The organism is Streptomyces sp. SYP-A7185, from assembly GCF_046103685.1.
Taxonomy (GTDB): Bacteria; Actinomycetota; Actinomycetes; order Streptomycetales; family Streptomycetaceae; genus Streptomyces.
The window spans coordinates 9,109,023-9,221,848 of the sequence record NZ_CP122310.1 but is presented as its reverse complement, the minus strand read 5'-3'; the positions used below and the strand labels follow the sequence as shown (position 1 = coordinate 9,221,848).

105 protein-coding genes and 2 pseudogenes (2 of these 107 cut by a window edge) are annotated in these 112,826 nt (G+C 71.0%); 46 read left to right on the top strand and 61 right to left on the bottom strand.

The genetic code is table 11. The annotated features are described in order from the left end of the window. Together QBL25_RS40660 and QBL25_RS40655 are read right to left on the bottom strand one after the other, a co-directional pair. Positions 1-156, bottom strand: the 5' portion of a protein-coding gene (locus tag QBL25_RS40660) for a bile acid:sodium symporter family protein (protein WP_409061994.1). It extends 831 nt beyond the left edge of the window; only the first 156 of its 987 coding nucleotides appear in the window; its start codon is at positions 154-156; its stop codon lies off the left edge, out of view. A gap of 208 nt (positions 157-364) precedes the next feature. Then, positions 365-820, bottom strand: coding sequence for a MarR family winged helix-turn-helix transcriptional regulator (locus tag QBL25_RS40655; protein WP_409061993.1), 456 nt, complete (start codon positions 818-820; stop codon positions 365-367). A 68-nt stretch (positions 821-888) separates the two neighbouring features. Between QBL25_RS40655 and QBL25_RS40650 the strand changes: the two genes are divergently transcribed. Continuing rightward, positions 889-1,737, top strand: coding sequence for an alpha/beta fold hydrolase (locus tag QBL25_RS40650; RefSeq protein ID WP_409061992.1), 849 nt, complete (start codon positions 889-891; stop codon positions 1,735-1,737). Here QBL25_RS40650 and QBL25_RS40645 read toward each other — a convergent pair whose 3' ends face one another. Both QBL25_RS40645 and QBL25_RS40640 read right to left on the bottom strand, forming a co-directional pair. Next, on the bottom strand, positions 1,738-2,148 hold the full coding sequence (locus tag QBL25_RS40645) for an ATP-binding protein (protein WP_409061991.1): 411 nt from the start codon (positions 2,146-2,148) through the stop codon (positions 1,738-1,740). It abuts the gene before it with no gap. Positions 2,149-2,432: 284 nt separating this feature from the next. Next, on the bottom strand, positions 2,433-2,801 hold the full coding sequence (locus QBL25_RS40640) for a VOC family protein (RefSeq protein WP_409061990.1): 369 nt from the start codon (positions 2,799-2,801) through the stop codon (positions 2,433-2,435). Positions 2,802-3,164: 363 nt separating this feature from the next. Between QBL25_RS40640 and QBL25_RS40635 the strand changes: the two genes are divergently transcribed. Further along, positions 3,165-4,709, top strand: a complete 1,545-nt coding sequence (locus QBL25_RS40635) for an FAD-dependent monooxygenase (protein ID WP_409061989.1) — start codon at positions 3,165-3,167, stop codon at positions 4,707-4,709. Between the two features lie 269 nt (positions 4,710-4,978). Here QBL25_RS40635 and QBL25_RS40630 read toward each other — a convergent pair whose 3' ends face one another. Continuing rightward, entirely contained in the window at positions 4,979-5,197 is a 219-nt protein-coding gene (locus QBL25_RS40630; RefSeq protein WP_409061988.1) for an alpha/beta fold hydrolase, read from the bottom strand. After that, positions 5,194-5,856 carry an alpha/beta fold hydrolase gene (locus tag QBL25_RS40625; RefSeq protein ID WP_409061987.1) on the bottom strand — a complete coding sequence of 221 codons (663 nt, stop codon included), beginning with the start codon at positions 5,854-5,856 and terminating at the stop codon, positions 5,194-5,196. Before QBL25_RS40625 ends, QBL25_RS40630 begins: the two co-directional genes overlap by 4 nt. A gap of 220 nt (positions 5,857-6,076) precedes the next feature. Here QBL25_RS40625 and QBL25_RS40620 point away from each other — a divergent pair, with 220 nt between their 5' ends. Then, positions 6,077-6,994 carry an MBL fold metallo-hydrolase gene (locus QBL25_RS40620; protein ID WP_409061986.1) on the top strand — a complete coding sequence of 306 codons (918 nt, stop codon included), beginning with the start codon at positions 6,077-6,079 and terminating at the stop codon, positions 6,992-6,994. A 99-nt stretch (positions 6,995-7,093) separates the two neighbouring features. Here QBL25_RS40620 and QBL25_RS40615 read toward each other — a convergent pair whose 3' ends face one another. Together QBL25_RS40615 and QBL25_RS40610 are read right to left on the bottom strand one after the other, a co-directional pair. Further along, entirely contained in the window at positions 7,094-9,442 is a 2,349-nt protein-coding gene (locus QBL25_RS40615) for an FdhF/YdeP family oxidoreductase (protein WP_409061985.1), read from the bottom strand. 147 nt (positions 9,443-9,589) lie between these two features. Then, entirely contained in the window at positions 9,590-10,102 is a 513-nt protein-coding gene (locus QBL25_RS40610) for an SRPBCC family protein (protein WP_409061984.1), read from the bottom strand. A 264-nt stretch (positions 10,103-10,366) separates the two neighbouring features. Between QBL25_RS40610 and QBL25_RS40605 the strand changes: the two genes are divergently transcribed. After that, positions 10,367-11,641 (top strand): APC family permease, encoded by a 1,275-nt coding sequence (locus QBL25_RS40605; RefSeq protein WP_409062952.1) that lies wholly within the window; start codon positions 10,367-10,369, stop codon positions 11,639-11,641. Here QBL25_RS40605 and QBL25_RS40600 read toward each other — a convergent pair. The 8 genes from QBL25_RS40600 to QBL25_RS40565 all read right to left on the bottom strand — a co-directional run bounded on the left by QBL25_RS40600 (position 11,631) and on the right by QBL25_RS40565 (position 21,716). Further along, positions 11,631-12,884 (bottom strand): serine hydrolase domain-containing protein, encoded by a 1,254-nt coding sequence (locus QBL25_RS40600; protein ID WP_409061983.1) that lies wholly within the window; start codon positions 12,882-12,884, stop codon positions 11,631-11,633. The two genes, QBL25_RS40605 and QBL25_RS40600, sit on opposite strands and share 11 nt — an antisense overlap. A 185-nt stretch (positions 12,885-13,069) precedes the next feature. Next, the gene (locus tag QBL25_RS40595) at positions 13,070-14,230 is read right to left on the bottom strand and encodes an FUSC family protein (protein WP_409061982.1); all 1,161 of its coding nucleotides are present in this window, start codon (positions 14,228-14,230) and stop codon (positions 13,070-13,072) included. A 167-nt stretch (positions 14,231-14,397) separates the two neighbouring features. Next, positions 14,398-15,228 (bottom strand): PIG-L family deacetylase, encoded by an 831-nt coding sequence (locus QBL25_RS40590; RefSeq protein WP_409061981.1) that lies wholly within the window; start codon positions 15,226-15,228, stop codon positions 14,398-14,400. Positions 15,229-15,548: 320 nt separating this feature from the next. After that, a complete protein-coding gene (locus QBL25_RS40585) occupies positions 15,549-16,988 on the bottom strand; it encodes a cellulose binding domain-containing protein (protein WP_409061980.1) in 1,440 nt (479 codons plus the stop codon). Continuing rightward, positions 16,985-18,556: a beta-N-acetylhexosaminidase gene (locus tag QBL25_RS40580; RefSeq protein WP_409061979.1), complete on the bottom strand. Its 1,572-nt coding sequence runs from the start codon at positions 18,554-18,556 to the stop codon at positions 16,985-16,987. Before QBL25_RS40580 ends, QBL25_RS40585 begins: the two co-directional genes overlap by 4 nt. A 51-nt stretch (positions 18,557-18,607) precedes the next feature. Then, on the bottom strand, positions 18,608-19,444 hold the full coding sequence (locus QBL25_RS40575; RefSeq protein WP_409061978.1) for a carbohydrate ABC transporter permease: 837 nt from the start codon (positions 19,442-19,444) through the stop codon (positions 18,608-18,610). Further along, on the bottom strand, positions 19,441-20,376 hold the full coding sequence (locus tag QBL25_RS40570) for a carbohydrate ABC transporter permease (protein WP_409062951.1): 936 nt from the start codon (positions 20,374-20,376) through the stop codon (positions 19,441-19,443). The genes QBL25_RS40575 and QBL25_RS40570 overlap by 4 nt, the downstream gene beginning before the upstream one ends. 71 nt (positions 20,377-20,447) lie before the next feature. Further along, positions 20,448-21,716: an extracellular solute-binding protein gene (locus QBL25_RS40565; RefSeq protein ID WP_409061977.1), complete on the bottom strand. Its 1,269-nt coding sequence runs from the start codon at positions 21,714-21,716 to the stop codon at positions 20,448-20,450. A gap of 266 nt (positions 21,717-21,982) precedes the next feature. Between QBL25_RS40565 and QBL25_RS40560 the strand changes: the two genes are divergently transcribed. From QBL25_RS40560 to QBL25_RS40550, 3 genes are all read left to right on the top strand, one after another. Next, positions 21,983-22,795 carry a GntR family transcriptional regulator gene (locus QBL25_RS40560; protein ID WP_409062950.1) on the top strand — a complete coding sequence of 271 codons (813 nt, stop codon included), beginning with the start codon at positions 21,983-21,985 and terminating at the stop codon, positions 22,793-22,795. 139 nt (positions 22,796-22,934) lie between these two features. Further along, positions 22,935-23,324: an STAS domain-containing protein gene (locus QBL25_RS40555; RefSeq protein ID WP_409061976.1), complete on the top strand. Its 390-nt coding sequence runs from the start codon at positions 22,935-22,937 to the stop codon at positions 23,322-23,324. A gap of 213 nt (positions 23,325-23,537) precedes the next feature. Continuing rightward, positions 23,538-24,572, top strand: coding sequence for a DNA-directed RNA polymerase subunit alpha (locus QBL25_RS40550; RefSeq protein ID WP_409061975.1), 1,035 nt, complete (start codon positions 23,538-23,540; stop codon positions 24,570-24,572). Between the two features lie 86 nt (positions 24,573-24,658). Here the strand turns inward: QBL25_RS40550 and QBL25_RS40545 are convergent, their stop codons facing one another. Beyond that, positions 24,659-25,021 (bottom strand): ANTAR domain-containing protein, encoded by a 363-nt coding sequence (locus QBL25_RS40545; protein ID WP_409061974.1) that lies wholly within the window; start codon positions 25,019-25,021, stop codon positions 24,659-24,661. 108 nt (positions 25,022-25,129) lie between these two features. Continuing rightward, positions 25,130-25,870, bottom strand: coding sequence for a GAF and ANTAR domain-containing protein (locus tag QBL25_RS40540; RefSeq protein ID WP_409061973.1), 741 nt, complete (start codon positions 25,868-25,870; stop codon positions 25,130-25,132). A 418-nt stretch (positions 25,871-26,288) separates the two neighbouring features. Here QBL25_RS40540 and QBL25_RS40535 point away from each other — a divergent pair, with 418 nt between their 5' ends. Together QBL25_RS40535 and QBL25_RS40530 are read left to right on the top strand one after the other, a co-directional pair. Beyond that, positions 26,289-27,125, top strand: a complete 837-nt coding sequence (locus QBL25_RS40535) for a SigB/SigF/SigG family RNA polymerase sigma factor (protein ID WP_409061972.1) — start codon at positions 26,289-26,291, stop codon at positions 27,123-27,125. Then, positions 27,109-27,369 (top strand): hypothetical protein, encoded by a 261-nt coding sequence (locus QBL25_RS40530; protein WP_409061971.1) that lies wholly within the window; start codon positions 27,109-27,111, stop codon positions 27,367-27,369. The genes QBL25_RS40535 and QBL25_RS40530 overlap by 17 nt, the downstream gene beginning before the upstream one ends. 30 nt (positions 27,370-27,399) lie before the next feature. Here QBL25_RS40530 and QBL25_RS40525 read toward each other — a convergent pair whose 3' ends face one another. Both QBL25_RS40525 and QBL25_RS40520 read right to left on the bottom strand, forming a co-directional pair. Next, entirely contained in the window at positions 27,400-28,191 is a 792-nt protein-coding gene (locus QBL25_RS40525) for a VOC family protein (protein WP_409061970.1), read from the bottom strand. 163 nt (positions 28,192-28,354) lie between these two features. Continuing rightward, on the bottom strand, positions 28,355-28,621 hold the full coding sequence (locus QBL25_RS40520; RefSeq protein WP_409061969.1) for a WhiB family transcriptional regulator: 267 nt from the start codon (positions 28,619-28,621) through the stop codon (positions 28,355-28,357). Positions 28,622-28,851: 230 nt separating this feature from the next. On the opposite strand from QBL25_RS40520, the gene QBL25_RS40515 reads away from it, so the two are divergent. Together QBL25_RS40515 and QBL25_RS40510 are read left to right on the top strand one after the other, a co-directional pair. Next, on the top strand, positions 28,852-29,838 hold the full coding sequence (locus tag QBL25_RS40515) for an SDR family NAD(P)-dependent oxidoreductase (protein ID WP_409061968.1): 987 nt from the start codon (positions 28,852-28,854) through the stop codon (positions 29,836-29,838). Positions 29,839-29,943: 105 nt separating this feature from the next. Further along, positions 29,944-30,213, top strand: a complete 270-nt coding sequence (locus QBL25_RS40510) for a DUF6480 family protein (protein ID WP_409061967.1) — start codon at positions 29,944-29,946, stop codon at positions 30,211-30,213. A gap of 64 nt (positions 30,214-30,277) precedes the next feature. On the opposite strand, the gene QBL25_RS40505 is transcribed toward QBL25_RS40510, so the two are convergent. After that, a complete protein-coding gene (locus QBL25_RS40505; protein ID WP_409061966.1) occupies positions 30,278-30,778 on the bottom strand; it encodes a DUF1360 domain-containing protein in 501 nt (166 codons plus the stop codon). Positions 30,779-30,971: 193 nt separating this feature from the next. Here QBL25_RS40505 and QBL25_RS40500 point away from each other — a divergent pair, with 193 nt between their 5' ends. After that, positions 30,972-31,997 (top strand): DNA topoisomerase IB, encoded by a 1,026-nt coding sequence (locus QBL25_RS40500; protein ID WP_409061965.1) that lies wholly within the window; start codon positions 30,972-30,974, stop codon positions 31,995-31,997. A gap of 20 nt (positions 31,998-32,017) precedes the next feature. Here the strand turns inward: QBL25_RS40500 and QBL25_RS40495 are convergent, their stop codons facing one another. The 4 genes from QBL25_RS40495 to QBL25_RS40480 all read right to left on the bottom strand — a co-directional run bounded on the left by QBL25_RS40495 (position 32,018) and on the right by QBL25_RS40480 (position 36,231). Continuing rightward, the gene (locus QBL25_RS40495; protein WP_409061964.1) at positions 32,018-32,824 is read right to left on the bottom strand and encodes a GAF and ANTAR domain-containing protein; all 807 of its coding nucleotides are present in this window, start codon (positions 32,822-32,824) and stop codon (positions 32,018-32,020) included. Positions 32,825-32,870: 46 nt separating this feature from the next. Next, positions 32,871-33,647 (bottom strand): GAF and ANTAR domain-containing protein, encoded by a 777-nt coding sequence (locus tag QBL25_RS40490; protein WP_409061963.1) that lies wholly within the window; start codon positions 33,645-33,647, stop codon positions 32,871-32,873. Positions 33,648-33,950: 303 nt separating this feature from the next. Further along, positions 33,951-34,196, bottom strand: coding sequence for a DUF5133 domain-containing protein (locus QBL25_RS40485; RefSeq protein WP_409061962.1), 246 nt, complete (start codon positions 34,194-34,196; stop codon positions 33,951-33,953). A 238-nt stretch (positions 34,197-34,434) separates the two neighbouring features. Further along, entirely contained in the window at positions 34,435-36,231 is a 1,797-nt protein-coding gene (locus QBL25_RS40480; protein ID WP_409061961.1) for a glycoside hydrolase family 15 protein, read from the bottom strand. Between the two features lie 249 nt (positions 36,232-36,480). Here QBL25_RS40480 and QBL25_RS40475 point away from each other — a divergent pair, with 249 nt between their 5' ends. From QBL25_RS40475 to QBL25_RS40445, 7 genes are all read left to right on the top strand, one after another. Continuing rightward, the gene (locus QBL25_RS40475) at positions 36,481-37,515 is read left to right on the top strand and encodes a Ku protein (protein ID WP_409061960.1); all 1,035 of its coding nucleotides are present in this window, start codon (positions 36,481-36,483) and stop codon (positions 37,513-37,515) included. A gap of 218 nt (positions 37,516-37,733) precedes the next feature. Further along, on the top strand, positions 37,734-40,268 hold the full coding sequence (locus QBL25_RS40470) for an ATP-dependent Clp protease ATP-binding subunit (RefSeq protein WP_409061959.1): 2,535 nt from the start codon (positions 37,734-37,736) through the stop codon (positions 40,266-40,268). Between the two features lie 2 nt (positions 40,269-40,270). Next, positions 40,271-41,137: an SDR family oxidoreductase gene (locus QBL25_RS40465; protein ID WP_409061958.1), complete on the top strand. Its 867-nt coding sequence runs from the start codon at positions 40,271-40,273 to the stop codon at positions 41,135-41,137. Between the two features lie 115 nt (positions 41,138-41,252). Then, positions 41,253-41,879 carry a hypothetical protein gene (locus tag QBL25_RS40460; protein ID WP_409062949.1) on the top strand — a complete coding sequence of 209 codons (627 nt, stop codon included), beginning with the start codon at positions 41,253-41,255 and terminating at the stop codon, positions 41,877-41,879. Then, positions 41,876-42,124 (top strand): hypothetical protein, encoded by a 249-nt coding sequence (locus tag QBL25_RS40455; RefSeq protein ID WP_409061957.1) that lies wholly within the window; start codon positions 41,876-41,878, stop codon positions 42,122-42,124. The genes QBL25_RS40460 and QBL25_RS40455 overlap by 4 nt, the downstream gene beginning before the upstream one ends. Further along, complete coding sequence (locus QBL25_RS40450) at positions 42,121-42,885, top strand: metallophosphoesterase (RefSeq protein WP_409061956.1); 765 nt, start codon at positions 42,121-42,123, stop codon at positions 42,883-42,885. Before QBL25_RS40455 ends, QBL25_RS40450 begins: the two co-directional genes overlap by 4 nt. A gap of 95 nt (positions 42,886-42,980) precedes the next feature. After that, the gene (locus QBL25_RS40445) at positions 42,981-43,349 is read left to right on the top strand and encodes a DUF6479 family protein (protein ID WP_409061955.1); all 369 of its coding nucleotides are present in this window, start codon (positions 42,981-42,983) and stop codon (positions 43,347-43,349) included. 78 nt (positions 43,350-43,427) lie between these two features. Here QBL25_RS40445 and QBL25_RS40440 read toward each other — a convergent pair whose 3' ends face one another. The 4 genes from QBL25_RS40440 to QBL25_RS40425 form a co-directional block, all read right to left on the bottom strand. Next, positions 43,428-44,006, bottom strand: a complete 579-nt coding sequence (locus QBL25_RS40440) for a DUF6328 family protein (protein WP_409061954.1) — start codon at positions 44,004-44,006, stop codon at positions 43,428-43,430. Positions 44,007-44,168: 162 nt separating this feature from the next. Beyond that, positions 44,169-45,797, bottom strand: a complete 1,629-nt coding sequence (locus tag QBL25_RS40435) for a class I adenylate-forming enzyme family protein (protein ID WP_409061953.1) — start codon at positions 45,795-45,797, stop codon at positions 44,169-44,171. Positions 45,798-45,948: 151 nt separating this feature from the next. Then, the gene (locus QBL25_RS40430; protein ID WP_409061952.1) at positions 45,949-46,497 is read right to left on the bottom strand and encodes an EF-hand domain-containing protein; all 549 of its coding nucleotides are present in this window, start codon (positions 46,495-46,497) and stop codon (positions 45,949-45,951) included. A gap of 60 nt (positions 46,498-46,557) precedes the next feature. Further along, positions 46,558-47,172 (bottom strand): class I SAM-dependent methyltransferase, encoded by a 615-nt coding sequence (locus QBL25_RS40425; RefSeq protein WP_409061951.1) that lies wholly within the window; start codon positions 47,170-47,172, stop codon positions 46,558-46,560. A 203-nt stretch (positions 47,173-47,375) separates the two neighbouring features. Between QBL25_RS40425 and QBL25_RS40420 the strand changes: the two genes are divergently transcribed. Beyond that, positions 47,376-48,716 (top strand): HEAT repeat domain-containing protein, encoded by a 1,341-nt coding sequence (locus tag QBL25_RS40420; RefSeq protein WP_409061950.1) that lies wholly within the window; start codon positions 47,376-47,378, stop codon positions 48,714-48,716. A gap of 615 nt (positions 48,717-49,331) precedes the next feature. Here QBL25_RS40420 and QBL25_RS40415 read toward each other — a convergent pair. After that, positions 49,332-49,499, bottom strand: coding sequence for a hypothetical protein (locus QBL25_RS40415; protein WP_409061949.1), 168 nt, complete (start codon positions 49,497-49,499; stop codon positions 49,332-49,334). Between the two features lie 304 nt (positions 49,500-49,803). Between QBL25_RS40415 and QBL25_RS40410 the strand changes: the two genes are divergently transcribed. The 4 genes from QBL25_RS40410 (at position 49,804) to QBL25_RS40395 (ending at position 53,954) form a co-directional block, all read left to right on the top strand. Beyond that, a complete protein-coding gene (locus QBL25_RS40410; protein ID WP_409061948.1) occupies positions 49,804-51,273 on the top strand; it encodes an FG-GAP-like repeat-containing protein in 1,470 nt (489 codons plus the stop codon). 117 nt (positions 51,274-51,390) lie between these two features. Further along, entirely contained in the window at positions 51,391-52,026 is a 636-nt protein-coding gene (locus QBL25_RS40405; protein WP_409061947.1) for a hypothetical protein, read from the top strand. A 151-nt stretch (positions 52,027-52,177) separates the two neighbouring features. After that, positions 52,178-53,350, top strand: coding sequence for a serine hydrolase domain-containing protein (locus QBL25_RS40400; RefSeq protein ID WP_409061946.1), 1,173 nt, complete (start codon positions 52,178-52,180; stop codon positions 53,348-53,350). Between the two features lie 193 nt (positions 53,351-53,543). Next, positions 53,544-53,954 carry a VOC family protein gene (locus tag QBL25_RS40395; RefSeq protein WP_409061945.1) on the top strand — a complete coding sequence of 137 codons (411 nt, stop codon included), beginning with the start codon at positions 53,544-53,546 and terminating at the stop codon, positions 53,952-53,954. Between the two features lie 159 nt (positions 53,955-54,113). Here the strand turns inward: QBL25_RS40395 and QBL25_RS40390 are convergent. The 3 genes and pseudogenes from QBL25_RS40390 to QBL25_RS40380 form a co-directional block, all read right to left on the bottom strand. Next, positions 54,114-54,371: pseudogene (locus QBL25_RS40390) on the bottom strand (NUDIX domain-containing protein); the annotation flags it as partial. 361 nt (positions 54,372-54,732) lie between these two features. Then, positions 54,733-55,770 carry an MASE1 domain-containing protein gene (locus tag QBL25_RS40385; protein ID WP_409061944.1) on the bottom strand — a complete coding sequence of 346 codons (1,038 nt, stop codon included), beginning with the start codon at positions 55,768-55,770 and terminating at the stop codon, positions 54,733-54,735. A 127-nt stretch (positions 55,771-55,897) separates the two neighbouring features. Then, complete coding sequence (locus QBL25_RS40380) at positions 55,898-56,722, bottom strand: PP2C family protein-serine/threonine phosphatase (protein ID WP_409061943.1); 825 nt, start codon at positions 56,720-56,722, stop codon at positions 55,898-55,900. A gap of 279 nt (positions 56,723-57,001) precedes the next feature. Here QBL25_RS40380 and QBL25_RS40375 point away from each other — a divergent pair, with 279 nt between their 5' ends. Both QBL25_RS40375 and gdhA read left to right on the top strand, forming a co-directional pair. Beyond that, entirely contained in the window at positions 57,002-57,472 is a 471-nt protein-coding gene (locus QBL25_RS40375; RefSeq protein ID WP_409061942.1) for an STAS domain-containing protein, read from the top strand. Between the two features lie 194 nt (positions 57,473-57,666). Then, complete coding sequence (gene gdhA / locus QBL25_RS40370) at positions 57,667-59,025, top strand: NADP-specific glutamate dehydrogenase (RefSeq protein WP_409061941.1); 1,359 nt, start codon at positions 57,667-57,669, stop codon at positions 59,023-59,025. A 96-nt stretch (positions 59,026-59,121) separates the two neighbouring features. Here gdhA and QBL25_RS40365 read toward each other — a convergent pair whose 3' ends face one another. Then, positions 59,122-59,730, bottom strand: coding sequence for an SUKH-4 family immunity protein (locus QBL25_RS40365; protein ID WP_409061940.1), 609 nt, complete (start codon positions 59,728-59,730; stop codon positions 59,122-59,124). A 122-nt stretch (positions 59,731-59,852) separates the two neighbouring features. Beyond that, complete coding sequence (locus tag QBL25_RS40360) at positions 59,853-60,227, bottom strand: hypothetical protein (protein ID WP_409061939.1); 375 nt, start codon at positions 60,225-60,227, stop codon at positions 59,853-59,855. A 150-nt stretch (positions 60,228-60,377) separates the two neighbouring features. Between QBL25_RS40360 and QBL25_RS40355 the strand changes: the two genes are divergently transcribed. Then, positions 60,378-62,339, top strand: a complete 1,962-nt coding sequence (locus QBL25_RS40355; protein WP_409061938.1) for an acyl-CoA dehydrogenase — start codon at positions 60,378-60,380, stop codon at positions 62,337-62,339. Between the two features lie 102 nt (positions 62,340-62,441). Further along, positions 62,442-63,734: an MFS transporter gene (locus QBL25_RS40350; RefSeq protein ID WP_409061937.1), complete on the top strand. Its 1,293-nt coding sequence runs from the start codon at positions 62,442-62,444 to the stop codon at positions 63,732-63,734. Positions 63,735-63,739: 5 nt separating this feature from the next. Here QBL25_RS40350 and QBL25_RS40345 read toward each other — a convergent pair whose 3' ends face one another. Together QBL25_RS40345 and QBL25_RS40340 are read right to left on the bottom strand one after the other, a co-directional pair. Then, entirely contained in the window at positions 63,740-64,417 is a 678-nt protein-coding gene (locus QBL25_RS40345) for a 2-phosphosulfolactate phosphatase (RefSeq protein WP_409061936.1), read from the bottom strand. 56 nt (positions 64,418-64,473) lie between these two features. Further along, a complete protein-coding gene (locus QBL25_RS40340; RefSeq protein ID WP_409061935.1) occupies positions 64,474-66,090 on the bottom strand; it encodes an amidase in 1,617 nt (538 codons plus the stop codon). A 293-nt stretch (positions 66,091-66,383) separates the two neighbouring features. On the opposite strand from QBL25_RS40340, the gene QBL25_RS40335 reads away from it, so the two are divergent. The 10 genes from QBL25_RS40335 (at position 66,384) to QBL25_RS40290 (ending at position 79,426) form a co-directional block, all read left to right on the top strand. Then, positions 66,384-68,990, top strand: a complete 2,607-nt coding sequence (locus QBL25_RS40335; protein ID WP_409061934.1) for a CHAT domain-containing protein — start codon at positions 66,384-66,386, stop codon at positions 68,988-68,990. Between the two features lie 40 nt (positions 68,991-69,030). Next, positions 69,031-69,366, top strand: a complete 336-nt coding sequence (locus QBL25_RS40330) for a hypothetical protein (RefSeq protein ID WP_409061933.1) — start codon at positions 69,031-69,033, stop codon at positions 69,364-69,366. 232 nt (positions 69,367-69,598) lie between these two features. Next, positions 69,599-70,138, top strand: a complete 540-nt coding sequence (locus QBL25_RS40325) for a winged helix-turn-helix domain-containing protein (RefSeq protein WP_409054986.1) — start codon at positions 69,599-69,601, stop codon at positions 70,136-70,138. Beyond that, the gene (locus QBL25_RS40320) at positions 70,135-70,662 is read left to right on the top strand and encodes an IS630 family transposase (RefSeq protein ID WP_409054987.1); all 528 of its coding nucleotides are present in this window, start codon (positions 70,135-70,137) and stop codon (positions 70,660-70,662) included. Before QBL25_RS40325 ends, QBL25_RS40320 begins: the two co-directional genes overlap by 4 nt. Before the next feature lie 68 nt (positions 70,663-70,730). Continuing rightward, the gene (locus QBL25_RS40315) at positions 70,731-71,957 is read left to right on the top strand and encodes an IS701 family transposase (RefSeq protein ID WP_409061932.1); all 1,227 of its coding nucleotides are present in this window, start codon (positions 70,731-70,733) and stop codon (positions 71,955-71,957) included. Positions 71,958-72,225: 268 nt separating this feature from the next. Then, positions 72,226-74,472 (top strand): MMPL family transporter, encoded by a 2,247-nt coding sequence (locus QBL25_RS40310; protein WP_409061931.1) that lies wholly within the window; start codon positions 72,226-72,228, stop codon positions 74,470-74,472. Positions 74,473-74,479: 7 nt separating this feature from the next. Beyond that, positions 74,480-75,877, top strand: a complete 1,398-nt coding sequence (locus QBL25_RS40305) for a sensor histidine kinase (RefSeq protein WP_409061930.1) — start codon at positions 74,480-74,482, stop codon at positions 75,875-75,877. Then, entirely contained in the window at positions 75,874-76,575 is a 702-nt protein-coding gene (locus QBL25_RS40300; RefSeq protein ID WP_409061929.1) for a response regulator, read from the top strand. The genes QBL25_RS40305 and QBL25_RS40300 overlap by 4 nt, the downstream gene beginning before the upstream one ends. 206 nt (positions 76,576-76,781) lie before the next feature. Continuing rightward, positions 76,782-78,173, top strand: coding sequence for an MFS transporter (locus QBL25_RS40295; RefSeq protein ID WP_409061928.1), 1,392 nt, complete (start codon positions 76,782-76,784; stop codon positions 78,171-78,173). Beyond that, a complete protein-coding gene (locus QBL25_RS40290; RefSeq protein WP_409061927.1) occupies positions 78,170-79,426 on the top strand; it encodes an FAD-dependent monooxygenase in 1,257 nt (418 codons plus the stop codon). Before QBL25_RS40295 ends, QBL25_RS40290 begins: the two co-directional genes overlap by 4 nt. 26 nt (positions 79,427-79,452) lie before the next feature. Here QBL25_RS40290 and QBL25_RS40285 read toward each other — a convergent pair whose 3' ends face one another. The 11 genes from QBL25_RS40285 to QBL25_RS40235 form a co-directional block, all read right to left on the bottom strand. Continuing rightward, on the bottom strand, positions 79,453-79,821 hold the full coding sequence (locus QBL25_RS40285; protein WP_409061926.1) for a YrdB family protein: 369 nt from the start codon (positions 79,819-79,821) through the stop codon (positions 79,453-79,455). A gap of 149 nt (positions 79,822-79,970) precedes the next feature. Next, on the bottom strand, positions 79,971-80,174 hold the full coding sequence (locus QBL25_RS40280; RefSeq protein WP_409061925.1) for a hypothetical protein: 204 nt from the start codon (positions 80,172-80,174) through the stop codon (positions 79,971-79,973). Between the two features lie 121 nt (positions 80,175-80,295). Then, positions 80,296-80,979: an alpha/beta fold hydrolase gene (locus QBL25_RS40275; protein WP_409061924.1), complete on the bottom strand. Its 684-nt coding sequence runs from the start codon at positions 80,977-80,979 to the stop codon at positions 80,296-80,298. Between the two features lie 211 nt (positions 80,980-81,190). After that, entirely contained in the window at positions 81,191-82,075 is an 885-nt protein-coding gene (locus tag QBL25_RS40270) for a hypothetical protein (protein ID WP_409061923.1), read from the bottom strand. A gap of 140 nt (positions 82,076-82,215) precedes the next feature. Continuing rightward, positions 82,216-83,184 carry a DUF3500 domain-containing protein gene (locus QBL25_RS40265; RefSeq protein WP_409061922.1) on the bottom strand — a complete coding sequence of 323 codons (969 nt, stop codon included), beginning with the start codon at positions 83,182-83,184 and terminating at the stop codon, positions 82,216-82,218. 93 nt (positions 83,185-83,277) lie between these two features. Next, entirely contained in the window at positions 83,278-83,724 is a 447-nt protein-coding gene (locus tag QBL25_RS40260; protein ID WP_409061921.1) for a DUF6086 family protein, read from the bottom strand. 58 nt (positions 83,725-83,782) lie between these two features. After that, on the bottom strand, positions 83,783-84,559 hold the full coding sequence (locus tag QBL25_RS40255; RefSeq protein WP_409061920.1) for a peptidoglycan-binding domain-containing protein: 777 nt from the start codon (positions 84,557-84,559) through the stop codon (positions 83,783-83,785). 135 nt (positions 84,560-84,694) lie between these two features. Beyond that, the gene (locus QBL25_RS40250; protein WP_409061919.1) at positions 84,695-85,441 is read right to left on the bottom strand and encodes a DUF1838 family protein; all 747 of its coding nucleotides are present in this window, start codon (positions 85,439-85,441) and stop codon (positions 84,695-84,697) included. A gap of 240 nt (positions 85,442-85,681) precedes the next feature. Next, positions 85,682-86,212 carry a cysteine hydrolase family protein gene (locus tag QBL25_RS40245; RefSeq protein ID WP_409061918.1) on the bottom strand — a complete coding sequence of 177 codons (531 nt, stop codon included), beginning with the start codon at positions 86,210-86,212 and terminating at the stop codon, positions 85,682-85,684. 106 nt (positions 86,213-86,318) lie between these two features. Continuing rightward, complete coding sequence (locus tag QBL25_RS40240) at positions 86,319-87,065, bottom strand: anti-sigma factor domain-containing protein (RefSeq protein ID WP_409061917.1); 747 nt, start codon at positions 87,063-87,065, stop codon at positions 86,319-86,321. Between the two features lie 160 nt (positions 87,066-87,225). Further along, a complete protein-coding gene (locus QBL25_RS40235) occupies positions 87,226-87,378 on the bottom strand; it encodes a hypothetical protein (protein ID WP_409061916.1) in 153 nt (50 codons plus the stop codon). A gap of 220 nt (positions 87,379-87,598) precedes the next feature. On the opposite strand from QBL25_RS40235, the gene QBL25_RS40230 reads away from it, so the two are divergent. Continuing rightward, positions 87,599-89,335, top strand: coding sequence for a molybdopterin-dependent oxidoreductase (locus QBL25_RS40230; RefSeq protein ID WP_409061915.1), 1,737 nt, complete (start codon positions 87,599-87,601; stop codon positions 89,333-89,335). Positions 89,336-89,450: 115 nt separating this feature from the next. Next, positions 89,451-90,113: a fasciclin domain-containing protein gene (locus QBL25_RS40225; protein WP_409061914.1), complete on the top strand. Its 663-nt coding sequence runs from the start codon at positions 89,451-89,453 to the stop codon at positions 90,111-90,113. A 113-nt stretch (positions 90,114-90,226) separates the two neighbouring features. On the opposite strand, the gene QBL25_RS40220 is transcribed toward QBL25_RS40225, so the two are convergent. Both QBL25_RS40220 and sigK read right to left on the bottom strand, forming a co-directional pair. Then, the gene (locus tag QBL25_RS40220; RefSeq protein ID WP_409061913.1) at positions 90,227-90,988 is read right to left on the bottom strand and encodes an anti-sigma factor domain-containing protein; all 762 of its coding nucleotides are present in this window, start codon (positions 90,986-90,988) and stop codon (positions 90,227-90,229) included. Continuing rightward, positions 90,985-91,569, bottom strand: a complete 585-nt coding sequence (gene sigK / locus QBL25_RS40215) for an ECF RNA polymerase sigma factor SigK (RefSeq protein WP_409061912.1) — start codon at positions 91,567-91,569, stop codon at positions 90,985-90,987. The genes QBL25_RS40220 and sigK overlap by 4 nt, the downstream gene beginning before the upstream one ends. A 130-nt stretch (positions 91,570-91,699) precedes the next feature. Between sigK and QBL25_RS40210 the strand changes: the two genes are divergently transcribed. Continuing rightward, positions 91,700-92,068: a hypothetical protein gene (locus tag QBL25_RS40210; RefSeq protein ID WP_409061911.1), complete on the top strand. Its 369-nt coding sequence runs from the start codon at positions 91,700-91,702 to the stop codon at positions 92,066-92,068. A gap of 87 nt (positions 92,069-92,155) precedes the next feature. Here the strand turns inward: QBL25_RS40210 and QBL25_RS40205 are convergent, their stop codons facing one another. The 3 genes from QBL25_RS40205 to QBL25_RS40195 form a co-directional block, all read right to left on the bottom strand. Then, positions 92,156-94,204 carry an ATP-binding protein gene (locus tag QBL25_RS40205; RefSeq protein ID WP_409061910.1) on the bottom strand — a complete coding sequence of 683 codons (2,049 nt, stop codon included), beginning with the start codon at positions 94,202-94,204 and terminating at the stop codon, positions 92,156-92,158. Between the two features lie 77 nt (positions 94,205-94,281). Next, entirely contained in the window at positions 94,282-94,929 is a 648-nt protein-coding gene (locus tag QBL25_RS40200; RefSeq protein WP_409061909.1) for an NADPH-dependent F420 reductase, read from the bottom strand. A 114-nt stretch (positions 94,930-95,043) separates the two neighbouring features. Beyond that, positions 95,044-95,856 (bottom strand): inositol monophosphatase family protein, encoded by an 813-nt coding sequence (locus tag QBL25_RS40195; protein WP_409061908.1) that lies wholly within the window; start codon positions 95,854-95,856, stop codon positions 95,044-95,046. A 116-nt stretch (positions 95,857-95,972) separates the two neighbouring features. On the opposite strand from QBL25_RS40195, the gene QBL25_RS40190 reads away from it, so the two are divergent. Continuing rightward, positions 95,973-96,884: a LysR family transcriptional regulator gene (locus tag QBL25_RS40190; protein ID WP_409061907.1), complete on the top strand. Its 912-nt coding sequence runs from the start codon at positions 95,973-95,975 to the stop codon at positions 96,882-96,884. 151 nt (positions 96,885-97,035) lie between these two features. Here the strand turns inward: QBL25_RS40190 and QBL25_RS40185 are convergent, their stop codons facing one another. Together QBL25_RS40185 and QBL25_RS40180 are read right to left on the bottom strand one after the other, a co-directional pair. Further along, positions 97,036-98,862, bottom strand: a complete 1,827-nt coding sequence (locus QBL25_RS40185) for an RICIN domain-containing protein (RefSeq protein ID WP_409061906.1) — start codon at positions 98,860-98,862, stop codon at positions 97,036-97,038. A 56-nt stretch (positions 98,863-98,918) separates the two neighbouring features. Then, positions 98,919-100,988 (bottom strand): hypothetical protein, encoded by a 2,070-nt coding sequence (locus QBL25_RS40180; protein ID WP_409061905.1) that lies wholly within the window; start codon positions 100,986-100,988, stop codon positions 98,919-98,921. 228 nt (positions 100,989-101,216) lie between these two features. Between QBL25_RS40180 and QBL25_RS40175 the strand changes: the two genes are divergently transcribed. Further along, positions 101,217-102,506 carry an ROK family protein gene (locus QBL25_RS40175; protein WP_409061904.1) on the top strand — a complete coding sequence of 430 codons (1,290 nt, stop codon included), beginning with the start codon at positions 101,217-101,219 and terminating at the stop codon, positions 102,504-102,506. Here the strand turns inward: QBL25_RS40175 and QBL25_RS40170 are convergent. Continuing rightward, complete coding sequence (locus QBL25_RS40170; RefSeq protein ID WP_409061903.1) at positions 102,503-104,125, bottom strand: FAD-binding oxidoreductase; 1,623 nt, start codon at positions 104,123-104,125, stop codon at positions 102,503-102,505. The two genes, QBL25_RS40175 and QBL25_RS40170, sit on opposite strands and share 4 nt — an antisense overlap. Positions 104,126-104,191: 66 nt before the next feature. On the opposite strand from QBL25_RS40170, the gene QBL25_RS40165 reads away from it, so the two are divergent. Continuing rightward, a complete protein-coding gene (locus QBL25_RS40165; protein WP_409061902.1) occupies positions 104,192-104,809 on the top strand; it encodes a TetR/AcrR family transcriptional regulator in 618 nt (205 codons plus the stop codon). 44 nt (positions 104,810-104,853) lie between these two features. On the opposite strand, the gene QBL25_RS40160 is transcribed toward QBL25_RS40165, so the two are convergent. Then, entirely contained in the window at positions 104,854-105,324 is a 471-nt protein-coding gene (locus QBL25_RS40160) for an MSMEG_6728 family protein (RefSeq protein WP_409061901.1), read from the bottom strand. A 197-nt stretch (positions 105,325-105,521) separates the two neighbouring features. Next, on the bottom strand, positions 105,522-105,782 hold the full coding sequence (locus tag QBL25_RS40155; protein ID WP_409061900.1) for a hypothetical protein: 261 nt from the start codon (positions 105,780-105,782) through the stop codon (positions 105,522-105,524). A 241-nt stretch (positions 105,783-106,023) separates the two neighbouring features. Between QBL25_RS40155 and QBL25_RS40150 the strand changes: the two genes are divergently transcribed. Beyond that, positions 106,024-106,956 (top strand): hypothetical protein, encoded by a 933-nt coding sequence (locus QBL25_RS40150; protein WP_409061899.1) that lies wholly within the window; start codon positions 106,024-106,026, stop codon positions 106,954-106,956. Positions 106,957-106,992: 36 nt separating this feature from the next. Here the strand turns inward: QBL25_RS40150 and QBL25_RS40145 are convergent, their stop codons facing one another. The 3 genes and pseudogenes from QBL25_RS40145 to QBL25_RS40135 all read right to left on the bottom strand — a co-directional run. Then, positions 106,993-107,886: an alpha/beta fold hydrolase gene (locus QBL25_RS40145; protein ID WP_409061898.1), complete on the bottom strand. Its 894-nt coding sequence runs from the start codon at positions 107,884-107,886 to the stop codon at positions 106,993-106,995. After that, entirely contained in the window at positions 107,883-108,506 is a 624-nt protein-coding gene (locus tag QBL25_RS40140; RefSeq protein ID WP_409061897.1) for a TetR/AcrR family transcriptional regulator, read from the bottom strand. The genes QBL25_RS40145 and QBL25_RS40140 overlap by 4 nt, the downstream gene beginning before the upstream one ends. A gap of 146 nt (positions 108,507-108,652) precedes the next feature. After that, positions 108,653-109,486, bottom strand: a pseudogene (locus QBL25_RS40135) (ThuA domain-containing protein); the annotation flags it as partial. A 451-nt stretch (positions 109,487-109,937) separates the two neighbouring features. Here QBL25_RS40135 and QBL25_RS40130 point away from each other — a divergent pair. Beyond that, on the top strand, positions 109,938-112,826 hold the 5' portion of the coding sequence (locus QBL25_RS40130) for a family 16 glycoside hydrolase (RefSeq protein WP_409062948.1). Its footprint extends 117 nt past the window's final position; the window shows 2,889 of its 3,006 coding nt (coding positions 1-2,889); the start codon lies at positions 109,938-109,940; the stop codon falls past the right edge of the window.

Here is a 112,826-nt window from a genome sequence, read left to right as displayed (position 1 = left end):
GGGCAAGAGCACCAGCTGACAGACGAGCGCGACGGCCACGGGCCGGGGGTACGCGGCGATCCGGCGGAAGTCGGCGACCGTCAGGCCGAGCCCGAGTCCGAACATGATCACGGCGAGGACGGCAGGCAGCAGATAGGTGGTCAGCGGCGAGTCCACGGGAACAGCCTCCGGGAGGCCGCTCGAAAAGTCCATGCCGTGACAGATCGACTCCCGGCCCCTTTCCTCATGCGTACCGCCCGCAATGCGTACCGCCCGCACCCTTCGCACTACCGCCATCGCCGTCGTCGCCACCGTCGGCATCAGCCTCGAAGCCGTGTCCGGCGCCGTCGCCACCACCACCGTCCCGACCGCGAGTCACGTTCGATCAGACCGCTCGCGCCTGCTGGGTGGAGTGCAGTACCGAGGTCAGGAAGCGTCGCACCGCCTCCCGTTCGCTCTCGTCGATGCCTTCGGCGGCCGCCACCACGTCGCCGATGACCGGCCCGAAGAAGGCCCAGCCGAGTTCCCTGGCCTTCTCCTCGACCTCCAGCAGCACGCGTCGCCGATCAGCGGTGTCCCTGCTGCGGCGCACGAGGCCGAGCCGTTCCATCCGGTCCACCAGCGCGGTGGTGCCGGCGGAGTTCAGGCGCAGTTGCCGGCCGAGCCAACCGGGCGTGGCGGGCGTGCCGTCCCGTTCCCCGTCCAAGAGGTGGATCAGGGCGCGCACATCGGTGGGGTGCAGGCCGTGGCGGGCGGCGAACTCGGCGCCCAGCAGGTCGAATTCGACGGTCACCGCGCGCAGCAGGTGCACCAGGCCCATCGTCGGGTTTCGGTCGTCCATACACACTCCCGGGACACGCGCGTAATATCTCGCTGAACGAGAGTATCGCTGAACGAGAGGAACCAGAAGTGTCCCGTTCCGCTTTCGATCTCGTCTACGACGAGCTCCGCGCGCGCTGGCCGCATTCCACCGAGGAGCGCGACGTCGCCACCCCGTACGGACGCACCCGGGTCCACGTGTACGGCCCGGCCGACGGCAGCCCCCTGGTGCTGCTGCCGGGCGGTTCTGCCACCGGCCTGGTCTGGTACGCCAACGCCCCGGCCCTCGGCGAACAGCACCGGATCTACGCGGTGGACCTGCTGGGCGACGCCGGCCGCACCGAACGCTCCGGCCTGCCGCTGAAGAACGCCCAGGACCTGATCGACTGGCTCCAGGCCCTGCTGGACGGGCTGGGACTGACCCGCACGCACCTGTGCGGCCACTCCTACGGCGCCTGGCTGGCCGCCCGGTATGCCTTGCATGCTCCACAGCGGGTCGACCGGCTCGCCCTCATCGATCCCACCCAGGTTTTCGCCGGCTTCCGCCTCAGCTATCTGCTGCGAGCCCTGCCCACGCTCGTCCGCCCGAACGAGGCCCGTGCCCGCGCCTTCCTCGCCTGGGAAACGGCAGGCACCCTCCCGGACGAGACCTGGCAGCGCCTCTACGCTCTGGCGAGCGCCGTTCCCGGCCGCAAGCTCATCGCCGGGAGCCGCCCGCGGATGGCCGAGCTCGGCGTATCCGCTCTGGTCCTGCTCGCCGAGCACAGCCACGCCCACCGCGCCCACCACGTCGCCGACCGAGCCGGGCGCATGCTCCCGCAGGGTGAAGTGGCGATCGTCCCGGGAGCCACCCACCACTCGATGCCGCTCACCACGCCGCAGCTGCTCAACGAACAACTGCGGCAATTCTTCGCGCCGACCGGCCCCGGGGGCGAGTGATCACATCGACTGGCGGCCCGCCGCGGCCCCGCCCGGGTCGTCGGCCAGGACGACTGCGGCCCTGATGCGCTTGCCGACGGGCTCACGGGTCACTGCGAAGCTGCGACACGCCGCCATCACGATCTCCAAGCCGTGCTGACCGATCCGGCTCGGGTCCGCGGCGGGGACCGTGGGCAGCGTCGTACTGCTGTCCCACACCGTCACCTCGACCGCTCCCTCGTCAGCCTCAAGGGTCAGCAGGCACGGTCCGGGAGCGTACTTGTGGGCGTTGGTCACCAGCTCACTCACCACGAGCTGCACCATGTCCATCGCCCTCGTCGACGTCGGCAGCCCATGCACGGCCTGCAACGACGCCAGGAAGTTCCGTGCGGCGACACGGGCGCCGGGAATTCCCTCACTGCCCTCGCACATGACGGAAACCGAAGCGGAACGCCCCATCAGAAGGCGCTGGTCAGCGCTCTGCCCAGCCAGGTCCATATATCCGCCTCACAGCCGAAGCGCCCAGAAGTATTTCACCCGCCTACCCCCGGAATGCCATTACATTCACAGCAATTTGGCACGGTTGGCGGCCCCCCGAAGAACCCTGAGGAACCGCCCTGTGATCCGCCGGGCTGGAGCGGAGGCGGTCTGCCGCATCGTATGGGTCGGCGTCGCACGGGTCGGCACGTCCGGGGCCGATCAGGACCCGGAGGGCGTCACCGCGCCGGGATCGGCTGCGTGAGGTTGACCGGGTTGCCGTCGGGGTCCTTGATGTGCGCGACGCGCTGCCCCCACGCCATGTCCGTGGGGCCGCCGCTGACCGAGCCGCCCAGTGCCACCACCCAGCCGAGCGTCTCGTCGACGTCGTCGACCTCGACGCTGAGCAAGATCCGTGGCGCCGCCCCGGCGTCCAGGTCCGCCTGGGTCACCAGCCCGAGGTCGGTGTCGCCGATGCGCAGACCGCGGTAGAAGGCCGCGCCTTCCTCCGGTACTCGGAAGACCTCCTCGGCGCCGAACAGTTTCGTATAGAAGCCGAGCAGGACGTCCTGGTCGGCAGTCAAGATCACTGGCTGGATGGTGGACATGGCACTCCTGTCGAGAACGGTCGTGTCATGGGGTGGACCGTCCGGCGACGCGGAACTCATCGGCGCAACCGCCCCGCGTCGGCGAGCGCCCGCCCGCCGACCGACGTGGTCTCCCGGCCGGGGAAGGGCTCGACGCCCAAGTGGGCGGGGCGGACGCCGGAGAGGGGCCGGACGCCGGAAAAGGGTTGGACGAAGAAATGCCCGTGCTTGTAGCTTGCGGTGGACCGTGACACCGCCCGAGGAGGTGAGACCCATGAACGCAGTATCGACGTGGGTGCTCCCTCTTGTCCGTCACGGCCGGCCACTGACATAGGTGTCGCCGGGAGCGCCTCCACACCAAGGCACTCCCGAAAGGCAACACCTATGGACTCTGCACAGTTCACCGCCGAGCCGCCGTCGAAGGACGCGGCCGGACGCGACCGGACCGTCAGCGACGCCGCCACCCTCGCGTCACCCACCGCCGGCGCCGACAGCGCCACCCTCCCGTGGGACGTCATCATTGCCGGGTGCGGGCCGACCGGTCTGGTACTGGCCGCCGAACTGCGGCTGCACGGCGTACGGGTACTCGCGCTGGAGAAGGAAACCGAGCCCGTGTCCTTCGTCCGCATCGTCGGCCTGCACATGCGAACGCTCGAACTGATGGCCATGCGCGGGCTGCTGGACCCTATGCGCGCACACGGACGCCGACGCCCCGCCGGCGGGTTCTTCGCCGCCATCGACAAACCCGTGCCGCAGGGGCTGGACTCCGCCCACGCCTACCTGCTGGGCATTCCACAGCCGGTCATCGTTCGCCTGCTCGAAGAACATGCTGCCCATCTGGGAGCACAGGTACGACGCGGTGGTGCGGTGGCCGGCGTCGATCAGGACGGCGAGGGGGTGAGCGTCGCACTGGCCGACGGCGCACAGGTGCGTGCGCGCTATCTCGTGGGCTGCGACGGCGCGCACAGTACGGTGCGCAAACTGCTCGGCGTCGATTTCCCCGGTGAGCCCTCGCGGAGCGAGACGCTGATGGGCGAGATGAAGGTGGGTGCGCCGCAGGAGGAGGTCGCCGCGAAGGCGGCCGACATCAGCGCGGCCGACCGGCGATTTGGGCTCAGGCCCTTCGGTGAAGGGTTCTACAGCGTCGTCGTACCCGCCGCGGGGGTCAGCGATCGCGCGGAACCCCCCACCCTCGAGGATTTCAAACAGCAGTTGCGCACCGTCGCCGGCACCGACTTCGGCGTGCACTCCCCGCGGTGGCTGTCCCGCTTCGGGGACGCGACCCGGCTGGCCGAGCGCTATCGGGTCGGGCGGGTGCTGCTGGCCGGTGATGCGGCGCACATCCATCCGCCGGCCGGCGGGCAGGGCCTCAACCTGGGGGTGCAGGACGCCTTCAACCTCGGCTGGAAACTGGCCGCACACGTGCGCGGCTGGGCCCCTCGGACGCTGCTGGACACCTACGAGGCCGAGCGCCGCCCGGTCGCCGAGGACGTGCTGGACAACACCCGTGCGCAGGTGGAGCTGCATTCCACCGAACCTGGTCCGCAGGCCCTACGGCGGCTGCTCACCGAGTTGATGGACTTCGACGAGGTGAACCGCCATCTCATCGAGAAGATCGCCGCGACCGGTATCCGCTATGACTTCGGCGAAGGCCCTCACCTGCTCGGGCGGCGCCTGCCCGACCTCGACGTGAAACACGGCCGGCTCTACGATCTGCTGCGCCACGGCCGCGGTCTGCTGTTGGACCGCACCGAACGCCTGACCGTCGGCGCCTGGTCAGACCGGGTCGATCACCTCGCGGACCCCACGGCGGCAGTGGACGCTCCGTGCGTCCTGCTGCGCCCCGACGGCTATGTCGTCTGGATCGGCGACGACCAGCGGGAGTTGGACGAGGCCCTGTCCCGCTGGTTCGGCAAGCCTGCCCGCTGACGCCACCCGAGCGGCCGCCGCCACGACGTGAGAGGGGGCGGCAAGGCATCGCGGACCGGGTGGGCGCGGGCGGCCGGAAGTTCGCCGCACACGCCCACCCCGTCCGCGGCGCCATCACTCTCCTCACCGTCCGGCTCTGGCACAGCCCCTGGCCTGGGACCGACCGACGTGACGGGACCGAGGCGGCGCCGACACGGGAGCAGACACTCGCCACCGCCGCACGGGACGCCGAGCAGCGGGCAGGCCGACGATGCGGAGGTCAGACCTGCTCAGGTGGTGTGGGCCACCAAGGCATCGATGAGCGTGGGCCAGAGTTCGCGTGGGCGGTCGTGGCCCTCGGGGAGCAGCATGAGCTCGGCGCCGGGCACCAGGTCCGCGGTGCGCCTTCCGCCACTGGGGTCGATCAGCGTGTCGTCCAGTCCGTGGATCACCAGGGTCGGCACGCGCAGTTCGCGCAGTGCGTCGGCCCGTGAACCGCTGAGGATCATCGCACCCAGGTGCCGTCCGGCCCCGGCGGGGTAGTAGGCGCGGTCATGGCTGGCGGCGGCCAGCTCTCGCAACAGCGCGGTGTCACCGTATCTCCGTGAGGCCCACACCAGCTCCTTCTCCGCCGCCGCGACATATCCGTCGCGGCGGCGGGCTTCGGAGTGAACAGCACCGCCTGAGCCTCCGGGCTGGGCCGGCCGTACTGGCTCTCGCCGGTCGACGACATCATCGACGTCAACGTCCGTACCCGCTCGGGAGAGGAGATGGCCATCGTCTGAGCGATCATCCCGCCCATCGAGGCGCCGACCACGTGGGCGCGCTCGATCCCGAGCGCGGTGAGCAGACCCAAGCCGTCACCGGCCATGTCGAGAAGCCGGTAGGGAACCATCGCGAGGGCCGTGGGAATGTCACCCGCGCTCACGGCCGCGATGAACTCGCCCATGTCGACGGGGAAATCGTCAAACGTGGTGGACAGCCCGCAGTCACGGTTGTCGTACCGGATGACATGGCGGCCACGATCAGCGAGCGCCCGGCAGAAGTCCTCGTGCCAGGCGAGCATCTGCGCCCCGAAACCCATCACCAGGAGGACGGGCGGATCCTTTGGATCACCGAATTCCTGACAGCAGATGGACACCTCGGGAGACACGTCAACGATCGGCACAGAGGGAGCCTGCCATGACCAAGCCCCCAACGCGTCCACATATCGGCGCGTGACCTGCGCCTTCGCCTAGGAGCGACCGCCCCACAGGCCTCGCCTTCGGGTCAGGCCAGTGCCGCGGCCAGCAGCATCACCAGCGGGTAGGGAAGCAGCACACTCCCGAGCGCGAGCGAATCCACCTCCCTGCGCAAAAGAGCGGAGCTCACGGCCCGGAGGGGCCTTGATGGAGCAGTTCGCCATTGCCGTGGAGAGTGCTGTGCGCCAGACTCGCCGGCAGGTTGTCGCAGCAGACCACAAGCAGGAGGAGCGCCCCATGCTGACGCAGGTCGCGGAGGGTGTGCTGGTCCACCAGAGCGAGTTGCTCCAGAACAATACCGTTGTCGTGCACGGCAGCGGCGGCGTGCTGCTCGTGGACGCGGGGATAACGGGCGACGAGATGATCTGCCTTGCGGGCGACCTTCGTCAGGTGGGTCGGCATGTTGTCGCAGGGTTCTCGACGCATCCTGATTGGGACCACGTGCTGTGGCATGCCGAGCTCGGTGAGGCGCCTCGTTACGGGACAGCCCGCTGCGCGGCTTTCCTGCACGATCTGCTGGCGACCGCGGACTGGAAGAAATCCGTCTCCGAGGGACTGCCGCCGGAAATCGCCGAGGAAGTACCGCTGGACCTGTTCGGCCTCGTGACGGGTCTGCCTGCTGGGACCGCGCACATTCCGTGGGACGGCCCGACGGTTCGGATCATCGAGCATCCCGCGCATGCGCCGGGCCATGCGGCGCTGTTGATCGAAGAACAGAAGGTGCTCGTCGCCGGCGACATGCTCTCCGACGTGTTGATACCGATGCTCGACGACACCGCTGACCCGGTGGCCGACTACCTCGTCGGGCTGCGGCTGCTCGAGGCCGTGGCGGACGAAGTCGACGTCCTCGTCCCCGGTCACGGCTCGGTCGCCAGAGCCGATCAGGTGCGCGCGAGGATCCACCAGGACCGCGCCTACATGCACGCCCTGCGCGACGCACGGGATCCCGACGATCCGCGCCTCGGCCCGTCGGCCAAACCCGGCTGGGAATGGGTGAGTTACATCCACGAAGGGCAGGCCCAACGCCTCGCGCACAAAGACGCGCCCGGCGGGGAGCCCGGTTAGGGATCCGTGCCAGGGTGCGGCGCTCGCGGCGAGCGCCGCACCGACATCGGAGGTCAGGCCGGGTTGGAGAGCCGACGCCCCGCCCGCCGCGCCTCCGCCCTACCGGGTGTCCTCCCCCGCAGCGGCGAGCGGCTCCGCCTCTTCGGCCGAAGCATCCTGCCGCGGCTCCAGGCGCACCAAGATGCCCTTGGACGTCGGGGTGTTGCTCTCGTCGGCCACGCTGTCCAGCGGCACCAGGACGTTGGTCTCCGGGTAGTACGCGGCGGCACATCCCTGCGGGGTGGAGTACGACACCAGCCGGAAGTCCTTCGCCCGGCGCTCGGTGCCGTCCCGCCACACGCCCACCACGTCGACGCGCGCGCCGTCCTTCAGGCCCAGGGCGCGCAGGTCCGCCGGGTTGACCATGACGATGCGGCGTGAGCCGTGGATGCCGCGGTAGCGGTCGTTGGTGGTGTAGGGGATGGTGTTCCACTGGTCGTGCGAGCGCAACGTCTGGAGCAGCAGGTGCCCTGGCGGGGCGCTGAGCATCTCGAATTCGTTGACGGTGAACAGCGCCTTGCCGCTGGGCGTGGGGAAGACACCGTCGTTGACCGGGTTCGGCAGGCCGAAGCCGCCCGGTTTGGTCACCCGGGCGTTGAAGTTGTGGAAGCCCGGCACGACGCGGGAGATCCGCTCCCGGATGTGCCCGTAGTCCGCCTCGAACTCCTCCCAGGGGGCCGGCACCTTCTCCCCCAGCGTGCGGCGGGCGAGCCTGCTGAGGATCGCCACCTCGCTCAGCAGGTGCTTGGACGCCGGTTCCCGGCGCCCTGCCGAGGCGTGCACCTGGCTCATGGAGTCCTCGACGGTGATGAACTGCTCGCCGCCGCTCTGGCGGTCCCGCTCGGTGCGGCCCAGCGTCGGCAGGATCAGCGCGGTGTCCCCGCACACCGCGTGGGAGCGGTTGAGCTTGGTGGAGATGTGGGCCGTGAGCCGGCAGCGGCGCATCGCCTTTGCGGTGAAGTCGCTGTCGGGAGTGGCCCGTACGAAGTTGCCCGCGAGCCCCACGAAGACCTTGACGCGGCCCTCGGACATGGCCCGGATCGCGTTGACGGTGTCCAGGCCGTGCTCGGCGGGCGGGGTGAAGGAGAACTCGCGGCCCAGTGCGTCCAGGAAGTCTTGCGGCATCTGTTCCCAGATGCCCATGGTGCGGTCGCCCTGCACGTTGCTGTGTCCGCGCACCGGGCAGACACCGGTACCGGGCCTGCCGATGTTGCCGCGCAGCAGAAGGAAGTTCACCACTTCGCGGATGGTGGGCACCGCGTGCTTCTGCTGTGTGAGGCCCATCGCCCAGCACACGACGACGCGTTCGCTGGCCAGGACCCGGTCGCGCAGCTCTTCGATCTGCGAGCGCTTCAGTCCGGTGGCGGCCAGCACGTCCGGCCAGGAGACGCTACGGCGCAGACCGTCGGCGAACTTGTCGAATCCGCTGGTGTGGGCGTCGATGAACGAGCGGTTCAGTACGGTCCCGGGCGCGGCTTCCTCGGCTTCGAGCAGCAGGAGGTTCAGGGCCTGGAACAGGGCGAGGTCGCCGCCCAGGCGGATCTGGAGGAACTGGTCGGCGATGTTGGTGCCGCGGCCGATGACCCCGCTCGGCTTCTGCGGGTTCTTGAAACGCATCAGCCCCGCTTCGGGCAGCGGATTGACCGCGACGATCTTGCCGCCCCTGCGCTTGGTCTCCTCCAGCGCGGAGAGCATGCGGGGATGGTTGCTGCCCGGGTTCTGGCCGAGGGTGAGGATGAGGTCGGCGTGGTGGATGTCCGTCAGGCTCACGTCGCCCTTGCCGATGCCCAGGGTCTCGTGCAGGGCGGTGCCGCTGGACTCGTGGCACATGTTGGAGCAGTCCGGCAGATTGTTGGTGCCCAGGGCGCGGGCGAAGAGCTGAAGGACGAACGCGGGCTCGTTGCCGGCCCGGCCCGAGGTGTAGAAGACCGCCTCGTCGGGGCTGTCGAGGCCGCGCAGTTCCTCGGCAAGCAGCCCGAGGGCGTCGTGCCAGTTGATCGGCTCGTAGTGGTCGGAGCCCGGCCGCTTCACCATCGGGTGGGTCAGGCGGCCCTGCTGGTTCAGCCAGCGGTCCGAGGCCTGTGCCAGCTCGGTGACGGAGTGGCGCGCGAAGAACTCGGGCGTGATGCGCCGCGTGGTGGCCTCGTCGTTGGTGTGCTTGGCACCGTTCTCGCAGTACTCGTTGGCGTGCCGGTTGCCCGGCTCGGGGTCCGGCCAGGCGCAGCCGGGGCAGTCGAATCCCTTGACCTGGTTCAGCTCCAGCAGGTTCAGGGCCGTACGCCGGGGTGACGTCTCGGCCAGGGAGTACTGGACCGCGTGGGCGACCGCCGGCACACCGGCGGCCCAGGTCTTCGGCGGCGTGATCTTCGCCTGTTCGCCGCCCGGGTCTCCGGTCGATGACTCTCGCACGCGTCCGCCTTTCGCTCAGTACCGCCGTCTCGCGTGGCCGGTGCGCCCGGACGAGTGAACGACGGCCGATGTGTCGTGTTCGCGGCCCGCTGCCCGGGACGGCCACCGTGGCGGTGCCGGGCCTCGCGAGCGGACCGGGGGGGGTGTTCAGCCCGTGGGCCAGTGCGGGACCGGCCGGGGATCTTGCCTGTCGTTCGGCTGCACATGACCGTCACTGATGACGCCGCGCCACTCGCCGGTCTCCTTGCCCTGGCCTTCGATGTACTCCTTGAAGGCCCGCAGACTGGCGTGCACCTGCCGCCGCACCACGCCGAGTGCGTCCCCGGCCCGTTCGACCAGGCCCTGCGGGGTGAACTCGACGCGATAGGTCACCCGGCAGGCAGTGTCGTGCAAGGGTTCGAACAGCACGGAGCCCGTGTGGTGGGGCTCGTCCAGACTGCGCCAGCTGACCTGCTCGTCGGGGCGCTGCTCGACCACCTTCGCGTCGAATTCACGCGATACGCCGCCGAAGCAAGTCACCCAGTGCGACAAGGTGGCCTGGGGTTTGTCGACCCGCTCCACCCCGTCCATGAACTGGGGGAAACTCTCGAACTGGGTCCACTGGTTGTAGGCGGCTCTGACCGGGACGTCCACGTCGACCGATCCTTCGATCACGCTCATAACCGCTCCGCTCCTTCGCACCAGCCGGGTGGACGGATCCCGCGTACCCCTCTCGACGCTAGCCAACCACCGGGCGGTCTGCCCGGCCGGAGAACGGTCGCCCCCGTGGGACACGAGAGGTTCCCGGCATCCGAGGGACGCATGGACTGTGAAGTGGTGTGATGTGGTGCAGCGGGTACACGGTGGCACGTGAAAACTCCCACGGACCCCTCCCAGACGTCCCCCGCCCCGTCGTCCCCGTCCTCGACGTCGCTCAAGAAGGCGCTGACGACGCCGTTGCTGTACTTCTTCATCCTCGGAGACGTCCTGGGAGCGGGCGTGTACGTCCTGGTCGGGCAGGTCGCGGCCGACTCCGGCGGGGCGGTGTGGGCTCCGCTGGTCGCCGCCCTGTGCCTGGCCCTGCTGACCGCAGCCTCCTACGCGGAGCTGGTCACCAAGTATCCACGCGCCGGCGGGTCCTCCCACTACGCGACCCTGGCGTTCGGGCCCTTCACCGGGTTCCTGGCCGGCTTCTGCATGCTGGCCGCCGGCATCGTCTCGGTGGCCGCCTTGGCCCGGGGATTCGGCGGCGACTACCTGGCCGAGTTCGTCACCCTCCCCATCGTGCTCGTACTGATCGTCTTCCTGGCCGCCCTGGCCCTGCTGAACGCGCGCGGCATCAGCGAATCGACGCGGGCCAATGTGGTGGCCACCGTCATCGAGGTCGGCGGCCTGCTGCTGGTGATCGGTCTTGGCTGCTGGATCGTGCTGCGCGGTGACGGAGACCTGGGCAGGCTGACGGACCTGGGCACCGACACCAAGGGTCCCGCGGCGGCGCTGTTCAGCGGCGCGGTGCTCGCCTACTACTCCTTCGTCGGATTCGAGACGTCCGTCAACGTGGCCGAGGAGACCCGCGACCCCCGCCGCGCCTACCCGCGCGCGCTCTTCGGCGCCCTGCTCACCGCGGGCGCCGTGTACGCGCTGGTCGGCGCCGCCGCGGCGGCTGCCGTACCCACCGGGAAGCTGGCCGAGTCGAGCGGGCCGCTGCTCGAAGTCGTACGGGTGGCCGGCGGGGTACCCACGGAGTTCTTCAGCGCGATCGCCCTGGTGGCCGTGGCGAACGGCGCCCTGCTCACCGGCATCATGTCCTCACGCCTGGCCTACGGCATGGCGCAGGACGGTCTCTTGCCGTCCTTCCTCACCAAGGTGCTGCCCGGCCGGCGCACCCCCTGGGCGGCGATCGCCGCGACGACCGCGCTCTCGCTGCTCCTGGCGCTCACCGGCGAGGTGGAGACCCTCGCCTCCACCCTGGTGCTGCTCCTGCTGGTGGTGTTCTTCCTCGTCAACGTCTCGCTGCTCGTCCTGCGCCGTGACTCCGTCTCGCACGACCACTTCCGGGCACCGACCGCCGTACCGGTACTGGGCGCCGCCTCCTGTGTCCTGCTCGCGACGCAGATCGAACGGGACGTGTGGGTACGGGGACTGATCGTGCTGGCCGTCGGCGCCGCGCTGGGCGCGGTCGCCGCGGTACGGGCACGGCGCGCCGGCGTCAGCCGATGACGGCCTGTATCTCCCGCTGGATGATCTCCTGGAACGGCACGTCGTCGTAGTTGCCGAGCACGACACCGACCCAGCCGGAGTCCGGGTAGATGTTCCAGCTGGCGACGCTGCCGGGGTTGACGCCGGCCCGCCCGTTGATCCACTGGCCGTCGAGCAGGCTGATCGGCATCATGTACGCGCTGAACGACGCGTCGGCGGAAGTGGGCCGACGGGCCAGTCCACCGCCCTGCGGGGCAAGCGGAAGCTTGGGGCCGGTGAGCAGCCCGGCGTAGGGCGCGTCCAGCACCGTGCCGTCGCCCAGCCCCTGCGCGAACCGCACCAGGTCCGGCGCGGTGGCGAAGCCGCCGTCCCCCGGGGGATCGATGAAGCTGCGGCCCGGGTTCTTGCCCAGTTGGTGCGGATCCGGACTGCCCTTGTCCAGGTTGCGGACGGCGTCCACCCGGCTGCCGTCGGCCTGGCGCATGTACGAGTGCGCGATGTGCCGGTCGGAGAGCCACTGCGGCCGGGTGTAGAACGCCGTGCCGGTCATGCCGCAGCGCTTGAAGACATGCTGCTCGACGTAGTCCCAGTACGTCATGCCCGTCACCGCCTGCACGATCAGTGCGGGAATGGCCACCTCGGCACCGGCATGATCGGTGGGTGTGCCGGGCGGGGCCACCGGCTGCGACCGGCGGGCCCAGCGCTCGTAGTCCGCCTGCACCTCGTCCCGGCTGTGGAAGACGCGTTGCAGGTCCTCCGGAGGGGTGTTCAGTCCGGAAGTGCCCGACAGCAGATGGTGAATGGTGATCTTCTGGGCGATCTCCTCGGCGAAGCCCGTCAGGTAGGTGCCCACCGTGTCCGAAAGCCGCACCTTGCCCTGCTGCGCCAGCTGCAAGATGGCCACCGCACCGAACGGCTTGCCCGCCGACGAGAGGTTGAAGGCGACGTTTTCGTGGTTGCGGATCCCCTTCTCCTTGTCGGCCATGCCGTAGCTGCGCGACAGCACGGTGCGGCCCCGGTGCGACAGCAGCACCACGCCGGAGAACTTGTCCTGCGCGGCCAGTTGCGCCACATACCGGTCGTAGGCCCCGCCGGGCCGGGCGGCCGGCGGAATCGCGCGGTCATCCGCCCCCGCCGGGCCGGCTCGGCCGGGGCGAGCGGCAGCCGGACGGGCGCCGGCGGCCGCCGTCCCGCCGACGGCGGCCAGCGCACCCCATCGCAGCAGTCTGCGGCGTGCGACATCCCGTAAGGAATCCAGGCTCATGATCGCGTCCCCTGTCCGATCGACGGCGCCGCCGATGCTGCGCGGCGCTTGATGCCCCCATGGAAGACGGCGGCGTGTTCCGGGGACGTATGGGCTTTTCGATACGCCCGCGATACACGGGGCGGAGCGCGCCACGATGACCGGTCGCACGCTCGCCCGGCCCTTCCGCGGATCGGTACGGCCGCTCAGGCCCGCACCCAGCTGTTGAGGGTGTCGCTGGTGTGCTGGACCTCTTCCATCAGGCGGGTGGCCTCGACGACCAGGACACCGTAGGGGCGCGTGGGGTCGGCCAGCGGCAGCAGCTGGGCCTCGGCTTCCTCGGCCACTTCTTCACGCCGGGCTTGTGCCTCCCGGGTCAGTTCGGCCAATCGTTCCGTCTGCTGCGCCAGTTGCGTCTCGTCCAGGGCGCTCAGCGCGTCGGCCATCTCGGAGATGGCCTCGAGGAACGCGGCGTAGCGGTCCAAGAAGTGCCGGTAGCAATAATCGTTTTCCTCTTGCTCCCAGTGGTCCAGGCTCCGGGCCAGGGAGGCCAGTTGGTACAACGTGCGCTCCAGCGCGTTCAGCACCGTGTCATACCCCTGGAAGCAGAGGTGGCCGCGATGCCGCCTCAGCAGTCGGCGCGGGTTGTAGTGGACGCTCTCCTTGGCGGTGCTCAAGCCGGCCCTGGCCTGGCCGACCAGCTGGTCCGTCCGGGCGGCGCGCTCGCGCCACCGGGTGACGGTGTCCCCCTCCGGCGCGCCTTCCCGCAGAACGGGGTGCATGTCCGCGGTCAGGTCACGGAGGGCGCGGGCGAGGATGCGGACGCTGTACTCGGCGCTGCGGTAGCGCAGCGGCGGAGCAACGGTGATGTTGACGGCGGTGCCGATGACGCAGCCGATGAGCACCAGCAGCACGATCTGTCCCAGCTGCGTGATGCGGGTCAGGTCGTCGGTGGCGCTGGAGTAGGTGGAGAACGCGAAGAACGCCGCGGTGGCCACCTGGAGGCCGTGCGAGCCCACCGCGACCAGCACGAAGGTCAGCAGATCCGGCCCGGCGAGGAAACCGAGCACGGCCTGCACCGCCACTCCCGCCGTGACGGCGCCGACGTAGCGCAGGGAGTGCGTGACGGACTCGTGGACCGTCACGTACATGATCATGACTGCGGAGAACGGTGCGAACGCCGGGGACTGCGCGTCCAGCAGGTAGAAGGAGACCACCCAGGACAGCGAGGCCGCCAGCGTGCCCTTGAAGACCAGCAGCAGGGCGTCTCGCTCGGAACCCGGGTAGTCGAGGGCCCTGCCCCACCACTGCCGCACGCGCAGGAACCGATCCGGCCACTCCTGAGCCCCCACCCCACCAGCCGCCATGCCGTGACCACTCTCTTCTCGCCTCGGGAGACACCCCTGTTCCCAGGCGGAGTACCACGACCTCACGCCGCCAAGCCTCGGACCTGGCCCGGCGGCGGAACCCGCTCGATCGCCCCGTGGGGGCTCTCACCGCGATCTCACGGGTCCCGGCCGGCCGGACGGACGGATCAGCGCAGGCCGGCGAAGAGGTCACTCTCGGGAAGGGGCGCTCCGGTGGCGTCCTTGACGCGGACGAAGGTCTCCGTGCCCATCAGCTCGCCGAACTTCTCCTTGCCCATCTTGAGGAAGAAGATGTTCTCGCCCTGGCTGGCGTGCGCGGCCAGCGCGTCGAACTTCTGGCCGCTGAACGCGGTGGTGTCCACCCACGTGCTGATCTCGTCGTCGGGGAGGCCGATCTCGGCCATCGCGGCGGCCTCGGCGGGGTCCGGCTCGGGCAGGTCCCCCAGCTCGCGCATGGTCTCCCCGAACAGCTGCATCGCCGAGCGGGGCATCGTCGTCCAGTACACCTTGGGCGTCAGCGAGATCATCTCCAGTGCCGCCATCGTGATGCGGTGGGCCTGGATGTGGTCGGGATGGCCGTAGAAGCCGTTCTCGTCGTACGTGACGACCACGTCGGGCCGGTAGTGGCGCATGAGTTCGGCGAGCCGGGCGGCGCCTTCCTCCACGGGGGTCTGCCAAAAGGAAGCGGGGGCGTCGTTGCTCGGCCAGCCCATCATCCCGGAGTCCGCGTAGTCCAGCATCTCCAGATCGCTGATCTTCAGGACCTCGCAGCTCGCCTCGAGTTCCTTGCGGCGCATCGCGGCGACGGCCACCGGATCGTGCCCGGGGTCGCCCGGCTTCGTACCCCCCGGTCCGTCCCCGCAGCCGCCGTCGGTACAGGTCACCAGAACCGTGCGGATGCCTTCCGCCGCATACTGCGCAAGCACCCCTCCGGTCCCGGTGGCCTCGTCGTCGGGGTGGGCGTGCACAGCCATGAGCGTCAAGGGCCGGTCAGTCATGAAACATCCTCCTGCGGAAAACAAGTCGTGGTCCGAGTGTGCGGCAGGCATGCCACGCCCCGGGGCCCGGCTCCCGGCGGGCGGACGGTCGGCCTTGCGGTCGCCGTCGCCCACCCGTGCGGCTCGGGTCCTCGGTCGGTGCAACCGTGCCGACCGGGCCACCTGTTCCCGACGCGGCCATCCGACCCTCCGGAGTTTCAGGATGCGTGCGCCGCGCCTTGCCGGACCGCCCGCGGGCCCGCGCCGGCGCCCTGACCGTGCGGGTGCCCGCACACCGGGCGAGTGTGCGGGCACCTGACGTCCAGGGGGCTCGTGTCAGCTCACGCGGAGGGCACCGTGTCCTCGAAAGCGGTGCCCGCGCTGCGGTAGGCGGTGATCTTGGCGGCCACCTGCGCGGGGGTGAGGACCTGGTCCTTGACGTGCAGGACGTAGTCGACCTGCTGGTCGTAGGCGCGCGGGGCGGTGCTCGTCTGTCCCGCGAGGTCGATCAGCCACTGGTTGAAGTTGATCGACATGGGCCGCTCCGGCAGATACGCGGCGTCGTGCGTGCCGAACGGCTGCCCGTCCACGTAGTACTTGATGGAGCTGTTGTCGATCGTGACGACCAGGTCGTGCCAGCCCGCGTAGCTCTGGCGGCTTTCGGTGTGCTGGTTGACCGCCTGCCAGGGGTCGGGGTTGTAGGTCTCCCAGGACGTCGTGTAGAGGATGTTCGAGGGCTCGCCCCAGCCGCCGTTGGGCAGGTACTCGAAGTCGTATTCGGCGTAGTCGTCCGCCATCGGCGCCTTGAGGTCGTTGATGGTGAAGAACGTCTGCACCAGGTGGTCCCCGTCGGGGCCGCTCTTGGGGGCGTCGCTGAACTTCACGCGCGCCGCGTACGTGCCGTTCTTGAACTTCGTGGCCTTGGTGAGCACTTCGGTCTGCTTGGTGCTCTCGCCCGTGCCCGCCGTCGACGTCTCCAGGTTCATCACGGAGTTGCCGCCGGAGGCCGAGAACGTCACGTTCTGCGGCGCCCAGGTGGCGCCCGGCACCCCGGGGCCACCGGAGTTGGAGCGTACGTTCCAGCCGTGCGCGGAGATGGCCGGGTCGTCGTGCTTGGTGTAGTTGAAGTCGTCGAAGAGGGTCGCGCCGGATCCGGGCGGGTCGGTGGGATCGGTCGGGTCGGTGGGATCCGTGGGGTCGTTGCCCTCGGGGGCCGTGCCCCAGACCTTTGCCCCGTCCACCTGGGCGGTGACCTTCGTCCAGTTCGCGTAGGAGGACTGGGCGGCGCCGAAGGAGTAGTCGTCGGCCTGGTTCAGCGACTGCCAGTCCGAGCGGTGGAAGCGCAGCTGGAGGTCGCCGCTGTCGGCTCCGGCGGCGAGGGACCCGGCGCCCGAGGTGAAGCCGATCTCCAGATAGCGGTCGGCGGTGGCGGTCGGGTGGGCGAGGGTGCCGAAGGTCCCGGTGATGTTGGCGCAGCCCTTCACCGCCCATGAACAGGCGAAGCGGTAGCCGGCGCTCGCGGAGTCGGCCTTGAAGTAGTAGCGCAGCTTCACGCCGCTCAGGGCGACGGCGGACGTGCCGGTGTTCTTCACCTTCAGCCAGGGTTCGGCCTGGTCGCTGCCGGTGGATCCGGTGTGGTACTGCACCGAGACGGCGCTCGCGGCGGCGCCGGCCTGGGTGGCGGGCAGCGCGGCGAGGCCGGTGCAGCCCATCAGGACGACCAGCGCGCAGCGTGCCGATCTGGTGAGCGGACGGCGGGCGGGCTTGCGTGCAGGACTCATGTCGATTCCTCTCCGAGACGGTCGGGGACGGGGACGTACGGGTCGAACGGTCCGTGCCGCACGCCCAGCGCGGCGAGCCGGTCGCCGTGCGCGACCAGGCGGGCGCGGGCCGGCGGCCAGGGCGAGGCGCCGTGCCAGGCGCGGTCGGCGAGCGCGGCGAGCCGGGGGAAGACCAGGTAGTCGACGTGGCCCGCGGTGGGGGCGAACTCGGTCCACAGCTGGGCTTGTACGCCCAGCAGTTCGCCGCCCGACGTGGGGTCGCCGGGCGGGTCGTGGTCGTGGTCGTGGACGGTGCGCAGGTCGACCACGGCGCCGGGCTGGGCCGGGGGCTCGGCCGGGGAGGCGGACTGGGCGTAGTCGAAGTAGGCGGCCCGGTGGTGGCTGCTGACCACGGTGTGGCCCCGCTTGAGGGCGATGCGGGTGTGCTCGGGATCGCGCCAGGTCATGACGGTGAACGTGGAGGGCAGGCTCTCCCCCGTCTCGGCCCAGGCGGTGGGGATGCGGCCGCGCTCCAGGAGGTGGGCGCCGATCCGGCCCAGGAACCATCCGCGCAACTCGCCGGGCCCCGAGAGCCCTTCGGCCCGGATCCGGTCGCGGGCGGCCAGGCTGGTGGCCCACTCGGTGGTGGGGCATTCGTCGCCGCCGACGTGCACGTGCCGCGAGGGGAAGATGTCCAGGACGGTGTCCAGGACGGTGCGGCAGAAGTCGAGGACGGGTTCGTGGACGCCGAGGACCGTGTCGCACACGCCCCAGCGGGTCCAGACGTCGAGCCGGCGGCCGGGGTCGTTGCCGAGGGCGGGGTAGGCGGCCAGGGCCGCGCGGGTGTGGCCGGGCATCTCCACTTCGGGCACGATCGTGACGCCGCGGGCGGTGGCGTAGGCGACCAGGTCGCGCAGCTCGCGGTCGGTGTAGGCCCCCGCGTGCGGGATGCCGTCGAAGGCGTGGGATCCCGCGGGGCCCACCATCGACTGGGCGCGCCGTCCGCCCACCTCGGTCAGGAGCGGATAGTCGGCGACCGGCAGGCGCCAGCCCTGGTCGTCGGTGAGGTGCAGGTGCAGCACGTTCAGTTTGTGCAGGGCGAGCAGGTCGACGTAGCGGCGCAGGAACGACACGGGCTGGAAGTGGCGTGCCACGTCGAGCATGAAGCCCCGCCAAGCCTGCCGCGGTACGTCGGTGATCTCGACGCAGGGAAGGCGCCAGGGCACGCCCGGCCGGGGGCGGTCGGCCAGGGCCGCGGCGGGCAGCAGTTGCCGGATCGTCTGCAGGCCGCGCAGCAGGCCGGTGAGGTGCGCGGCGCGCAGCAGGACGGCGTCGGGCGAGACCGTCAGGCCATAGCCCTCCGCGCCGAGCCCGCTGAGGCCCGGGTCGAGGGCGAGGACGAACGGCCCGTCGGGGGCGGGGTGGAGCGGGAGTGCGGTGGCCGGCGCGAGAAGCGTGCGCAGCAGGGCGGCGGCGGGTTCGGCGCCCGGTGTGACACGCAGGGTGGTGGCGGAGTCGAGCGTGAAGTGGCCCAGGCGGTGCGACAGATGGGTGGGGGCGGGTACGAGGGTGGGGCGGAACGCGGGCACGGCGGACCTCCGGTGCGGGCGTGGGGATGCGGGGACGGGCGCGGTGACGGGTCAGCCCTTGACGGCGCCGGCGGCGAACCCGGAGGTCACGTGGCGCTGCAGCAGCAGGAAGATGACCAGGGCGGGCAGCGCGAAGAGGGTCGAGGCGGCCATGGTGGCGCCCCAGTCGGTGCCGAAGGTGTTGTGGAACGAGGACAGCCACACCGGCAGCGTCCGGTGGTCCTGCTGTTTGATGATCAGGAAGTTGGCGTAGGCGAACTCGTTCCACGCCGTGATGTAGCCGAACAGCGAGGTGGCCATCAGGCCCGGGGCGAGCAGCGGCAGCGCCACATGGCGGAAGGCGCCGGCCCGGGTGCAGCCGTCGACCTGGGCCGACTCCTCGAGCTCGGCGGGGATCGTCGCGATGAATCCGCGCAGCACCACGATGGTGAAGGGCAGGGTCATCATGAAGTAGATCAGGGTCAGTGTCGGCAGCCGGTCGAGCATCCCGGTGTCCCGGGAGATGATGTAGACGGGGATGATCAGTGATTCCCAGGGCGCCATCTGCGCGATGAACACCATGAGCATGAACTGGCGGCGTCCGCGCCAGCGCATCCGGGCCACGGCGAACGAGGCGCCGAGCGCGACGATGAGGGCCAGGGCGACGGCGCCCAGGGTGACCAGCACGCTGTTGCGCCAGAACAGGCCGAATCCGTCCGCGTCGACGGCCCGCCGGAAGTGGTCAAGGGTCCAGCTCTGCGGCAGCAGTCGCGGGCTGTCGGACTGGATGTCGCGCGAGGGTTTGAAGGCGGTGGTGACCATCCAGTAGACGGGGAAGAGGCACAGGACGACCGTCACGGTGGCGGCGATGTTGAGCGGCAGGCGGCGCAGTGGGCGCGAGGTCGTCACAGCTCGTTCTCCTGTCGGAACATCTGGCGGAAGTAGAAGACCAGCACGCCCGACATGAGCAGCACCGTCAGCATCGACGCGGCCGATCCGAGGTCGTAGCGCTGTTGGGCCAGCGCGGTCTGCACCGCGTAGACCGGCAGGATGGTGGTGGCATCGCCGGGGCCGCCGCGGGTCATGACCCAGATCTGTACGAACGCCTTGAACGTCCAGATGACTTCGAGGGAGAGCACGAGCATGAAGATCGGGCGCACGATCGGCAGGGTGACGGAGTGGAAGATGCGGAACCCGGAGGCGCCGTCGATGCGCGCGGCCTCGTAGAGCTCGGTGGGCACGGTGGTGAGCGCCGAGTACAGCGTGATCGCGGCGAACGGCACCGACTGCCAGACGACCAGGGTGACGAGGATGGCGAATGCCGCCGGGCCGTGGGCCAGCCAGGGATAGCCCTCGAAGCTGCTGAAGCCGAGGCCGGTGAGGGCGTGGTTGACGATCCCGAACTCGGAGTGGAACAGCCACTGGAACACGGTGGTCGCCGCGACCACGGGCATGGCCCAGGTGAGCACGAGCGCGCTGAGCACGGCCGTGCGGCCGAACCGTCCGAGCCGCTCCACCATGAGCGCCACGAGCGTCGAAAGCACCATGATCAGCGCGACGTTGACGGCCATGAACAGGAAGGTGCGGCGCACCACGGTCCAGAACCGCGGGTCGGACAGCAGGGTCGTGTAGTTGTCGAAGCCGGTGAAGCGGGCGTCGCCGAGGATGAGCTGGCGCAGGCCGAAGTCCTGGAACGAGATCAGGACGGCCCGCGCCAGCGGGTACAGGAGCAGGTACAGCATGCCCAGGAGCGCGGGCGCCACGAGCAGGTAGGGCCAGATCCCGGACGTCGTGGCGCGGCGGACGGTGGTGGGGGTACGCCGGGATGGTGGGGACACCACCGGGTCGCGGACGATCGTCACGGCGTACTCCTCTCGGTGCGGGGGTGGCCGGGGGCGGGGGTCATAGGTGGTCAGGAGCCGGATTTCATGGCGGTGGTGATGGCGTCGGAGGCCTCGGCGGCCTCGCGCCGGGGATCGCCCCCGGTGAGGACGGCGGTGAGGTAGTCCTTGATGGGGTTCTTGGCCTCGACGGCGGCCCAGCCCGGCGTGTTCGGCGTGGCGTGGCCGGCGGCCGCGCCCACGGCCATGGCGGAGGCGCCCGGGTCATCGGCGACCGCGCCGGCGAGCGTGGTCTTGTTGGGGACGTAGCTCATGGCGACGGCGAGCTTCTTCTGCCAGGCGTCGCCGGTCAGCTCCTTGACGAAGGTGTACGCGGCGTCGTGGTGCTGCGACACCGTGGGGATCACCAGGTCGGAGCCGCCGGTGAAGACGGCGCCGGGTTCGTCGGCCGACTTGCCCGGGATCGGGAAAAACCCGAGCTTGTCCTTGAGTCCGGGGTTGTTCTGGGTGACCACGTTGGCGCCGCCCGGTGTGCTGATGATCTGGGCGATTTGGCCCTTGGCCATCACCTCGGCCTGCGGCGGCTGCGCCTCGTCGGAGTCCTTGGGCCCCTTGCCCAGGGCCTGGAGCTTTTTGTAGAAGGCCATGGCGCGCAGCGCCTGGGGGCTGTCCAGCGAGCCCTTCCAGGTGTCGCCCTTTTCGACGGCGAGGTCGCCGCCCTCGTCCCAGACGAAGCCGGCGTAGGTGTACCAGTTCTGCCCGGGCAGGTAGATGCCCTGCTGGGAGCCCTGGTCGAGCTTCTTCGTCGCGGCGATCCACTGGTCGCGGGTCTTGATCGTGGCGGCGTCGACGCCGGCCTTCTCGAAGAGGTCCTTGCGGTAGATGACCACACGGTTGGCCGCGTAGTACGGGATGCCGTACTGCTTGCCCTCCCAGGCTCCCGGTTCGGCGAGCCCCTTGAGCCAGGCGTCGCCGCCGAGGTCGTCGACCTTGTCGCTCAGGTCGAGCAGGCCGCCGCTCTGGGCGAACTGGGCGACCTGGGTGTTGCCCGTCTCGATGACGTCGGGGGCGTCGTTGCTGGCAAGGGCGGCGGTGACCTTCTCGCCGATGCCGTCCCACTCCTGGATCTGGATGCGTGCGTCGATGTCCGGGTGCGCGGCTTCGAACCCCTTCTCGAAGTCCTTCTGGAAGGCGGCCGAGACGCTGTCGCGCATCAGCCACACGTCGATCGCGGTCTTGCCGCCGCCGGCGGAATCCCCGTCACCGGAGCCGGACGAACAGGAACTGAGCCCGGCGACCGCGACGAGCGCGGACACACCGGCGAGCAATCGGAACTTCACGGTTCACCTCTGGGGGTGCCGGACCTGACCAGCTCTGAACTGGTCAGGTGACCTCTGGTGAGGGAGAAAGCTGGCATAGACCATTGGATGCGTCAACCCCCGCTGCAATCAGGGGAGTTAACGATGTAGTTGTCGATCTCCGCGCTTTCGTGGTGAACTGGTAAGACAGCTGGTTGTCAGGCAAGAGGGGGCGGACGGTGACCACCGACGCAAGCGACACGGGCGGAACGGCGAAGACGGAGGTCGGGCGACGCTCCTCGGGAGCGGTGCTCAAACGGGAGCGGGTCCGAGATCACCTGCTGCAGCTCATCGAGTCGCAGCACCCCGGCGATCCCATCCCCTCCGAGCGCACGCTCTGCGCGGACCTGGGCGTCTCACGCCCCACCCTGCGCGCGGCCGTCGACGAACTGGTCGCCGCGGGCGTTCTGGTGCGCGAACACGGGCGGGGCATGTTCGTCGCACCGGAGAAGATCACCCAAGAGCTGATCTCGCCGGGGCACGGCCTGAAGGTGCCGCGCGCCGCGGGCGCCTGGTCCAGCCGCCTCCTGGAGTTCACCACCATCCAGGCCGGCGCCCGCGTCGGCCGCAAGCTGCACCTCTCCCCCGCCGCCCGGATCGTCTACGTGGCCCGGCTGCGGCTCGTGGACGGCGCCCCGATGGCCATCGAACACCTGCACATCCGCGCCGATCTGGTGCCCGGGCTCTCCGCACAGGACCTGGAGAGCGGCGATCTGTACGAGCACCTGAGCGAACAGCACGACGTTCATGTCCGCGAAGCGACCCAAACCATCGAGCCGACGGTGGTCACCCGCGCCGAGGCCGATGTGCTCGGCGTGCCCGAGCTCTCCCCCGCCCTGCTGGTCGAGCGGCTCACCTCGGACGACTCCGGCTGCCCGGTCGAGTACGTCCACTCGCTCTACCGCGGCGACCGCTACCGCATCGTCTCGCGGCTCACCCTCGGCCCGGCCGCGAGCACGCCCGAACCACAGCCCAGCCACCACCCCGGCATCCCGCCGGGCGACTTCGCCCACCGGGACACGGTCGCCTCCTCCACCCGCGGCGACGTCCAGGCCCTCTGAGACACGGGGTGCGCCCGCGCCGACCCTGGCCGAAGCAGGAAACTTAGTAGGCAACCACGGTTAAATCTATTGTGCCCGTGGTAATTTTCCTCCGATGGCCGGTGACTTCCGGAGGCATGCCCTCCGGGCGGGAGGGGACGTGAAGACAGGGCTTCAGGTGCGGCGGATCGAGCACCGCCGCGGCGACGCCGCGGTACTGGCCGTGAGCGGCGAACTCGACGTGGCCACCGCGGAGATCCTCGGCGACGCGGTCGACGCGGCCGTCAACAGCGGCCACCGGACCGTCATCCTGGACTGCGGGCGCCTGACCCTGTGCGACTCGCACGGCCTCGACCTCCTGCTGGGCCTGCGCACCAGACTGCACGCGCTCCAGGGAGACCTGGTCCTGGCCGCGGTGCATCCCGTCGTGCGCCACCTTCTGGAGGTCTCCGCGACCGCACAGATTTTCACCCAGTACGCCGGCAGGGACGAGGCGCTGCACCAGCTGTCGCAGGCCCACGTCCCGCGCTCGGCGCCTCATCCGGGGTAAACCCGTTCACCCTGATGGCGCCCGCCCGCGAGTCCGTCGATGGTGCCCGCATCCTTGCTCCCACCTGCAATCCGGGGACGATGCGAGCGTCGGAAGACCCCCGCGACGTGGCCCGTCGGACACGTCGGTTTCTTGTGAGGCCGTTGCGACCGTTACGCTTCGCAGCGTCTATGGCGTCAAATAGTGGGCGCCGATTACTGGAGGCCATACGTCATGCTGATCGCCCAGCGTCCCTCGCTGACCGAAGAGGTCGTCGACGAATTCCGCTCCCGGTTCGTGATCGAGCCGCTGGAGCCGGGCTTCGGCTACACCCTCGGCAACTCGCTGCGTCGGACCCTGCTCTCCTCGATCCCCGGTGCGGCCGTCACGTCCATCCGCATCGACGGTGTCCTGCACGAGTTCACCACCGTGCCGGGCGTCAAGGAAGACGTCACCGACCTCATCCTGAACATCAAGCAGCTGGTCGTCTCCTCGGAGCACGACGAGCCCGTCGTGATGTACCTGCGCAAGCAGGGCCCGGGTCTGGTCACCGCCGCCGACATCGCGCCCCCGGCCGGTGTCGAGGTCCACAACCCCGACCTGGTCCTGGCCACGCTGAACGGCAAGGGCAAGCTGGAGATGGAGCTGACCGTCGAGCGCGGCCGCGGCTACGTCTCCGCCGTGCAGAACAAGCAGGTCGGTCAGGAGATCGGGCGCATCCCGGTCGACTCGATCTACTCGCCGGTCCTGAAGGTCACGTACAAGGTCGAGGCGACGCGTGTCGAGCAGCGCACCGACTTCGACAAGCTGATCGTCGACGTCGAGACCAAGCAGGCCATGCGTCCGCGTGACGCCATGGCCTCGGCCGGCAAGACCCTGGTCGAGCTGTTCGGTCTGGCCCGCGAGCTCAACATCGACGCCGAGGGCATCGACATGGGCCCCTCGCCCACGGACGCCGCCCTGGCCGCCGACCTGGTCCTGCCGATCGAGGACCTCGACCTCACGGTCCGCTCGTACAACTGCCTCAAGCGCGAGGGCATCCACTCCGTGGGTGAGCTCGTGGCCCGCTCCGAGGCGGACCTGCTCGACATCCGCAACTTCGGCGCGAAGTCGATCGACGAGATCAAGCTGAAGCTCCACGGCATGGGCCTCAACCTCAAGGACAGCCCGCCCGGATTCGACCCCACCGTCTCCGCGGACACCTACCCGGCCCCGAACGAGGTCGACGCCGACGCCGACAGCGGTTTCGCCGAGACCGAGCAGTACTGAGCACCACAGCAGTACAGCAGTACTGAGCACCACACACCTGGCTCTGTGGCCCGCGCGTTGTACCGCGGACCACGGAGCCAGGTGCGTTACTCCTCGCTCGTCGGGTCGGCGGCCGCCGACCGTTCCTGGTGCTGCTGGATCTGACGCTTCAATTCACGGTGGAGATTCCGGTCGAGGTCGCCCTCGGCCACAAACGCCAAAATCTGCTGGGCGACGTCACGCACCTTGGTATTTGTGTGCATCGATACGGTGCGAATCACGTTCCATGCCGCGTCCGGGTCCAGGCGGCCGAGCGCGATGACCACGCCGATCGCCTGATCGACGATTGCGTGTGCCCACACCGCGTGCCGCAGTTGTTCTACTTCTTCTTGCAACTCCCATGCGTTCTCGACTTCGCCGGCACCGGAGGATTCGATGCTGGTAGCGCTGGTATTGGTGTCGGTCGACACGCGAGCCCTCCGGGTTCTGGGACGATCACGATCCACACAATCCCAAATGACTTTCCATCAGGCAACCTTCCCCCTGGTCAACCGGTCGACAAACCCCCGCCCGGCGCCTCAAACCTCCGGCGGCCGCAAGTCCTCGGCCTCGGTGGGGGGCTGGCCGGTCAGGCGGGTGATCAGGTCGGTGCACAAGTCACGAAGTTTGATGTTGCGGTTCTGGGAAGTGGTCCGCAGGATCGCGAACGCCTCGGAACTGGAGCAGCGCTGCTGGGCCATGATCAGTCCCATCGCCTGGTCGATCACGGCGCGGGAACGCAGCGCCTGCTGCACGTCCTTGGTGAACTGACTCGACTGGGTTATGCGTTGCGCCAGAGCGATCGCTCCCGTCGCCTGGGAGGCCAGGACCCGCAGCGCGGGCTGATCACTGTCGTCAAAACCGTGCGGCTCGGGCGCGTAGAGATTCAGCGCTCCTGCGGTGTCGGTACGTTCGGCGATCGGCAGCGACAGGGATGAACGGGTGCCGGAGGCCACCGCATGCGCCGGGTAGGTGCCCCAGCGCTGTTCCTCCAGCATGTCGCCGACGTGGATCTCCTGACCGGTGCGCAGTGCTTGCAGGCACGGCCCGTCGTTGAGCCCGTACTGCTTCTCGTCCAGGGCGGCGGCATCGGTGCCGGCGCTGGTCACCGTCAGGAACTGACCATCACGCTGAAGAGTGATCCCGCAGCCCGTCGCACGCGGGGCGTAGGTCATTGCCGCTTCGGCCAAACCGTGCAGGAAGTCGTCGAGGGTCTCGGTGTCCAGGAGAAGGTCGACCACGCTGATGAAGTCGGCCGACTCGCCGTTGTCGGGGGGCATTAAGTGTCCGTTCCGCGGACCATCAAGACCCACTGGACGGGGGCATGGGGACGGTCGCCGAGGTCCACGGAATCCTCCGCCGCAGGGCCACATCCCGGCACGCGGTCGCCACTCGGCCTCCACGCGGGAAAGACCTGGGTAAATGAGCCGCACCTCCACACTCCCCCCTGCGCCACGGCGGGCGCAACCCCATCGCGGCCGTCTTGGCCCCTTTCACGGGACTCGTCGGCTGACCGCTCCGCGCCGATTGGCTGCCTGTTCCGTTTGGGCGGATGATGGTCGGGAACAAGCATCACGATGCTTCGGAATGTAGGCATCTGACCGCGGGCTGAGTAATCGCTCTTCGGCTGGATGGCATTCCCCATGCGTCTCGCTCTCGCGGATCCGTGCCGGCCAATCCGTTGAGGAGCGATTTTTTATGCTCGCCAAATGCGTTTCCACGCCTGAGTCATCGCAGAAAAGGCGCACGCGCCGTTCTCACGATGATGCCCCCGACACCGAAGGCATCTTCGTCCGTCTGGCCTGCCTCGGCTCCGGCCCCGAGCGGGACGCACTCCGTGAGCTGGCGATCGAGGCCTGGCTGCCCATGGCCCACCGCATCGCCACAGGCTTTCGCAACAAGGGCGAGAGCCTGGAGGACCTGAAACAGGTCGCCGCCATGGGCCTGCTCAAGGCCGTCAACCGCTACGACCCCGGCCGTGGTGCGTTCGAGTCCTACGCCGTCCCGACCATCACCGGCGAACTGCGCCGTCACTTCCGTGACCATCTGTGGGACCTGCACGTCCCCCGCGGCGTGCAGGAACACCGCAACAAGGTCCGTATGGCCCGTCGCGACCTGATGCAACAGCCGGGCAGCGCCGAACCCACCGTCGACGAGATCGCCACGGAGACCGGCCTGACCCAGGACGAGGTCCGAGACGGCATGACGGCGATCGACAGCTACCGGGCCCTGTCCCTCGACGCCGCGCTGGCCCCGTCCGACTCGGACGGTTTCAGCCTCATCGACAAGATCGGCGAGACGGACACCGCCTTCGATCTCGTCACCGACCGCGAGGCCGCCAAGACCGGGCTGCGGCAGCTGCCGGAGCGCGCGCGCACCATCCTCTACCTGCGGTTCTTCGAGCACCAGACGCAGAGCCGGATCGGCGAGCAGCTCGGTATCTCCCAAATGCACGTCTCGCGGCTCCTTCAGCAAAGCTGCGCCCGGGTGCGGGACGAAGTCGAGCATCGAGCCCGGCATGTCAGCCGCGCCTGACTCCGCACGAGCCTGTCCGCGACGCCTTGCCGAGCAGGCCGAGCTGATCGTGGCCGTGGTGGGCGGGCTGAGCCCGTCCGCCGCCCGCGACGGCCTGCGGCAGATCTCCGCGCGCACCGGCATCAAGGAGCACCACGTGGCCCAGCTCCCCGTCGAGTGGGGCCGCACCGGCGTGCTGTGTGCCGACATCCGCACCGAACTGCACCACTACCTGGCCACTCACCCGCCCACGGCCAGATCTTGAAACGTCACCGGCCCCGCCTGGCACCGCCGGTCAGCGGTGCGTCAGGGTGAACACGCCGCCCTGCGGGTCACGCAGGGCGGCGCCCTGAGCGCTGCGCCGCACGACGGATGCCCCGTGGTCGAGTGCCAGGGCCACGGTGGATCCGAGATCGGAAACCGTGAAGCGCACGTCCCACCGTGGCAGGTCGGCCGGGTCGGCCGCCGCGGGGCGGGCTTCCGAGCCGAGGCGGGCCAGCACCTTGCCCTCCTGGCTCAGGACGACTTCGCCGTTCTCGTAGTCCACCTCGCAGCAGCCCGGGTCGCCAGTGGCCCAGTCCAGGACCTGCCCGTAGAAGATGGCCGCCTCGAAGGCGTCCGGCGAGCGCAGCCGCAGCCACACCGGAGCGTCCGCGCGCCCGGACTGCCAGCCGGCGATGAGGCGCCCCTCCCAGATGCCGAAGACGGCGCCGTCCCGGTCCGCCGCGAGCGCCCCGCGGCCCACCGGGAACCGCACGGGCCCCACGGCGACGGTCCCGCAGCGCTCACGGATGCGCGCGGCGGTCACGTCGGCGTCCTTCACCGCGAAGTAGGGCGTCCATGCCACCGGAACCCGCAGCGTCGAAGCGAGTGCGCCGATGCCGGCGACGGGCTTGCCCTCGTGCTCGGCGACGCGGAAGTCCTCGCCCAGACTCGCCGAGCGGAACGTCCAGCCCAGAACGGCCCCGTAGAAGGACTCCGCGGCGTCCAGGTCGTACGTCAGCAGACTCGTCCAGCAAGGCGCACCCACGACCTCGTGGCTCGTCGTCGCGTCGGCGGCGGAAACAGCGGTTCTGTGGTCGGTCATCGCACTCAACGTCCAGGGGAAAGGGAGACTCGGCGGCGGACTGGTTACCCGCCCGGCGCCACCTCACACGTCCCTCGGTGCCAAGCCCTGCATCCGGCCTGCTGCTCCGGCGCCCTGCGCACGCAGGAGGCTCAGGTCCGCCGTCCTGCGCAACGCGCAAGACTCAGTTCCGCGCCAGACTCTTCAGGGCTCCTGCCCTCTGCGCCTTTCTCCGCTGACGGAAGCGCTCGTCTTCTCCCAGTCCGCCCCACACCCCTGCGGCCTGCCCGGTCTCCAGTGCCCAATTGCGGCACCGCTTGAGAACCGGACAGCCGTGGCACACCCGCTTGGCGGCCAGAAGGTCCTCCTCGGCGGGGCCTGACGTGCCCACCGGGAAAAACAGGTCGGGATCCTCTCGGGCACAGGCGGCTTGCCGCCACCACGATTCCATGACGCCTCCCTGCGTCGCCGGATCACATCCGGCTGCACGATGCGATTGCCGTGTCCATGCTGGTTACAGGCGCGGGTCCCCAGAAGGTGCCAACCGAAACAGAGGACTCACCACCCGCGGCGAACAACGCCCGGGTGCCGCGCACGCGTCGAGCCGCCCCAGCCGGGGACCCGGCATGCGAGACCGCCTCGATCCCGGGCGCCACGGCACCCGAAGGAAGGAAACCTCACGTGCCCCTCTCTCCCAGCACACAACAGCCTCTCGCGGGGCAGACCGCGCTCGTCACCGGCGGATCACGCGGCCTCGGCCTGCTCGTCGCCGACCAGCTGGCCGCTCGCGGCTGCACGGTGACCATCGCGGCCCGCGACGCCGGTGAACTCGCCTCGGCCCAGCAGAAGCTGCTGCGGCGGCGGCCCGGCGTCACGGTCCACACCGCCGTCTGCGACGTGCGGGACCAAGAGGCCGTACACGCCATGTTCCGGACCGCCCACGACACCTGCGGCGGCCCCGACATCGTCGTCGCCAACGCGGGCATCATCCAGGTCGCGCCGGTGGAGGCCATCGGCGCCAAGGAATTCCGGGACGCCATGGACACGATGTACATGGGAGCCGTGCACACCTGCCTCGAAGCCCTTCCGTATCTCAAGGAGAGCCGGCGGGGCGGGCGGCTGGCCGTGATCTCCTCGGTGGGCGGCCTCCTGGGCGTGCCGCATCTGCTGCCCTACGCCGGCGCGAAGGCAGCGATCGGTGTCGTCGCGGAGGGCCTGCACGCCGAATTCGCCGCGAGCGGCGTCAGCGTGACCGCGGTCTATCCCGGACTGATGCGGACCGGATCGCACCTCCAGGCCGAGTTCGGCGGCTCGCGCAGCCAGGAGTTCGGCTGGTTCTCCGCGCTGGCCGGTGCACCGCTGGTCTCCATGAACGCCGAACGCGCCGCGGAGCGCATCGTCAGGGCCGTGGTCCGGCGCCGGACACGCCTGGTCCTGACGCCGCTGGCCCGGGCCGCCGACCTGGCGCACGGCCTGGCGCCGGCCGTGACGACGCGCCTCAACGGCGTGCTGGCGCGGATGCTGCCGCAGGTGGCGCCCGGGCGCCCGCGGCTGCGCCGCGGGGCCGAGACCGATCCCCCGCAGGGAGCGGTCAGCAGCCGGTTCCAGGCGTGGGGCAGCGCCCTGAACGAGCGGGCCGCCGACGCCTACAACCAACGGAAGCGCTGATCAGAGCGTGCCGCAGCCAGATCAAGGCACGGCGCGCGGGCCGGGCCGACCCGTCCCGGCCATGTGGAGAGGTGAGCCTGCGCTCCGCGTGGGAACTTGGATCACATGACCCCTTCCCCGCACCCGGACCAGAACCCCGACCCGCCCGAACCGATTCCGGACCCCGACCCCCGCGAGACCACGGGCCTGGAACCGGGCGGGAGCGTGCCGCCGGGAGAGACCCCGCCCGCCGAGAGCAGCATGTCGGGAGCGGGGCCACACGAGACGCACAACCCGTCGAAGGGCTGGGCGAAGGGACCGCTGGCGTTGATCATCGGCCTCGCCGTGCTGTTCGCGGCCTTCTTCCTCGTCTACGCGATCGTGCTCTGGCTCTGAGCCCGGTTTTCTGCGGTCGCACCCGGCCACACACGGCCGTTGGCGTCCCTGAGCACGCCCTGTGTCAGCCCTCGGCCTTCTCCTGGGTGTAGGTCCAGGCGTACTGCAACCAGTCCGCCACCGTCATCGCGGCGAAACCGGCCCCCACCACGCGGGCACCCCGCGGCACGAGCACATAGGCCCCCATCAGCCCGGTGGCGGTCCACGCGGACGTGCAGAAGGGGCACGACACCAGATCGCCCACCGCCAGCCGCAGACCGCTGCCCCGCGGTTCGTCCATGGTCTCGCCGGCGGTGGTGTCCTCGACGCGGCGGGTGAACGGCGCCCTGAGGAAACTGGTGGCCTTGTCCTTGGTGAGCAGGCGGGCCGTCTTGAATGTGGCGATGCCCAAGAGCGCCACGTCCCACGGCGGGACCCGCTCCGGCAGAGCCACACCGCGTCGACGCGCCAGCGCCACGATGCCTCCCGCCGCGGCCGTGAACGTCGCCATCAGGGCGGCGTATCCCCCAAGGGGGACGTTCCCGCGCTCGTCGTACGCGTGAGCAAGCTTCTCTGGGGCCGTCACGGCTCCTCCAGTGCTGGGTGTGTCTGCGGCAAGAAGCAGCGCGAGAACCCTCCGTGATCCGGCAGCGGATCTCGTCGTGCCCGCACCGGGTGCCCGTCCCCCTCTCGTCACTCCTGGGCCCGGGCGCTGTGGCGCATCGCCCGAACGCTTCACCCGCAGGTCTGCCGCAGCGCTTTCGGGGAACTCCTGATGCATGGCTGAGAAGCGGCGGCTGAGGACGAGCGATGTCGACGGTCCCGGTATCCGCCGGGTCCGCTCCGGACGCGGCTTTCGCTACACGGACGCCTCGGGCCGCCCCGTCACCGATCCGGCCGAGAAGGAGCGTCTGCGCGGGCTGGTCATCCCGCCGGCCTGGCGCGACGTCTGGATCTGCCCGTGGCCCAACGGGCATCTGCAAGCCGTGGGCACCGACGACGCGGGACGGCGCCAGTACCTGTACCACCCGCACTTCCGCGAGCGTCAGGAGTCGGCGAAGCACGAACACGTCCTGGAGGTCGGCGCCGTGCTCCCCCAGGTGCGCGCCCACATCGCCGAGGACCTCGAAGGCCGCGGCCTCAGCCGCGAACGGGTCCTCGCCTGCGCCGGCCGCATGCTCGACCTCGGCTTCTTCCGCATCGGCAACGAGACGTACCGGCGGGACAACGGCACCTACGGACTGACCACCCTCCTGAAGGAACACGTCTCCGTCCGGCGCGGCGAGGTCTGCGTCACCTATCCCGCGAAGTACTCCAAGACCCAGGCCCGGGCGCTCATCGACCCGCCCGCCTGCAAGGTCCTGCGGGCTCTGCTGCGCCGGGGCGAGCCGGACTCGCGCCTGTTCGCCTACTGGCAGGGCCGGGCCTGGCACGAGCTGCACGCGGCCGAACTCAACGACTACCTGCGGGCCCGCGCGGGCACGGACATCACCGCCAAGGACTTCCGCGTCTGGCACGCCACCGTTTTGGCGGCGGTCGCGCTCGCGGTGTCGGCGCCGGTAGCCGACGAGTCGAAGGCCGCGCGCAAGCGGGCCGTCACCCGGGCCGTCCGCGAGGTCAGCGGCTACCTCGGCAACACGCCCGCGGTCTGCCGGGCTTCGTACATCAATCCCCGCGTCGTCGAGCTCTTCGAAGAAGGCCACACGATCGCCGACACCCTCGAACGGCTGGGCGACGGCGTTCCGTTCGGCCATCCCGCGACGCAGGGGCCCGTCGAGGAAGCGGTGTTGCGGCTACTGAAGTGAGGCAGGAGTCTCCGGGGGCCTTACAGGGTCGGGCGTGGGGACGCCTCGTCGGCGACGTGGTCGTCGTGGTCGTCGTGGCCTTCCGGGCGTCGCGGCGCCCGCTGTCCGTAGACGGTTTCGGGGGCGAGGGTGCGACGGATGAGGGCGCGCGCGATGTCGCTGGGGCGCTCGCCGCTGCGGGCGCTGTAGCGGTGGATGGCTTGGCCCGCATCGGCGACGCTCTCGCCGCTGTACGCGGAGAGCAGGCCTTTGGCCGTTTCCAGGGCGGCTTTCACCGACACCGCGGCCTGCACGTGCGTGAGGATGTCCTGCGGGCGCGTGGGCTCGACGCTCCAGCGCACCACGGACACCGCGGTGACATCGGCGAGCGCCTGCACGAGTGCGACATCGTCCGCGTCCAGCTCCGCGGAATCCTGAAGGAGCAGGTTGACCGCCCCCACGATCTGGCGGTGCGCGCGGATGGGCAGCGCGTAGGCGGCGTGGAAACCGCTGGTGAGGGCGAGCGGGACGAAGGCGGGCCAGCGCTCGATCTCATCGGCGAGCTGGGGGACCGCGACCTGCCGATGGGTTCGCCAGGCCTCGACGCAGGGTCCTTGCCCGGTCTGGAGCTGGATGAGCTCCAACAGCGCGGCGCGCTCGTCGGAGACGGCCATGGGACGCAGGTTGCCGCGCGCGTCGCCCATGAGGATGCCGGTCGCCGAGGCGCCGGTGAGCGCCACGCAGTGAAGGGCCAGGCGATCGAGCAGAACGGTGGGGTCGACGCCGTCGGCGAGCGTATCGGTGAGGCTGACGAAAGCTTCGGCGACGTGCTGTTGGTGGCTGGTCACGGTCGTCTCGCCATCTGTGTGCCCGCGCGAAGTGTCACCGGATCCTCTATTCATCGAGCACTACCCGCCGCAAGATCACGTCTCGTGCCGCCTGGCTCAGGCTCTGGCCGTGCGAGAAGGCGTGCGCACGCAGTCTGGCCAGGGCCTGCTGAGCATCGAGCCCGAGGTTATACATGATCACTCCCGTGGCCTGGTGGATCTCGGTGTTGTCGACCTCGGCACCCTCCAGCCACGACGTGAAACCCCAGTGATCCAGGTCCTCCTGCTGAGTCTCCCGGCTGCGGACATGCGTCTCGATCAGCGCCAGAGTGATGGCGTCGGCGATCAGCAGACCGCAGCGCAGGTCCCGTCCGCTCAGGAGCCCGGCCTTCTTGCTGTAGAGATCGAGTGTCCCGATGACCGAGGCCGCGCTGCCCAGCGGGAGGGAGAAGACCGCGCGCACGCCGAGTTCCATGGCCTGCTGAGCGAAGATGGGCCACCGTCTGGCGTCGGCGCCCTGAGCCAGGTCGGCGACGAGCACCGGCGCGTTGAGAGTCAGCGCGGTGCGGCAGGGCCCGTCGCCCAGGTTGTACTGCGCTTCGGCGAGGCGGCCTGCCACAGGGCCGCTCGACCACCACGTGGCGCGGACGCCGTCCGTGCCGTCGCTGACCGTGATGGACGCCCCGCTCAGGTCCAGTGCCTCGGTGCACAGCTCGCACAGTGCTGCCGGGCGGCGCTGCGGATCGGGCTCTTCCACGGCGGCTCTGAGGGCCGCGGCGAAGCGCGCCAAGTCGCCCGCTTCTTGCTCGCCGTGGTCATCGTCGCGGGGACGGTCGTCGCTCATCGCGCTCACCTCCCCGCAGATGCGGCCCTGCGCATCAGAATGCACCCGTCCCGGCGGCCGGGCGCCGCGGAAGGGGCGCGAGAGTTGCAGCAACCGATGACAGACCACCAACGCTTGGGAGCTGGAGAGACAGGCGCCGTGCACGGTCTGTCGGACAAACCGGTGCACGGCTGGGCGTGGCGCTCGCCCCTTGGCGTTTCATCCGCTGGATCGAGCTTGCGTGTTTCAGGATGCAACGAGCTTCTGTGTTTCAGGATGCAATCCTGGCGACGAAAGCGCCACGCTTGCGAGGTCCGCGAGCCGTCAGCTTACCGGTTCACGCCGGTGACGTTCTGTCGCACCGGCCGGTTCAGGAGCCTCGGTGAGCCGCTGTCGGGCGGCGGTCAGTGCCGCTTGGACTTCGCGGGTGCCGGTGCAGACGCACAGGGTGTAGGCGAGGTCTTCCATGCCCTGGCGGGCCTCGGCGCTTCGGCCCTGCTCGTGCAGCGCTCGCATCTCCTCGTACTGGGACATCAGTTTGCGCAGTACGGACGGGTGAGCCATCAGCACGGCGGTCTCCTTCGGTCATGCGTCGCGACAGCCGTCAGCGATCGCTGGTGGCTCACCTGGCAGTTGCCGCGGATCTCGGCGGCACCGGTGGGGGGGAAGAGGTCTGGACGGAAGTCGAGGAAGAACATCACTCACTCCGGGGAAGCAGGGCTCATGGCACGGCCGCTTCCTGACCTCGACCTTCAGTGTGCCCACCAAACGGCCGCTCACGCCACCGGAGGGCGCGGGCAGCCGGCGCTCACTCTGTCGGCGGCACCGGACACTCCTGGCCGAGACGGCCGGCGCACTCCAGGAGCAGGGCGTGGACGAAGGCCTGCGGGAGGTTGCCGCGCAGCTGGCGCTGGATGATGTCGTACTCCTCGGAGAACAGGCCGGGGGGCCCGCAGGCCGCCCGGTTGCGTTCGAAGAAGCGCACGGCACGCACCGGGTTCCCCTGCTGGTGCTCGGCCAGCGCCATCATGAAGCCGCACAGCAGGAACGCGCCCTCGGCCCGTGCCAGCGGCCTGGCGTCGTGGCGGAAGCGGTAGACGTACTCGTCGCGGGCCAACTCCTCCCGCACGGCGCGCACGGTGGCCACCGTGCGAGGATCGGAGCCCGGCAGCGCGCCGCGGACGGCGGGCAGCAACAGCGCCGCGTCCACGCCGGCTTGGTCCGGCGCCCGTTTCCAACGGCCGTCGGCGTGCAGGCTGGTGCGGGTCGTCTCGGCCAGGATCGTGTCGGCCAGTGCGGTCAGGCGCGCGACCTGTGCCCGGGCCCCGGGCAGCTGGGCGACGGCGCGCAGACCGGCGACGCAGCTGAGCCGGGAGTGGGTCCAGTGCCGCTCCTCGGTCTCCCAAATGCCGGCGTCGGGCCGCATCCACAGCTGTTCGACCGCGGCGACGGCGGTGTGCACGGCACGCCAACTGTCCCCCTCCAGACGGCCCGAGCGGCCCGCGGTGGCCAGCAGTTGCAGGGCTTCGCCGTAGGTGTCGAGCTGGAACTGCTGGTTCACCCAGTTCCCGATCTTGTCGGTTCCGCCCGGGTAGCCGGGCAGGTCCAAGGTCCGCTCGGAGGGCACCGCGCCACCGGTGACGGTGTAGGCGGGCTTGAGTTCCGTCCCGTCCTGAAGGAGCCGGGCCGTGACGAAGCCGACCGCGGAGTCGAGGAGTCCGGTGGCGCCCGCGCCCGCCGCGGCGATGCCCGCGTAGCACTGGTCGCGGATCCAGGCGTAGCGGTAGTCGTAGTTGCGGCCCGCGCCGGCGCGTTCGGGCAGGCACATCGTCGCGGCGGCGACCATGCCGCCGCCGCTGCTGGTCAGGCCGCGCAGGACCGCCAGGGCGTGGTGGGCGTCGCGGGGCGCGATGGTCCCCGGGGGCGCGGGGCACTCGCGCGCCCAGGCGGCCTCGGTGGTGGCCCAGGCCGTGGCGGAGCACACCGCCTCGGCGGGCAGCGGTCCGGGCGACAGTTCCAGTACGAGGTCGTGGTGGCCGCCCGGGGGCACGGTCAGCTCCAGGGTGAGCAACGCGCCGCCGGCCGGTCCGCGGGTCGTGCGCGCGGCTGCCGCGCCCGTCCAGCGCCAGTGCAGGGGGCCGGTGCGGCCGCTCCATGTTCCGTCGGGCCGCCGGGTGGGGTGGCCGGCGTCGGCGCCGAACGCGCCGCGCGGTTCGAGCAGGACCCGGACCCGCGCGGGGCAGTCCCTCGCCACGATGCGGCGCAGCAGCACCACGCGGTCGCTCGCGCCGGGAAAGGCCAGGGCTTCGCGGCACTCGACGGGGCCCTCGCCGGTGATGAACCGGCTGCGCCAGATGAGAGTGCCCGTCTCGTAGGAGCCGCCCCACACGTGCCGCGGGTCGAGCGGGGTGACGGCGTAGGTGCCGCTGCCGCCGACGAGGGCCGAGAACACCGCGTCGGAGTCCCAGCGCGGTGCGCACATCCATGCGATGTCGCCGTGCGGGCCGATCAGAGCGCCTCGTTCGCCGTCGGCCAGCAGCGCGTACTCCCGCAGCACGTGCGGGGCGAAATCAGGACCGCTGCCGCTGGTCTCCGGCGTGGGCATGGCGGGGGCGTCCTCTCCGGTCACCACCAGGCGATCCGCCGGCTTCGCGACGGCGGACGCCGGCGTGCGCGCAGGCCACGGCAGCCGCGTCGAGGGTGTGTCCGCAGTATCGCAGCGTGCGGCCGTGCCCGCCCGCGGTGACCTGCGCCCTCACCGGATCGGCCCGGGGTCCGCGCGGGCGCCGGGGAAAACATGCGACGGGCCGTCTGCCGGGGTGCCATGGGGGGAGACGAAAGGGGTGTCACCGGCATGGCGCGTCCAGTGTGGAGCGGAACGCTGACCTTCGGTCTTGTGTCGTTGCCCGTCCAGATGTTCACCGCCACGGACAGTCACACCGTGCACTTCCACCAGGTGCAGCGCGGTACGTCCGACAGGGTGCGCAATCGGCGGGTGAACGAACGCACCGGCGAGGAAGTCCCGCCGGACGAGATCGTCAAGGGCTTCGACGCCGGTGACGAGTACGTGCTGGTCGAGCCGGACGAGCTGGACGACATCGCGCCGGGCCGCTCCAAGACTCTGGAGATCACGGGCTTCGTCGACCTGGAGGAGATCGATCCGATCTTCTTCGACAAGACCTACTACCTCGGCCCGAAGGGCAAGGAGTACATCAAGGTCTACGCCCTGCTCCGCAAGGCGCTCGCCGAGGCGGACCGGGCCGGACTCGCGACCTTCGTGATGCGCAACCACCAGTATCTGGTCGCGCTGAAGGCCGAGTCGGGGCTGCTGACGCTGCACACCTTGCACTGGGCCGACGAGATCCGCGACCCGCGCAAGGAGATCGACGATCTGCCCGGCAAGACGAAGGTCACCGACCGCGAGCTGAAGATGGCACGCCAGCTCGTGGACACCTTGCACATGGAGTGGAACCCCGACGACTTCCACGACACCTACCAGGAGCAGGTGGCGGCGCTCATCGAGGCCAAGCGCACCGGCGAGGCGGTCGAGAAGGCGCAGCCGCCGAGCGAGCCCACCAACGTCATCGACCTGATGGACGCGTTGCAGGCCAGCGTCGACCGGGCGAAGAAGCCCTCGCGCGGCGGCCCGAAGCAGACCGGCCGCAAGGCGTCGCCGCCCACCCCGCTGGGCGAGGCCGCCTCCCGCCGCCGGTCCTCCGGCGGCGGCAAGCGGGCCAAAACCCACAAGCCCGCGTCGCTCGACGCGCTGACCAAGGCCGAGCTCTACCGGCGGGCCGGCGAGGCCTCGGTCCCCGGCCGCTCCTCCATGAACCGCCAAGAGCTGATCGACGCGCTGCGCGGGGCACGACGGCACCGGGCCACGTCGTGATCGCGCGGCGGCCCGGCGCCGGCCGGCACGTTTGACGCCGGACTTCGCGGGCACTTCGAGCACCGACGCGCGACGATCACAGGGCGAAGCGCGACATTTCCGTACCTCCCAAGCGCGAGGTGGTCATGAGCGGCGATTGACCAGGCCCGGCGGGCAGGCACACCACACGACCACGCACGAAGGCGTCCCGGTCGGCCGGGGCGTCGGAATGGATGGCCATGAGCAGCGGTTTCACGGGGCCCGAAGGATTCGGGCAGGATCCCTTCGGGGACCTCTTCGCACGGTTCTTCGGCAGCGGACGACGGCAGATCGACATCGGCAAACTCATGAGCGGGCCCGCCCGCCAGCTGATGACCACCGCGGCCACCTATGCCGCGGACCACGGCAAGAGCAACCTCGACACCGAGCACCTGCTGCGGGCGGCCCTGGCCCTCGAACCGACCCGCGCTCTGATCGAGCGTTCGGGAGCCGACCCCGACACGATCGCCGAGGAGATCGACCGGCACGCCGGGGAGACCGAGGGCGTCACTCCCCCGCAGGCGGTGGCGCTCACGCCCGCCGTCAAGCGGGCGCTGCTCGACGCGCACGAGGTGGCGCGGGCCGTGGGGGCCGGATACATCGGCCCCGAGCACATCGTCATGGCCCTCGCCGCCAACCCCGACAGCGCGGCCGGACACATCCTCAACGCGGCGCGCTTCGACCCCGGCAGCACGCCCCAAGCACCGCAGGGCTCGCCGGGCGCCGCCGAACCACGCCAAAAGGCCCAGGGCGGGGGCACGCCCACCCTGGACCGCTACGGGCGGGACCTGACCGCGCTGGCCGGGGAGGGCCGCGTGGACCCGGTCATCGGCCGCGAGGAAGAGATCGAGCAGACCATCGAGGTGCTCTCGCGCCGCGGCAAGAACAACCCGGTCCTCATCGGGGACGCGGGCGTCGGCAAGACCGCCGTGGTGGAGGGCCTGGCCCAGCGCATCGCGGACGGTGACGTACCGGAGACCCTCGCCGACCGCCGGGTCATCGCCCTGGACCTGTCGGGCGTCGTGGCCGGCACCCGCTACCGCGGCGACTTCGAGGAGCGGCTGAACGGCATCATCGACGAGGTCCGCGCGCACGCCGACGAACTGGTCGTCTTCATCGACGAACTGCACACGGTGGTCGGAGCCGGCGGCGGCGGTTCCGAAGGCGGGTCGATGGACGCGGGCAACATGCTCAAACCCGCGCTGGCCCGGGGCGAACTGCACGTGATCGGGGCGACCACCCTGGAGGAGTACCGGCGCTACATCGAAAAGGACGCCGCCTTGGCCCGCCGCTTCCAGCCCATCTTGGTCGCGGAGCCGACGGCCGCGGACGCGGTGGAGATCCTGCGCGGGCTGCGCGATCGCTACGAGGCCCACCACCAGGTGCGCTACTCCGACGAGGCCCTGCTCGCCGCCGTCGAACTGTCCGACCGCTATCTCACCGAACGGTTCTTGCCGGACAAGGCCATCGACCTCATGGACCAGGCGGGCGCACGGGTCCGGCTGCGCTCGCGCACCAAGGGCACCGACGTACGGGCCCTGGAACGCGAGATGGAGCAGGCCGTCCGCGACAAGGACCAGGCCGTGGCCGCGGAGAACTACGAACGCGCCACCGAACTGCGCGACCGTATCGGCGCGTTGGCCCGCAAGATCGAGGCCGGGCGCACCCGCGAGCCGGGTGACGGGCAGATCATCGAGGTGGCGCCGGACGACATCGCCGAGGTGGTGTCCCGGCAGACCGGCATCCCCGTCAGCACCCTGACCCAGGAGGAGAAGCAGCGCCTGCTCGGCCTTGAACAGCACCTCCACGAGCGCGTCGTCGGCCAGGACGAGGCCGTCAGCGCCGTGGCCGAAGCGGTGCTCCGCTCCCGCTCCGGCCTGTCCAGCCCCGACCGGCCCATCGGCAGCTTCCTCTTCCTGGGCCCCACCGGCGTGGGCAAGACGGAACTCGCACGGGCCCTGGCCGAGGCGCTGTTCGGCAGCGAGGAGCGCATGGTGCGGCTCGACATGAGCGAGTTCCAGGAACGGCACACGGTCAGCCGTCTGGTCGGCGCCCCTCCCGGCTACGTGGGCCACGACGAGGCCGGCCAGCTCACCGAGGCCGTACGACGCCACCCGTACTCGCTGCTGCTGCTCGACGAGGTGGAAAAGGCCCACCCCGACGTCTTCAACATCCTGCTCCAGGTACTGGACGACGGCCGGCTGACCGACGCGCAGGGCCGCACGGTCAACTTCACCAACACCGTCATCGTGATGACCAGCAACCTCGGCTCCGAGGCGATCACCGGGCGCGGCGCGGCCCTCGGTTTCCGGGCGGACGGCTCCGACGCCGACGAAGAGGCCCGGCGCGAGCAGGTGCTGCGGCCCCTGCGCGAGCACTTCAGGCCGGAGTTCCTCAACCGGATCGACGAGGTCGTCATCTTCCGGCGGCTCAGCGGCGAGCAACTGCGCCAGGTCACCGATCTGCTCCTTGAGGAGACCCGGCGCCGACTGCACGCCCAGGACATCACCATCGAGTTCGCCCCCGCGGCGGTGGACTGGCTCGCCCGCCGCGGCCACCAGCCCGAATACGGCGCCCGCCCGCTGCGCCGCACCATCCAGCGCGAGGTGGACAACCGGCTCTCGCGCCTGCTGCTGGACGGGCAGCTGAGCGCCGGCAGCCGGGTCCTGGTGGACGCCGAAGACGACGCCCTGACCATCCGCACGGTGGGCGACCCGACCCCGCGGGAGGCCTGACGATGTCACGACCCGGACAGCCAGAGCCCGGACACCAGGCCGAGAGCCGGCCGCCCGAGGGCGCCCCCGCCCCCGGCCCCGCCCCGCGCGTGGCCGTTGTCACCGGGGCGGACTCCGGCATCGGCCGCGCCACGGCCGTACGGCTCGCCGCCGCCGGCATGGACGTCGGCATCACCTGGCACAGCGACCGGGAAGGGGCCGAGGAGACGGCCGCCGAAGTGGGCCGCCACGGCCGGCGCGCGGAGATCGCCCGGATGGACCTGACCGACCTGCCCGACGCGGCGAAGGTGGTCGACGAACTCGCCGGGCGCCTCGGACGGATCGACGTCCTGGTCAACAACGCCGGCACGGGCACCGCGACCCCCTTCGTGGACCTGGAACTCGACGACGTACGGCACGTGCTCGACGTCGATCTGATCGGACCGTTCCTGTGCGGCCAGCACGCCGCGCGCCGCATGATCCAGCAGGGCGACGGGGGCCGCATCGTCAACGTGACCTCCGTCCACGAACACCAACCCCGCGTGGGCGCGGCGCCCTACTGCGCCGCCAAGGGCGGGCTGGGGCTGCTGACCCAGGTGATGGCCCTGGAGCTGGCGGAGCACGGCATCACCGCCAACGCCGTCGCCCCCGGCGAGATCGCCACCCCGATGACCGGGCAGGAGGACGCGGACGTGCACCGGACGCAGCGCCCGGGCATCCCCCTCAACCGCCCCGGCGACGCCCGTGAGATCGCCGCCGTCATCGCCTTCCTCGCGGGCCCCGACGCCTCGTACGTGACCGGCGCCTCCTGGGTCGCGGACGGCGGCATGGTGCGCATGGGGCCCCAGGCCGGCTCGCACCTGCACAGCCACGAGTGGCGCCGGCCATGAGCACCCCGCAGGGACCTCGCCCGCCCGCCGTGGCGGCCGGCACCGGGAAACGGAGCAGCAGGTGACACCACAGGCCGAAGAGACCGCTCCCGAGGCACGCGGGCCGCGCACCAAGCTGTGGCCGGCCGCGGCCGCCGAGACGCCGGCGCCGCAGGACGGCGCGGAGGAGCTGCCGCCCGACCTCAACCAGGCCATCTTGGAGGCGGCCAAGCAGGTGGGCGCCGTCCTCAAACGGCACGAGTACGACTTCGCCCTCGCCGGCAGCGTCGCGGTGTACGCGCACGGCGGGGCCGGCAACCTCCAGCACGACGCCGACTTCTGCATCAAGCCCGAAGACGCCGAAGCGATCGCGGCCACCTTGGCCGAGGCCGGTCTGACGGTGTATGCGCCGCCCGAGGACTGGCTCTTGAAGGCCACATGCCTCGGCCAGGACATCGATCTCATCTTCGAGCTGGCCCACCAGCCGGTCACCGCCGACCTGTTGGCCCGGGCCACGGAGCTGCCGGTGGACTCGGTGCGCATGCCGGTGCTGGCACCGACCGACCTGATGCGCGCCCTGCTCGCCGCCTTCTCCGAACACCACTGCGACTTCGGCGCAGTCCTGCCCATCGCCCGGCAGCTGCGCGAGAAGGTCGACTGGGAGGCGGTCCGCCGCGACTGCGGGGACGCGCCGATGCCGGCCGCCTTCCTCTACCTGCTGGAGCGCCTGCACGTCATCGCACCTCAAGGAGGAGACCGATGAACGACCACGTCGAATACCGCATCGCGCACCTGAAGGAACGCCTGGCGGCCGAGCAACTGGGCGAGCTGGGTATCCGCGTGGAGCCCCGCGGATCGTCCGTGACGGTGGTGGGCACCGTGCCCACCACGCAGTGCCGCGAGGAAGTGATGCGTACGGCGCAGGAAGACCTGGCCGGGCTCACGGTCCACTTCGACGTCCTGGTCGCCGAATCGACGGCACCCGACCACCCCGAGGAGCTCGCATGATCCGCGTCGCAGCCGTGGGGGACATCCACATGGGCCTCGACAGCCACGGCGTGCTCCGGCCCGCCTTCGAGACCCTCGACGCCTGCGCGGACCTGCTGCTCCTGGCCGGGGACCTGACGCGCCACGGCACCCCGGAGGAAGCGCGGGTGGTCGCCCAGGAGGTGACCGGTCTGCCGGTGCCGGTGGTCGCCGTGCTCGGCAACCACGACCACCACGACGACAAGCCCCAAGAGGTCACCGCCGTCCTGCGCGACGCGGGCGTCCGGGTGCTGGAGGGCGAGGGCACCGTCGTGGAGGTCGGCGCAGAGCGCGTCGGCGTCGCGGGCACCAAGGGGTTCGGCGGCGGGTTCGCCGGCCGCTGCGGCAGCGAGTTCGGGGAACCGCTGATGAAGGAGTTCGTCCGCCACACCCGGCGGTGCGCCGAGGGGCTGCGCGCCGCGCTGGACGGCCTGGCGGAAGCGGGATGCGCTACCCGGGTGGCGCTCACCCATTACTCGCCGGTCCCCGACACTCTGGCGGGCGAACCCCTGGAGATCTTTCCTTTCCTGGGCAGCTATCACCTGGCCGAGGCGATCGACGACGCGGGCGCTGACCTCGCGGTCCACGGCCATGCGCACGCGGGTACCGAACACGGCATCACCAGCGGCGGCGTACCGGTCCGCAACGTGGCCCAGCCGGTCATCCGCAAGGCGTTCCACGTGTACCACCTGGGGACCGGCGCCAAGGAAAAGACGGCTGCCGGACATTACCTCAACAATTGAAAGAACACGAGATTTCCGCCCCCGAAATCACCGGGCGGCCCCGGCCGCATTTGAGTCGGCTGGTATGAGTGGTGCGGGTCGGGTACACCACTTGTATGGAATCCACGGAATCTACGCACTGGGAATTCGCCGCCTCGTCCGGCACGGCACTGCTCATGTGGATCGTCGGCCTGGTCGTGGTCGGCGTCCTGCTGGCCGCCTTTGCGTGGGGGCGTCGCATGCGCGCGCGTGAGCCCGCTCCGCCGCGCCCGGAGGAGCAGCCGAAGATGCCCGAGGGCGGACCCGTCCGGGAGGTCCAGGAGTTCCGGGAGCCGAACGAGGTCCCCCGCGACGGCGGTCGGCTCACACCGCACGAACTCGACGGCGGCTATGGCACCCCCAGCACGCACCCCAGCCCTTCGCAGGACCCGGAGGACCACCGCAGGCCCGGCGGCGGCAGCTTCGGCAGCGGCGGCCCGGGCTGAGCCGACCGGGCTCAGCCGATGCCGGGCACGCCGCCCCTGCCCCGGAAAGCCCTGCTCCAGGGGGAACTGTGGTGGCGCTCAGGCATCGCTCTCGCCGGTACGGCGGGCGGCGGCACGGCGGCGCAGCCGCATGGGCAGCACGTACCAGCAGAACCCGAACCAGAGCATGACCGCACCGACCAACACCTCGGCCAACGCGCCGGGAACCACCAGGCGCAGGATCAGCAGGAGCGTGCAGCCGATGGTCAGCGCCAGCAGGACCATGCCGAAAATCATCAGCCGGCCCGCGGCCTCGACCACTTCGTCCTTCATGCGCAGGCCGGAGAGAAAACGGTGGATGGAGACGGGCGCTATCAGCGAACCGGTCGCGGAGGCGCCGAGGATGACGGTGACCACGTAAATGACCCGGTCGAACGTGTCCAATTCCCGGAACAGAGGGGTGAAGGCCACGCTGAGAAGGAATCCGAAGAGGATCTGCACCCCGGTCTGGGCGACCCGGGTCTCCTGAAGAATCTCGTTCCAGCGTCGGTTGACCCGTTGACGTGCGTACTCCGGCGGTTCGACGTCTCGCTCTGGACCATCGGAGTCCTGGCACCCGCGACATGTCGCGGATTCCTCGACGTCGACGAACTTGGCCGGCTGCTCCGTCATGGACATGATTTCCTCCTGTTTCAGAGAAACCGAATGCCCCTTGCCGGCCCATTCATGCGGGCCCGCGCATGCCCGGGGTCGGCGAAACGCGGACGCGTGAAGAACCTCCGCCCGCTTGTTTCACAGGCGCCTGCCCTGGTCACTGCCACGGCGCATCGCATGCGGCACCTAGCGCGCGGTCTCCAGGGCCGCGCCCGTCCACGCGCTGCGCAGCGCCTTCTTGTCCACCTTGCCGACCTTCGTCGTCGGCAGCCGGTCGAGGAGCACCGTCTTGCGGGGCGTGTACAGCTCCCCCAACTCGGCGGTCACCGCCGCGCCGATCTCGTCCGGGTCGACGTCCGTGCCCTCGGCCGTGGCCAGGAAGATCTGCACGGCCTCCCCGAACTCCTCGTCCGGCACGCCGAGCGCGGCCGCGTTGCGCACACCGGGCAGCGTGAGCAGGAAGTCCTCCAGGACCCGGGAGTAGACGTTGTCGCTGGTGCTGCCGGTGACGATGATGTCCTTGGCCCGGTCCACGAGGTAGAGGTATCCCTCGGTGTCCAGATAGCCCATGTCGCCGGTGCGCAGCCAGCCGTCGTGCAGCGCCTGCGCGGTGCGCTGCGGATCCTCGAAGTAACCGAGCATCACGGTCTCGCCGCGGACGCACACCTCGCCGACCGTCCGGGCGGGCAGTGCCGCCTCGCTGTCCTCGCCGCGTATCTCGAGCGCGACGTCGGACATCGCCCGACCACAGCTGCGCCACAGCTCGGGCCGCAGGGCTCCCTGCGCGGCGAGGTCCTCCGCGCCGAACGCGGCGATTCCCAGCGCTTCCGACTGGCCATAACCCTGACTGAGCACCGGCCCGAAGACCTCGACCGCCTGCTGCAACCGGCTGGGTGAGGTCGCCGCGCCGCCGACGACGACGCGGCCCAGGGCGGGCAGGGCGCCCGGTACGCACTCCGGGTGGTCGAGCAGCGCGTACAGCATCGGCGGCACGAGCATGGTGGCGGTGATCCGCTCCTCGCGCAGCACCGCCAGCGCCCGGCTCGCCTCGAACTCGGGCAGCACGACGAGGGTGGATCCGGTCACCAGGGCCTGCACCGAGGTGAGATGGCCGCTGCCGTGGGTGAGCAGGGTGGCGGCGAGCACCCGCTCCGTGCCCGGGTTCACGGTCGGGAAGACGGTGGGGCCGGAGTCCTGCGGGTCGGCGGTCACCAGGCCCACCAGGGCGTCGTAGAGCCGGTGGCTGTGTGCGGCGAGCTTGGGGCGGCCGAGGGTGCCGCCGGTGTACAGGACGGTGACCGCCTCGTCCGCCGCGGGAGCGGGGACGGTGTCGGGGCGCCGCGCCGGACAGAGGTCCTCCAGGGCCAGCAGGTCCGGGCACCGCTGCTCGCACGGTCCCAGGCTGAGCAGTTCGGGGGCGTGCACGCTGCGGGCGGTCGCGTCGGCGGCCCGGCGGGCGAAGAGCGGGTCGGTGATGACCACGCGGGCCCGGGACTGCTCGACCAGCGCGGCCAGTTCGCCGGGGCCTGGCTCGGGTGGCAGGAACACGACGCGGCAGCCGATGAGGTGGACCGCGAGTTGCACCAGCACGGAGTCCACGCGATTGGCCAGGAACAGCCCCACTCCGTCGCCGGGTTCAAGCCCTTGGCCGCGCAGTGCCTGCCCCAGCCGGAACAACCGCCGCCGGGCGTCACCCCGGGTCAGCCGCTGGTCGCCCTGGACGAGCGCCTCGGTGTCCTCGTGGGTGTTCCAGTGCTCCAGGATGCGGTCCACGTACGTCTGCGGCCGGTCGACCCTCTGCGCGTTGATGATCATGAACATATGCAAACATGCCGAGCGGACAGCACGACCCCAGAGGGGGCTCTTTCGGTCACGAACTGACGGAGTAACATGCCCCGGCCGGCACGGAACGATCCGATGTCACGGCGCGCCGGCCGCCGCACCGTGCGAGCGGGCACCGCTGCCCCTACGCGAGACGGCCGAAGATGTGGTTGGCCGGTGCGTGGGGATCGTCGCCGTAGAAGAACTCCGATGCGGCCTTGTGGTACTCGCTGCGCGACAGGGCTCCGGAGGCGTCGAGGTCGAGCGCGCGGAACACCTCGGCGCATTCCTCATCGGCGGCTCGCCCCGTGCTTCCGAAGATGTGGGTGAACTCGATGAGGCTGATCGCCCCGTCGCCGTCGCTGTCGGCCAGGTCGAAGAAGCGGTCGGCGACCGGCGCGAGCTCCTCGGTGTAGCGCGCGCGATCGGTGAAGGTGGCGTCGAACGCCTGGGTCAGCTCCGCCGCGCTCACCCTGTCGTTCTTGTCGGCGTCGACGGGGGCGATCACGGCGTCCCAGAACTCGTGCATGGTGTCGTACATCTGCTGTGCCTGCGGGGAGTCCGGGGCGATACCCCTGGCCCGGACATAGCGTTCGCTCATGACGACGACGTCGTGCCGCGTTATCGCACCGTCGCCGTCGACGTCCGCCGCGCCGAACCACCGCTCGTACTTGCGCTTTCGCAGCTCATCCATAGGCGCAAAGTAGGACCGCGCCGACGGTTCGGCCAGGTCGATTCCCGGTCGCCGTCGGCTTCAGCCGCGAGCCGACCGGTGCACGCTCACCGCGTAGCCCCCGCCCTCGTAGGGGTGGGCGTCCCAGGTCGCGAAGCGGTCGACGAGAGTGAGGCCGGCCGTGGCGCAGCAGGCGTCGTACTCGGACAGGGTGATGGTGGGTGCGACCGGCAGGTGAGCTCTGTCCAGGCCGAATCCGGCGACCAGCAGGCCGCCCGGGCGCAGCGCCGCGGCCAGGCGGCCCACCACCGCGGCCTCCGTGCCCGCCGCGAGAAGCGGAAAGATGTTGCCGGCGGCGACCACGAGGTCGAAATCCGCGGCACCGGGAAGCGCCGCCGGATCGAGCGTGGCCAGATCCTCCTGCACCCAGGGCAGGTCCGGCGCCTGCCGGCGCGCCACATCCAGCATGGAAGCATCCCGGTCGACGCCGACACAGTCGTATCCGAGCTCCGCCAGCCGGATCATGACCCGTCCGGTACCGCACCCGGCATCCAGCACCCGCGCCCCGGCGGGCACCAGCGCGGCGCACAACTGCGCTTCACCGTGCATGTCCTTGCCGGTGTCGGCCAGGGCCGCGAACCGGGCGGCATAGTCCTCTCCGGATGTCCCACCGGTCAGCTCTTCCCAACGACTCATGCACAACAGGGTAGGTGAGGCGCACGAGGAACAATCGGAGGAAGAAAAGGGACACGAGGCGCTGCCGTCGTCCTGCCGCGACCGGCCGAGTGCTTCATCACGGCCGGTCAGGCGCGGTAGCGTCGGGCTGCTTCGGGTGAGTTGCTCGCTTCGGAGCTTTCTTCGAGCACACCATCAGTTCGCGCACACCATCAGGGGGAGCATTGACCACGCGGTCGCTGGACCTGGCCGACCGGCTGGTCCGTGCCGTCACCGCCGGGGACGCCGACACGGCGCGGATCTGTCTGGAACAGGGCGCGGCACCGGACAGCCCGGGCCCCGACGGCCTGCCGCTGCTCTGCATTGCCGTGGCCCGCATGGACCCCCTCACCGCCGAGGTCCTGGTCGACGGGGGCGCCGACCAGGATCGCGTGCTGGCGGACGGCAGCACCCCTTTGCTGCGGGCGGTCGACGCCGGCTCCCCCGCGCTGGTCGACGTGGTCCTCGGGAACGCCCCCCGCCTGCGCCTGTCCGCGTCCTTCCGGCAGCGGTTGCTCGACCTGGCCCGGCACTGGCACGAGACCGGCGTGGCGGACGAACTGCGCCGCCGGACCGGGGCCCTCGGCTCGGTCGTCGTACACCGCATCGACGAGGGTCACCGCGGTGACACGCTCGACGAGATCTCCCTCGGCGGGCACACCGTGCGAGACGGCCACGGGGCCATCCTCACCCATCTCGAGTGGGAGTTCGGCGTCCTGGCGCCCTTCGCCGACGTCATGGCACGCGCGGTGCCGCACGCGCGGGTCGACGACAGCAACTGGTTCGCCGCCGCCTACTACCTGGGGGCGCGCCGCGGTCCTCTCGTGTGGTCCGCGCTCACCGCGCTGCGCCGGCACCCCGATCCCCTCCACCGCCGCTTCCTCGCGCAGGTCATGGGGCACCGCTGCTTCCATGCCGACATCGGCCTCGCGCCGGCCGCCGTCCACGACGTCGACTTTCTGGCGTCCTGGGCCCGCGACGAATCCGACGGGCAGGTCTTGGCCGCCGTCCTGGACGTCTTCTCCGGCAGGAACCACCCGGACCAGGAGGCCATCGGCCTGCGGTACACGCACCATTGGGACCCGCGCGTACGCAGCGAGGCCGTGTTCTGCGTGAGCCAGGAGCGGACCGCCCGCAGCGAGGCGGCCATCTCGGCGCTGCTCGGCCTGGTGCACGATCCCGAGCCCGAGGTCCGGGCCTCCGTCGCCCAGGTGTTCGCCCCGCGGTTCACTCCGGACAAGCACCTCGCGCCGGCGTTCCGGGACGCCCTGCTGGTGCTGGTATGCGACGACTCCCTGTGGGTGCGGCGCCACGCCGCCCAATCCCTCGCCTGTTCCGACGACCGGACAGGCCCCACCCTGGACGCCTTTCTCGCGCTCCTGGACGAGACGGACCCGGATCTGCGCTTGGAGGCCGCCTGGGCGCTCGCCCGCCGCGGCGACCCGCGGGCCGCGGAGGCGTACGAGAGGGTCGGACCGCTCGACGCCTTCTCAGAGCACGACCATCGGCTGTCCGCCGCCTGGTGACACCGCACGAGCAGCCAGACCGGGCAGGCCTGACGGGCCTGACGGGCCGGGCAGACCTGACGAACCGGGCAGGCCTGCCGGATCGTCGTGGTGCCCGGCCGCGATCGCAGGCCCCGTGAGCATCATCAGTGACACCCGTGCGAGCCACCTCAACCGCCCGGCTCATCACCCTCTGTCCCGCCGGTTACGGCCTGCCGCCCGCAATGGGAGCAATCGGCTCGCGCGCTGTTTCGCGGACGGGGAATCCCGTCTAGCCTCGGCCTCGCGGGGCGGTGATATCGGGATAGAAGCAGTCATCGGGGTCGGCTCGCCTCGCGAGCCGTGTCCGGGTGCGCTTCCCTGTGACCCGCTGGGGCCTTTCTGCACGGTCTGGCCTCAGCAACCCGTCCTCCGCGCGTCGATTGGTGGGCTCTCCCGCGTCTCCATCGGCCGCTGAGGGCGACGCGCGAGGAGGCGGGGATGTGGCCCGCCTCCTCGCGCCCGGACGGCCACCGCGGACCGACACCGACGGCGGTCGTTCCATAGCATCGGGTGCCTCGCATTACCGGCCTGAAACGCGCGGGGTGGATTCGCGCCCTGCCTTCACGCCCCTTGCGTCCCTTGGCGCCGCATCCCTCAACTGGCGCGCTGTGTCTGCTCGGTCAGGTTCTGCCGGATACGGGCCGCCGCCTCGTCGCGGCTGGGCCCCCAGGCGACGACGCCCGAGTTCTGGTCCAGGGCCATCACGCCGCTGGTGTCGCTCTCGGCGTCGTCGGCAAGGTAAATGATCTGTGCAGTGGTCACGTCCGCACAGTAGCCGACAGGCCGCACCCGATCCCGTCCATCGCCCGCGCACACGCGGGGCATGTCCTTTGTCCTACCGGGTGTCCTACCGGGTGTCCTGCTGAGTGCCCTACGGGTGTCCCATGGGGTGGCCGACGGGGTGGTCGACCTGTCTCCCCGACACCGAGGCCCACCGGCAAACCAGACACCAACATGTGGTGAACCCCGTACAACCAGCTCCCCCCTTCGACAGTCACAACAGATAGCCAGTCACAACCGCTGGCCCCTTACCCCGTCTGACCCCGTCGACCGAGCCGGAGCCTCCGTGTCACACAGTCGCCGCATCCTGACCTGCGCCATCGCGGCCGCCGCTGCGGCCACCGCCGGAATCGTCGCCCCTGCCGGCGCCACCGCCGCCGCACCGCTCCCCGCCACGAGTGACTTCAACGGCGACGGGTACGCCGACCTCGCCGTCGGCGTCCCGGACGGCACCGTCAGCGATCAGGCCAAGGCCGGTTACGTGAACGTCGTCTGGGGCGGCCCGAAGGGCGTGGGCGCCCACGGAAGCATCCGGGTCACCCAGGCCACTCCCGAGGTTCCCGGCACCCCGGAGGCGGGCGACCGCTTCGGTGCGTCCGTGGAGCTGGGGGACCTCAACGGCGACGGCATCGCGGAGCTCCTCGCCGGCGCCCCCGGTGAGGACGTCACCGACCGCGGCACGGACGCGGGCATGGTGATCGCCGTGGGCGGCGCGCGGGGCGGCCCGGGATCGGGGTCGACGGTCCTCACCGGGCCGTCGCCGTCAGCCGCGTACGGCAAGTCGGTCACGGCGGCCCACCTGAACGGCGGCGACAACAAGGCGATCGTGGTCGGCGGCACGGACAAGGTCGTCGCTCGGGTCATCCAGGGCGAGGACAGCATGATCACCACGGTGCTCACGGCCCCCATGGGCGGCCGCGCCCCCGTCCTGGCCACCGGCGACTTCGACACCGACGGCACCCCGGATCTCGCCGTGGCGTACTGGACCGCCGGCACCCCCAACACCCAGTCCCATGTGCGTCTGTGGAAGTGGGACGCCGACCGGTCCGAGATGGCCAACTTCTGGAACACGGACAACGCCGGCGTGAGTGCCCTGGCCGCCGGCGACTTCAACGGCGACGGGCGCGACGACCTGGCGCTCGGCGAATGCCGCGAGATCGCCGACGAGAACATCGACGACCCGTGCGGCCCGGAGAACCTCGCCGAGGGAGGTGCCGTCCACGTCCACTACGCGAGCGCCACGGGCGGCCCGTTCGGCAGCCGTGCCCAGACCGTCAACCAGGACACGGCCGGCGTCCCGGGCGTCGCCGAGGACGGCGACCGGTTCGGCGCGGCCCTGGCCGTCACCGACGTCGACCGCGACGGCCGCGACGACCTGGTCGCGGGTGCTCCCGGCGAGGCCATCGGCAGCGAGAAGGGGGCGGGCGCCGCCTGGCTGCTGCGCGGCGGGGCTCAGGGTCTGCTCGACGCCGACGGCGCCGCCACGTCCGTCACCTGGAACCAGGACACGGCCGGGGTCCCGGGCGTCGCCGAGGCGGGCGACGCCTTCGGCGCGGCGGTCGCCACGGGCCGCTACAACACCGGCGCCGTCCCGGACGTCACGGCCGGCTCCCCCGGCGAGAACGCCTCGCTGGGCGCCGCATGGCTCCTGCCCGACGGCACGGCCGGCGGCTCGGCGGCCTTCTCGCCGCGCACGCTCGACCTCCCGTACCTGACCACCGCCCAGAAGTACGGCAAGCCGCTGCACAGCCGCTGAGCGCCAAGGTGCGTACGTCGGCGCCGAGCGGCGTCGTCGCAGGTTGAGCAACTGACCCCGCCGGACGTGAGTACGCGTACTCACGTCCGGCGGGCCGCTTGATCGAAGACTGTGCGCATGAGACGAACCCCTGACTCCACCGGCCCGTTCACCCGCTTCGCGCGAGGCCCGCGGCTCACGCTCGCGACGACCGCCGCCGCGGTCCTGGCGCTCGGCGCTTGCGGAGCCGAGAAGGCCGACGCCGACAAGGAGCACCACAAGTCCGCGGTCACCGTCGGAGACAAGAGCGACGCGGCCGACGCGGCCTTCACGAAGATGCTGGACCGTGTCGCCCAGTCGTGCCCGCCCAGCGCCCCGCCCAAGGCACCGCCGAGCGAACCGGCGAAGACGCCGCCGGGTGCGGTGGAAGCCGATGTCGAGCCCGTCACCCCCACGAGCGGACCGGAAGTGGAACTGAACGCCCGCGACTGGTGCGCCAGTGCCCGCCACGAAGAACGCATCGCCCAGGCGCTCTGGAACCTGAAGGACCCCACCCCCGCCAAGGTCAGGACGATCCTGAACGACCTCGGCTACATCGACGACCGCATCCACGACCTCAAGCGGACCGGAGCGACCGTACGGTTCTTCCTCGATCTGCGGGACAAGGGCGGACGCCTCTGCGAGCAGGGCTCAGCGGCCGGCGAACGCACGGTCGTCGATGCGTGCGTGGCTCCCGTGAACGGACCGTTCAGGCCTGCGGAGTCCAAGGGGTGACCTCGGCCGGGCCGAACGCGGCAGGGGCCGGCGCGGGCCCCCGGCGAGGCCCGCGTTCCCGTATCGGCTGGATGGAGCAGATCCGCGCGCGACTTACCGGACGGCAGGTGACGCTGGGCGTCCCACCGCGCTCACGTTCAGGAGTCCTCTCGTGCTGGTACCGAGCTCCCCGCAAGGCCGCCTGCCCCTTGTCGCTCTGCTGGCCGCCGCCTGCCTCACCGGGCTGGTGCACGCCCCGGCCCGCGCCGCAAGCGCCCCCGCCGACGACGACCGCTCCCTGCGGCGGCAGTTGCGGGAACTGACCACCGCACCCGGCGGACCGCCCGGAGTGATCGCCGTCCTCAAGCACGGAGCGCGCACCGAGGTCTACCGGGCCGGCGTCGCCAAGACCGGCTCGGACCGTCCGGTCAAGGCCACCGACCACATGCGCATCGCCAGTACGGCCAAGGCGTACAGTGGCGCGGTCGCCCTCGGGCTCGTCGACTGCGGGAAGCTGCATCTGGACGACACCCTCGGCAAGGTGCTCCCCCAGCTGCCGCGCGCCTGGCATCGCGTGACGTTGCGACAGCTCCTGAACCACACCAGCGGGCTTCCGGACTTCAGCACGGACCCGGAGTTCCTGCGTCTGGTGACCGAGGACCCGCGCCGTCACTTCGACTCCCGCCGCCTGCTGGACTTCGTGGCCGGTGAGCCGCTGGAGTTCCGGCCTGGGTCCCGGTACGCCTACTCCAACTCGGACAACATCGCCGTGGCGCTGATGGCCGAAGCGGTGACGGGCAGCCGGTACGAAGACCTGCTCGCCGAACTCGTGTACCAGCCGTTGGGCCTGCGCGACACCAGCCTGCCGCAGGGCTATCGCATGCCCCGGCCCTACATGCACGGCTACGACGTCACCCCGCCGCAGCCGCGCGAGGACGTCAGCGAGGTGCTGAGCGCGTCGGGTGTGTGGGCGTCGGGCGGGATCATCTCGACACCCAAGGACATGACGGCGTTCATCCGCGGCTACGCCGGTGGAAAGCTGGTCTCCGACCGCACCCGTGATCAGCAGCGGGAGTGGGTGAACGGCGCGTCCGAACCCGCGGGCCCCGGCGCGAACAAGGCGGGCCTGGCCATCTTCCGCTACGCCACGCGCTGCGGTGTGGTCTACGGCCACACCGGGAACTTCCCCGGCTACACGCAGCTGATCGCGGCCACCCCGGACGGCAAGCGGTCGCTGACCGTCTCCCTCACCACCCAGATCAACAAGAAGAACAAGCCGAAGCTGCTGGAGCGGCTGCGGACCGTGGAGGAGAACCTGGTCTGCGCGCTGTTGCGCAAGCGGTAGGCAGGGTACGGGCCTGCCCTGGCGCCGTGCTCGGCCGCGACACGGTGAAAGGCGGTGCCCGCGCTGCCGTGGCCGGAGGGGCCGTCGAGGGAGTTTCGGGAGATGCCGCCCAGCGGGCTCCAGGGCCGGAAGGCCGGTCCGCTGCCGCACGACCCTGTACACAGGGCCGCACGACGGGCAAAGATCCTGGCCCATGACCGACAGCGTGAGCGAGCGTTCCTGGCCGGGCGGCATCGACGGCATCAAGGCCATCACCCTCTTCACCGAGGACCTGGCCGCGACCAAAGAGTTTTACCAGCACGTCTTCGGCCTCCCTCTGGACTGGGAGAACGACAACTCAGCGGTGTTCCGCTTCGGCGACACCCTGATCAATCTCCTCGACAGCACAGCAGGGCCCGAACTGATCGAGCCCGCCTCCGTCGCGGCACGCGAGGCAGGATCCCGCCTGGTGTTCACGCTCGCCGTGGCGGACGTGGACGCGACCTGCGCGATGCTGGCCGCACGCGGCGTCACACTCCTCAACGGGCCGACGGACCGCCCCTGGGGCATCCGCACCGCCTCGTTCCGCGACCCCGGCGGCCACATCTGGGAAATCGCCAAGTGACCGCACCGAACGGCCATCTTCCCTGGACGGCTGCTCGGACAGGGCGGTGTACCGCGTGAAGGCTTCCTTGCAATCCGGCACGAAGGGCCACTGGTAGAGAACCTCCCTTAAGGCCGGTTCGGGCAGCCATGCGTGCCAGGCGATCTCCGACGGATCCGGGGCCACGGCTTCCTCGATGACGGCTTCGTGCACACCGAGCCAGTACGGGCTGATCGCCCCGCGGCAGAGGAACTTGAAGACGAATCGGACGGGCGCCACCACCCCGAGTTCTTCCGCCAGCTCCCGTGCGGCCGCATCCTCGTAGGTTTCACCGGCGTCCACCGCTCCGCCGAGCAGCCAGTTGTACTGACCGGGGAACCGCGCCACGTTCCCCGGTCTGCGGTGCACCAGGATCCGACCCTCCGGATCACGGCACATGATGGTCGCCACCCGGTGCAGCAACCCGCCGCTGATCGCCTCACCCCGGTCGACGATCCCCAGCATCCGGTCCTGGTCGTCCACCTGATCCACCAGCTCACCCATGACACTTACGATGCCAAAGACGCCTGCTGAGAACATCAAGGGGCACGGCCAGAGCCAGTTGCCGCAGCGTCGAGCCTCCGGGGCAGCGCCGCCTTCGTGCGGCGGATCCTCGGCGCCGAGCCGGCCGGCTCCCCCGGCCTGGTGCGCGCCGCCGACCCGCGCGGCTGGTGGCCGCTGGATCGCGGTGACCGGCGACACGTGACGCGGGGCGCTGCGAGTACTGGCTCGTGCGCACGGCGTCCGGCCCGGCGATCGCCTAGGGGTCCCGGCCGGCGTCCGTCACCGTCGCCGGGTCGTCGGGAGGGAGGGCGGCGGCATGCCGGGGGGACAGCTCAGGTGGGGTCTCCCCCGCGGCGAGGTGTTCCAGGACCTCGCCCAGCTCCTCGCAGGCGTTCTGCACCGATTGCCGGGTGGCGCGCTGTTCGGCGACCACGGCGGACAGCAAGAGCGCCGTCAGCGCGGTGGCGCCGTTGAACGCCTGGAGTTTGGTCATCACCTCGATCGCCGACAGGTTCAGGAAGGCTCCGTCCTGCGTGTTCGCCTCGAAGGTGGTCAGCATGGAGGCGAACAGCGCGCACAGCATGCTCCCGGCCAGCTGAAAGCGCAGGGCCACCCAGATGAGCAGCGGGAAGACGAGGAAGAGCAGGCTCAGATGGCCGAGCACGGCCACCGGTACGACGACCGCGGTCGCAAGGGCCAGGAACAGCATCTCCTTCCAGCGTCGGAGCCGCAGCGGCCCGGTGGCCCCCACCAGGACGAGCAGGAGAGGGGTGATGAGCAGAACGCCCATCGCATCGCCCACCCACCAGGCCAGCCACACGGACCAGAATTCCTCGCTCTGCAGGGCGCCGGTCAGCACCTGAAGCCCCACGCCCGACGTGGCACTGATCAGCATGGCGCCGAGCCCGCCGAGGAAGACCAGGGCGAGGCCGTCGCGCACGCGTGAGATCCCGAGCCGGAATCCGGCCCTGCGCAGCATGAGATAGGCGCAGACCGGGGCGAGGGTGTTGCCCGCCACGGTGATCAGCGTGGTCAGCTGGGGGGTGGTGAGGGAGGCGATGACGAGTAAGGAGCCGATGGCGATCCCGGGCCAGACCGACAGACCGTAGATGAGCAGGGCGGCGACGGCGAGGCCGGTGGGCGGCCAGATGGGGGTGACGATCACGCCCTCGACGGTGAGGCGGCCGAGCAGGCCCAGACGCCCGGCCACGTAGTAGCAGGCGGCCACGGCCAGGGTCTTGAGGACCGCCTCCACCGACAGCGGGAACCGACGAGTCTCCACCACAGCAGCCATCAGACACCGCACGGACCACTTCGGCCATGCGGAGGCCCCTGTCCGTGTCCGGCGCACGACGCGCTCCGCCGTCGTCAGGTGCTGCGGGAGTGGGGTCTGGAGGAATCCTCCCTACGGGCCTACAGGCCTAGGAGGCGCCGCCGTCGTGGCCGACGACCAGGACTGCGGCATCGTCCTCGTGCCCCACGGTGTCCGCCAGTCGCATCACCCCGCCGGCGAGCGCGTTGATGCCCAGTCCCGCCGCGGTGGTGATCTCGGCGAGGCGCATCACGCGGCGCAGGCCCTCGTCGAGGCTGAGCGACGGGCCCTCCACCACTCCGTCGGTCAGCAGCACGACGACGCCGTCCGTGGTCAGCCGGTGGCACACCACCGGGTATTCGGCGCCCTCGAGCACGCCGAGCGGAGGGCCGCACTCCCCTTCGTCGACCCCGGACCGGCCGTCGGCCGTGGCCCAGATGTGGGGGATGTGCCCGGCCCGGGCACACTCCAGGACGCCGGTGACCGGGTCGAGGCGGAGGAACGTACAGGTCGCGAAGAGGTCGGCGCCCAGCGAGACCAGGAGGTCGTTGGTACGGGCGAGCAGTTCGCCCGGGTCGCCCGAGACGGAGGCCAGCGCCCGCAGCGCCACCCGGACCTGCCCCATGAACGCGGCGGCCTGGATGTTGTGCCCCTGCACGTCTCCGATGGACAGGCCGATGCGGCCGTCGGGCAAGGTGAAGGCGTCGTACCAGTCGCCGCCGACGTTGAGCCCGTGGTTGGCGGGCATGTAGCCCACGGCCAGCCGGACGCCCGGGGGCTGCGGGAGGTCGTGCGGGAGCATGCCGCGCTGCAGAGCCACCGCCAGCTCGACCCGGGAACGCTGCATCTCCGAGAGTTCCCGGGCGCGGGCCGTCAGGGCGCCGAGCCTGGCCAGCAGCTCGTCACCGCCGTCGGTCACCTGCGTACGGAACATTGCGCGCCCCGGGTTCCGCGAGAGGACCTCGCGTCAGTTCAGCCGTCTTCCGTCACGTGAGCCACCAGCACCAGGGGCACCACCTCGGATCAACTGTGCCCGGAGATGGTGTCGACCGCACCCTGTCGCGCCTTGGCCACGGAATCCGCGCCTCTCCGGCGCGTTTCCGTGTGATCTCGGCGCCGGATGCGCCGGTGCGCCACCATTTCGCCTGCTTCACGCCGTCGGGAAAGGGGGGTGTCCCTGCGCGCTCCGGGGAAGGTATGACAGGGTCATAAAATGTTTCCCCACGACAACAGTGTCGACCTCCACCCGCACGACGGGATCGCCGTCGTCACGCTGCGCCACGAGATCGACCTTCAGGACGCGAACGCGGTCTCCGAAGCCTTCCACCGTGTCCGCATCCACGGCGACACCGACGCCACCTTGCTCGACCTGTCCACGCTCACCTTCGCGGACAGCACCCTGCTCGGCCTGATCCTGCAGGCGCGCAACGACCACGATCAGGCACAGCGCCCCTTCATGCTGTCGGGCCCCCTCCACTCCGCCGTCCGACGCCTGCTCGAACTCACCGGCGTCATCGACTTTCTGCCCCTGGCCGACACCCGCGAGAAGGGCCTGGGGAAACTGCGCACGCTTCTCGACGCCCGCGACCCGGCCGGACTCCCTCATGATCCCGCTCACACGGGGACGGCCGCGGACCCCGGGGCCGGTGGGCCGCAGGCCCCGGAAGAGCGCAAACCGGCGTAGGCGCACGGCCCCTGGAGTACGGTCTCGCATAGTGGTCGCACCCTGGACTCAAGTACTGGTCGGTATGTTTACATGCGCGTAACACTTATGTGTCCCGCGCACGGCAACGGCGCCGAGCGCCCCGACCGGACCGTTCCGGAGTGCCCCGCGCCCGTACCGGATCCCCGGTGTCAGCCGTGCCAGAAAGGGCTCCCTTGACCACGCGATCCGAGACGAAGACCACGCTCGCGCAGCTGCTCACCGAGATCGAGCACCGCAACCCGGCCCAGCCGGAGTTCCTCCAGGCCGTGCACGAGGTGCTGGACACGCTGACGCCGGTCATCGCCGCCCGCCCCGAGTACGCCGAGCCCGGACTGATCGAGCGGCTGTGCGAGCCGGAGCGGCAGATCCTCTTCCGCGTGCCGTGGCAGGACGACCGGGGTCGCGTGCACGTCAACCGCGGATTCCGCGTGGAGTTCAACAGCGCGCTCGGCCCCTACAAGGGCGGGCTGCGCTTCCATCCGTCGGTGAACCTCGGCGTCATCAAGTTCCTGGGCTTCGAACAGATCTTCAAGAACGCGCTGACCGGTCTCGGCATCGGCGGCGGCAAGGGCGGCAGCGACTTCCAGCCCCACGGCCGCAGCGACGCGGAGGTCATGCGGTTCTGCCAGGCGTTCATGACCGAGCTGCACCGGCACATCGGCGAGCACACGGACGTCCCCGCGGGCGACATCGGTGTCGGCGGCCGGGAGATCGGCTACCTGTTCGGCCAGTACCGGCGCATCACCAACCGCTGGGAGGCCGGCGTCCTCACGGGCAAGGGCCAGGGCTGGGGCGGCTCGCTGATCCGACCGGAGGCCACCGGATACGGCAACGTCCTGTTCGCGGCGGCGATGCTGCGCCAGCGCGGCGAGGACCTGGAGGGCCGTACGGCGGTCGTCTCCGGCTCCGGCAACGTCGCCATCTACACCATCGAGAAGCTGGCCGCCCTCGGCGCCAACGCCGTGACCTGCTCGGACTCCTCCGGCTACGTCGTCGACGAAAAGGGCATCGACGTCGACCTCCTCAAGCAGGTCAAGGAGGTCGAGCGCGGACGGGTCGACACGTACGCCGAGCGCCGGGGCGCATCGGCCCGCTTCGTGCCGGGCGGGCGGGTGTGGGAGGTCCCCGCCGACATCGCGCTGCCGTCGGCCACGCAGAACGAACTGAACCAGGACGACGCCATCGCCCTGATCGGCAACGGCGTGAAGGTGGTCTCGGAAGGCGCCAACATGCCGACGACCCCCGAAGCGGTGGACCTGTTCCAGCAGGCGGGCATCGCCTTCGGCCCCGGCAAGGCGGCCAATGCGGGCGGCGTCGCGGTCAGCGCCCTGGAGATGGCCCAGAACCACGCGCGTACGTCGTGGTCGGCGGCCCGCGTCGAGGAAGAACTGACGCGCATCATGAACGACATCCACACCACCTGCCACGAGACCGCCGAGCGCTACGGCGCCCCCGGCGACTACGTGACGGGCGCGAACATCGCCGGATTCGAGCGAGTGGCGGACGCGATGCTGGCCCAGGGCGTCATCTGAGCCACACCCCTGCCAGGGGACGACGAGCGGGGCCCGGCGCGCGGCGCCCTGCTCGTCGCCCCAGCCATACGCGTCGCCCCAGCCGCACCCGTCGCCTCAGCGGCCCGCTCCCGGGCCGTCGCCCACGAAGCGCTGGCCCGCGGCGATCTCGTCGGCGACCATCGCCCAGACGCTCTCCTCGTCCCAGAAAGGGAGCGGGTCGATGCCGCTCGTCTCCTGGCGGATGCGCTCGACCTCACGCTCCAGCCGCTCGAACTCGGCCTCCTCGTCGGCCGCGCCGCCGTGGAACGTGAACTCCTCCAGCACGCGCTGCAACCGGACGGTGACCTGGACGAGGGAGGAGACGTCCGCGTGGAGTGCGTGCACGCTCTCCTCGTCGGCGTCGAAGGCGTACACCGCGCCGGACACGGGGTCGAGGGCAAGGTGGGCGTTGAGCAGCCACCCGACGACGGGCCACGCGCCGGCGGCCTTCGGGGCGTGCTCGAAGTCCTCCACGTCGACCACGTCTTGGACCACGGGCAGCCGCCCGTCGGACTCGTCGGGCTCCCGCAAGTAGAGCGTCCCGGTGGGCGCGCCGACGGTCTGGAGGAGGCGGGCTCCCTCGCTGCCCGCCGCGGAGGGCGGGAAGGCTCCGGCGGGCAGCGTCGTGAGCCGCTCCGCGCCGAAGACATCCACGAGTTGCCTGCGGGTGACGTCGAAAAGCACTGCCGGGACTCCGAACTCGGCGCCGGCACGGGCGCCCTGGGACTGTGCGATGTGCCGCCCTCAGGATAGGCGTCGAGGCCGCCCGGGCACCCCGCCCTCGCGGGGGCCTGCCCCGGGCCCGCCTAGCCGCCTGCCCGCGGGGCCGCCTTGTGCAGCGAGTACGCCAGCAGCAGCACACCGCCGGTCGCTGCCCCGGCCGCTCCCACGGCCAGGAAGCCGCCCGACGCACGCCAGGACAGCACCGACCACCGCGACTGCGCGGAGAACAACGATCCGGTGCTCAGCCACGACCCGGTCGAGATCAGGGACAGGGCGGAGCCGATCGAGCCGGCCGACAGGGCACTGCCGATCGAGCCGACCGACAAGGCCGACCCCACGGATCCCACGGACAGCACCGACCCGACCGAACCGATCGACAGGACGGAATCCTGGGACCACAACGACAGCACCGATCCAGAGGAGGCGGCACCAACCGACCGTACGGACAGCTTCGTCATGCGCCCATCCTGCCCGCCGGTCGCTGCGTACCGGGACGTTTTGGACGGATGACACGGGTTCCCGGTGGGGCACGGCCCCTGTGCCGCGGCTCACCGCTGGATGGACCAAGCGACCGATTTGATCATCGTCGGGGCGGGTAGCAGGGCGACATGGTCACCGACAGCGCCACCACTCCCCCGAGCGGATATGTGCAGCCCACCATCGACGTCCAGGCCCTCGCCGAGCTGCTCGACGGCGAATACGCCGAGGTCCGCAAGCTGGTCCGCACCAACCTGACGACGCATGCGGGCGTCCTGGACGACGCGGAGCAGCTCGGCTTCGACGAGTTCCGCGAGCGCGTGCGGGAGCTCGTCGTCGAGATGGCGGCCACCGGCCAGACCGGCATGGGCTTTCCCAAGGAGTACGGCGGGGGCGGTGACGTCGGCGCGTCGATCGCCGCGTTCGAGACCCTCGCCTTCGGTGATCTGTCGGTGCTGGTGAAGGTCGGCGTGCAGTTCGGTCTCTTCGGTGGCGCGATCTTGCAGCTCGGCACGGAACGCCATCACGAGGCCTACCTGCCGCGTCTGATCACCGGGGAGCTGATGGGCTGCTTCGCGATGACCGAGACCGGACACGGCTCCAACGTCCAGGCCCTGGGCACCGTCGCCCGCTACGACGCCGCGCGTCAAGAGTTCGTCATCACCACCGAGGGGGACCAGGCACGCAAGGACTACATCGGCAACGCGGCCCGCCACGCCGAGCTCGCGGTGGTCTTCGCGCAGCTGGAGGTCGACGGAGAACACCAGGGCGTGCACGCCTTCGTCGTACCGGTCCGCGTCGACGGCGAGGTGGCCCCCCACGTCCGGATCGAGGACGACGGCCGCAAGATGGGTCTCAACGGCGTCGACAACGGCCGGATCTGGTTCGACGGCGTACGGGTGCCGCGCGAGGCGCTGCTCAACAAGTTCGCCGACGTGACGCCCGAGGGCGTCTACCGGAGCCCGATCGACAACCCCGACCGCCGCTTCTTCACCATGCTCGGCACGCTGGTGCAAGGGCGGGTCAGCGTGGGCGGCGGCGCCATCAACGCGAGCAAGGTCGCCCTGGCGATCGCCACCAAGTACGCCGTACGCCGGCGCCAGTTCCAGGCGGCCTCGGACACCGAGGAGCAGGTGCTGCTCGACTACGGCATGCACCAGCGCCGCCTGCTGCCCCTCGTGGCGCGCACCTACGCGCTGCACTTCGCCCAGGACGTCGTCCGCACACAGCTGCACGAGGTCTTCTCCGGCATCAACGACGACGAACTCGCACGCCGTGAGCTGGAGGCGCGGGCCGCGGGCACCAAGGCGCTGGGCACCTGGCACGCCACGCGCACGATCCAGGAGTGCCGCGAGGCCTGCGGCGGCGCCGGATATCTGGCCGTCAACCGGTTCGCCGCCCTGAAGGCCGACAGCGACGTCTTCGCCACGTTCGAGGGCGACAACCACGTGCTGCTCCAACTCGTGGCGAAGGGCCTGCTCACCCACTACGCGAGCGAGTTCGAGAACCTCGACCAGCTCGGCATGGTCCGGTACGTGACGAACCTGGCCGTCGAGACGGTCATCGAGAAGACCTCCGCCCACAAACTGCTCGAACGGGTGCGGGACCTGCTGCCCGGAGGCGACGAATGGGACCAGGAAGCAGGCCTGTTCGATTCGGAGTACCAGCTGGCCATGCTCCGCTTCCGTGAGGAGCACATGCTCGCCGGCGTGGCCCGCCGCCTCAAGCGGGGCATGGCCCACGACACCCACCCCGGCGTGGTCTTCTCCCAGGTGCAGGACCACGTCATCGCGGTGGCCCACGCGCACGTCGAGCGGCTGGTGCTCGAAGCGTTCGTGGACAAGGTGCGTCTGCTGCCCGAGGGCGACAACAAGGTCGCGCTGGGGCTGCTGTGCGACCTCTTCGCCCTCTCCACGATCGAGGCGGACCGCGCCTGGTTCATGGAGCACGGCCGGCTGACGACCCAGCGCTCCAAGGCGATCCGCCGCGAGGTCAACGACCTGTGCCGCAAGGTCCGGCCGCTCGCGACGGACCTCGTCGACGCCTGGGGCATCCCGCCGCAGATGCTGCGCTCACCTGATCTGCTGGGGTGACCGCACAAGCCCGGGCGGGACCCGGCCCCGCCCGGGCCTCCTGGCCCCCTCAGCCCCCTCAGCCCGCTCAGCCCGCTCAGCCCTCTTGCTAGCGTGCCCTCCATGATCAAGGGGAGATCAGCGGGGCGCGTGTCCCGCATGGCGGGCGACAACCGGTCCGAACGCGTGCTGATCCTGGCCAGCTTCGTGAACCGCGTCGGCAACGGCCTCTTCAACACGGCATCGGCGCTGTACTTCACCTTCGTCGTGGGTCTCCCGGCAGCGCAGGTGGGCATCGCGCTCACCTGCGCCGGACTGATCGGTTTGCTCGCCGGGATCCCCGGCGGACACCTCGCCGACCGCCGGGGCCCCCGCACGGTCATGATGGTGGCTCTCGGCGTGCAGGCAGCGGCCATGTCCGCACTCGTCCTCGTCGAGAGCTGGTCCGCTCTCGCGGCCATCGCCACCGTCGACCAGCTGGCCGCGTCCGCCGGAGGCGCGGCCTGGGGAGCCCTCGTCGTACGGGTCGGACCCGATCAACCCGCCCTCTTCCGGGCCACGTTGCGCACCTACGTCAACCTGGGCGTCGTCCTGGGCACGGTCGGCGCCGGATGTGCCGTGGCGGCCGGCACACGCACCGCCTACGTGGTCCTGATCATCGGAAACGCGGCCAGTTTCGCGCTCTGCGCCCTGCTGCTGTTCCTGCTGCCCAGCTACAAACCCTTGGCACCACCTCCCCCGTCCTCCTCCCCGGCTCGGCGCCGCCGCTGGATCGCACTCACCGACCGTCCCTTCGTGGCTTTCACCGCCCTGTTCGGCGCCATGGGTCTGCAATACCCGGTGGTCTCCCTGCTGCTGCCGATCTGGATCTCGCAGCACACGGACGCCCCGCGCTGGACCGTGGCCGCGGTGTCCGCGCTGAACGCCGCCGTATGTGTGCTGCTCCAGACCAGAATCGGCTCCCGCATCCAGACCCTGCGCGACGGCGGCCGGGCGTTTCGTACCGCGGGCCTTCTGTTCCTGATCAGTTGTCCGCTGATGGCGCTGTCCGCACACGTGCCCGTCTGGGGGGCGGCCGGTCTCGTGATCGCGGCGATCTGCGTCCACAGCCTCGGAGAGATCTGGGAGTCCTCGGCGGGATTCGCCCTCGGCTTCGGCCTCGCACCCGACCACGCCCAGGGGCAGTACCAAGGGCTGCTCGGCCTCGGATTCAGCGCGGGCCAGGCCCTGGCCCCGGCCATTCTGACCACGGTCGTGCTGGGGCTTGGCACGACGGGCTGGCTGCTCCTGGGCGTGTTCTTCGCGGCGGTGGGCGCTGTGGGCCCCCCGCTGGAACGCTGGGGTGCGCGGACCCGTCCCGGGCCCAAGACGTCCACGACGGACCCCGGCGCCCAGGCCGACCCGGCGCGCGCGTAGCCCGGTCAGGGCGCGGGGTAGGGCCGCAGCACCATGAGCGAGTCCTCCAGGCTCGCCACCATGGCGAAGGGGAACCGGTCGAGCTCGAGGCAGAGCGCCACGTCGTCGGGATGGGCTCCTTGGCGCACCCCGTTCGCCAGCTCGGCGGCGGCGCCCGAGGCGGCGGCACGGTGCAGGAACTCGCCCGGGTCGGTCTCGGCATCGGTGACCCTGCGCGCGATGTACTGGGCGCACGCCAGGTCCTCCTCGGCGCGGCCGTCCTCGCCGGTGACCACGAACGTGACGTCGTCGCACGCACGTATCCGCAAGAGCCGGGCCGTCGCCTCGGCCACCACGAAGCCGGCGCACAGCACCAGCGACGCCTCCTTGACCGCCAAGGCGCCGACCGTCCCGGCCGTGGTCTTCTGGACGACCGTGCGTCCGCCGAGGTCGGTGGACCGCAACAGGCCCGGTGAGTTGACCGCGTCGAACCCGGGCGCGGGCGGACCGTCCTTGAGGGCCGCCCAGCCCGGGTTGCGCGCCTTGAGCGCCAGGGCCTCGTCCAGCGACGCGGCGAGAACGATCTTTTCCGCCCCTTGGGCGAAGGCCCAGGCCGCCACCGTATAGGCACGCATCACGTCGATCACGACCGCCACGGAGGGGACTTGGGCCAGCTCACCGATACCGAGAAAACGAGGCTTCATCCGTCCATGATCGCGCATGTCCGGCCCGAGCGGCCGGCGTGTTCCGCTCGCGCCGTCTACCGCGGGGCGCCGGACCCGAGCGTCGGCAGGTAGCGCGGTGCCCGCCAGGCCCGCAGGCGGTCCTCCACCCCCGCGCCCAGCGACAGGAGGTCGCCGTCCTGATGGTCACCGGCCATCAGGAGCAAGCCGACGGGCAGTTCGCCCACCGATCCGGCGGGCACCGAGAGGGACGGATAGCCGGCGACGGCCGCGGGTGTGGAGGAGGGGATGACGTCGTTGTCGCCGCGTGCGCAGTCGGTGGTCCAGGCGGGCGGGTTCGTGGGGGCGGCGATGGCGTCCAGACGGTGGGAGGCCATGGTCTCGTCGATGGACCGCCGGGAGAGGTCCTTCAGTTCGGCGCGCATCGCCCGGTACTCGGGGTCGGTCGTGGGCGGAGCGGCCAGAGCCTGCTCGAACAGCTCCTGGCCGGCGAAGCAGCTCTGCTCCTCGGGATGGGTGCGGTTGAACTCGATCAACGCGGCGAGATCGCGGGGGCCTTGGCGCGTACCGAGGTAGGCGTCGATGTCCCGGTGGAACTCGCTGAGCAGCGCCGGGAATTCCAGTTCGGCGAGCCGCGCCTGGTAGGGGGGCGTCACCTCGACGACCACCGCTCCGGCCGTGCGCAGCTTCTTGGCCGTACGGGTCATGACCGCGTCGACGTCGGGTCCGAGCGAGGGCAGGCGCCACAGGCCGATGCGCTTGCCGCGCAGGCTGGTGCTCCCCTGGTCGGCCGCCCGGGCAAGACCGCCGGCGGCAGCGCCGCGAGTCCGCTCCTGCTTGCGTTCGCTCAGCACCGACAGGGTGAGCGCGGTGTCGATCACGTTGCGGGCCATGGGGCCCGCCGTGTCCTGCTCGGCGGAGATCGGCACCACCCCGGACTGGCTGACCAGGCCGAGGCTGGGCTTGTGGCCGACGACGCCGTTCATGCCGGCCGGGCACACGATGGATCCGTCGGTCTCGGTGCCGATCGCCACCTGGGCGAGCGACGCGGCGAGCGCGGCGCCGGAGCCGGCCGACGAGCCGCACGGGTTCCGGTCCAGGACGTAGGGGTTGTGGGTCTGTCCGCCGACCGCCGACCACCCGGAGGTGGGCTTCGCGCCACGGAAGTTGGCCCATTCGGACAGGTTGGTCTTGCCGAGGATCACCGCTCCCGCCTTCCGCAGCCGGGTCACCAGCGCGGCATCGGTGCGGGGCGGGCTCCCGGCGAGCGCGAGGGACCCGGCCGTCGTCGGCATGTCGCGGGTGTCCACGTTGTCCTTGAGCAGGACGGGGATGCCGTCCAGGGGGCCCCGGGCCGTGCCGCGGCGGTGCCTGATGTCACTCGCGGCCGCCTGGCGCAGGGCCGTCGGGCTCGTCCGCAGGACCGCATGGATCGTGGGATCGACGTCCTTGATGCGCCGCAGATAGGCCCGGGTCAGCTGCGAGGAGGTCAGCGAACCCTTCTCCATGCGCACCTGGAGCTCCGGAATCGTCACGGTGTCCAGGTCGACACCCAGGGCCCGCGGTGAACCGTGCGACGGCGACGCCTTGCCGTCTTCCCGTCCGCCTGGCTGTGCTCCGGCATCCGTGACGCCCGTCAGAAGTGACCCCGCGACCAGGGCGGCGGTCATGGCGGCCATGCTCTTCTTCCCCATAGGAGTCAGCGGACTACACAGTCAGCATCCGGCGCAAGAGCATGGCCGGTCCTCGCCGGACGTTGCCCGTAAAGCAGGCCATCTGCCACCACTGCCGTCCCTGCCGTCCCTGCCGCCGCTGCCGCCGCTGCCGCCGCTGCCGCCGCTGCCGCCACGAGGCGAGAACAGGCGTTCCCCCTATGTCAGTTCCGGTGCTCGCGGGCCTGCCGAAGCGGTCATTCCGCGCATAGCCTGGCGCTTCGTTCCAGGGGCGGGATCTCCCGCCGCGCTCCGCTTCGTTCCGGGGAGGCTCTGTGCGAGAGGAGCACTACCGAAGTCAACTCCCGGCCGAGTACCGCGGCGAGGACGTCTTCCCGTATCTGTCCTACGACGCCCAGGTGTACTACGCCTGCACCGGCTGCCGCGGCGAGTACCGCCTGAACCAGGCGTTGAGCCTGCGCACTCCGGCCACCTACGTCGGCACGCCCTGTCCCTCGCGATGCGGCGGGAACCTGGCCGTGGTGCTGCACCAAGTGGTCCAAGAGGCGCTGTGCCACGATTGCGGCAAGCAATGGGACGTGCGCTCCTCCGGCTTCGACGTCATCTTGTGCCCGCGCTGCCACTCACGTCAGTACATCGCCCTCTCCACCTGGCTGCGCCGGCCGTTCCCGCACCGCTTTCACGAACTCACCCCGCCCGGCTCCGAGGCGACCACCGGCCATGAGTGGGGCCACGACACGGATGCCGACGTCCAACTCGTCTACGAACAGCTGCAGTCGACGGGCTGGCTGCCCAACCCCGACCAGTATCTGATCCCTGCCGCCCTCTTCCTGGACCGGCTACAGGCCTGGGGCGACCACGACCCGACACGGGTGTGGAAGCTGACGAATCTCTTCGGCCTCCTGCTGCGCGAGTACTACCGGCAGACGGGCGAACTGACGGCGGGAACGGCCGCCGTAGGAGTCCTGCACGACATCAGGGAAGCCCCTGCCGCACCCTTCGAGCGAGGTCTGCTCCTGCACAACGTGTCCATGGCCGCCTACAGCCTGCTGGCCCGCCGGCAGCCCGAACTGCACTTCTACGGCGGTCCGGAGTACTACCGCGACATCGGCAAGCGCGCCGCCCACCAGGCCATCGCCTGCTACGAGTCGCTCCAGGCGGGCGCGGACGCGGAATTGGCGCAGGCACTGCGTCTGCAGATCGCCCGGGTGCGGCATGTCCTGGCCGATCTCCTCAAAGCCGGAGAGGTGTCGTCATCCGTCCTGACCGAAGCGATCGGCCTGCTGGACCAGGTCGTCCACGAGCCTGCCCTGCCCCCGGACATGCGGAGCGCTGCACAGCGTTCCCGCGCCGAGGCCGTCCTGCGGGCCAGGGCCGGGGCCAAGGCGCCGCCCGGGCAGGTCCTTGACGACCTGTCGGCCAGCCTTCCGGAGCTGGAGAACCTGCCGCTGTGGGAGCAGAACTCCCTCTTGACGAGGGTCGCGGAGTACCGCGAAGGCACGGGCGACCTGCCCGGCGCGTTGGAGTTCCAGCAGCGTGCCGCCACGACCGCCGAGGAAGCCCTGACCCGGGCGGACGACGAGACGACCTTGGGACAGCTCGGCCGGCAGTACGGGCACACCTTCGACATCCTGGCCCGGATGGAGGTGAAGTCCGGCCGCCCGCGCGCTGCCCTGGCCGCGGTCGAGACGGTTCGCGCGGCGACGGTGCGCTTCGGCCACGAGGGCGAACGCACGGCGATGCGGCGGATCGAATCGGAGCTCGGCCGTCTGTTCCGCGGCGGAGCGGGCAGCGGCGCAGCACGGCGCGACCGAGACGCCACGGGCGAGCAGGAGCCCACCGCACAAGCGCTGTCCGACCTGTTCCGCGCCGGATGGCCGCAGTCGACGGCGTACTGCGCGCTGTCCGGCGGGGAGGGCCAGTTGACGGCCGTCCTGGCATTCCCGGACGGTACGGACCGCTGGGATGTGCGGGGCCTTCAGTGGCCCGTGGAGGCACAGCGGATTCTCGACATGACCCGTGGGATCAACCTGGAGAGCGGTCCGTTTCGCGAGCGGCGCCTGGCGGCCGCCTGTGCCCTGGCCCGGACGGCCATCTTCGACCACCTGCTGCCCGAACTGCACGCGTGGGGCGCGCACGGTCTGGCCATCAGCGCCCCGGGACTGTTCAGCCATCTCCCCTACGAGGCCGTGCCCACGCCGGGCGACGATCTGCTCGGGAACGAGTTCGAGGTGTTCTATCTCCCCTCGCTCCAGCTCGGCTCCGCCCTCCAGGCCCGCCACCTCGCGCAACCCGCCCGCCCCGGCGCCACGCGGGCACTGGCGGTGGTGCATGGCGGTGAGGGACTTCCCGGCGCACGCGGCGAGGTGGCGCGCATGGCGGACGTCTGGGGCGGCCGGCTCGATGTCCTGGACGGTGCCGAACAGAACAAGAAGACCGTCCTCGACGCCCTGGCCGGTGCCTACGACGTCATCCACTTCGCCTGCCACGGTTCCTACGACCCGCTGCAGCCGCTGGAGTCCGCGCTGTACCTGACCGAGGACCGCAGCCAGGACGCCCGGCGCATCACGGCCGGGGACCTGCTGGGCCGCTCCTTCGCCCAGGCGCCGGTGGTCACCTTGGCAGCCTGCGAATCGGGGCTTACGTCGTACGGACTGACCAGCGACTGCACCGGCCTCACCGGCGGGCTGCTGCGCATGGGCGCCCGCGGGGTCATCGCCAGCCGCTGGGCGGTGACCACCGCCGGCACGGCCGGACAGGAGCTGGCCGCGGAGCGGTTCACCGGGCTCGTCCACCGGTCCCTGGCGTCGAGCGGCACGCCCTCCGGCCGGCGGGCCGTGACACGGGCCCAGCGTGAACTGGCCCGACAGGGCGCCAAGATCGAGGACTGGGCCGCGTTCTCGTACCTGGGCATCCCATGACCGGCAGCCGTGCGCAGCGGATCGAGCGAGGGGAAGACGGATGGGGCACGTCACGATCGAAGTACGCATCGGCACACAGGACCCCGACACGGTGCGCACCGTCGAGGCCGTCTTCGGCGCCGTGCCGCAGACCACCGCCGAGCGTTGGCCGGACGTCCGCACCGCCGACCCGGTCACGGTCCTGGCCGTCGTCGGAAATGCCGCCGCCATCCTGCAAGCGCTGATCGCCCTGCGCGACACCTGGCGCACCCGCCGCCCGGCCCCCGACCTGAGGGCGGGCAACGAAGACGGCTCGACGGTGGCGGTCTCCACGGCCACGGTCGAGGAACTGCGCCGCCTGCTCCAGCCGAACCTGGAGGACGAGGAAGAGGCCTGAGGAGGAAGACCGGTCGGCCAAGTGGACACGTCCTGGCCGGTTCCGGCGTTCGGGCAGTACGCCGTGTGGTCGGCTCCCGCGCCGGACGGGCCCCTTCGCCGCCTCGCCCAGGGCGTAGGGCGCCTGCGTTCGGTCTTGGTTCCGGAGGACGTTCCTAGTAGTGCTTCGTTACTGACCTTTCCGATGAGTTGTCGGGGGTGACGCTGACGGTGCTTCGCGCTATCCCGGTGATATGCGGTATGCGCAAGGAGGTGGGCTCAGGACTCATGAACAAGCTGCCCGGGAACGGATACGGATGCTGGCGGCAGAGGGTTTTGAGCAGGGTGAGAGGAACTCGGTGATCGCGAAGGGCCTTCGCGTGAGTGTCCGTTCGGTTGAGCGGTGGCGGCGGGCATGGAGGGAGAACGGCACCGCTGGCCTGCGCTGTTCGGGACCGGCCAAGAGCCCGAAGGTGAGCCTTGAGAAGTTCGCTGAGCTGGAGGAAGAGCTGCTGCGGGGATCGGTGTTCCACGGGTGGCCGAACGAGCGATGGACACTGTCCCGGGTGCAGGCCCTCATCGCCGAAAAGCTGGGTGTGAGCCTGTCCGTCCGCGGAGTCTGGGAGTTACTGCGGCGTCACGGCTGGTCCTGCCAGCAGCCCGGGCGTCGGGCAGTGGAACGGGACGAGGCAGCCGTTGCAGGCTGGGTGAAGGAGACCTGGCCATCGGCAAAGCCACCGCGGCGGCGCTCGGGGCCTGGCTCGTCTTCGAGGACGAAGCCGCTGTCACGATGACGTCGCATCGTGGACGCACCTGGGCGCCGAAGGGGAAGACCCCGGTGGTCCGGTTCAATGGCGCCTCCCGCGGCCGTGTGACCCTGGCCGCACTCGCCTGCTACAAACCCGGCGAACGCAGCCGGCTCATCTACCGGCCACGGATCCAGGGCCACCACCTGGGCGCTCAACGAGGCTTCACCTGGCAGAACTACCGTGACCTGCTCGTGCGCGCTCATCTCCAACTCGGCGGCCCCATCGTCGTGATCTGGGACAATCTCAACGTCCACCGCAGTGCCGCAATCCGCGACTACGCAGCCGAGCACGACTGGCTGAGCATCATCCAGCTCCCGTCGTACGCACCGGACTTGAACCCAGTAGAAGGGATCTGGTCTCTTCTGCGGCGGGCCGTGACAGCCAACACCGTCTTCGCCAGCCGGGACCACCTCGTCCAGACCATCCGCAGCGGCCTGAGACGCATCCAGTACACACCGCCCCTCATCGACGGATGCCTGGACAGCACCGGTCTGTCGATCACGACGTAACCTCCGACAACTCATCGGAAAGGTCAGTAGGTCTTCCTGAGGGCGTCGATCAAGAGCATGTTGGTGACGTGGACGCTTATGAAGTGGGCCGTCTGCGGGCGGCGTTGGATTTCTATGTGGCCGATGTGTTCGCTTCGGTGCCGCGGAAGGATCAGCGGGCCAAGGGCGGATGCTATCTGCGGGGTCTGATGCTGGAGGGCCGGCGCAAGTCGATCCAGCCGATGGCGGCCCGGTTGCCGGACGGGAACATGCAGGCCCTGCAGCAGTTCGTCAGCCAGTCACCCTGGGAATGGACACCGGTGCGCCGTCGGGTCGCCGAGCGAGTGTGCACGGTGATCCGGCCCGAGGTATGGGTGATCGATGACGTGTCGTTTCCCAAGTGCGGGCGAGACTCGGTCGGGGTGGCATGGCAGTACTGCGGTGCGCTGGGTAAACGGGCCAACTGTCAGGTGGCGGTCAGCGTGCACGCGGCCACCGACGACGCCTCCTGCCCACTGGAGTGGGAGTTGTTCCTGCCGCCGGAGTGGGCCAAGGACCTGTCTCGTCGGCGTCGGGCCGGAGTGCCGGACGACGTCGGACATGAGCCAAAGACACGCCTGGCCCTCAAAGCACTGGACCGTCTGGCCGGGCAGGGACTGCCAGTGCCGGTGCTGGTGGCCGACGCCGGATATGGCCGCAGCGTCTCCTTCCGGCTCGCGCTGCAGGACCGCGGCTGGTCCTACATCCAGGCCGTCGAGTCCAAGGAGGTCGCCCGGCCATCGACCGCCAAGCCGCACCGGCCCCACTACGGCGGCCTGGGGCCACCCACCCTGCCGCGCTATCGCAGCCGGCCCCGCCCCCTGTCCAGCCTCGTCCAGGACGCCCACTTTGCGCAGGTCACCTGGCGCCGCGGCAGCAAGGGCGCGATGACCTCGCGTTTTGCCGTGCTGCAGGTGCGGCCCTCGGGCAAGGAGGCCCGTCGCGCAGCCCAGGAGCGGGCCGGGGGCCGCGAGCGGTGGGACGGCGTCCTGCCGCCGGAAACGCTGCTGGTCGAGCAGCCTGACCCGGACGCGGAGCCGACTGGGTACTGGATGAGCAACCTGCCTGCCACCACCCCGGTCGAAGATCTGGTGCGCTGGGCGAAACTGCGCTGGCGCATCGAGCACGACTACCGCGAGCTCAAACACGGCCTGGGCCTGGACCACTTCGAGGGCCGCTCCTGGCGCGGATGGCACCACCACGTCACCCTCGTCACCGCCGCCCAGGCCTTCCTCACCCTGCGGCGCTACAACCCAAAAGCCCCCGGCACAGCCTGACCCTCTACCAAGTCCTCGACGCCCTCCAGAACCGTCTCCGCTGCTGGACCGGCACCTGCAACACCTGCGGACGCCCCCTCACCCGAGCCAGAACCTAACGAAGCACTACTAGTGCGTACGCACTACGGGACTCGGGGTGCTGGTCCCAGGAGACCAGCGTGAGTTGGCGTCTGGGGACGATGCCCGGCGGGACACCGGAGGGAAGTGTGAGGGGCGTCAGAATCCCCGCGCGTTTCTCTTGCCTAGTGGTGTCTGGAGTGATCAAGAGGTGGCGACATTTCTTTACCGGGTCGGACGGTGGGCCTTCCGGCGGCGCCGGCTCGTGGGCGGGCTGTGGCTGGGAGTCCTGCTGCTGGCCGTCGCGGCCGCCGCCATGGCACCCGCGGGGGAGGAAGAGGACCTCTCCATGCCCGGCACCGAATCGCAGAAGGCGTTCGACCTGTTGGACGAGCGCTTCCCGCAGAACAACTCCCAGGGTGCCGAGGCCCGTCTGGTGTTCCGGGCCCCGGACGGGCAGCGGGTGACGGTCACCGAGAACAGGGCCGCCGTCGAGGACGCGCTCGGCTCCCTGGACGGCCGCGACCAGGTCGCGTCGGCCACCGACCCCTATGAGGACGGCGCCGTCAGCAAGGACGGCACCATCGCCTACTCCACGATCACGTACGGCGTGGACGCCGTCGACCTGACCGAGGCCACCAAGAGCGCCCTTGAGGGCGCCGCAGGCCAGGCCAGGGACGCGGGACTGACCGTGGAGATCGGTGGCTCGGCCCTGGATTCGGAGGAGGAACCGGGCGGGACGACGGAGATCGTCGGCGTGGCGGTGGCGGCGGTGGTGCTCGTCCTGGCCCTGGGTTCGCTGGTCGCGGCCGGACTGTCGCTGCTGACCGCTTTCGTGGGCGTGGCCATCGCCTTCGGCCTGGTCTCCGCGCTGGCCGTCCCGCTGGGCCTCACGTCCACCGTCGCCATCCTGGCCCTGATGCTGGGCCTCGCCGTCGGCATCGACTACGCGCTCTTCATCACCTCCCGCTACCGCGACGAACGCGCCCAGGGCAGCGACCCGGAGGAGGCCGCGGGACGCGCGGTGGGCACGACAGGATCCGCCGTCGTGTTCGCCGGTGCCACCGTCTTCATCGCCTTGGTCGGTCTGGGGGTCGTGGGAATCCCCGAACTCACCAAGATGGGTCTGGGCGGCGCGGGCGCGGTGGCCCTTGCCGTACTGGTCGCCCTGACGTTGGCCCCCGCCCTGTTCGGCTTCTTCGGTCGGCGCGTGCTGTCCCACGCCGCACGCAAGGCCACCCGGCGCACCGGGGGCGAGCGCCCGCAACCCGACGGCGCGGCGGGCCGGCCCGCGCCGAGCATCCGCTGGGCGCGGTTCGTGCTGCGCCGGCCGGTGGCCGTCCTGATGGTCGCCGGGCTCGGACTCGGCGCCGTCGCCCTGCCGGCGCTGAGCCTGGAACTCGGCCTGCCGGGCGATGAGTCCAAGTCCGTGCAGACCACCGAACGCCGCGCCTACGACCTGCTGTCGGAAGGCTTCGGCCCCGGCTTCAACGGCCCGCTGACCGTGGTCGTGGACGTGTCGTCGGGATCCGGCGACGCCCGGACCACCACGGACCTGGTCGCCAAGACCGTCCGGAGCGTGGAGGGGGTCACGTCGGTCGGTGAACCGGTGCTCAGCCGCGGCAACGACACGGCCGTCCTCACCGCCGTCCCGCGCACCGCGCCGAACAGCGGCGAGACCAAGGACCTGGTCCACACGATCCGGGGCGCGGTCTCCGGCGTCGAGGCGGACACGGGCGCCGGCATCTTCGTGACCGGCACCACCGCCATGAACATCGACATCTCCGAAGCCATGTCCGACGCGCTCCTCCCCTACCTGACCGTGGTCATCGGCCTGGCGGTACTGCTGCTGACGGTGGTCTTCCGCTCGGTCCTGGTGCCGGTCAAGGCCGCGCTCGGCTTCCTGCTGTCGGTGGGCGCCGCCTTCGGGGTCCTGGTCGCCGTCTTCCAGTGGGGCTGGGCGGCCGGCCTGGTCGGCATCGAACAGACCGGACCGGTCATGTCGCTGATGCCGATCCTCGTCATCGGCATCGTGTTCGGCCTCGCCATGGATTACGAGGTCTTCCTCCTCACGCGGATGCGGGAGGCCTATGTGCGCGGCGCGAGCCCGGGCGACGCGATCGTCCACGGGTTCCGGCACAGCGGGCGGGTGGTGGCCGCCGCGGCGATCATCATGGTCAGTGTGTTCGCCGGGTTCATCGGGATGAGCAGCCCGACCGTCCGGACGATGGGCGTCGGACTGGCCGCCGCCGTCGCCTTCGACGCCTTCGTGGTCCGGATGGCGATCGCCCCCGCGGTGCTGGCTCTGCTCGGCCACCGGGCGTGGTGGCTGCCCCGTATCCTGAACCGCGTGCTGCCGAACGTGGATCTCGAAGGTGAGACATTGAGCCGGCACGCCCCGTCCCCGGCCGTCCCGGCGGACGCCGCGGCACCGCACCTGCCCGTCGGCAGGAGCTGAGCCGGCCATGACGACCACGGATGGCGGCCGCCCGCGCTCACGCGGCGCGTGGGGTCGGGAGGCAGCGGTCACGGCGACGGCGTTCGCGCTCTGCCTGCTCGGGGGCACGCTGCAGGAAGACGGCAGTTCGCTGTCACCGCCGCCCGCCGCGGCCTACGTCATCGCCGTGGTGTCCTGTGCCGTGCTGCCGGTACGGCACCGGGCGCCCCTGGCCGCCATGGCGGTCATGACCGCGAGCGGCATGCTGGTGACGCCCTTGGGCCTGCTCCTTAGCCCGCTCGTCGTGGCCCCCGCCGTGATCACCGCCTACTCGCTCACCGCACGCACCCAACGCCACGCGACGAGCGCGGTGGCGCTGACCTCCCTGGCCCTGCTGGTCGCCTCCACCCCGCTGTTCGGGGCCCTGTCGTGGCAGGACGCGAGCCGGGTGGGAGCAGTGGCGGCGTTCCCGCTGGTGGCCGGTGTCCTGGGCCATTCGGTGCACAACCGGCGGGCCTATCTGGCGGCCATGGAGGAGCGGGCCCGGCGGGCCGAACAGAGCCGGGACAGCGAGGCGCGCCGGCGCGTGGCCGAGGAACGCGTGCGCATCGCCCGGGAGTTGCACGACCTGGTGGCCCATCAGATCACCCTGGCCAACGCACAGGCCACGGTCGCCGCCCACCTGTTCGACACCCGCCCGGAACAGACCCGCAAGTCTCTGCACGAGCTGGTCGAGACCACCGGTGACGCGCTCGACGAACTGCGCGCCACGGTCGGCCTGTTGCGGCAGACCGGCGACGCGGCCACGCCCGCCGAGCCGGCGCCCGGCCTCTCGCGGCTCCCCACGCTCCTGGAGTCCTTCCGCCTCGCGGGCCTGGAGGTGTCGTCACAGCAGGAAGGCACGGCCAGAGCGCTGCCGCCGGGAGTGGACCTCACGGCCTACCGCATCGTGCAGGAGGCACTGACCAACGTGACCAAGCACGCCGGTACGGGCAGCGCCCGGGTGCGCCTCGTGTGGCACCGCGACCGCGTGACCGTCACCGTCACCGATGACGGGCGGGGAACTCCTGCGATGCCGGCCACCGACACCGCCCCGAACGCGAAGGCGAGGGTGAGTGCGGGCGCGGGTCCGGGTGCAGGGGTGGGTGCGGGTCCGGGCGCGAGTGCGGGCGCGGGTGCGGTGTCGGACCGTCCGACCGGCTACGGCCTGATCGGCATGCGGGAGCGGGCCACCGCCGTCGGGGGCCACCTCTCCGCGGGCAGGCGCCCGGAGGGCGGCTTCCTGGTCTCGGCCGAGTTGCCCCTGCCGCCCGCCAAGGACGCGACGCGGCAGATCGGCTCGCCAACACCCGTCAAAGACATGGCACCTGACGGGGCAACAGCTGACGTACGGACCGATGACGCAGGAACCGGTGATGCGCCGTGACGCTCCGCGTGCTGCTCGCCGATGACCAGGCCCTGTTGCGTGGCGCCTTCCGGATGCTCCTCGACAGCGCCGACGACATCGCCGTGGTCGGCGAGGCGGGCGACGGCCGTGAGGCGGTGCGGCTGACCCGGCAACTGCGCCCGGACGTCGTGATCATGGACATTCGCATGCCCGAGGTGGACGGCCTCACCGCCACCGCGGAGATCTGCGCGGACCCGGAGCTGCGGGCCAGCCGCATCCTGATCCTCACCACGTACGAGACCGACGAGTACGTCGCCCAGGCACTGCGTGCGGGAGCCGGAGGGTTCATCGGCAAAGGCATCGGGGCCGAGGCCCTCCTGGACGCCGTGCGCACGATCGCCGACGGCGACACCCTTCTGTCTCCCGCCGCGACCCGCTCCCTGGTCGCCCGCTTCCTCGCCACACCGGACCACGCCTCGCCGCACCACCCCGATCAGCTCGCCGTCCTCACCCCGCGCGAACGCGAGATGGTGGGGCTGGTCGCCACCGGCCTGTCCAACCAGGAGATCGCCGAGCGGATGTTCCTCAGCCCCTTCACCGTCCGCGCCCATGTCCAGCGCGCCATGACGAAGCTGGAGGCCCGCGACCGGGCGCAGTTGGTCGTCATCGCCTACCGCACCGGCCTGGCCCAGGCCACCCCCGGTGCCGGCACCGGCACCGGCACCGACCAGACGTAGGCCGCTTCCGGTCCCTTTGAGGACCGCCCGCACTTTTCCCACGGCAGCCCACGGCAGCCCACGGCATTCCGCCACGACGCATGCGTAGCCACCCCTGCCCGCGGACCGGCCCGCGTGAGCCATGACCCGCGCCCTTCTCCACCACTGACGAACCAATGACGCATCAACGACGGACCCACGATGGATCAACGACGGAAGGGACACCCATGTCCGACACCATGATCCCCCCTGCCCGCATCGGAAGACTGCCGATCGCCGTCCTCGGCCTCCTGGCGCTCGCCCTGGGCACTTTGCAGTCCGTGGTGGAGCCCGCACTCCCGCTGCTGCAGAGCGAGTTGGGGGTCAGCCCCGGCGAGGGGGCCCTGGTCGGCAACACCCTGCTCGTCACCGGCGCGGTCGTCACCCCGGTCGTGGGCACGCTCGGCGACCGCTACGGCGGAAAACGGGTCCTGGTACGGCTGAGCGCCGTCGTCTCGGCCGGAGGCCTGGTGGCCGCTCTGGCACCGAACCTGCCGATGCTGCTGCTCGGACAAATCCTGCAGGGCGTCATGGTCGGTGTCCTGCCCCTCTCCTTCATCCTGGTGCGCAAGCACCTGCCCACCCGGGCGGCCCAGGTGGCGGTCGGGCTGGTCATCGCGCTGTTCACCGGCGGCGGCATCGTGGGAACACTGGTTGCCGGACCGATCGCGGACGCTCTGTCCTGGCACGGCATGTTCGCCCTGCCGACGATCGCGATCATCGCGACGACGCTGGCCGTCACTCGCCTGATGCCGCACGATCCGCCGACCCCGTCCGACGAGCGGATCGACTGGCCCGGCGTACTACTGCTGAGCGCCACCCTGCTCACGTTCATGATCGGGCTCGTGAAGGTGACCGACGGCCTGCCGCCTTTCGCGGTCGGCGCCCTGGCGGTGGCCGTCGCCGCCCTCGCCGCCGGATGGATCGCCGTCGAGCGCCGGGCATCCTCACCGATGGTCGATCTGAGCATGCTGGCCAAGCCCGCCCTGTGGCAGGCGTGCGTGCTCACGTTCGTCATCTGCACCACCTCCGGGATGGTGGTCTTCCTGCTCCCGCAGATGTTCGCGATATCGGCCGACGGATACGGCTTTGGCGTCAGCACCACTGATCTCGGACTGTTCCTGCTGCCCGGTGCCATCGCCGGATCGGTGAGCGACGCGGCCGGCGGAGTCGCGGCACGACGTCTCGGCCCGCGGGCCGTGGTCATCGGCGGCGGCGTGGTCACGGCGGCCACGATGATCGCCCTGGCGTCGGCGCACGGCGCGGAGTGGCAGCTGGTTCTGGCCAAGACCCTGACCGCGTTCGCCGCGGGCGTCGCCAGCACGGCGCTGGTCGCCGGCGCCGCCACGGCCGTCGAGCCCAAGGACACCGGCATCGCCACCAGCCTGCTCGTGGTCACCCGCGTGGTCGGCGTCGCTCTGGGTGCTCAGGTCGCGGGCGCGATTCTCGACGCCGGGGCCGACCGGGTCACGCATCTGCCGAGCGAAACGGCCTTCGTCACGGGCTTCGCCGTCGCCGGCCTCGTCGCCACGCTGTCCCTGCTGGTCATCCGTTTCACGAAGAAGGGAGCCCGGACATGACCCACACCACCAACGGCCCGCTGCCAGCACGTGCCACCGCGCGGCCCACCGTCCTGATCTCCGGGGCCAGCATCGCGGGACCCGCGCTCGCGTACTGGCTGCACCGGTCCGGGTGCGCGGTCACCGTCGTGGAAAAGGCGGACGCCCTGCGCGCCGGCGGCTACCCGATCGACATCCGCGGGACGGCGATCGAAGTGGTCCGGCGGATGGGGATGCTGCCCCACCTGCGGGCGGCACACATCGGCTCGCGTCGCTGCACGTTCCTCGACGCCGACGGCAGCGAGGTGGCCTCCGTCGACGCGCACGCCCTCGCCGGCAGCACCGCGGGCCAAGACCTTGAGGTACGTCGCGGAGATCTGGCCGCGCTCCTCCACGCCAGGGTGCGCGATGACGTGGAATTCCTGTTCGGCGACTCCATCACCACCCTCGGTATGCCCGGCCGAGGAGGACAGGCAGCCGGGCCCGGGGTCGACGTCACGTTCCGCAGCGGGCGACAACGCACCTACGACCTGGTGATCGGCGCCGACGGCATGCACTCGCGCACCCGGGAGTCGTTGTTCGGCCCCGAAGAACAATTCCACCGCTACCTCGGGTACTGCTTCGCCATCTTCACCATGCCGAACACCCTCGGGCTCACCCGCGAGGTCACCATGTGGAACACGCCGGGAAGAGCCGCGGCCCTCTATGCCGTCGGCGACTCCGACGAACTGCACGCCTTCTTGACCTTTCATCACCCGCGACCGCCGTCCGATGCCCTCCGGCACCCCGAGGCCCAACGGGACCTGCTCGCCGCGGTTTTCGCGGACGCGGGATGGGAGGTCCCCCGCATGGTCGCCGCCCTGCGCACCGCGGATGACCTGTTCTTCGACACGGCCGGTCAGATCCGCATGCCCTCGTGGTCCCGCGGTCGCGTCGCGCTCGTGGGCGACGCCGCGTACGCGCCCTCGTTTCTCACCGGGCAAGGCTCCAGCCTGGCGCTGGTCGGCGCCTACCTGCTCGCCCACTCCCTGGCGACGCGTCGCGATCACACGGCGGCCTTCGCCGCCTACGAACGCGGCCTGCGCGAGTTCGTGACCATGAATCAGGCGCTGGTCGACAGCGGCGGGGCCACCTTGTTCCCCACCACGGAACAGGCCCTGACCCGACGCAACACCATGCTGCGCGGCCTGGCCACCCTGCCTTCCGCACCGGCGCGCCCGGCCCACTCGGCCCTGACGCTGCCCGAAGCCACCGCGTGGCCGCTCATGTCGTGACGACGTACGCCCGGGCAGCACCGCCGTCAGCTGGGCCGATGCATCAACGCGCCCCGGTCCAGGGTGGCCAGGGTGGTGTTCACCGCGACGACGACGCCGAAGGCCAGGGCCCACCCGTGCCGGCCCATCGCGTACAGGGCGGCGACGGCAGCGCCGAACACCAGCGCCTTCACGGCCAGAACGCCCGCGAGCGGGACCGGTATACGGGCCTTCGGCGCGGCGAACAGCCCCCACAGGGTGGCGGCGGCCGCGGGGGCGGCGACCGTGAGGAGGAGCCGCGGAACCAGGGCGTCCACACTCTGCCATCCCCACCAGGCGAGGAGGACCAGGGCCACTACTTCCAGCAGGAATGCCAGCCCTTCATTGATCACATGCAGGGGGCCGGGAAGTGTCATCGTCTGCCTCATCCTCCGTCACGCGTGCGGGCCGCCGTCCGAGCAGGGCCGCGACAGAGCCGCATTGAAGCACGCTCATCCGGCGACCGTGGCCCCCAGCACACGAAGAAGCCCCGGCCCATGGGCCGGGGCTTTCTTTGGATCGGCTCTCAGCGGGCCTGGGCCAGCTCCCAGGTCATGGCCGCCGCGTCGACACCCGTGCGCACCCCGTCGACGACCTCGTCGGGGCTGTGGGGAAGGTGGATTCCGTCGCCGCTGGAGCCGTCGTCCGCGGACGCGGGTCCGGCGGCGGCGAGGGCTGCGGCGGCAAGGGTCAGGGCAACGGCGGCGCGCTTGGTCTTGGTGTGGTTCATACCCAGCTGAACGATCATGAGCAGTTCGGGATGCGCTCGCCCCGCAAGTCAGCTCGTACGCCAAACATCCCGCTCCCCGCCTGCCGCCGGTGTGTCAAGGGGAGCATGTCCGGCCGTGGCGTCAGGTCTTGGCCGCTCCGACGAGGAGGTCCGCCAGCTCCACCGGGCGGCTGAGCGCGACGCAATGGCTTGCGGCGATCTCCTCCGGGGTCACCGCGAGCCGTTCGTGCGCGAGGCGACGCTGCAAGCCGGGCGGAAGGAAGCGGTCCTGGGCGCACAGCACGGACGTCGTCGGCACGTCCGGCCAGGCCTCCAGCGGCCATGGCTGGGCCGAGGCCGCCGAGGACGGGTGGGCGCGTTCCTTGCTCATCGCTTCCGTGGCGAGCGCGTGGGGCACGTCGTGGTAGAAGGAGACGTAGGGGTCGTCGTGGCCGGTCAGGCCGCCGTCCTGGGCGGCTTGGTGCCGCACGGCCTCGCCGTAGCCGGAGTTGCTCCACCACTGGTCCGGTGATTCGCCCGGCGCGGGGACCATCCCGGCGACCAGGACCAGCGCATCGACCCTGCGGCGGGCGGCGACCAGGGGTGCGGTGAACGCGCCGTAGGAGTGGCCCACGACCACCAGGTCGCGGCGGTCGCCGATCGCCTCGACCACGGCGTCGGCGTAGTCGTCCAGCGTCAGCGAGTCGTCGTCGCCCGGAAGATCCGGCGCGACCACGTCGTGTCCGCGCCCGCGAAGCTCCGCCTCGACCAGATGCCAGGACCAGCCGACGTCACCGGCGCCATGGACCAATACGAACGTTGCCATTCCCGGGCTCCCCGTCTCTCGCGACTCCTGCCGGCAGGCGAACCTTGGAACAGCCGCACTTCGCCGGCGCGCTACGCGCCCAAGGCTCCCATCATCTGCGCCCGGCCGAGGCCATGACAGGACTGCTCGGGAAAACTCGCCGCGGGGATGCGGAAGAAGGAAGTGCTCTCCCTGACACCCGTCAAAGACAGCACTCCCCCGCGCCGGACGGTCAGGCGCTCTGCTTGCTCTGCTTGATGAGCTTGCTGGTCATGTCCGCCGTCTCGGCGGCCCCCGGCTTCTGGACGTTCACGTCGGTGCCGAAGTCGCTGAACTCCATCACGACCTTCGCCTTGGCCTTCTCGGCGGACGTCTTCGACGCACCGCCGCTGCCGCCGTCGGCCTTGGCCGACATCGTCATCTCCAGCTGCTGGCGCCGCATCAGGCCCTTGTCGTCGATCCACAGCTCCATCGGCAGGGTGTCACCGAGCTGCCGGCGGAGCTGCTTCTGCTGCTCCGGACTGCCCTTGGCCAGCTTTTCCACGTCCACCGCGACCCGGTAGCGCGTGGTCTTCACGCCGTCGACCTCACCCTCGCCGACCTTCTTCACGTCCTTCTCGGACAGCGACTTGGAGTACGCGAAGGAGTCCGCGGGGTCGCTGACCTGGGTCTGGCCCGATCCGCCCGCGGCCTGCAGCCGCTTGAGGTCGATCTTCATCCAGGCCTTGCCGCCGGGCAGCCCTCCGCTGCCCTTTGGAGGCTTCTGGTACAGGACCTTGTCCACGATCCGCTGCTCGATCCGCTGGCCTTGCTGCCCCAGCTCGATCCGGCTCGTGCCGTCGTCGAAGTCCATGACGCCCGCCCCCTTCATGGTCTCGGTGCGGCCCCCCGAGGTGGCGGTCGTCTCCAGCTTCACCTGGGCCGAACCCGCCTTCGACGTCTTCGCGTTGGTCGCCTGCACCACCTGGGCGGCGGACTGCTGCTTCTTCTCGCCGCCCGACCCGCCTTCCTGATCGCCGTCGTCTCCGGAACCACAGCCCGTCAGAGCCGTGGCCCCCAGCAGTCCGGCCGAGCCGAGCAGCGCCAGACGGAACGTGCGGGACGTTGCGCTGATCATGGAATCCACCCCTCGATGCGTGTACTGAGCCTTTGTGGCCCCGCGCCCCAGGTGCCCCGTGCACGTCGTCCCACGCATGAGGATGCGCTCTTGATCCGCCGGTGCACCGCCCGGCCGCCGCCTGTGCCGTGGCGGCCCGGTCAGCGGTGCTGGTCCGTGTAGTGCGCGCGCAGCAGGTCCGCGCCCCAGTCGTGGCGGATGTGCCGCCAGACCGAGTGGGCGTGATTGCCGTTGTCCTGGGTGTTGTCGTACTCGATGAGGAAGTCCGGGGCCCGGACACAGTAGTAGTGGCGCTCACCCGGCTCGCGGCCGCCGGCCCAGGCGAACGACAGCGCGTCCAGTCCCTGGGCCACGGTGTCGGCCCAGCACTGGCGCGCATACGCCTCCGGGGCGCGGTCCAGGTAGCGGCGCACCAGGCGCTCGAGGGTCTGCTGCTCGCGGGGGGTCATGTCACCGTGCGTCAGACCGGCCGGCAGCAGGCCCGGGTCGGCGAAGGGGTCGTCGCGGGTCAAGATGTCGTCCGGCGGCGCGGTGGCGAAGACGGCTGTGGCCCGCCGGCCGTCGTCCAGCCGCGTCACCAGTTCTCGCGCCAGATCCTCCTCCGGTCCGAGCAGCCGTCGGCCGGCCTGCGGACCGTCCGCGATGCGCGCCGGTTCCGCACCGATGAAGTGGGGCGTCACCCGCAGGCCCGTCGACGTGATCAGTACGTGTACGGCGAGATGGTGTCCGTTCATCCGCCAGGCCCACGGGGCATCGCCCTCCGGGTCGCCCAACAGGCGCACCCAGTAGCGGTCCCCACCCGTGGCACCGGCCGAGGCGCGGCGGTACCGCTCGACCTCGATCGCCCCGCGGGCCAGCTCCGCTCCCGCAGCGCCGTGTGCCGCGGCCAGCACGGCATCCACCGCCTCGCGCCCGCGGGCGTCGAGGCAGTCCGTGGCCAATCCGGGGCGTGAGCCCGGCAGGTAGGTCCACTCCCGCAGCTCAGGGGCGTCGAGCCGGTCGGGCCCCGCGCGCAGCGCACGGACCTGCTCCGGCTCCAGCACGCCCAGGAGCGCGTGCACCGCCTCCCGCATCCGGTCGGCCGCCGCCTCCCACCGAGACCCGTCCACCGTTCCTCCTCCCGCCGCCTGCGCTCCATCCTGCGCCATGCGAGGGCGACACGACACCGGGTCCGGCACCCGGCCCCGTGGGCCTCGGCAGGTTCAGCGGGGCATGCGGCGGTCCAGCTCCCGCGCCCGCGCGTCGAGTGCCTCGGTGACGGCGGAGGGGGTGGTCCGGGGGCCGGCGGGAACCTGCTGGTCGTGCCGCGCGCCGTCGGGCGCGTGCGCGGTCTGCGGTGCGGGGGGCTCCCCGTCGATCCCCGCGCGCCGCGCGAGCGCCAGCGCCGTCGCCGCGAACCCTTCGGAGAGCGTGCGGAGCACGGAATGGCTCTGCCCGCGGTGCCAGGCGACCAGGCCGCGGACGAACTCCTCGTAGGCCACCGGATCCACCTCAAGGGTGTCCGGATCACCCCAGTGCCTGCCCTGGCCGATTCCCGACGGCAGCCCGAGTTCCGCTTCGTAGATCTCGATGTGACGCAGGAAGAGGCGGCCCGCCCCGTTCGACGGGTTCCACAGCGTCTCGTCCCCGACGTCGAAGTACATGCTCATCGCCGTTCCCCCCCTGCTCAGCGGCCCCGGGCCACAGGGTAGAGCCTCGGGGCCCCGGTCACCTGGCCGCGGTCCTGACGGCGGTGCGGGTGCTGGGGCCATAGACGCCGAGCGGTTCGTGGATGGCGCGCGCCTGCTGCATGCGCGCGACCGCCGCGGCGACGTCGTGCCCGTAACGGCCGTCCACCGGGCCCGTGTAGAGCCGTAGCCGCCCCAGCTGCTCTTGGAGCTCCCGTACGGAGCTGCCGGTGCTGCCCAGGTGCAGCACGGTCGTGGCGCTGTCGGCCGCCGCGGCGGGTCGAGCGGGCGGGGCGGCGGATGGTGCCGGAGGCCTCGGGTGGGGTGCGGGCTTGCTCGGCGGGGCGGACGGGGAGGGTTCGTCGTCGGGTACGGGCGCGGCCGGGTCATGGGGGGCGTCCGGCTGCTGCGCGGGCGGGGGCGCGGCGTGCGGCCTGGCCGGGGCGGGCTGGTGGTGCTGGGACAGGAGAACGGCGGTGAAGGCGAGCAGAGCGGCGGAGGCGTAGCCGTACGAGAGCGGGGGGATGACGCGCCGGGGCCTGGCCGTGTCGCCGTAGCGCGGCAGCGCGTGGCGGCGTGACCGGCGGCCTACCGGGGCGGCCGCGCGATGACGTCCTCTTCTGTCTCCGCTCCCTCCGCTCTGGCCGCTTTGTCCGCCCGGCGTGGGTGCTCCGCTCGGGGGCGCGGTGTAGGTGGGCCCGTCCGCCGGGCGGGACACCGCGAACGCCGTGCGTGAACGGCGGTCGGGTGTGCGGGTCAGGTAGGAGGAAAGCGCTGGGTACATGGCCGGGTCCGGGACGGCCGCTGGGAAACTCACACGACTGAACGTAAGGGTCCGCTTGCCGCGAATCCCCCGCTCAGGGCCCTGAAGCGTGATCCTTAAGGCTGCGTTCACGGTCGACTCAGGACCAGATAAGCAGCCGCCCGCCGCAGGGCCGAAACAGCGTGGCTCTTACTGCGGCGGGTGGAGCTTGCGGAAGTAGGTCCAGCTGGTCTCGTTCGGCTCGCTCCACTTCTCCGGGGCCTGGGCAAACTCCGGGTGGTGGTCGGCCACGTAGGCCCGGGTGCGCTCGGGCACCTCGGCGTAGGTGTTCAGCTTGCGGCCCCGGCAGTGATACGTGAGGCCGCCGGGCCGCCGGCCGCGGGCCATCCACGGGAGCCACTGCGACTGCCGGGTCCACGACATGGTGGCCGGCACGCTGGGCTCCGGGCCGGCCAAGTCGGTGCGGTCCGCGAAGAACTGGAAGAGTTCCAGGGCCCGGTAGGTGTCGTCGGCCGAGTTCAGGGGGTACTGGGCCACCGGCAGCGGAGAGGGGTAGGCGAGCGGGATCTCCAGGCTGAAGCAGATCTGTCCGCCCAGGTCGGTCGTCGGTATGGGGAAGGGGCGCCACTTCTGGTTCGCCGGGTCGTTCCAGATGTGCACCACCGGCAGGTCCTGCCAGGTCTCCAGGATCTCGCGCGACACGGGGTCGAGGTAGAAGGCGGCCTCGCGGGTGAGCAGCTGGTAGGCGTCCGGGCCGGCTTCGGGATCCTGGACGAGGCGGGCGACGTTGAGGCCTTCGAAGCCGAAGAGACGCTGGTAGGGCTCGTCGGGTCCCCAGGAGTAGACGTCCCCGGACCACCAGTACGTGACCTCCTGACCGTCGAGCGAAGCCCGCGTACGGGCGAAGGAACGGAGCAGCTCTGCGGGTGTCGTCATACGGACCACTCTGCGCGATCGCCGTCCGCGGCGCGCGGGCGGCCCCGGTGCCGCGGCGCGCACTTGGCCGACGCCGCAAGGGCAGCCCCGGGCCGGCCGGCCGGACAACAGCGCGGCGGCATGGGGCTGTTGCGTGGCCGGTCACCACCGCCGCCCGAAGCGAATGTCGCAGGTCGGTCGGCATGGCCGGGGCGGGTTCGGCCGCGGCGCCGTCGGCGCCCCGCGCGGCCAAGGCGGCGGTCAGCTCGCCGGTGTGACGGCTTCGAGGGTGAGTTCGGTGCCGGAGGTCACCTGGCCGAAGCGGGGCAGGTTCAGGGTGATCGCGGCGTGGTGCTCCGCCGCCGTCAGGGCGGTCGTGGCGTCCTCCACGAAGACCAGCTCGTAGTCGTGGTCGGAAGCGGCGCGTGCGGTTGATTCCACGCCCATGTTGGTGGCGATGCCGGCCAGGACGAGGGTGGACACCCGCCGATCCCGCAGGAGTTCGTGCAGGCCGGTGTGGTGGAAGGCGCCGATGGTGCCCTTGACGACCACGGCGTCGGCCAGGTCCGCCACCCGCTGATGCAGTTCGCTGCCCGGCGGCTGTCGCACGACGTGGGGGCGCTCGGTCCGTACCGCGATCACCGGCGCACCGGCGGCCCGGAACCGTGCGGCCAGGGTGCAGGCGGCGTCCAAGGCCTCCGGGCCGGACCGGGGGCCGAGCGGCAGATCGATGATCCGGGGCATCAGATCGACGAGGACCAAAGCCGTGCTCGCGGGTTCCAGGATGACCATGCGCTCAGCCTAGGCACGGCCTTCGGGGCTCACCCCGGGTTTGCAGAAGCAGCACACCGGCCCGGGCCGGGCCAGGCGCGTCGGTGCGCCTGTCAGGGGCGCCGTGTCAGGAACCGAAGCCGATCAGACCCACCGGTGGCAGGGTCGGCGTACCGGAGCCCCCTGCTGGTTCGACCGTGATGGCCATGCCGGTGGCCCGGGCGATCGTGCCGTCCAGCGCAGTGACCTGGTCGGTCCGGTCGCGGTCGAGGAGCCCCGCGGGACGCATGGTGCCGGCGTCGTCGAACCAGAGTTCATAGACCCTCCCCTCGGGCGGCACGCCGAGGCCGGAGGCCGTGAACACCGCGCGGTCCTGGCCGGCCGAGGTCACCACGACGCCCCGGGCGCCCTCGGGCAAGGACGCGGCATGGGTGCGCGCGTCACCGGCGGCGAGGACGGCCACCACCTGGTCGGTACGGGCCTGGGCCTCCTGTGCCAACTCCCCCGCCTGGCGGGCTTCCTGGGCCTGCCAGGTCGCCACGCCCCCCACCGCGGCCGCGGCCAGAGAGGCGGCCACGAGGAACCCGCGTAAGGGCGCGCTGCGGGGCAGCACGGCGATGCACGTCTCGCGCAGGGTGCGCGGCGGCTGCTGGCGGATACCGGTGATTTCCTCAAGGGCGCGCTGCTTGAGGACGGGGCGCGCAGTGGCGCTGACGGCGAGGGCCAGCCGTCCCGCCGTGGCCGCGAATTCCGCCACTTGTTGGCGGCATTCCGCGCACCGGGCCAGGTGTTCGTCGAACGCTGCCCGCTCATCGAGGCCGAGGGCGTGGACTGCGTACGCTCCGGCCAGGGTGTGTGGGTCAGTCACGCTCATGTCGCCCTACCTTCTTGAATACGTCCGCAGAGTGCGCGCCTGCGGGAACAGGCGAACAGGGCAGGGGCGACTTTCGTACGAGCGGCCTTGCGAGGTGGCAGCAGTAATTCGTTGCCGACGGCCGTGCGGATTGGTCTCGCCGCGGCGGCGGCAACCTCACTCAGTGGGCGCACGCTCCGAATTCCGCGTGCCGGGCCCGGACGGCATACGCGTCGTCGTCCTGCTTCTCCTGGCGAGGAGGCGGAGCGAAGTGCCGCTGACGGATCTCCCTGCGTGCCTGCGCCATCAGTTCGTCGAACTCCTCGTCCGTCATCGCCGTCACCTCCTTGTCCCTGAGTGATCCGTGGTCCACGTGTAATCCGGAGCGACCCGGATCTCCGGATTGGTCCGGTTGCTGGGCTTTTCTGTGGCGTCGAGCGCCACGGCGGACACAGAAATTCGGACCCGTGGGCCCGTTGGATTGGTCGAAAAGAATTTCTCCCTCAAATGAGTGGGGGACCAATCCACTCCCGCCGCCGCTCCGGATAGCCGGTGTGAGCAAAGAAGCGAAGACACCGAGACGCAAGGGCCCGTGGCGGCTGGGCGGGCTGGGCGCCTTGAGCGGCCTGCTGGCCGGCTATGCCGCGCTGGCGACCGCCGAACTGGTGTCTGCCGCGGTGCGCCCGGAGTCCAGCCCCGTGATCGCCGTGGGCGGGGCCTCGATCGACCGCACGCCTGCGGCCGTCAAGGACTGGGCGATCAGACAGTTCGGAACGAACGACAAGCTCGTCCTGCAACTGGGCATCCTGGCCGTCCTCACCCTGCTCGCGCTCGTCCTCGGAGCGGTCGCCGCCCGGTACCGGCGCGTCGGCTCGGCAGGCGTCCTGGTGTTCGGTGTGGTCGGGGGCCTCGCCGCGACGAGCAGGCCGGACTCCACGAGCGTCGCGGACGCGCTGCCGTCGGTGGCGGGCGCCGTGGTGGGAGCCGGGCTCCTTTACTACCTGGTCGGACGCCTGCGCTCCCGCAGGAATCCGGCTTCGGGCCAGGTCCCGGCGGGGGCCGGGGCCACGGCGGCGACCGCGGCCCCGGTCGCGGAATCCGGCGCGACGGATTCCGTGCCCGCCGATCCGGACTCGGACCCCGCCACGAACCCCGCACCAGGCTCGGGTCCGGCTCCGGACCACGCGCAGGAGACCGGCTGGGACCGGCGCGGATTCATCGTCGCCGCCACGGCCGCGGCGGCCGCATCCACCGGGGCCGGTCTGCTGGGACGCTCCCTCAACGGCTCCCAGGGGCAGAACGCCGTCGCCTCCCGCAAGCGCGTGGTGCTGCCCGCGGCGGCCTCCACCGCCGCTCCCGTCCCCAAGGGCGCCGCTCTGCGGATCAAGGATCTCAGCCCGTTCATGACGCCCAATGAGGACTTCTACCGCGTCGACACCGCGCTGGTGGTCCCCAAGGTCGACGCGACGTCGTGGCGGCTGCGGATCCACGGCAAGGGCGTCGCCCGCGAGATGACCGTGTCCTTCGCGGACCTGCTGCGGATGCCGCTGATCGAACGGAACATCACCCTGGCCTGCGTCTCCAACGAAGTGGGCGGCCCGTACGTGGGCAACGCACGGTGGATCGGCGTGCGGCTGACCGACCTCCTGGAAAAGTGCGGCGTGAAGCCGCCGTCCCGGGGCGGGCCCGCCGACCAGTTGGTCGCGCGGTCGGTGGACGGCATGACCATCGGCAGCCCGGTCGAGGACGTCATGGACGGCCGCGACGCGATGCTGGCCCTGGGCATGAACGGCGAGCCGCTGCCCTTCGCCCACGGGTTCCCGGTGCGCATGGTGGTCCCCGGCCTCTTCGGCTACGTGTCCGCCTGCAAGTGGATCCAGGACATCGAGCTGACCACCTTCGACGACTACGACCCGTACTGGGTGAAGCGGGACTGGGCCCGCAAGGCGCCGATCAAGACCCAGTCCCGCATCGACACGCCCAAACCGTTCGCACGCCCCAAGGCCGGCGACACGGTCATGGTCGCCGGAGTGGCGTGGGCCCAGCACCGCGGCATCGACAAGGTCGAGGTACGCGTCGACGACGGCCGCTGGCAGCAGGCCGATCTGGCCGCCGAGGACACCCGGGACACCTGGCGCCAGTGGTCCTTCCCCTGGAAGGCCACCTCCGGCGGCCACACCCTGACCGTCCGTGCCACTGACCGCACGGGCCAGACCCAGACCCAGAAGCGCACCCGCACCATCCCTGACGGGGCCAGCGGGTGGCATTCGGTGGTGGTCACCGTGGACTGACCGGCTGCCGCACGCCGACCGAGACGGCCGGCCAGGCCTTCCCTCCCCTCTCACCCCCTCGTTTCCTCACCGCGCGGAACCTTTCGTGCCGCGCGAAACCCATCAAGGAGCAGAAATGAACGCCATCACCCGCCGTACGCGTCGCGGAGCCCTCGTTCTCGCCGCGGCGGCCATGCTGCCGCTGGCCCTGACCGCCTGCTCCAGTGACGACGGCAAGGACAAGGCCTCGGACTCCAAGTCGTCCGCCGCCTCGGACACGTCGTCCGACAAGGGCAAGGACAGCGCCGACACCGCCACCATGGACGAGCCGTTCGGCCCGGCCTGTGCCTCCGTGCCCAAGGAGGGCAAGGGCAGCTTCGACGGCATGGCCAAGGACCCGGTCGCCACCGCCGCGTCCAACAACCCGGAGCTCTCCACCCTCGTGACCGCGGTCAAGAAGGCGGGCCTGGTCGACACGCTGAACAACGCCAAGAACATCAGCGTGTTCGCGCCCACCAACGACGCCTTCGCCAAGATCCCGAAGGCCGACCTGGACAAGGTCCTGAGCGACAAGGCCACGCTCACCAAGATCCTGACGTACCACGTCGTGGGTCAGAAGCTGGCGCCCAAGGACCTCGAGAACGGCTCGTTCGAGACGCTGGAGAAGTCCAAGCTGACGACGTCCGGCTCGGGCGAGTCCTACAAGGTCAACGACTCGGCCAACGTGGGCTGCGGCAACGTCAAGACCGCCAACGCCAACGTCTACATCATCGACACGGTCCTGATGCCGAAGATGTGATCGCGGGCAGTGGCGTGAGGGGTTCTCGCGAGCGCGCGAGACCCCCTCGCACCACCGGGACTCCCCCCGGGCTCCGGTCCACGGCCGGTGAGCGCTCCCGTCGGTCGGCCTGATCAGGCAGGAAAGTCGATCAGGCCGACCGGCGGGAGCGTCGGCGTCCTGGAGCCACCGGCGGGCTCAAGGGTGATGCCCATGCCGGTGGCCTGCTCGAGCGTGCCGTCCATCAGGACCGTCTGATCGCCGCTGCGCGTGTCGAGCAGACCCGCCGCGCGCATGGTCCCCTCGTCGTTGAACCACAGTTCGTACACCTTGCCCGCGGGCGGGGCGCTGAGGTCGGAGGCGGTGAAGACCGCGCGATTCTGGCTCTTCGAGGTCACGACGGCTCCCCGGGCGCCATCGGAGAGGGCAGCGGCGTGCGTCTTGGCGTCGGGCGCGGCCAGTACCTCGGCCACCTGGTCCGCCTGGGCTCGCGCCCGGCTGACCTGTTCGCGCGCTTGGCGTGCCTCTTCGTGCTGCCAGACGGCGACGCCGCCCAACGCCGCCGCTACCAGGCACGCGGCCAGTGTCCAGCGGGCCGCGCCCCGCGGCCTGCGACCGGCGAGGGGCCCCCATCGCCCCGGGCCGCCCTCGGGCGGCGGCGTGGCGGGCGCCGGCTCCTGGGGAAGCTCCGCGATCCGATCGAGAACGGCTCGCTTCAGCGCGGGCGGCGGTGCGACGGAGGAGGCCAGCCGTGCCGCCGTGGCCGTGAACTCCCGCACTTCCCGGCGGCACTGCTCACAGGCGTCCAGATGCGCCTCGAAGGCGACGGCCTCGTCCGGGGGCAGCGCGTGCAGCGCGTAGGCGCCCGCCAACAGGTGCGGGTCGGCGGCGGTCACGCCGAGGCCCCGAGGCAGTCGCGCAGCCGGATGAGCCCGTCGCGCATGCGGGTCTTGACCGTGCCCAGAGAAGCGGACAGGCGCTGGGCCACCTCGCGGTAGGTAAGGCCCTGGTAGTAGGCCAGGGTGATCGATTCACGCTGCACCTGGGTGAGCGACTCCAGGCACCGCTGGACTTCCTCGCGTTCCAGGCGCGTCTCGACTTCGGCTTCGGTCTCGTCGAACTCGGGCATCCGTTCGCGGAGGGCGACGGCCTGCTCGCGTGCGGACGCCGCCGTCACCGAGCGGACACGGTCCACGGCCCGCGAATGGGCCATCGTCAGGACCCAGTTCGTCACGCTCCCTCGGTCCGGCCGGTAGCGGGAGGCGTGGCGCCACACCTCCACCAGCACCTCCTGGGTCACTTCCTCGGACTGCGCCGCGTCGCGGACGACCGCTCGTACGACGCCGAAGGCGGGCCCGGACACGGCCTCGTACACCTGCGCGAACGCCTCTTGATCGCCGTCGGTGACCCGCTTCATCAAAGCCACCAGATCAGGCTCGTCCGCCGGATTGCCGCCGATGAAAACCGCTTGCCTCATGCGTTCATCATGGCCCACCGCGAGCGGCTCTCGATCCCACGGACCCCGGCGCCGGGCCGGCACCAATCCGCGAGGGCCCCGGTGACGAATCAGCGGGTAAGCGCCGAGAACAGCGAGGCAAGGGAGCACCATGCACGCTGCTGTCTCCATCCGTGAGCTGGCCGTCGCCGCTCCCAAGGTGTGGATCGCCGTACGCGGACGCCTCGACGCCCGGTCCCTGGCGGCTCTGCGCGAGGACCTGACGCAGCGCTCCCTGCGGGGGCAGCGGGAGTTGTACCTCGATCTCGCGGAAGTGACGTGCGCGAGCGATGTCGTGGCCGGTGTCCCCGCAGATCTGCTGCCCGCGCAGGGGGCCCGCGTCCACGTCATCCAGACGCCTCCTTGCCTGGCACCGCTTCTCACCTGGGACCACCCGTGCCTGATCGTGCACCACCACCGCCGGGACGCCTGGGCGGCATGGTCACACGAGACATCGCGTACGGATGCATCGGCTCGATGAAGACCGAGCCGGGCAAGGGCGATGGCGGAGTGCGCTCCGGGCGAGGGATCAGCGGTCATGTCCCTCGCCATCGGACGTCGTCCCTCCTCACCGGGCGTCATCGAGCAATTCTCCCGCGACCGCCAGCGTCATCACACCGACGGAGTCCGTGGCTCCGCGGGTAAACGCCCGGTCGAAAGCCTGGTCCCCGAGCATCGCGCGGGCCGAGCGCCAGCACTCCTCGCGGACGTCCCGCAGTTCGGGTGTGCCTCGCTGGGTATGGCCCACGGACCGCCAGTAGACGTGGCCGGCTCCGGACACCCGGGCCGCCGTCTCGCCCTCCCCGGAAGCCGCGGCCGCGGCGGCCAGGACGTCCAGGCCGAGCGCGACACCGAAACTGTCGCCCAGGCGGGACTTGCCGTCCAGCATCGCGCGGGCGTGCTCGGCCGCGTCCGCGGGCCTGCCCTGGGCCAGGGCGATCAGCGCGAGCTGGTAGTCGGTGTAGGCACGGGTCCAGCATTCGCCGTGGGCGATGCACTCGGCCCGCAGAGCCGTGGCGTGCTTGGCCGCCTCCTCGAAGTGGCCGAGCCCGGTGAACGCGAACACCTGGACGAGGCGACAGCGCAAGGTGGCGGCCGAGGGGAACGCCGGACCCGGAGCTTGCCGCAGGACGTGCTCGACCACGGCCTGCGCCTCGCTCGGTTCGCCCCGCAGCAGATGCGTGATGCCGAGCAGGTACGCGGCGGCCAGCGCATCCTCGCCGTTCGCGGACCGGTCGGCGGCCCGTGCGCAGCGCCGGCCGATCTTCGCCGCCTCCTCGTGCTCCCCTTGCAGGACCAGCACCACCCCCAGGGCCCAGTACGCCCGTGCGTGCGCGGCGCTGGAGCCGGTGTGCGCCAGCAGGGCCTGTTCCAAGTAGAGTCGGGCTTCCGGCAGATGGCCGCAGCAGCTCCAGAAGAAGCCGACCAGGCTGGCCAGTTCCACCGCACGCCTGGGCTCATGCGCCACCAAGTGGTCCAGGGCCGCACACAGATCGGCGTGCTCGACGGCGATCTTCCGGTACCAGGCCACCTGGCCGGGGCCCGCCCAGCCCTGATCCGCGGCGCGGGCCAGGGCCAGGAAGTAGTCGGCGTGGTGGGTGGCCGCGGCGTGGCGTCCTTCCAGTTCACCGAGCCACATCCAGCCGTACTCGCGCACGGTGTCCAGGAGGCGGAAGCGCCCCGGCGCGGCGCGGACCACGACGGACTTCTCGGTCAGGCCGACGAGGGCCGCGCCGACGTCTTCGCCGGACAGCGGCCCGCCCGCGCAGACCGCGCGCGCCGAGGCCTCGTCAAAAGTCCCCCGGAAGACGGAGAGCCTGGCCCACAGCAGCCGTTCCAAGGGCTCGCACAGTTCATGGCTCCAGCCGATCGCGGCCCGCAGGGACTGATGGCGTCGAGGCCAGACCGGGGTGGGCGCCGCCAACTCCCCGAGGTGGGACGTGAGCCGGCCGACGATCTCCCGGATGGGGTGGTGCATCACCTGCGCCGAGGCCAGCTCGATGGCCAGCGGGACACCGTCGAGCAGGCGGCAGATCTCCGCCACGTCCTCGACCTGGGCCGGTGTCCTCCTCCTCAGTGCCGGTGCGATCGCTGCGGCGCGCGTGAAGAAGAGGTCGAGGGCATCGGTCGCGTACGGCAGGGGTTCGAGATCGATGCGGACTTCCGGGGACAGTTCCAAGGGCTGTCTGCTGGTGGCCAGGACCGTGAGCTGCGGGCAGGCGGCGAGCAGACGGGCCACCAGCCTGCGGCAGGTGGGCACGACGTGTTCGCAGGAGTCGAGCACCAGCAGCAGGCGTCTGTCGGACAGCCAGTCGCACAGGGCGTCGATCGGCAGGTCGGACGTGTGATCGGAGAAGCCCACGGCCTCCGCCACGGTCGGCGTCAGCAGGCGTGCGTCCGGTATGGCGCCCAGATCCACCCAGCACGGTTCCCCGAGTCCGGCGAGGTCCGGGCCGGTCAGGTGGTGAAGGGCGTGCGTGGCCAGGCGCGTCTTGCCGACACCGGCGATGCCCGTGAGCGTGATGAGCTGGTTGCTCGTCAAGGCGAAGGTCAGCCGCGCTTCGTCGACCTCGCGTCCGACGAAGCGGTCGACCTCATGGGGAATGTTGCCCAACATCCCAGCATTCTCCACCCTTTGGCGTACACCCGGCCCACGAGGCACCGTCGCCCTCCGTGGCCGGCCCCCGGGACGTGTCAGCGGGCGAGGGAGACGGCGAAGGGTTGGAAGCCGTCCCTGCGCAGGACGTGGGGCACGATCAGGATCATGGCCTCGGTGGCGCGGGCCGTCGTGATGTCCCCGAGGTCCTCGATCCACGCGGGCTGCCAGGTCAGGTCGACGAGCAGGCCGGCCACGGTCTTCTTCGCGGACGTGTCGTTGCCCGACAGATAGACCGTCGGCGCGGTGGCCAGGGCGGCGGGGGCGGTCATCACCGTGAACAGCATGGTGTTGAGGGTCTTGACCACGCGGGTTTCGGGGAGGGCGGCCTGGAGGCGCTCGGCGAGGCTGCTGCCGGGATAGCACAGGTCGCCGGGCAGGCCGTCGTCGGCGTCGCGGGTGGCGTTGGAGACGTCGACGAGGATCTTTCCGGCGAGTTCGGTGCGCAGGTCGGTGAGGCGCTCCAGGGCGGTGTCGCCGGGCGTCGCGTTGATGACGAGGTCTGCGGTGCGGGCGGCGGTGCGCTGGTCGGCGAAGGAGTGGCGCAGGTCCGTGGTCCCGGCAGGTCGGACGCCCTGCCCGACCGGATCGCGGCGCCCGACGGTGACGTGGTGTCCGGCGGCGGCGAGCGTACGCGCGAGGTTGGTGCCGACGCGGCCTGCGCCCAGGATGCCGATGCTGGTCATGAGGTGGTGCTCCTTGTGCTGTTGCGGACGGCGGACGGGGGCGGGGGAAGGGGGCAAGGGGGTAAGGGGGCAAAGGGGTAAGGGGCTGGAACGGGAGGGGGTTGACGCTTCGCGTCAGGCGAGCGGGGAGAGGATGTCCAGGGCGGCGGCGTGCAGGCCGGGAGCCGCGGCCAGGAAGTCCCTGCTCCCCGCGCTCCAGGGCGCGCCCGCCAGGTCGGTGACCGTGCCTCCGGCCTCGGCCACCAGCAGGGCACCGGCGACCAGTCCGGAACGGACGTCGGAGAACTGCCAGAACGCGTCCATGCGTCCGGCGGCGACATGGATGAGCTGCAACGTGGCCGGCACGGACACGCGCACGACCAGCCCGGCGGTGAGCAGGGCGGTGACCGAATCGCCGATCCGCCGGAACGTGTCCTTGTCCTCGCCGGGCCGTGCCTGGCCGGTGCCCACGAGTGCGGCGGCCAGGTCGGTCTTGGCGGACACCTTCAGGGGGCGGTCGTTGAGGCGTGCCCCGCCACCGGCGACGGCGGTGTAGGTGTCGCCGGTCAGCGGCAGGTGGACCACGGTGAGCACCGGCTGGTTGTCGCGGACCAGGGTGGCGGTGACGGCCCAGTCCGGCATGGCGTGTACGTGGTTGATGTTGCCCTCGGCGGGGTCGACGACCCACCACTCCCCCGGCGGGAGCGCGCCTCCCGCCAGTTCGTCCTCGGCCCACCGCGAACCGGGCCGGGCCCGCAGCAGCGGTTCGCGCACCACGTCGAGCACCGCGTCGTCGTTGGCGTGGATCTCCTCGACGATCTCGTCCAGGCTCACGCCGCGGGCGTCCGTGGTGGAGCGGTCGCGCAGCGTCCGGCCGGCGCTCTCCACCGCGGCCCGTACCTGGGGCAGGAGCGTCGTGTCGGCGTCGAAAGGCATGGCTGTACCCATGGCGGTCTCCCGGGAGGTTCGGTGGTGGGGGCGGGCCTTTCCGTGCCCGCACTGCGAACCTAAGCCGCTCGAACGTTAACAACAAGTGCATGGTTTTCACTCGTAGAGTTACTCTCATGCAACTGGATCTGAACCTGCTCACGGCCCTGGACGCCTTGCTCGAAGAAGGCAGCGTCGCCGGCGCCGCGGCCCGCCTGCACGTCACCGCCCCCGCCATGAGCCGCTCCCTGGGCCGTATCCGCAAGGCAACCGGCGACCAGATCCTGGTCCGCACCGGCCGCAGCATGGTCCCCACGACCCGCGCCCTGGCCATGCGCGCCCAGGTCCACACCCTCGTGCAGCAGGCCCACCAGCTTCTGTCCGAGCGGCAGGAGCTCGACCTGCCCGCCTTGGAGCGAGTGTTCACCGTGCGCTGGCACGACGCCCTGGCCGCCGCCTGCGGTACCGCTCTGGTCGCCGCCGTCCGCCGCCAGGCCCCCGGCGTCCAGCTGCGGCTGCCCGCCGAACCCGGCACGGACACGCCCGAGTTGCGCCGGGGCGAGGTCGACCTCGCGTCCAGCTCCGCACCGCCGGCGCTCCCCGACATCCGCCATCGCCTGGTCGGCCACGATCAGCTCGTCGTCGCCGTCCGCCCCGGCCATCCGCTCACCGAGGGCCGGCTGACCCTTGAGCGCTACGCGGCCGCCGACCACCTCACCGTCTCGCGGCGCGGACGGCTGCGGGACCCGGTCGACGATGCGCTGACCACGCTCGGGCACGAGCGCCGGGTCGTCGCCGCCGGGCCCACGGCCGCCTTCGCCCTGCAACTCGCCCCCGACACCGACCTGGTGCTCACCCTGCCCGACGCGGTCACCCGCGCCGCCAGAGAGCGACTGGGCCTTGTCACCCTGGCGCTGCCGCTCCAGATGCCCGCCATCCCCCTGTACCTGCTGTGGCACCAGCGCCACGACGACGACCGCGCCCACGCCTGGCTGCGCGACCTGGCCACCGAAACCGTCGAGGCCCTGTTCCCGCACCAGACGTCCTGACGCACCCACCGGTGATCCTCGGCGCCGAGCAGTCCCAGCGAGCCGGCACGGCCCTTCGCCGCCGACCACAGGTGAAGCGCGGCTGGAACGCCGGAACGGGACGCCCACGGCGGGATCGCGGTGCGGCCGGCGCGGGCGCCCTACCGGCTGTTCAGGCCGTGCGCTTGAGGGTCAGCGTCTGCTCGGCCGCGGTCCGTGCGCCGCCGACGCTGCCGCCGGTGGTGTCGGTCCAGGCGCGGGTCGGTGTGGTCTCGGCCAGCCTGCCCTGAGTGTCGGACAGGCCGATGACCAGGCCGCTGTAGCGGTTGACCAGGCGCACGGTGTGCGTGGCCGTGCCGTGGGCGTCGCGGCCGGGGACGACGAACCACTGCTGGCCGACGGTGGGGCGGGCCTGGGGTGCCGCGGTCACGGTCGGCTTGGCTCCCCAGGCGCGGCCCGCGGTGGTGGTGGCGTCCACGCCCAGCAGCCGGCCGGTCGCGGCGTTGGCGATGCGGTACGAGCCGTCGGCGTTGGAGGTGAAGACCCAGCGGCTCCGCAAGGAGTTGTCGTCGCCGGGCCGTGAGGTCGTGCCGCTGCCCGTGGCCGCCTGGGCCAGGAAGCGGCCGGTGCCGCTGCTGATGGTGTAGCTGCTGCCGGAGTCCACGGGGGCGGCCGGGCTGCTGGTGTCGATGGTGGTGTCGTAGTACTCGCCGTCGGTGCCGCCCGAGCACTGGAAGGAGCAGTAGCTGCGGAACTTCTTGCCGACGATGGTCGAGCCGGTCTTGTTCACCGAGTCCAGCATCCAGCGGTACCAGGATCCGGAGCGGTAGGCGCCGGTGTCGCCGATCAGCTTCCACTTCTGGGTGGCCAGGTCGTCGGTGGCGTACAAGCGCTGGGGTTGGGTGCTGTCCTGGACGAGGGCCTCGGGCTGGCCGATGTACAGGCCCAGGTGGGCGTCGTAGGCGATGTTCATGGTCAGCAGGTCGGACTTGGCGGGCAGTTCGCCCGCGGCCTGCTGTTGTTGGACGGAGCCTTCGGTGGCCGGGTCGTAGTCGTGTTCCACGGGGGTGTAGCCGGTGGGGTGGCCGGCGTCGACCGGTTCCATGTTGCTCTCCAGGCCGCCGATGCCGGGCTGCGACCAGGCACCGTCGTACCACTTCTTCCAGGAGCCGGGGGCCAGCTTGCCGGACATGGGGGCGCGGGCCACATGGCCCCGGCTGCCGTCCGTCCACGCGCCCGGGACGCCGCCCTTGGGGATGACGCGGGAGTTGTAGTAGACGTAGAAGTAGCCCGACGCGGTGTCCACGAACAGGCGCGCGTCGCCGTTGCCGTAGTGGTACGTGTCGTGCGGGAAGGCCGTGTCATCGCCTCGCCGGGTGCTGTAGGGCGAGGTGAGGACGTGGTCCTTGATGGTCCAGGTCTTGCCCTGGTCCGTGGAGAGGGCGTAGTCGATCGCGTCGTAGTGCAGGCCGTCGCCGAAGGGCTGCGGGGTGAACTCGTTGTGGACCAGGCCGTACCAGTCGCCGGTGTCCGGGTCGACCCACACGCCCATGAGGTCGCAGTAGTTCTTCTGCGCGTAGTGCGAGGTGTCCTCGGCCTGACTGGCCTCCCGGCCGGTGGGGCTGTTGTTGCACCGCCAGGTGGTGTCGTCGTTGCGGTCCTTGGGGTTGGCGGGGTTGACCGCGTCGCTCAACTTGGGGTCACGGGTGGCGGTGTCGAAGTCCTTGCCCGTGTAGAAGGTCCACTTGCGCGGGTCGTCGGGGCCGTACAGCGCGTGGGCGGACTGGTAGTGGAACGTTCCGTCCTTGTCGATGTAGGTGGCGGCGGGGGTGTCGTCGGGGTGGGTCCACGGCCCCTTCTGCCCGACGCTGACCTGATAGGCGGGGGCCTGGCGTGTGGGCGCGTCGGGGGCGGCCGGTGCGGGGGCCGCCACGCCGAGCAGAACGGCGGCGCCCGCCGTGGCGGCGGCCAGGGTGCGTGCGCGGGAACGGAGTGACACAGGTACTCCTCTCGGGGCCGGGCACCCCACGGGCGGCGTGCCCGTGGGGCGGTGGTTCACCATGCGAAGACCGCCCAGCCGCGGTGCGGCAGCGGGGTCTTGAGCTCAAGGCCGGGTACGCCCCGCTGCGCCGGGGCCGCCGCGAGCGCGGCCTGGGCGGGTTCGGCCAGCGGCGCGAGCAGCGTGGCGCTCACGTCGGGTCGGCCGCCGGGCAGGTCGGAGCGGGCTCCGGGCAGGTGGATGCGGGGGTGTGCCGGGTCGGCGCTGCCGTTGGCCACCGCCAGCCGGTGGCCGTCGCCCGAGCGCGTCACGTACGGGATCAGGTGCGGGGCGCCGCTCACCAGGGGAAGGGAGGGCCGTTCGCCCTCCAGGAGGCGGATGGTCGTGTGCAGCAGGCTGCGGCCTTCGTCGCTGCGCGCCAGGTCGGCGGGCGCGGTCGCGGCCAGGACGGCGACGCGTCCGCCCAGTGCGTTGGCGAAGTGGCATCGGCCGGCGCCCCAGGGGTGGCCGTCGGGGGTCTGGATCCGGGTCAGGACGTGGGCGCCGTCCAGGGGTTCGATGCGGGCCAGCGCCGGTTGGACGTCGACGCTCAGGAGCGCGCCTTCGTCCGTGCCGCAGGCGCCCGTGACGTGTTCGACGGCGTAGGGGCCGGGCAGCGCCGGGTCGTCTCGGCCGACCAGCTCACCGGCCCGTACGCCCAGGAGTTCGGCGAATCCGCGCCGCGTCAGGGTGTGGGCGGCCACGCCGTCCAGCAGCAGGCCGCCGCGCAGCAGTTCGTGGATCTCGTCGTCGTCGAAGGCGTGCACCATGCGGCCGAACAGGGCCTGGACCGGGGCCGCTTGCGCGGTGACGGGGATTCCGTGGCCCAGCAGGAAGTCCGCGGTCGGTGCGGGGTCGGCCACCAGGTCGCGCAGTTGGCCCGTCTCGGCGGGCAGATGCGCGGCGGTGTCCTGGCGCCAGGGCAGGCCCACGCCGAGCGGGACCGCCGCCTCTGTGCGGTGCGCGGCCAGCCAGTCCAGGGCCGGCCGGGAGCGGCGCAGCAGCCGGTCGATGCCCGGGAAGCCGTCGGCGCGCGTGCCGTGGCCGGGGTGCAGGTTCAGCAGCAGGGCTTCGGCTCCGGAGAGTTGGGCGGTGACCATCTCCGACCAGGTCTGGGTGTCCGACTTCGACCAGGTGGTGTGCGGCCAGTTCTCGATCTCCGGCTCGCAGGCCACATGCCGCGGACGGAGCGGGCGCTGGGCCTCCAGGGACCACAGCGCGGAGGCCAGGCCGCGGGCGGGGGTGTCGGAGTACGGGGCGAAGTGCGGCCGGTGGCTGAGCTCGCGCCCCTGGGACAGGGCGGCGAACAGCTTCCGCCAGTCGCGGCCCTCCACCGAGTGCATCGCGGGCAGCGAGCTCATCAGCCCCAGGTGGGAGCGTCCGCCGGAGCGCTGCTGCACCACCTGCGCCAGGCCGTGGGCCACCTCCAGCTGGGCCGTGCGCCACACCTGTTGCAGCAGGGCGCGCCAGGGGTGGGGCGGGCCGGGCGCGGTGAGGGCGGCGACCACCTGCTCCCGGGTGACCGGTGCGCCGGCCAGCGCGGCCAGCCGCTCCAGCATGAGCGGCTCGAAGCCGCCGCCCCAGTCGAGCGGGGCGTGGTTGTGGAAGCGGAAGTCGTCCTCGACCCACAGCACCCGGAAGCCCAGGTCCGCGAAGCGCCCGTAGTGCGCGTAGAGCCAGCGGCGCCAAACGGGGCAGGCGAAGGAGGCCTGGGCGGCGGCCGGTCGGCCGCCGGGCGAGACCATGGGCGCGAAGCCGAGCGTGTCGGCCCGGCCCCGGTCGGCGTGGCCGACGGTCACCCAGGGATTGAGGCTGACCTCGAGGCCCGCGGCGCCCAGTATGTCGCGGGCCTCGCCCGCGGCCGCGTACCAGCGCGCCTCCTCGGCGCCGGCGAGGTGCCCGGTGTACTGCTGCTCGGCTCCCAGCAGCAGCACCACTTCCTCGACGCCGTTCTCGCCGCACATCTTGGCCAGGGTTTGGGCCCGGTCCGCGAGGCCGTCGCCGGGCCGGAGTTGGAACCGCAGGTGGTAGCGCGCCCGCCGGGTGGCTCGCGGCCTTGCCGGGGCCTGCCCCGTGCCGGTGTTCATCTGTGCGGCCCCCTCGCCGAACGCGGCTGACGCTCCCTCAGCCCTAATTAATTCGGCTAGGATCCAAAATAAAGAGAGGCTCGTCAACAGGTTCACGACAACCCATCCCGCGGCAGGACGTTCGCCCTGACCGAACGCCCTCCCCTCACGCCCCGGCCACCCCGTAATTTGACCGTCACCCGCGATACACGACGATCAGCATCAGCACGGACCAAGGAGCGGAGCTCGGTGAAGGCAGACCTACGCGGCACAGGCGTACGCGACGTGGCCAGAGTGGGACCCCCACGTGCCGGCGACCGCGCCTCCCTGCGCCGCTCCAACCTGAGCCTGGTGCTGCGCCTGCTGCGCGACGCCGGACCACGCCCGCGCACCCAGATCGCGGCCGAGACCGGTCTGCCCAAAGCCACCATCACCAACCTGGTCGCCGAGCTGATGGAAAACGGCCTGGTGCGCGAGGGCGAGACGGAACGCCACGGGTCCGTCGGCCGCCCCAGCCGTACCGTCGAGCTCGACGGACGCACCGTCTGCGGCATCGGCGTCGAGATCAACGCCGCCTATCTGAGCCTCGTCGCCCTCGACCTGCGCGGCGAGATCGCCCTCCGGCACCGCACCCCGCTGGACACCCGCGGCACCGAACCGGCCGCCGTCCTCGACCGGATGGCCAAGGTCATCGCCGAAGCCCGCACGACACTGCGGGCACAGGGCACCACCCCGGTCGCCGTGACCGTCGCGGCCCCCGGCGTGATCGAGACCGGCTCCGGCGTGGTCTCCTACGCCCCCAACATCGGCTGGCAGGACGTCGCCGTCACCGAAGGACTGCGCGCCCGGCTCGGAGCGGGGGCGCCGCCGGTCGGCCTGGAGAACGACGCCAAGCTGGGCGCCATCGCCGAATACCTCCTCGCCGCCTCGGCCGGCATCCACGACCTGATCTACGTGACCGGCGAGACCGGCGTCGGCGGCGGCATCATCTCCGACGGACGGCTCCTGCAAGGATCGTCCGGATTCGCCGGCGAGATCGGCCACATGCCCCTGGATCCGGGCGGTTTGCCCTGCGTCTGCGGCCGCATCGGCTGCTGGGAGACCCTGGTCGGCCTCGCGGCCCTGCTGCGCGGGGCGGCGCCCCACGACACGGTCCACGACCTCAGCGTCGATCTGGAACAACGGCTGACGGAGCTGCGCCGCCGCGCCGACGCGGGCGACGGCGCCATCCTCGCCGCACTCGAGCGGATCGCCGACGGCCTGGCCCTGGGCGTGGCGTTGCTGGCCGACGTGCTCAACCCCCGGGCCGTCGTCCTGGGCGGCTACTTCACGCACTTCGGCGACTACCTCATCGACCGTGTACGCGCCGGGTTCTCCACCCGCGTCATGGCACCCGACGCCGGCGGCTGCGACATCATCCTGTCGACACTGGGCTTCAGCGCCGCCGCCCGCGGCGGCGCCCACCTGGCACTCGACCGGGTTTACCAGGACCCCAGCGGGACGACGGCGTCCATGCCCATGGGCCGCACCGAACGCTAGGGGATCACCGGCGCGTGCACGGGGTCGACGACCACGCCCGGGTTGAGGATCCCGTGCGGGTCGAGGACCTGCTTGCCGGCCTGCAGGGCGGCGGCGAACAGGCCGGGGCGCTGCTGGTCGTACCAAGGGCGGTGATCGCGGCCCACCGCGTGGTGGTGGGTGATGGTGGCACCCGCCGTCACGAGCGCCTGCGAGACGGCCTGTTTGATCTCGTCCCACTGCTCCACGGTCCTGCCCCACCGGCCCGCGGCGTAGATGCCGAAGTACGGGGCGGGGCCGTCCGGGTACACGTGCGTGAAGCGGCAGGTCACCACGCCTTCGGCACCGACCTGGCGCAGGGCGTCCCGGGCGGCGTCGTGCACGGCCGCGCGCAGTGCGTCGAACCGGTCCCACGTGCAGGCCGTCTCGAAGGTTTCCACGATCATGCCCTGGGCGGCCAGGGCGTCCCGCTGGTACGGCATGCGCACGAAGGCGGAGCGCCAGGTGTCCGCGGCCGCGGTGCGTGCGGCCCGGCCGGCACTGTCGGTCAAACGCGGCGGCTCGGCCAGGGTGCCGCCGTGGTCGCGGCACAGCTCCAGCGCACGATCCATCGAGGCGCTCACGGGATGGTCGGCGGACTCGAAGCCGAGGACCAGGACGGCGGTGGCGGAGCCCGCGTTGATCAAGGCCTCCATCGGGTCGAGCAGACGGCAGTTGGCCGGGTCGAGGCCGGACTGGGAGAGGGCGCGGACCGCTTGCACGCCCGCCTCGTACCGGGCGAAGCCGACCGAGGCACCGGCCCGCCACCGCGGCCGGTCCTGGAGCCGGACCCAGGCCTGGGTGATCACGCCGAGCGACCCCTCGGACCCCAGGAACATCCGGTCGGGCGACGGGCCGGCGCCCGAGCCGGGCAGGCGGCGCGACTCGACGACGCCCGCGGGCGTGACCACGCGCAGCGACTCGACGAGGTCGTCGATGTGGGTGAGGTGCGTGGCGAAGTGACCGCCGGCCCGGGTGGCGAGCCAGCCGCCGAGGCTGGAGAACTCGAAGGACTGGGGGAAGAACCGCAGGGTGTGGCCCCCGGGCCGCAACTGCTCCTCCAGGTGCGGGCCCAGGACGCCGGCCTGGACGAGAGCGGCCCGGCTGGTGGCATCGACCTCCAGCACCCGGTCCATCGCGGTGAGATCGAGGCTGACCACTCCGGCGTACCCCTCCCCCACCCGGGGTTCGACGCCGCCCACCACCGAGGAACCGCCGCCGAAGGGTATGACCGCGATGCCGGCGTCGTGGCACCAGTCGAGCACCTCGACGACCTGGCGCTCGGCGGCGGGGCGCACGACGAGGTCGGGCACGTGGGGCAACTGGCCAAGGAGCGCCCGCACGACGTCGCGGAAGGCCTGCCCGTGGCTGTGGGCCAGCCGGTCGCGCACGTCCGCCGAGACGCTCGCGGCCAGCGAACCGGGGGCGACGATCCTGCTCGCGCCCACGCCGAACGCCTCGATCGCGGGCGCCTCGTGGACGGTCAGATCGGCCTGCGGCAGCAGGTGTGCCGTGCGGCGGGTGAGCTCCGCGCGCTCCGGGCCGCACACGGCGTCCTCCACGGTGCCCCAGCCCCACCACGAACGCGTCTTGCCCTTCACGGCCCGCACCACCGATCTGAACGCAGGGTAAGTTACCTGGCGGTCACTTTGGCATAGGGTGGGGCCATGGGCAAGCAGGAGAACACCGCACGCACCGTCGGCACCAAGGGGATGCCCCGTAAGGAACGCGAGCGGCTGATCCTGGACGCGGCGGCCGAGGAATTCGGCAGGAAGGGATACGCGCGCGGGTCGACGGCCCGGGTGGCCGCGCGGGCCGGCATCACCAAGCCCCTGATCTACGAGTACTTCGGCTCCAAGGACGGCCTCTACCTGAGCTGTCTGGAACAGGCCGGCACCCGCCTGGTCGCGGCCGTGCGGGACGCCCAGGACGGCCCCTGCGACATCACGCGCGCCGCACGCACCCTCACGGCCCTCTTCCACACGCTCGAACCGCGCCCGCACGACTGGGAACTGGTCTACGACACGACACTGCCGGCCGACGGCGACCTCCACACCGCGGCCACGGCGTACCGGCGCGAGCTCAACCGTCTGGGAGCGGTGGGCGTGGCCGAGTTCCTGCGCTCCTCCCCGGCCGACGACCCGCTCGACGCCGACCTCGCCACCCACCTCTGGTACGGGACGGTCGGCGCCGCGGTGGCCTGGTGGCGCCACCACCCCGAGCAGACGGCAGCGCAGATGACGTCCCGCTCGGAACGGATCATCGCCAGGCTCGGCCCCCGGTAGGCCGAGTTGACCGCGACCCGCGGCCGGCCCGAGCCGGCCAGGTCCTACGCGGGGCTCCGGTCGGAGGCCGGCCAGACATAGGGCAGGTCGTCGGGGACGCCGGGAAAGAGCTCGCCGTAGAACTCCGGCGCCTTGCGCAGCAGCGCCGACTGATGGCTGCGGTGGAAGGCGGGATCTCCCAGCCACGGCGGCAGCTCACCGGCCGCGGCGAGCTGCTCCGCGGTGCGTACGGCACCGTCGGGGTGGTGGCGGGTGAAGTCGGTGACGAGCGTGGTGGCGCAGGTGTCGGCGCGCCCCTGCGCCACCCACGTCCCGCACACGTCCAGGCCGTAGCGGACCAGGGCCTCCTCGTAGCCGGTCCACATGCGTACCGCCGGGTGATGGCGCCATCCGTAGCCGGGCACGATCAGGCCGCGCAGGACTTGGATGGCCTCGACCCGCTGCTTGCCCAGGCGTGCCTGGTCCAGGGCCTGGGCCGACCGCGTGAAATCGGAGTACGGGAGAAAGGTCTGCACACCTCATGCCTACCGCGGCAGACCCGTCCCCAGACGCATCCGCTCCGCCCACCGCGAAGCGGCCGGCGGCCATGTCTCCGCCGACCGCGGCAAAGACGCTCGGTGCGTGCGGTAGGGGACGTCGAGGCGGGCGAGCAGCGCCTCGCGGACGGACGGGGGTGACAAGACCTCCACCGCGTCGACCACCGGCCTGTCGCTCAACCCTCCTGGCGAGGGCCCCGTGCACCCCGTGCCGGGCCCCGGGACGTGAGGCCGTTCAGGAGGGTGCGCAGTACCGCGAGGCGGTGGGCGCGAAGTCGTTCGGCCGCTCCCCGCTCGCCCGGCGGCGTGTCCGACGTGCTGAGGGCTTTGCGGGTGGCGTGTGCGGCGAGCAGGCCGATGAGCAGCCGGGTCAGGGCGCGGCTCGCGCCGGCGCAGGCCAGGAGCCACAGGGCGAGGCCGGTGGTGGAGGTCGGCATCGTGGACCGTCCTTCTACGAGAAGCTTGAGGGGTGCCAGGGGTAGGGGAACTACGCGGCATACGAGGGCTGCACGTCGTACGAGGCAGCCGAGGTGCCCGGTGTACCGCCGCGGGCCCGCGGTCCGATGCCCCGCAGGAGCGTGGAGTTCCTCCGCCGGGCAAGGCGGGGCGGCCACGCCTGCGCCACCTCCTCGCGCCCGCGGGGTTGTTGTCCCTGCGCGCGGTGGAGAGCATGCGCGGATGGAGATCTGGGACCGGGACGACGGCGATGGCCTGGACGACGGCCGCGAGCCGCGCGCGCACCGCAGGAAGCGGGATCTGCCCTTCCCCTACGACCAGGACCTGTCGGGAATCTTGCCGCGCCTCAACCGGCGTACCGTCTGGGGCCGCGCCCGGCTGGCCAACCACCGGGTGACGGCCTCGCTCCTGGCCGCCGGGATGCGGCTGCTCGACGAGCACTTCGGGCCGTGCGCCGAGCGGCCGGTCACGAGCAAGAGCCTGCTGCTCGGTCCGTTGTCGCAGCGCTGCGTGGCTGAGGCGTTCGGCCGCAATCCCGGGCCCTTCGACCGCCACGGCGACGGAGCCGGGCTGCTGCGCGACCGGTGGACGCCGTACTCGAACTTCGTCGTCGATCTGATCAACTTCGCGATGTGGAAGGAGAACTACCGTCCGGAGTTCCGCGCGCGGCGTGCCGCGAACACCCGCCGGCTCGTGCACGGGCGCGACGGGCACGACTTCGTGCGCGCCGTCCACGACATCGCCCACCGCCACACCACGGAGGGCCTGGACATGCCGTCCGTACGGCTCGGTCTCGCCCTCATGACGGTCGCCGACGCCGACGAGGAGATCGCACGGATCGCCTCCGGCATCTACGCCGACTACCTGGGCTCGTGGAAGGAGCTGTACGCCGCCGTTCTGCGCGCACGCGGCCTGCGGTTACGCCAGGGGCTCAGCCTCGACGATCTGGCCGACGCGCTCTCGGCCGCCAACGACGGCGTGACGCTGCGGGCCCTCGGCGACCCGGCCTCCGGTGTCGTCGACGACGTGCGCCGCCGCTCGCTGACCGGCACCCTCACGCTCGCGGTGATCCATGCCTTCCTCGAACCGGAGGACGAGGTCAGTGGCCTGTCCCTGGAGCAGGCCGTGGCGGCACGCTTCGGCGGGCGGAGGTAGGCGTCGGGTTCCGGTGGCCCTGTCCTGTCTGTGCCGTCAGGTCGCTTCCAGCTCTGGAAAGCCTTCCGGGTCTTCCAGCTCTTCCAGGAAAGGGACGATCGCGTCAAGGAAGTGTTCGTTCCGGTCGCCGGCCACCATGTGCCCCGCCCCGGCCACCTCCACGCGCCGCGCACGGGGAACGTGCCGGCAGAACTGCTCGGCGATGTCTTCGCGCACCACGTCACTGGCCTGCCCGCGGACGAGCAGAACCGGTACGTCGGCGCGGCGTGCGGCCGAGAGCAGACGCTCGGCCATGCCCGGCGGGTCCATCCGGCCCTCGAAGGAGTCCAGCATCCGCGGGTCCCAGTGCCAGATCCACCGGTCGCCTTGGCGGCGCAGGTTGTGCGCCATCCCCGTGGCGGATGCCCCCGCACGCGCCCGCTGCGGCAGGTAGGCCCGGACCGCCGCGGTCGCCTCCGCCACTTCGGCGAACCCCTCCGGGGCGCCGCGCATGAACTCCACGATCCGGCGGAACCCGCGGGGGTCGGGCCGGTGGGCGACGTCGACCAGCACCAGGGCGCGCACCATCGCCCCGGGGGCTTCCCCGGCGGCGAGCAGTGCGCTCAGGCCGCCCAGCGAGGCACCGACGAGCACCGGCCGCCGGCCGGTTTCGGCGACCAGGGCCCGTACGTCCCGCGCGAACAGGCCAAGATCGTAGTCTCCGTCGGCCGACCAGCCGCTCTCCCCGTGGCCGCGCAGGTCCGGGGCGATGACACGCCACCCTCGCGCGGCCAGTCGAGGTCCGGTCCGGGCCCAGGCGTGCCGGGTCTGACCACCGCCGTGCAGCAGGATCACCGGCGGGCGGGACGCCTCACCCCATACATCCGCCGCCAGGACAAGCCCGTCACCACCCGCGAAGCCGCGGTGGCCGGGCCGTGCATCCGCCCTCACTCCGTCTCCCGGGGGCGCAGGGGCGCGAGCAGTTCCTCGCGGCAGCCGTCCACGCCCGCCGCGGCGAGCGCGACGTCCAGCGCGAACAGGGCACGCGTCAGGAACAGGCGGTCGTCGATGAGGGCGGCCACCCACTGATGCAGCGCGCCCACGCATGCGGTGGCGACCAGGGCGGCCAACGCGTCCGTGTCGACATCCGGGCGCAGCACGCCCCGGGCCCGTGTCTGCGCCATCGCCTCGGTCAGCCGGTCAAGGGGGCTGTGGTGGAGCGCAAGGCCGCTCTCCTCCCATCCGCGCACCATCCGTCGCGACACGACGGGGTCGCCGAGGAACAGGTGCACCGTCGTGCGGACGACCACGTGCGGGTCACCGGCGTCCTGACCCGCCAGACGGTCCTCGAACTCCTCCATGAACCGGGCCGCGAGCGCCTCCCAGAGCCGCTCGCGCGGCCCGATCAGGTTGTACACGGTCGCCGGAGCCACCCCCGCGCGGTCGGCGATGCGCTCCACGCCGACCGCCGAGTCCGGCTCCTCCCGCAGGAGTTCGCGCGCCGCGTCCACGATCCGCGACCGGCGCCGCGCCTTGTGGCGCTCACGCAGGCCCTCTTCGGCCTCCGGCATCCCGGTCCTCCGCCCCGTCGGCCAAACCTAGAGATGTCTCTAAAGTTAGAGACACCTCTACAGGTAAGCAAGGGGCGAGCGGGGGGCTGGCTCCCCGGCATCGGCTACGGGCTCGGCCTGGTGCGCCGGAAACCGTCCTACTGCGTGGCTCCGCCCAGCCACTTGAGGCCGTCCAGCAGGAACCGGTTCTGGGTGGCGCTCGCGAACGTCGACGACAGGCGGGTGTTGGTCGAGTAGTTCATCGCGTTGTGGCCGAAGTTGGCGTACAGCATCTTGTACTTCGTGTTGGTCCACAGGATCGGGTAATAGCCGCTGTACCAGGACTGGTTGGGGTCCGTGCCCAGCGGGAAGCTGCTGGGGTCGACGGAGGCCAGGATGTTGATGTCCGGGTTCTGGCGCAGATCCTTGGACCAGCTGTACCACTCGCTGACCGAGGAGGTGAAGGTGGCCGGCAGGTTCCTGGTCGACGGGTGGGTGCGGTTCTCGGTCTTCAGGACCGCCGTCGTGGGTCCCCAGGTGTTGGACTTGAAGGTGCCGCTACCGAGGAAGGTGTTGTGATACCAGGGCCAGCTCGCCGCCTCGGTCGTGAAGGCCGCGACGTGGAAGCCCATCCAGGCGCCGCCGCCACGCATGTACTTCTCGAATCCGGACCGCTGGGCGGCGTTCTGCGGCGCGTCGTCGAGGAACAGGACCACCTGGTAGGCGTTGACGCCGCCGTTGGCGAGCAAGCCCCAGTCGTTGCTGGCCTTGTAGGTGAAGCCGTTCGCGGCGGCTTGCCGGGGGAACCAGTCGTTGGCTTCCTTGACGAAGTCGATGTGTGCCGCGTCCCAGGTGCCGCTGTAAAGCGCGAGGACCTTGAACGGGGCCGCCGTGGTGGGGGCCTGATCGGCCTGTGCGGCGGGCGGTGCCGCCAGGGCGAGCAAGGTGGCCAGCAGGAGGGATATGCGCAGGAGTACGCGCGCAGAAGCGGATCGGTGCATGGGGGATCACAGCCCTACATAGGAGCCGACGCGGGGGGTGCTCCCTGCTCACCACATTCACACTGATGAACAGCGAGTGCATTCATGAAGCTGTGGCGATCGGGAACCTAAAGGTCTGCACCAAAGGCGTCAAGAGGTGAAACCAAGAACGGGACGAACAGCGCCGCGTCCGCGAGGAGTTGAACGGGCAGGGCCGCCGGGGCGACTCCTCGTCAGTTTTTCCTTGTTGAGGACAAAGTATGGACGACGAGCGGCGCTGTTCGTACTCTGGGCGTCGCTCTCGTACGGAATTCTGCGCAAGGCGCGGCCAAATGCCGCTGCCCGCCCCACCGGTACGTGCATCACCTCCACTCCGCGGACGCGGGCCGAGGCGGCCCGGGCCGCCTCGCAGCGCCCAGCAGGAGACAGAGTGACGCCACACGAGCACGACCTCACGCCACCCCCGCCCCGCATCCGCCCGCGCACGCGCCTGAGACCGCGCAGAACCCTCGGGGCACTCCTCGGGGTCCTGCTCGCCGGTGGCGCCCTCACCGCGCCGGCCGCCGGCGCCAAGGAGAAGCCCTTCGCCGACCTGCCGCCACAGGAACCCGGCGTCACCCTGCGGGTGTTCGACGTCCAGTCCCCGCTGAGCAAGCTCTGCGACCTCAAGCCCGCCCAGACCCCCAACGTCGACAAGCTGATCCCCACCATCGACTGGTCGTCCACCGAGGGCTTCGGGTTCAGCGACAACTTCGTGTCGCAGATCATCGGCAACATCAACGTGCCCGCCGACGGCGCGTACACCTTCCGCCTGATCAGCGACGACGGCTCCCGTCTCTTCATCGGCGACAAGAAGGTCATCGATCACGACGGACTGCACGGGGCCGAGCCCAAGGACGGCGAGATCACGCTCGATCCCGGCTACCACCCCCTGCGCATCGACCACTTCGACCGCGGCAACGACCAGCAGGTCACCTTGCAGTGGAAGCCGCCGGGCGCCGACTCCTTCACGCTCGTGCCCAACTCCGTCCTGAGCACCGACGCCGACGTGGTGCGGGTCACCGCGCCGGGCCGCAAAGAGTGCGAGGGCACCTACGACACGCCCGGCGACGGCCTCCCGCTGAAGTCGGTCAACCCCGGCTACACCCTGACCGACCTGCGCCCCAAGGGATTCGAGCCGCAGGTGTCCGCGATGGACTGGCTGCCCGACGGCCGGCTCGCGGTGAGCACCTGGGGCGGCAGCCAGGAGACCAAGGGCGCGGTGTACGTCCTGGACAACGTCACCGGCGACACGGGCCCGGACAAGGTCACGTACGAGAAGATCGCCGACGGGCTCAAGGAGCCGATGGGCATCAAGTACGTGGACGGCAAGCTGTACGTCTCCGAGAAGCACCAGCTGACCGAACTCGCCGACATCGACGGCACCAACGACGCGGGCGAGATCAAGAAGATCGCCGAGTGGCCCTACGGCGGGAACTTCCACGAGTTCGCCTTCGGGCTGCTCTACGACAAGGGCGACTTCTACCTGAACCTGTCCGTCGCCATCAACTACGGCGGTGCGACGACCGATCCGCAGCCCGCCGCGAACCGCGGCACCACCATCAAAGTGAACAAGAAGAGCGGGAAGGTCAGTTACCTGGCCGGCGGACTGCGCACGCCCAACGGCATCGGCCGCGGACCGGGCGACGAGCTGTTCGTCACCGACAACCAGGGCGGCTGGCTGCCCGCCTCGAAACTCGTGCACGTCAAGCAGGACCGGTTCTTCAACCACTACACCAACCCCAAGGGCCCCTTCGACGACCAGGCCGTCACCAAGCCGGCGCTCTGGCTGCCGCAGAACGAGATCGCCAACTCCCCCAGCACCCCCATGACGATCAAGAAGGGGACCTTCGCCGGACAGCTGATGTTCGGTGACGTCACCTACGGCGGTCTGCAGCGCGCCGACCTGGAGAAGGTCGGCGGCGAGTTCCAGGGTGCGGTCTTCCGCCACACCCAGGGCCTGGAGTCGGGCATCACCCGCATCTCCACCGGGCCGGACGGCGCGATCTACACCGGCGGACTCGGCGCGGACGGCAACTGGGGCCAGGAGGGCAAACTCCGCTTCGGACTCCAGAAGCTGACCCCGAACGGCAAGACCGCCTTCGACATCAAAACCATGCGCGCCACCAGCGACGGATTCAAGCTCACCTACACCAAGCCGCTGTCGGACAAGACGATCGAGAAGCTGACCAGCGGCGCCTACTCCGTCGAGCAGTGGCGCTACGCCCCCACCCCCGCCTACGGCGGCCCCAAGATCGACGAAGAGTCCCTGCCCGTCACCGGCGCCCGCGTCTCCGACGACCGCCGCACCGTGCAGCTGACCATCCCCGGCCTCAAGAGCGACCGCGTGGTGCACGTCCGCTCGCCGCGCCCGTTCTCCTCGGCCGACGACGAGCAGCTGTGGTCCACCGAGGCGTGGTACACCCTCAACACGCGCCCCGGCCACACCGACCCGGTCACCACCTACGACGCCGAGTCGGCGCGGCTGTCGGGCGGCGCGGACATCGACACCGAGCACGCCGGCTTCACCGGCGGCGGCTTCGTCGACGGCTTCGGCGAACCGGGCGCCGCCGCCTCCTTCGACGTCCAGGTCCCCGCCAAGGGCACCTACGCCGTGGGCCTGCGCTACTCCAACGGCCCCAACCCGTCGGCCGGCACCAAGACCCTGGGCCTCAGCGTGAACGGCGGGGCGGCGCGTCAGACGAGCCTTCCCTCGACCGAGACCTGGAAGCGCTGGTCGACCAAGACCGAGAAGCTCGAACTGCGCAAGGGCCGCAACACCATCAAGTACACCTACCGGCCGGAGGACACCGGCCACGTCAACCTCGACGCGCTCGACGTGCGCCGTCCCGGCGGCCGCATCGATCTCTTCTCCGGCGGCAGCGTCTCCTCGGCCTGGCAGCACACCGACGGCCGCAGCGTCGAATGGCCGCACACGGCCGACAAATCGATCGAGGTGTGCTGCGGCGACATCCGCACCAAGCAGGCCTACGGAGACTTCAAGCTGCACGCCGAGTTCCGGGTGCCGAAGCTGCCCGACGACGTGACCGGACAGGACCGCGGCAACAGCGGGATCTACCTCCAGGAGCGGTACGAGATCCAGATCCTGGACTCGTTCGGGGTGGAGAAGCTCGCCGCGAACGAGGCCGCCTCCATCTACAACAAGAAGGCCGCCGACCTCAACGCCTCGACGGCGCCGGAGACCTGGCAGACCTACGACATCACCTTCCGCGCCGCGCGCTTCGACGCGGACGGAAAGAAGACGGCGGACGCCAGGATCACGGTGGTCTGGAACGGCAAGAAGGTCCACGACGACGTGGCC

What these genes read in the sequence shown, in the direction of transcription:
- QBL25_RS40655 (WP_409061993.1), bottom strand. Translation starts at nt 820, where the DNA reads ATGGACGACCGAAACCCGACGATGGGCCTGGTGCACCTGCTGCGCGCG.
- QBL25_RS40645 (WP_409061991.1), bottom strand. Translation starts at nt 2,148, where the DNA reads ATGTGCGAGGGCAGTGAGGGAATTCCCGGCGCCCGTGTCGCCGCACGG.
- QBL25_RS40640 (WP_409061990.1), bottom strand. Translation starts at nt 2,801, where the DNA reads ATGTCCACCATCCAGCCAGTGATCTTGACTGCCGACCAGGACGTCCTG.
- QBL25_RS40635 (WP_409061989.1), top strand. Translation starts at nt 3,165, where the DNA reads ATGGACTCTGCACAGTTCACCGCCGAGCCGCCGTCGAAGGACGCGGCC.
- QBL25_RS40630 (WP_409061988.1), bottom strand. Translation starts at nt 5,197, where the DNA reads ATGATCCTCAGCGGTTCACGGGCCGACGCACTGCGCGAACTGCGCGTG.
- QBL25_RS40620 (WP_409061986.1), top strand. Translation starts at nt 6,077, where the DNA reads ATGGAGCAGTTCGCCATTGCCGTGGAGAGTGCTGTGCGCCAGACTCGC.
- QBL25_RS40610 (WP_409061984.1), bottom strand. Translation starts at nt 10,102, where the DNA reads ATGAGCGTGATCGAAGGATCGGTCGACGTGGACGTCCCGGTCAGAGCC.
- QBL25_RS40600 (WP_409061983.1), bottom strand. Translation starts at nt 12,884, where the DNA reads ATGAGCCTGGATTCCTTACGGGATGTCGCACGCCGCAGACTGCTGCGA.
- QBL25_RS40595 (WP_409061982.1), bottom strand. Translation starts at nt 14,230, where the DNA reads ATGGCGGCTGGTGGGGTGGGGGCTCAGGAGTGGCCGGATCGGTTCCTG.
- QBL25_RS40590 (WP_409061981.1), bottom strand. Translation starts at nt 15,228, where the DNA reads ATGACTGACCGGCCCTTGACGCTCATGGCTGTGCACGCCCACCCCGAC.
- QBL25_RS40585 (WP_409061980.1), bottom strand. Translation starts at nt 16,988, where the DNA reads ATGAGTCCTGCACGCAAGCCCGCCCGCCGTCCGCTCACCAGATCGGCA.
- QBL25_RS40550 (WP_409061975.1), top strand. Translation starts at nt 23,538, where the DNA reads ATGCTGATCGCCCAGCGTCCCTCGCTGACCGAAGAGGTCGTCGACGAA.
- QBL25_RS40540 (WP_409061973.1), bottom strand. Translation starts at nt 25,870, where the DNA reads ATGCCCCCCGACAACGGCGAGTCGGCCGACTTCATCAGCGTGGTCGAC.
- QBL25_RS40535 (WP_409061972.1), top strand. Translation starts at nt 26,289, where the DNA reads ATGCTCGCCAAATGCGTTTCCACGCCTGAGTCATCGCAGAAAAGGCGC.
- QBL25_RS40530 (WP_409061971.1), top strand. Translation starts at nt 27,109, where the DNA reads ATGTCAGCCGCGCCTGACTCCGCACGAGCCTGTCCGCGACGCCTTGCC.
- QBL25_RS40525 (WP_409061970.1), bottom strand. Translation starts at nt 28,191, where the DNA reads ATGACCGACCACAGAACCGCTGTTTCCGCCGCCGACGCGACGACGAGC.
- QBL25_RS40520 (WP_409061969.1), bottom strand. Translation starts at nt 28,621, where the DNA reads ATGGAATCGTGGTGGCGGCAAGCCGCCTGTGCCCGAGAGGATCCCGAC.
- QBL25_RS40510 (WP_409061967.1), top strand. Translation starts at nt 29,944, where the DNA reads ATGACCCCTTCCCCGCACCCGGACCAGAACCCCGACCCGCCCGAACCG.
- QBL25_RS40500 (WP_409061965.1), top strand. Translation starts at nt 30,972, where the DNA reads ATGGCTGAGAAGCGGCGGCTGAGGACGAGCGATGTCGACGGTCCCGGT.
- QBL25_RS40490 (WP_409061963.1), bottom strand. Translation starts at nt 33,647, where the DNA reads ATGAGCGACGACCGTCCCCGCGACGATGACCACGGCGAGCAAGAAGCG.
- QBL25_RS40480 (WP_409061961.1), bottom strand. Translation starts at nt 36,231, where the DNA reads ATGCCCACGCCGGAGACCAGCGGCAGCGGTCCTGATTTCGCCCCGCAC.
- QBL25_RS40475 (WP_409061960.1), top strand. Translation starts at nt 36,481, where the DNA reads ATGGCGCGTCCAGTGTGGAGCGGAACGCTGACCTTCGGTCTTGTGTCG.
- QBL25_RS40470 (WP_409061959.1), top strand. Translation starts at nt 37,734, where the DNA reads ATGAGCAGCGGTTTCACGGGGCCCGAAGGATTCGGGCAGGATCCCTTC.
- QBL25_RS40465 (WP_409061958.1), top strand. Translation starts at nt 40,271, where the DNA reads ATGTCACGACCCGGACAGCCAGAGCCCGGACACCAGGCCGAGAGCCGG.
- QBL25_RS40455 (WP_409061957.1), top strand. Translation starts at nt 41,876, where the DNA reads ATGAACGACCACGTCGAATACCGCATCGCGCACCTGAAGGAACGCCTG.
- QBL25_RS40450 (WP_409061956.1), top strand. Translation starts at nt 42,121, where the DNA reads ATGATCCGCGTCGCAGCCGTGGGGGACATCCACATGGGCCTCGACAGC.
- QBL25_RS40445 (WP_409061955.1), top strand. Translation starts at nt 42,981, where the DNA reads ATGGAATCCACGGAATCTACGCACTGGGAATTCGCCGCCTCGTCCGGC.
- QBL25_RS40440 (WP_409061954.1), bottom strand. Translation starts at nt 44,006, where the DNA reads ATGTCCATGACGGAGCAGCCGGCCAAGTTCGTCGACGTCGAGGAATCC.
- QBL25_RS40435 (WP_409061953.1), bottom strand. Translation starts at nt 45,797, where the DNA reads ATGATCATCAACGCGCAGAGGGTCGACCGGCCGCAGACGTACGTGGAC.
- QBL25_RS40430 (WP_409061952.1), bottom strand. Translation starts at nt 46,497, where the DNA reads ATGGATGAGCTGCGAAAGCGCAAGTACGAGCGGTGGTTCGGCGCGGCG.
- QBL25_RS40425 (WP_409061951.1), bottom strand. Translation starts at nt 47,172, where the DNA reads ATGAGTCGTTGGGAAGAGCTGACCGGTGGGACATCCGGAGAGGACTAT.
- QBL25_RS40405 (WP_409061947.1), top strand. Translation starts at nt 51,391, where the DNA reads ATGAGACGAACCCCTGACTCCACCGGCCCGTTCACCCGCTTCGCGCGA.
- QBL25_RS40395 (WP_409061945.1), top strand. Translation starts at nt 53,544, where the DNA reads ATGACCGACAGCGTGAGCGAGCGTTCCTGGCCGGGCGGCATCGACGGC.
- QBL25_RS40385 (WP_409061944.1), bottom strand. Translation starts at nt 55,770, where the DNA reads ATGGCTGCTGTGGTGGAGACTCGTCGGTTCCCGCTGTCGGTGGAGGCG.
- QBL25_RS40380 (WP_409061943.1), bottom strand. Translation starts at nt 56,722, where the DNA reads ATGTTCCGTACGCAGGTGACCGACGGCGGTGACGAGCTGCTGGCCAGG.
- QBL25_RS40375 (WP_409061942.1), top strand. Translation starts at nt 57,002, where the DNA reads ATGTTTCCCCACGACAACAGTGTCGACCTCCACCCGCACGACGGGATC.
- QBL25_RS40360 (WP_409061939.1), bottom strand. Translation starts at nt 60,227, where the DNA reads ATGACGAAGCTGTCCGTACGGTCGGTTGGTGCCGCCTCCTCTGGATCG.
- QBL25_RS40355 (WP_409061938.1), top strand. Translation starts at nt 60,378, where the DNA reads ATGGTCACCGACAGCGCCACCACTCCCCCGAGCGGATATGTGCAGCCC.
- QBL25_RS40350 (WP_409061937.1), top strand. Translation starts at nt 62,442, where the DNA reads ATGATCAAGGGGAGATCAGCGGGGCGCGTGTCCCGCATGGCGGGCGAC.
- QBL25_RS40345 (WP_409061936.1), bottom strand. Translation starts at nt 64,417, where the DNA reads ATGAAGCCTCGTTTTCTCGGTATCGGTGAGCTGGCCCAAGTCCCCTCC.
- QBL25_RS40340 (WP_409061935.1), bottom strand. Translation starts at nt 66,090, where the DNA reads ATGGGGAAGAAGAGCATGGCCGCCATGACCGCCGCCCTGGTCGCGGGG.
- QBL25_RS40330 (WP_409061933.1), top strand. Translation starts at nt 69,031, where the DNA reads ATGGGGCACGTCACGATCGAAGTACGCATCGGCACACAGGACCCCGAC.
- QBL25_RS40325 (WP_409054986.1), top strand. Translation starts at nt 69,599, where the DNA reads ATGCGGTATGCGCAAGGAGGTGGGCTCAGGACTCATGAACAAGCTGCC.
- QBL25_RS40320 (WP_409054987.1), top strand. Translation starts at nt 70,135, where the DNA reads ATGACGTCGCATCGTGGACGCACCTGGGCGCCGAAGGGGAAGACCCCG.
- QBL25_RS40305 (WP_409061930.1), top strand. Translation starts at nt 74,480, where the DNA reads ATGACGACCACGGATGGCGGCCGCCCGCGCTCACGCGGCGCGTGGGGT.
- QBL25_RS40295 (WP_409061928.1), top strand. Translation starts at nt 76,782, where the DNA reads ATGTCCGACACCATGATCCCCCCTGCCCGCATCGGAAGACTGCCGATC.
- QBL25_RS40290 (WP_409061927.1), top strand. Translation starts at nt 78,170, where the DNA reads ATGACCCACACCACCAACGGCCCGCTGCCAGCACGTGCCACCGCGCGG.
- QBL25_RS40285 (WP_409061926.1), bottom strand. Translation starts at nt 79,821, where the DNA reads ATGACACTTCCCGGCCCCCTGCATGTGATCAATGAAGGGCTGGCATTC.
- QBL25_RS40280 (WP_409061925.1), bottom strand. Translation starts at nt 80,174, where the DNA reads ATGAACCACACCAAGACCAAGCGCGCCGCCGTTGCCCTGACCCTTGCC.
- QBL25_RS40275 (WP_409061924.1), bottom strand. Translation starts at nt 80,979, where the DNA reads ATGGCAACGTTCGTATTGGTCCATGGCGCCGGTGACGTCGGCTGGTCC.
- QBL25_RS40270 (WP_409061923.1), bottom strand. Translation starts at nt 82,075, where the DNA reads ATGATCAGCGCAACGTCCCGCACGTTCCGTCTGGCGCTGCTCGGCTCG.
- QBL25_RS40260 (WP_409061921.1), bottom strand. Translation starts at nt 83,724, where the DNA reads ATGAGCATGTACTTCGACGTCGGGGACGAGACGCTGTGGAACCCGTCG.
- QBL25_RS40250 (WP_409061919.1), bottom strand. Translation starts at nt 85,441, where the DNA reads ATGACGACACCCGCAGAGCTGCTCCGTTCCTTCGCCCGTACGCGGGCT.
- QBL25_RS40245 (WP_409061918.1), bottom strand. Translation starts at nt 86,212, where the DNA reads ATGGTCATCCTGGAACCCGCGAGCACGGCTTTGGTCCTCGTCGATCTG.
- QBL25_RS40240 (WP_409061917.1), bottom strand. Translation starts at nt 87,065, where the DNA reads ATGAGCGTGACTGACCCACACACCCTGGCCGGAGCGTACGCAGTCCAC.
- QBL25_RS40235 (WP_409061916.1), bottom strand. Translation starts at nt 87,378, where the DNA reads ATGACGGACGAGGAGTTCGACGAACTGATGGCGCAGGCACGCAGGGAG.
- QBL25_RS40225 (WP_409061914.1), top strand. Translation starts at nt 89,451, where the DNA reads ATGAACGCCATCACCCGCCGTACGCGTCGCGGAGCCCTCGTTCTCGCC.
- sigK (WP_409061912.1), bottom strand. Translation starts at nt 91,569, where the DNA reads ATGAGGCAAGCGGTTTTCATCGGCGGCAATCCGGCGGACGAGCCTGAT.
- QBL25_RS40210 (WP_409061911.1), top strand. Translation starts at nt 91,700, where the DNA reads ATGCACGCTGCTGTCTCCATCCGTGAGCTGGCCGTCGCCGCTCCCAAG.
- QBL25_RS40205 (WP_409061910.1), bottom strand. Translation starts at nt 94,204, where the DNA reads ATGTTGGGCAACATTCCCCATGAGGTCGACCGCTTCGTCGGACGCGAG.
- QBL25_RS40200 (WP_409061909.1), bottom strand. Translation starts at nt 94,929, where the DNA reads ATGACCAGCATCGGCATCCTGGGCGCAGGCCGCGTCGGCACCAACCTC.
- QBL25_RS40195 (WP_409061908.1), bottom strand. Translation starts at nt 95,856, where the DNA reads ATGGGTACAGCCATGCCTTTCGACGCCGACACGACGCTCCTGCCCCAG.
- QBL25_RS40190 (WP_409061907.1), top strand. Translation starts at nt 95,973, where the DNA reads ATGCAACTGGATCTGAACCTGCTCACGGCCCTGGACGCCTTGCTCGAA.
- QBL25_RS40180 (WP_409061905.1), bottom strand. Translation starts at nt 100,988, where the DNA reads ATGAACACCGGCACGGGGCAGGCCCCGGCAAGGCCGCGAGCCACCCGG.
- QBL25_RS40165 (WP_409061902.1), top strand. Translation starts at nt 104,192, where the DNA reads ATGGGCAAGCAGGAGAACACCGCACGCACCGTCGGCACCAAGGGGATG.
- QBL25_RS40155 (WP_409061900.1), bottom strand. Translation starts at nt 105,782, where the DNA reads ATGCCGACCTCCACCACCGGCCTCGCCCTGTGGCTCCTGGCCTGCGCC.
- QBL25_RS40150 (WP_409061899.1), top strand. Translation starts at nt 106,024, where the DNA reads ATGGAGATCTGGGACCGGGACGACGGCGATGGCCTGGACGACGGCCGC.
- QBL25_RS40140 (WP_409061897.1), bottom strand. Translation starts at nt 108,506, where the DNA reads ATGCCGGAGGCCGAAGAGGGCCTGCGTGAGCGCCACAAGGCGCGGCGC.